This is a genomic window from Micromonospora sp. NBC_01392 (assembly GCF_045040125.1).
In the GTDB taxonomy this organism is placed as follows: domain Bacteria; phylum Actinomycetota; class Actinomycetes; order Mycobacteriales; family Micromonosporaceae; genus Micromonospora.
The window spans coordinates 3,862,916-3,974,024 of record NZ_CP109549.1; the positions used below are offsets into that span (position 1 = coordinate 3,862,916).

The 111,109-nt window shown below is 73.5% G+C and carries 116 protein-coding genes, 1 pseudogene and 1 riboswitch (2 of these 118 cut by a window edge); of the genes and pseudogenes, 58 read left to right on the forward strand and 59 right to left on the reverse strand.

The window, feature by feature from the left end:
* The 10 genes from OG767_RS16635 to OG767_RS16680 all read right to left on the reverse strand — a co-directional run.
* On the reverse strand, positions 1–1,783 hold the 5' portion of the coding sequence (locus OG767_RS16635) for a ricin-type beta-trefoil lectin domain protein (protein WP_405089385.1). It extends 101 nt beyond the left edge of the window; the window shows 1,783 of its 1,884 coding nt (coding positions 1–1,783); its start codon is at positions 1,781–1,783; the stop codon falls past the left edge of the window.
* A 125-nt stretch (positions 1,784–1,908) separates the two neighbouring features.
* Positions 1,909–3,318 carry a GH1 family beta-glucosidase gene (locus OG767_RS16640; RefSeq protein ID WP_405089386.1) on the reverse strand — a complete coding sequence of 470 codons (1,410 nt, stop codon included), beginning with the start codon at positions 3,316–3,318 and terminating at the stop codon, positions 1,909–1,911.
* A 34-nt stretch (positions 3,319–3,352) separates the two neighbouring features.
* Positions 3,353–4,360 (reverse strand): ABC transporter ATP-binding protein, encoded by a 1,008-nt coding sequence (locus OG767_RS16645; RefSeq protein ID WP_405094235.1) that lies wholly within the window; start codon positions 4,358–4,360, stop codon positions 3,353–3,355.
* A 53-nt stretch (positions 4,361–4,413) separates the two neighbouring features.
* Entirely contained in the window at positions 4,414–5,448 is a 1,035-nt protein-coding gene (locus OG767_RS16650; RefSeq protein ID WP_405089387.1) for an ABC transporter permease, read from the reverse strand.
* A gap of 3 nt (positions 5,449–5,451) precedes the next feature.
* Entirely contained in the window at positions 5,452–6,429 is a 978-nt protein-coding gene (locus OG767_RS16655; protein WP_405089388.1) for an ABC transporter permease, read from the reverse strand.
* Entirely contained in the window at positions 6,426–7,514 is a 1,089-nt protein-coding gene (locus OG767_RS16660; RefSeq protein ID WP_405089389.1) for an ABC transporter ATP-binding protein, read from the reverse strand. Before OG767_RS16660 ends, OG767_RS16655 begins: the two co-directional genes overlap by 4 nt.
* An 88-nt stretch (positions 7,515–7,602) precedes the next feature.
* On the reverse strand, positions 7,603–9,282 hold the full coding sequence (locus OG767_RS16665) for an ABC transporter substrate-binding protein (RefSeq protein WP_405089390.1): 1,680 nt from the start codon (positions 9,280–9,282) through the stop codon (positions 7,603–7,605).
* A 122-nt stretch (positions 9,283–9,404) separates the two neighbouring features.
* Positions 9,405–10,406, reverse strand: coding sequence for a LacI family DNA-binding transcriptional regulator (locus OG767_RS16670; RefSeq protein ID WP_405089391.1), 1,002 nt, complete (start codon positions 10,404–10,406; stop codon positions 9,405–9,407).
* Positions 10,407–10,631: 225 nt separating this feature from the next.
* Positions 10,632–11,402 (reverse strand): FkbM family methyltransferase, encoded by a 771-nt coding sequence (locus tag OG767_RS16675; protein WP_405089392.1) that lies wholly within the window; start codon positions 11,400–11,402, stop codon positions 10,632–10,634.
* 155 nt (positions 11,403–11,557) lie between these two features.
* Positions 11,558–11,938: a YccF domain-containing protein gene (locus OG767_RS16680; RefSeq protein WP_199199704.1), complete on the reverse strand. Its 381-nt coding sequence runs from the start codon at positions 11,936–11,938 to the stop codon at positions 11,558–11,560.
* Between the two features lie 100 nt (positions 11,939–12,038).
* Between OG767_RS16680 and OG767_RS16685 the strand changes: the two genes are divergently transcribed.
* Complete coding sequence (locus OG767_RS16685) at positions 12,039–12,371, forward strand: cupin domain-containing protein (RefSeq protein WP_405089393.1); 333 nt, start codon at positions 12,039–12,041, stop codon at positions 12,369–12,371.
* On the opposite strand, the gene OG767_RS16690 is transcribed toward OG767_RS16685, so the two are convergent.
* The 5 genes from OG767_RS16690 to OG767_RS16710 are packed head-to-tail and all read right to left on the reverse strand — an operon-like array spanning position 12,358 to position 19,489.
* Positions 12,358–15,183 (reverse strand): hypothetical protein, encoded by a 2,826-nt coding sequence (locus OG767_RS16690; RefSeq protein WP_405089394.1) that lies wholly within the window; start codon positions 15,181–15,183, stop codon positions 12,358–12,360. The two genes, OG767_RS16685 and OG767_RS16690, sit on opposite strands and share 14 nt — an antisense overlap.
* Positions 15,180–16,292: an AAA family ATPase gene (locus tag OG767_RS16695; protein WP_405089395.1), complete on the reverse strand. Its 1,113-nt coding sequence runs from the start codon at positions 16,290–16,292 to the stop codon at positions 15,180–15,182. The genes OG767_RS16690 and OG767_RS16695 overlap by 4 nt, the downstream gene beginning before the upstream one ends.
* A 13-nt stretch (positions 16,293–16,305) precedes the next feature.
* The gene (locus OG767_RS16700; RefSeq protein ID WP_405089396.1) at positions 16,306–17,625 is read right to left on the reverse strand and encodes a VWA domain-containing protein; all 1,320 of its coding nucleotides are present in this window, start codon (positions 17,623–17,625) and stop codon (positions 16,306–16,308) included.
* The gene (locus OG767_RS16705) at positions 17,622–19,019 is read right to left on the reverse strand and encodes a hypothetical protein (protein ID WP_405089397.1); all 1,398 of its coding nucleotides are present in this window, start codon (positions 19,017–19,019) and stop codon (positions 17,622–17,624) included. The genes OG767_RS16700 and OG767_RS16705 overlap by 4 nt, the downstream gene beginning before the upstream one ends.
* Positions 19,019–19,489 (reverse strand): hypothetical protein, encoded by a 471-nt coding sequence (locus OG767_RS16710; protein ID WP_405094236.1) that lies wholly within the window; start codon positions 19,487–19,489, stop codon positions 19,019–19,021. Before OG767_RS16710 ends, OG767_RS16705 begins: the two co-directional genes overlap by 1 nt.
* 249 nt (positions 19,490–19,738) lie before the next feature.
* Here OG767_RS16710 and OG767_RS16715 point away from each other — a divergent pair, with 249 nt between their 5' ends.
* The 6 genes from OG767_RS16715 (at position 19,739) to OG767_RS16740 (ending at position 23,241) form a co-directional block, all read left to right on the forward strand.
* Positions 19,739–20,905, forward strand: a complete 1,167-nt coding sequence (locus OG767_RS16715) for an acyl-CoA dehydrogenase family protein (RefSeq protein ID WP_405089398.1) — start codon at positions 19,739–19,741, stop codon at positions 20,903–20,905.
* A gap of 145 nt (positions 20,906–21,050) precedes the next feature.
* Positions 21,051–21,287 (forward strand): hypothetical protein, encoded by a 237-nt coding sequence (locus OG767_RS16720; protein WP_405089399.1) that lies wholly within the window; start codon positions 21,051–21,053, stop codon positions 21,285–21,287.
* Positions 21,288–21,289: 2 nt separating this feature from the next.
* Positions 21,290–21,475 carry a hypothetical protein gene (locus OG767_RS16725; RefSeq protein ID WP_405089400.1) on the forward strand — a complete coding sequence of 62 codons (186 nt, stop codon included), beginning with the start codon at positions 21,290–21,292 and terminating at the stop codon, positions 21,473–21,475.
* Positions 21,476–21,694: 219 nt separating this feature from the next.
* Positions 21,695–22,435: an RNA-guided endonuclease InsQ/TnpB family protein gene (locus OG767_RS16730; RefSeq protein ID WP_405089401.1), complete on the forward strand. Its 741-nt coding sequence runs from the start codon at positions 21,695–21,697 to the stop codon at positions 22,433–22,435.
* 24 nt (positions 22,436–22,459) lie between these two features.
* The gene (locus OG767_RS16735; RefSeq protein ID WP_107156812.1) at positions 22,460–22,675 is read left to right on the forward strand and encodes a DUF433 domain-containing protein; all 216 of its coding nucleotides are present in this window, start codon (positions 22,460–22,462) and stop codon (positions 22,673–22,675) included.
* Between the two features lie 59 nt (positions 22,676–22,734).
* A complete protein-coding gene (locus OG767_RS16740; RefSeq protein ID WP_396769975.1) occupies positions 22,735–23,241 on the forward strand; it encodes an Lrp/AsnC family transcriptional regulator in 507 nt (168 codons plus the stop codon).
* Here the strand turns inward: OG767_RS16740 and OG767_RS16745 are convergent.
* Entirely contained in the window at positions 23,171–23,782 is a 612-nt protein-coding gene (locus tag OG767_RS16745) for a histidine phosphatase family protein (RefSeq protein ID WP_405089402.1), read from the reverse strand. The genes OG767_RS16740 and OG767_RS16745 overlap by 71 nt on opposite strands.
* Positions 23,783–23,940: 158 nt before the next feature.
* Here OG767_RS16745 and OG767_RS16750 point away from each other — a divergent pair, with 158 nt between their 5' ends.
* On the forward strand, positions 23,941–24,135 hold the full coding sequence (locus OG767_RS16750) for a CsbD family protein (RefSeq protein ID WP_405089403.1): 195 nt from the start codon (positions 23,941–23,943) through the stop codon (positions 24,133–24,135).
* A gap of 63 nt (positions 24,136–24,198) precedes the next feature.
* On the opposite strand, the gene OG767_RS16755 is transcribed toward OG767_RS16750, so the two are convergent.
* Positions 24,199–25,605 (reverse strand): KamA family radical SAM protein, encoded by a 1,407-nt coding sequence (locus OG767_RS16755; RefSeq protein WP_405089404.1) that lies wholly within the window; start codon positions 25,603–25,605, stop codon positions 24,199–24,201.
* Positions 25,606–25,760: 155 nt separating this feature from the next.
* On the opposite strand from OG767_RS16755, the gene OG767_RS16760 reads away from it, so the two are divergent.
* The 9 genes from OG767_RS16760 to OG767_RS16800 all read left to right on the forward strand — a co-directional run bounded on the left by OG767_RS16760 (position 25,761) and on the right by OG767_RS16800 (position 35,935).
* Entirely contained in the window at positions 25,761–26,810 is a 1,050-nt protein-coding gene (locus OG767_RS16760) for a zinc-binding alcohol dehydrogenase (RefSeq protein ID WP_405094237.1), read from the forward strand.
* Between the two features lie 4 nt (positions 26,811–26,814).
* A complete protein-coding gene (locus OG767_RS16765) occupies positions 26,815–28,386 on the forward strand; it encodes an amidohydrolase (protein WP_405089405.1) in 1,572 nt (523 codons plus the stop codon).
* A complete protein-coding gene (locus OG767_RS16770; protein ID WP_405089406.1) occupies positions 28,383–29,942 on the forward strand; it encodes a lysine 5,6-aminomutase subunit alpha in 1,560 nt (519 codons plus the stop codon). The genes OG767_RS16765 and OG767_RS16770 overlap by 4 nt, the downstream gene beginning before the upstream one ends.
* Positions 29,939–30,691 (forward strand): OAM dimerization domain-containing protein, encoded by a 753-nt coding sequence (locus OG767_RS16775; protein ID WP_405089407.1) that lies wholly within the window; start codon positions 29,939–29,941, stop codon positions 30,689–30,691. Before OG767_RS16770 ends, OG767_RS16775 begins: the two co-directional genes overlap by 4 nt.
* On the forward strand, positions 30,688–31,086 hold the full coding sequence (locus OG767_RS16780; protein WP_405089408.1) for a hotdog domain-containing protein: 399 nt from the start codon (positions 30,688–30,690) through the stop codon (positions 31,084–31,086). The genes OG767_RS16775 and OG767_RS16780 overlap by 4 nt, the downstream gene beginning before the upstream one ends.
* Before the next feature lie 46 nt (positions 31,087–31,132).
* Positions 31,133–32,467, forward strand: a complete 1,335-nt coding sequence (locus OG767_RS16785) for a glutamate mutase L (RefSeq protein WP_405089409.1) — start codon at positions 31,133–31,135, stop codon at positions 32,465–32,467.
* A 483-nt stretch (positions 32,468–32,950) separates the two neighbouring features.
* Positions 32,951–34,558 (forward strand): apolipoprotein N-acyltransferase, encoded by a 1,608-nt coding sequence (gene lnt / locus OG767_RS16790; protein WP_405089410.1) that lies wholly within the window; start codon positions 32,951–32,953, stop codon positions 34,556–34,558.
* A 22-nt stretch (positions 34,559–34,580) separates the two neighbouring features.
* Positions 34,581–35,357, forward strand: a complete 777-nt coding sequence (locus OG767_RS16795) for a polyprenol monophosphomannose synthase (RefSeq protein ID WP_405089411.1) — start codon at positions 34,581–34,583, stop codon at positions 35,355–35,357.
* 56 nt (positions 35,358–35,413) lie between these two features.
* A complete protein-coding gene (locus OG767_RS16800) occupies positions 35,414–35,935 on the forward strand; it encodes an FxsA family protein (protein ID WP_405089412.1) in 522 nt (173 codons plus the stop codon).
* Positions 35,936–36,004: 69 nt separating this feature from the next.
* Here the strand turns inward: OG767_RS16800 and OG767_RS16805 are convergent, their stop codons facing one another.
* Positions 36,005–36,346: an RNA polymerase-binding protein RbpA gene (locus OG767_RS16805; RefSeq protein WP_007460094.1), complete on the reverse strand. Its 342-nt coding sequence runs from the start codon at positions 36,344–36,346 to the stop codon at positions 36,005–36,007.
* Between the two features lie 198 nt (positions 36,347–36,544).
* On the opposite strand from OG767_RS16805, the gene OG767_RS16810 reads away from it, so the two are divergent.
* Positions 36,545–38,026, forward strand: coding sequence for a peptide MFS transporter (locus OG767_RS16810; protein ID WP_405089413.1), 1,482 nt, complete (start codon positions 36,545–36,547; stop codon positions 38,024–38,026).
* 31 nt (positions 38,027–38,057) lie between these two features.
* On the opposite strand, the gene OG767_RS16815 is transcribed toward OG767_RS16810, so the two are convergent.
* From OG767_RS16815 to OG767_RS16825, 3 genes are all read right to left on the reverse strand, one after another.
* The gene (locus OG767_RS16815; protein ID WP_405089414.1) at positions 38,058–38,648 is read right to left on the reverse strand and encodes a pyridoxamine 5'-phosphate oxidase family protein; all 591 of its coding nucleotides are present in this window, start codon (positions 38,646–38,648) and stop codon (positions 38,058–38,060) included.
* A 102-nt stretch (positions 38,649–38,750) separates the two neighbouring features.
* Positions 38,751–39,908 (reverse strand): hypothetical protein, encoded by a 1,158-nt coding sequence (locus OG767_RS16820; RefSeq protein ID WP_405089415.1) that lies wholly within the window; start codon positions 39,906–39,908, stop codon positions 38,751–38,753.
* A gap of 12 nt (positions 39,909–39,920) precedes the next feature.
* On the reverse strand, positions 39,921–41,270 hold the full coding sequence (locus OG767_RS16825; RefSeq protein ID WP_405089416.1) for an MFS transporter: 1,350 nt from the start codon (positions 41,268–41,270) through the stop codon (positions 39,921–39,923).
* Between the two features lie 72 nt (positions 41,271–41,342).
* On the opposite strand from OG767_RS16825, the gene OG767_RS16830 reads away from it, so the two are divergent.
* The 7 genes from OG767_RS16830 to OG767_RS16860 all read left to right on the forward strand — a co-directional run bounded on the left by OG767_RS16830 (position 41,343) and on the right by OG767_RS16860 (position 47,379).
* Positions 41,343–41,993, forward strand: coding sequence for a TetR/AcrR family transcriptional regulator (locus tag OG767_RS16830; protein ID WP_405089417.1), 651 nt, complete (start codon positions 41,343–41,345; stop codon positions 41,991–41,993).
* 55 nt (positions 41,994–42,048) lie between these two features.
* A complete protein-coding gene (locus tag OG767_RS16835) occupies positions 42,049–43,356 on the forward strand; it encodes a flavin-containing monooxygenase (RefSeq protein ID WP_405089418.1) in 1,308 nt (435 codons plus the stop codon).
* Positions 43,353–44,177: an SDR family NAD(P)-dependent oxidoreductase gene (locus OG767_RS16840; RefSeq protein WP_405089419.1), complete on the forward strand. Its 825-nt coding sequence runs from the start codon at positions 43,353–43,355 to the stop codon at positions 44,175–44,177. Before OG767_RS16835 ends, OG767_RS16840 begins: the two co-directional genes overlap by 4 nt.
* Before the next feature lie 10 nt (positions 44,178–44,187).
* A complete protein-coding gene (locus OG767_RS16845) occupies positions 44,188–44,697 on the forward strand; it encodes an NUDIX hydrolase (protein WP_405089420.1) in 510 nt (169 codons plus the stop codon).
* 104 nt (positions 44,698–44,801) lie between these two features.
* Positions 44,802–46,043: a histidine kinase gene (locus OG767_RS16850; protein ID WP_405089421.1), complete on the forward strand. Its 1,242-nt coding sequence runs from the start codon at positions 44,802–44,804 to the stop codon at positions 46,041–46,043.
* A 41-nt stretch (positions 46,044–46,084) separates the two neighbouring features.
* Entirely contained in the window at positions 46,085–46,681 is a 597-nt protein-coding gene (locus tag OG767_RS16855; protein ID WP_233219694.1) for a response regulator transcription factor, read from the forward strand.
* 8 nt (positions 46,682–46,689) lie between these two features.
* Entirely contained in the window at positions 46,690–47,379 is a 690-nt protein-coding gene (locus OG767_RS16860; protein ID WP_405089422.1) for a hypothetical protein, read from the forward strand.
* Positions 47,380–47,390: 11 nt separating this feature from the next.
* Here OG767_RS16860 and OG767_RS16865 read toward each other — a convergent pair whose 3' ends face one another.
* The 4 genes from OG767_RS16865 to OG767_RS16880 all read right to left on the reverse strand — a co-directional run bounded on the left by OG767_RS16865 (position 47,391) and on the right by OG767_RS16880 (position 54,721).
* On the reverse strand, positions 47,391–48,404 hold the full coding sequence (locus OG767_RS16865; protein ID WP_405089423.1) for a LacI family DNA-binding transcriptional regulator: 1,014 nt from the start codon (positions 48,402–48,404) through the stop codon (positions 47,391–47,393).
* On the reverse strand, positions 48,401–50,821 hold the full coding sequence (locus OG767_RS16870; RefSeq protein WP_405089424.1) for a beta-glucosidase: 2,421 nt from the start codon (positions 50,819–50,821) through the stop codon (positions 48,401–48,403). The genes OG767_RS16865 and OG767_RS16870 overlap by 4 nt, the downstream gene beginning before the upstream one ends.
* A 238-nt stretch (positions 50,822–51,059) precedes the next feature.
* Positions 51,060–52,307: an ROK family protein gene (locus OG767_RS16875; RefSeq protein ID WP_405089425.1), complete on the reverse strand. Its 1,248-nt coding sequence runs from the start codon at positions 52,305–52,307 to the stop codon at positions 51,060–51,062.
* Between the two features lie 80 nt (positions 52,308–52,387).
* Entirely contained in the window at positions 52,388–54,721 is a 2,334-nt protein-coding gene (locus OG767_RS16880; protein WP_405089426.1) for a TIM-barrel domain-containing protein, read from the reverse strand.
* Between the two features lie 114 nt (positions 54,722–54,835).
* On the opposite strand from OG767_RS16880, the gene OG767_RS16885 reads away from it, so the two are divergent.
* Together OG767_RS16885 and OG767_RS16890 are read left to right on the forward strand one after the other, a co-directional pair.
* Positions 54,836–56,842 carry a beta-galactosidase gene (locus OG767_RS16885; RefSeq protein ID WP_405089427.1) on the forward strand — a complete coding sequence of 669 codons (2,007 nt, stop codon included), beginning with the start codon at positions 54,836–54,838 and terminating at the stop codon, positions 56,840–56,842.
* A 49-nt stretch (positions 56,843–56,891) separates the two neighbouring features.
* Complete coding sequence (locus tag OG767_RS16890; protein WP_405089428.1) at positions 56,892–57,440, forward strand: GNAT family N-acetyltransferase; 549 nt, start codon at positions 56,892–56,894, stop codon at positions 57,438–57,440.
* A 4-nt stretch (positions 57,441–57,444) separates the two neighbouring features.
* Here the strand turns inward: OG767_RS16890 and OG767_RS16895 are convergent, their stop codons facing one another.
* A complete protein-coding gene (locus OG767_RS16895; protein WP_405089429.1) occupies positions 57,445–57,840 on the reverse strand; it encodes a YkvA family protein in 396 nt (131 codons plus the stop codon).
* Between the two features lie 112 nt (positions 57,841–57,952).
* Here OG767_RS16895 and OG767_RS16900 point away from each other — a divergent pair, with 112 nt between their 5' ends.
* Positions 57,953–58,429, forward strand: a complete 477-nt coding sequence (locus tag OG767_RS16900) for a DUF1992 domain-containing protein (protein WP_405089430.1) — start codon at positions 57,953–57,955, stop codon at positions 58,427–58,429.
* A gap of 28 nt (positions 58,430–58,457) precedes the next feature.
* On the opposite strand, the gene OG767_RS16905 is transcribed toward OG767_RS16900, so the two are convergent.
* On the reverse strand, positions 58,458–59,072 hold the full coding sequence (locus OG767_RS16905; RefSeq protein WP_405089431.1) for a TetR/AcrR family transcriptional regulator: 615 nt from the start codon (positions 59,070–59,072) through the stop codon (positions 58,458–58,460).
* Positions 59,073–59,135: 63 nt separating this feature from the next.
* Between OG767_RS16905 and OG767_RS16910 the strand changes: the two genes are divergently transcribed.
* Positions 59,136–60,017, forward strand: a complete 882-nt coding sequence (locus OG767_RS16910; RefSeq protein WP_405089432.1) for an NAD(P)H-binding protein — start codon at positions 59,136–59,138, stop codon at positions 60,015–60,017.
* Between the two features lie 13 nt (positions 60,018–60,030).
* Here OG767_RS16910 and OG767_RS16915 read toward each other — a convergent pair whose 3' ends face one another.
* The 3 genes from OG767_RS16915 to OG767_RS16925 are packed head-to-tail and all read right to left on the reverse strand — an operon-like array spanning position 60,031 to position 61,936.
* Positions 60,031–60,597: a hypothetical protein gene (locus tag OG767_RS16915; RefSeq protein WP_405089433.1), complete on the reverse strand. Its 567-nt coding sequence runs from the start codon at positions 60,595–60,597 to the stop codon at positions 60,031–60,033.
* Positions 60,598–60,629: 32 nt separating this feature from the next.
* Complete coding sequence (locus tag OG767_RS16920) at positions 60,630–61,409, reverse strand: class I SAM-dependent methyltransferase (protein ID WP_405089434.1); 780 nt, start codon at positions 61,407–61,409, stop codon at positions 60,630–60,632.
* Positions 61,410–61,429: 20 nt separating this feature from the next.
* On the reverse strand, positions 61,430–61,936 hold the full coding sequence (locus OG767_RS16925) for a nuclear transport factor 2 family protein (protein ID WP_405089435.1): 507 nt from the start codon (positions 61,934–61,936) through the stop codon (positions 61,430–61,432).
* Here OG767_RS16925 and OG767_RS16930 point away from each other — a divergent pair.
* Entirely contained in the window at positions 61,917–62,054 is a 138-nt protein-coding gene (locus tag OG767_RS16930; RefSeq protein ID WP_405094364.1) for a hypothetical protein, read from the forward strand. The genes OG767_RS16925 and OG767_RS16930 overlap by 20 nt on opposite strands.
* Before the next feature lie 50 nt (positions 62,055–62,104).
* Here the strand turns inward: OG767_RS16930 and OG767_RS16935 are convergent, their stop codons facing one another.
* Positions 62,105–63,019 carry an alpha/beta hydrolase gene (locus OG767_RS16935; RefSeq protein ID WP_405089436.1) on the reverse strand — a complete coding sequence of 305 codons (915 nt, stop codon included), beginning with the start codon at positions 63,017–63,019 and terminating at the stop codon, positions 62,105–62,107.
* A 106-nt stretch (positions 63,020–63,125) separates the two neighbouring features.
* Here OG767_RS16935 and OG767_RS16940 point away from each other — a divergent pair, with 106 nt between their 5' ends.
* From OG767_RS16940 to OG767_RS16950, 3 genes are all read left to right on the forward strand, one after another.
* Positions 63,126–63,560: a MarR family winged helix-turn-helix transcriptional regulator gene (locus OG767_RS16940; RefSeq protein ID WP_405089437.1), complete on the forward strand. Its 435-nt coding sequence runs from the start codon at positions 63,126–63,128 to the stop codon at positions 63,558–63,560.
* 1,067 nt (positions 63,561–64,627) lie between these two features.
* On the forward strand, positions 64,628–65,671 hold the full coding sequence (locus tag OG767_RS16945; protein WP_405089438.1) for a trypsin-like serine peptidase: 1,044 nt from the start codon (positions 64,628–64,630) through the stop codon (positions 65,669–65,671).
* A 249-nt stretch (positions 65,672–65,920) separates the two neighbouring features.
* Positions 65,921–66,319: an NUDIX domain-containing protein gene (locus tag OG767_RS16950; RefSeq protein ID WP_405094238.1), complete on the forward strand. Its 399-nt coding sequence runs from the start codon at positions 65,921–65,923 to the stop codon at positions 66,317–66,319.
* 15 nt (positions 66,320–66,334) lie between these two features.
* Here the strand turns inward: OG767_RS16950 and OG767_RS16955 are convergent, their stop codons facing one another.
* The 4 genes from OG767_RS16955 to OG767_RS16970 form a co-directional block, all read right to left on the reverse strand.
* Positions 66,335–66,793, reverse strand: coding sequence for an HNH endonuclease (locus OG767_RS16955; RefSeq protein WP_405089439.1), 459 nt, complete (start codon positions 66,791–66,793; stop codon positions 66,335–66,337).
* 76 nt (positions 66,794–66,869) lie between these two features.
* Positions 66,870–67,178, reverse strand: a complete 309-nt coding sequence (locus tag OG767_RS16960; RefSeq protein ID WP_405089440.1) for a hypothetical protein — start codon at positions 67,176–67,178, stop codon at positions 66,870–66,872.
* 40 nt (positions 67,179–67,218) lie between these two features.
* The gene (locus tag OG767_RS16965) at positions 67,219–68,679 is read right to left on the reverse strand and encodes a hypothetical protein (protein WP_405089441.1); all 1,461 of its coding nucleotides are present in this window, start codon (positions 68,677–68,679) and stop codon (positions 67,219–67,221) included.
* A 73-nt stretch (positions 68,680–68,752) separates the two neighbouring features.
* Complete coding sequence (locus OG767_RS16970; protein WP_357301876.1) at positions 68,753–69,571, reverse strand: TIGR04222 domain-containing membrane protein; 819 nt, start codon at positions 69,569–69,571, stop codon at positions 68,753–68,755.
* Between the two features lie 88 nt (positions 69,572–69,659).
* Here OG767_RS16970 and OG767_RS16975 point away from each other — a divergent pair, with 88 nt between their 5' ends.
* The 4 genes from OG767_RS16975 to OG767_RS16990 all read left to right on the forward strand — a co-directional run bounded on the left by OG767_RS16975 (position 69,660) and on the right by OG767_RS16990 (position 72,027).
* Positions 69,660–70,148, forward strand: coding sequence for a GNAT family N-acetyltransferase (locus OG767_RS16975; RefSeq protein ID WP_405089442.1), 489 nt, complete (start codon positions 69,660–69,662; stop codon positions 70,146–70,148).
* A 97-nt stretch (positions 70,149–70,245) separates the two neighbouring features.
* Positions 70,246–70,812, forward strand: a complete 567-nt coding sequence (locus OG767_RS16980; protein WP_405089443.1) for a cysteine hydrolase family protein — start codon at positions 70,246–70,248, stop codon at positions 70,810–70,812.
* A 118-nt stretch (positions 70,813–70,930) separates the two neighbouring features.
* Entirely contained in the window at positions 70,931–71,455 is a 525-nt protein-coding gene (locus tag OG767_RS16985) for a DUF2087 domain-containing protein (RefSeq protein ID WP_405089444.1), read from the forward strand.
* Between the two features lie 137 nt (positions 71,456–71,592).
* The gene (locus OG767_RS16990) at positions 71,593–72,027 is read left to right on the forward strand and encodes an Hsp20/alpha crystallin family protein (protein ID WP_405089445.1); all 435 of its coding nucleotides are present in this window, start codon (positions 71,593–71,595) and stop codon (positions 72,025–72,027) included.
* A gap of 7 nt (positions 72,028–72,034) precedes the next feature.
* Here OG767_RS16990 and OG767_RS16995 read toward each other — a convergent pair whose 3' ends face one another.
* Positions 72,035–73,057 (reverse strand): helix-turn-helix transcriptional regulator, encoded by a 1,023-nt coding sequence (locus tag OG767_RS16995; RefSeq protein ID WP_405089446.1) that lies wholly within the window; start codon positions 73,055–73,057, stop codon positions 72,035–72,037.
* An 82-nt stretch (positions 73,058–73,139) separates the two neighbouring features.
* Between OG767_RS16995 and OG767_RS17000 the strand changes: the two genes are divergently transcribed.
* A complete protein-coding gene (locus OG767_RS17000) occupies positions 73,140–74,126 on the forward strand; it encodes a tyrosine-type recombinase/integrase (RefSeq protein ID WP_405089447.1) in 987 nt (328 codons plus the stop codon).
* A 29-nt stretch (positions 74,127–74,155) separates the two neighbouring features.
* Positions 74,156–74,359: a hypothetical protein gene (locus tag OG767_RS17005; protein WP_405089448.1), complete on the forward strand. Its 204-nt coding sequence runs from the start codon at positions 74,156–74,158 to the stop codon at positions 74,357–74,359.
* Positions 74,360–74,366: 7 nt separating this feature from the next.
* On the opposite strand, the gene OG767_RS17010 is transcribed toward OG767_RS17005, so the two are convergent.
* Positions 74,367–74,741: a VOC family protein gene (locus OG767_RS17010; protein WP_405089449.1), complete on the reverse strand. Its 375-nt coding sequence runs from the start codon at positions 74,739–74,741 to the stop codon at positions 74,367–74,369.
* Positions 74,742–74,907: 166 nt separating this feature from the next.
* Here OG767_RS17010 and OG767_RS17015 point away from each other — a divergent pair, with 166 nt between their 5' ends.
* Positions 74,908–75,366: a hypothetical protein gene (locus tag OG767_RS17015; RefSeq protein WP_405089450.1), complete on the forward strand. Its 459-nt coding sequence runs from the start codon at positions 74,908–74,910 to the stop codon at positions 75,364–75,366.
* 3 nt (positions 75,367–75,369) lie between these two features.
* Here the strand turns inward: OG767_RS17015 and OG767_RS17020 are convergent, their stop codons facing one another.
* Genes OG767_RS17020 through OG767_RS17030 form a run of 3 tightly spaced genes read right to left on the reverse strand, consistent with a single transcriptional unit; the run spans position 75,370 to position 78,323 of the window.
* The gene (locus tag OG767_RS17020; RefSeq protein ID WP_374709241.1) at positions 75,370–76,089 is read right to left on the reverse strand and encodes a thymidine kinase; all 720 of its coding nucleotides are present in this window, start codon (positions 76,087–76,089) and stop codon (positions 75,370–75,372) included.
* A gap of 55 nt (positions 76,090–76,144) precedes the next feature.
* Positions 76,145–77,536 carry an MFS transporter gene (locus OG767_RS17025; protein ID WP_405089451.1) on the reverse strand — a complete coding sequence of 464 codons (1,392 nt, stop codon included), beginning with the start codon at positions 77,534–77,536 and terminating at the stop codon, positions 76,145–76,147.
* A gap of 19 nt (positions 77,537–77,555) precedes the next feature.
* Complete coding sequence (locus OG767_RS17030) at positions 77,556–78,323, reverse strand: glycerophosphodiester phosphodiesterase (protein ID WP_405089452.1); 768 nt, start codon at positions 78,321–78,323, stop codon at positions 77,556–77,558.
* An 88-nt stretch (positions 78,324–78,411) separates the two neighbouring features.
* On the opposite strand from OG767_RS17030, the gene OG767_RS17035 reads away from it, so the two are divergent.
* Both OG767_RS17035 and OG767_RS17040 read left to right on the forward strand, forming a co-directional pair.
* On the forward strand, positions 78,412–78,861 hold the full coding sequence (locus OG767_RS17035) for a helix-turn-helix domain-containing protein (protein ID WP_405089453.1): 450 nt from the start codon (positions 78,412–78,414) through the stop codon (positions 78,859–78,861).
* Positions 78,854–79,222 (forward strand): DUF4180 domain-containing protein, encoded by a 369-nt coding sequence (locus tag OG767_RS17040; RefSeq protein WP_405089454.1) that lies wholly within the window; start codon positions 78,854–78,856, stop codon positions 79,220–79,222. Before OG767_RS17035 ends, OG767_RS17040 begins: the two co-directional genes overlap by 8 nt.
* 110 nt (positions 79,223–79,332) lie before the next feature.
* Here OG767_RS17040 and OG767_RS17045 read toward each other — a convergent pair whose 3' ends face one another.
* Both OG767_RS17045 and OG767_RS17050 read right to left on the reverse strand, forming a co-directional pair.
* Positions 79,333–80,175: an SDR family NAD(P)-dependent oxidoreductase gene (locus OG767_RS17045; RefSeq protein WP_405089455.1), complete on the reverse strand. Its 843-nt coding sequence runs from the start codon at positions 80,173–80,175 to the stop codon at positions 79,333–79,335.
* Positions 80,176–80,217: 42 nt separating this feature from the next.
* Positions 80,218–80,988 carry a lysophospholipid acyltransferase family protein gene (locus OG767_RS17050; RefSeq protein ID WP_405089456.1) on the reverse strand — a complete coding sequence of 257 codons (771 nt, stop codon included), beginning with the start codon at positions 80,986–80,988 and terminating at the stop codon, positions 80,218–80,220.
* 148 nt (positions 80,989–81,136) lie between these two features.
* Between OG767_RS17050 and OG767_RS17055 the strand changes: the two genes are divergently transcribed.
* Positions 81,137–82,549: a cytochrome ubiquinol oxidase subunit I gene (locus OG767_RS17055; protein WP_405089457.1), complete on the forward strand. Its 1,413-nt coding sequence runs from the start codon at positions 81,137–81,139 to the stop codon at positions 82,547–82,549.
* 15 nt (positions 82,550–82,564) lie between these two features.
* A complete protein-coding gene (gene cydB, locus OG767_RS17060; RefSeq protein ID WP_405089458.1) occupies positions 82,565–83,563 on the forward strand; it encodes a cytochrome d ubiquinol oxidase subunit II in 999 nt (332 codons plus the stop codon).
* A gap of 78 nt (positions 83,564–83,641) precedes the next feature.
* Here cydB and OG767_RS17065 read toward each other — a convergent pair whose 3' ends face one another.
* From OG767_RS17065 to OG767_RS17075, 3 genes are all read right to left on the reverse strand, one after another.
* Complete coding sequence (locus tag OG767_RS17065; protein WP_405094239.1) at positions 83,642–84,328, reverse strand: hypothetical protein; 687 nt, start codon at positions 84,326–84,328, stop codon at positions 83,642–83,644.
* Between the two features lie 67 nt (positions 84,329–84,395).
* A complete protein-coding gene (locus OG767_RS17070) occupies positions 84,396–84,854 on the reverse strand; it encodes a peroxiredoxin (protein ID WP_281941255.1) in 459 nt (152 codons plus the stop codon).
* A gap of 37 nt (positions 84,855–84,891) precedes the next feature.
* Complete coding sequence (locus OG767_RS17075; RefSeq protein ID WP_405089459.1) at positions 84,892–85,728, reverse strand: patatin-like phospholipase family protein; 837 nt, start codon at positions 85,726–85,728, stop codon at positions 84,892–84,894.
* Positions 85,729–85,803: 75 nt separating this feature from the next.
* On the opposite strand from OG767_RS17075, the gene OG767_RS17080 reads away from it, so the two are divergent.
* Positions 85,804–86,532: an SDR family oxidoreductase gene (locus OG767_RS17080; RefSeq protein WP_405089460.1), complete on the forward strand. Its 729-nt coding sequence runs from the start codon at positions 85,804–85,806 to the stop codon at positions 86,530–86,532.
* Between the two features lie 43 nt (positions 86,533–86,575).
* Here OG767_RS17080 and OG767_RS17085 read toward each other — a convergent pair whose 3' ends face one another.
* Positions 86,576–86,701: a hypothetical protein gene (locus OG767_RS17085; RefSeq protein ID WP_405089461.1), complete on the reverse strand. Its 126-nt coding sequence runs from the start codon at positions 86,699–86,701 to the stop codon at positions 86,576–86,578.
* The gene (locus OG767_RS17090) at positions 86,698–88,116 is read right to left on the reverse strand and encodes an OFA family MFS transporter (RefSeq protein WP_405089462.1); all 1,419 of its coding nucleotides are present in this window, start codon (positions 88,114–88,116) and stop codon (positions 86,698–86,700) included. Before OG767_RS17090 ends, OG767_RS17085 begins: the two co-directional genes overlap by 4 nt.
* A 139-nt stretch (positions 88,117–88,255) precedes the next feature.
* Between OG767_RS17090 and pdxY the strand changes: the two genes are divergently transcribed.
* The 4 genes from pdxY to OG767_RS17110 all read left to right on the forward strand — a co-directional run bounded on the left by pdxY (position 88,256) and on the right by OG767_RS17110 (position 92,481).
* The gene (gene pdxY / locus OG767_RS17095; RefSeq protein WP_405089463.1) at positions 88,256–89,107 is read left to right on the forward strand and encodes a pyridoxal kinase PdxY; all 852 of its coding nucleotides are present in this window, start codon (positions 88,256–88,258) and stop codon (positions 89,105–89,107) included.
* 41 nt (positions 89,108–89,148) lie between these two features.
* Positions 89,149–89,601: a helix-turn-helix transcriptional regulator gene (locus OG767_RS17100; RefSeq protein WP_405089464.1), complete on the forward strand. Its 453-nt coding sequence runs from the start codon at positions 89,149–89,151 to the stop codon at positions 89,599–89,601.
* A 19-nt stretch (positions 89,602–89,620) separates the two neighbouring features.
* The gene (locus tag OG767_RS17105) at positions 89,621–90,034 is read left to right on the forward strand and encodes a VOC family protein (protein ID WP_405089465.1); all 414 of its coding nucleotides are present in this window, start codon (positions 89,621–89,623) and stop codon (positions 90,032–90,034) included.
* 86 nt (positions 90,035–90,120) lie between these two features.
* On the forward strand, positions 90,121–92,481 hold the full coding sequence (locus OG767_RS17110; protein WP_405089466.1) for an excinuclease ABC subunit UvrA: 2,361 nt from the start codon (positions 90,121–90,123) through the stop codon (positions 92,479–92,481).
* A gap of 103 nt (positions 92,482–92,584) precedes the next feature.
* On the opposite strand, the gene OG767_RS17115 is transcribed toward OG767_RS17110, so the two are convergent.
* On the reverse strand, positions 92,585–93,454 hold the full coding sequence (locus OG767_RS17115) for an aminoglycoside phosphotransferase family protein (protein WP_405089467.1): 870 nt from the start codon (positions 93,452–93,454) through the stop codon (positions 92,585–92,587).
* Between the two features lie 98 nt (positions 93,455–93,552).
* On the opposite strand from OG767_RS17115, the gene OG767_RS17120 reads away from it, so the two are divergent.
* Positions 93,553–94,551, forward strand: coding sequence for a tyrosine-type recombinase/integrase (locus tag OG767_RS17120; RefSeq protein WP_405089468.1), 999 nt, complete (start codon positions 93,553–93,555; stop codon positions 94,549–94,551).
* Positions 94,552–94,822: 271 nt separating this feature from the next.
* Here the strand turns inward: OG767_RS17120 and OG767_RS17125 are convergent.
* The 3 genes and pseudogenes from OG767_RS17125 to OG767_RS17135 all read right to left on the reverse strand — a co-directional run.
* Positions 94,823–94,930, reverse strand: a pseudogene (locus tag OG767_RS17125) (short-chain dehydrogenase/reductase); the annotation flags it as partial.
* A 36-nt stretch (positions 94,931–94,966) separates the two neighbouring features.
* Positions 94,967–95,302, reverse strand: a complete 336-nt coding sequence (locus OG767_RS17130) for an SDR family NAD(P)-dependent oxidoreductase (protein WP_405089469.1) — start codon at positions 95,300–95,302, stop codon at positions 94,967–94,969.
* Positions 95,299–95,667, reverse strand: coding sequence for a nuclear transport factor 2 family protein (locus OG767_RS17135; protein WP_405089470.1), 369 nt, complete (start codon positions 95,665–95,667; stop codon positions 95,299–95,301). The genes OG767_RS17130 and OG767_RS17135 overlap by 4 nt, the downstream gene beginning before the upstream one ends.
* Before the next feature lie 79 nt (positions 95,668–95,746).
* Here OG767_RS17135 and OG767_RS17140 point away from each other — a divergent pair, with 79 nt between their 5' ends.
* From OG767_RS17140 to OG767_RS17150, 3 genes are all read left to right on the forward strand, one after another.
* Positions 95,747–96,559, forward strand: a complete 813-nt coding sequence (locus tag OG767_RS17140) for a MerR family transcriptional regulator (RefSeq protein WP_405089471.1) — start codon at positions 95,747–95,749, stop codon at positions 96,557–96,559.
* Between the two features lie 39 nt (positions 96,560–96,598).
* The gene (locus tag OG767_RS17145) at positions 96,599–97,624 is read left to right on the forward strand and encodes a hypothetical protein (RefSeq protein ID WP_405089472.1); all 1,026 of its coding nucleotides are present in this window, start codon (positions 96,599–96,601) and stop codon (positions 97,622–97,624) included.
* A gap of 92 nt (positions 97,625–97,716) precedes the next feature.
* On the forward strand, positions 97,717–98,607 hold the full coding sequence (locus OG767_RS17150; protein ID WP_405089473.1) for a bifunctional 5,10-methylenetetrahydrofolate dehydrogenase/5,10-methenyltetrahydrofolate cyclohydrolase: 891 nt from the start codon (positions 97,717–97,719) through the stop codon (positions 98,605–98,607).
* A 3-nt stretch (positions 98,608–98,610) separates the two neighbouring features.
* On the opposite strand, the gene OG767_RS17155 is transcribed toward OG767_RS17150, so the two are convergent.
* Positions 98,611–99,390, reverse strand: a complete 780-nt coding sequence (locus tag OG767_RS17155) for an endonuclease/exonuclease/phosphatase family protein (protein ID WP_405089474.1) — start codon at positions 99,388–99,390, stop codon at positions 98,611–98,613.
* 174 nt (positions 99,391–99,564) lie between these two features.
* On the opposite strand from OG767_RS17155, the gene OG767_RS17160 reads away from it, so the two are divergent.
* Positions 99,565–100,341 (forward strand): sulfite exporter TauE/SafE family protein, encoded by a 777-nt coding sequence (locus OG767_RS17160; protein ID WP_405089475.1) that lies wholly within the window; start codon positions 99,565–99,567, stop codon positions 100,339–100,341.
* Positions 100,341–101,117 (forward strand): GNAT family N-acetyltransferase, encoded by a 777-nt coding sequence (locus OG767_RS17165; protein WP_405089476.1) that lies wholly within the window; start codon positions 100,341–100,343, stop codon positions 101,115–101,117. Before OG767_RS17160 ends, OG767_RS17165 begins: the two co-directional genes overlap by 1 nt.
* Before the next feature lie 15 nt (positions 101,118–101,132).
* Here OG767_RS17165 and def read toward each other — a convergent pair whose 3' ends face one another.
* Positions 101,133–101,642 (reverse strand): peptide deformylase, encoded by a 510-nt coding sequence (gene def, locus OG767_RS17170; protein WP_405089477.1) that lies wholly within the window; start codon positions 101,640–101,642, stop codon positions 101,133–101,135.
* 10 nt (positions 101,643–101,652) lie between these two features.
* The gene (locus OG767_RS17175) at positions 101,653–102,162 is read right to left on the reverse strand and encodes a MarR family winged helix-turn-helix transcriptional regulator (RefSeq protein ID WP_405089478.1); all 510 of its coding nucleotides are present in this window, start codon (positions 102,160–102,162) and stop codon (positions 101,653–101,655) included.
* A 51-nt stretch (positions 102,163–102,213) separates the two neighbouring features.
* Here OG767_RS17175 and pip point away from each other — a divergent pair, with 51 nt between their 5' ends.
* Entirely contained in the window at positions 102,214–103,161 is a 948-nt protein-coding gene (pip, locus tag OG767_RS17180; RefSeq protein WP_405089479.1) for a prolyl aminopeptidase, read from the forward strand.
* 18 nt (positions 103,162–103,179) lie between these two features.
* Here the strand turns inward: pip and OG767_RS17185 are convergent, their stop codons facing one another.
* A complete protein-coding gene (locus tag OG767_RS17185) occupies positions 103,180–104,367 on the reverse strand; it encodes a chorismate-binding protein (RefSeq protein WP_405089480.1) in 1,188 nt (395 codons plus the stop codon).
* Between the two features lie 123 nt (positions 104,368–104,490).
* On the opposite strand from OG767_RS17185, the gene OG767_RS17190 reads away from it, so the two are divergent.
* On the forward strand, positions 104,491–104,691 hold the full coding sequence (locus OG767_RS17190; protein WP_107157847.1) for a DUF5999 family protein: 201 nt from the start codon (positions 104,491–104,493) through the stop codon (positions 104,689–104,691).
* A 94-nt stretch (positions 104,692–104,785) separates the two neighbouring features.
* Here OG767_RS17190 and gcvP read toward each other — a convergent pair whose 3' ends face one another.
* Positions 104,786–107,608: an aminomethyl-transferring glycine dehydrogenase gene (gene gcvP / locus OG767_RS17195; protein WP_405089481.1), complete on the reverse strand. Its 2,823-nt coding sequence runs from the start codon at positions 107,606–107,608 to the stop codon at positions 104,786–104,788.
* 73 nt (positions 107,609–107,681) lie between these two features.
* Positions 107,682–107,772, reverse strand: a riboswitch (glycine riboswitch).
* A gap of 57 nt (positions 107,773–107,829) precedes the next feature.
* Complete coding sequence (locus OG767_RS17200) at positions 107,830–108,669, reverse strand: NAD-dependent protein deacetylase (RefSeq protein WP_405089482.1); 840 nt, start codon at positions 108,667–108,669, stop codon at positions 107,830–107,832.
* Between the two features lie 153 nt (positions 108,670–108,822).
* On the opposite strand from OG767_RS17200, the gene OG767_RS17205 reads away from it, so the two are divergent.
* Positions 108,823–109,479, forward strand: coding sequence for an NAD(P)H-binding protein (locus OG767_RS17205; RefSeq protein ID WP_405089483.1), 657 nt, complete (start codon positions 108,823–108,825; stop codon positions 109,477–109,479).
* Between the two features lie 68 nt (positions 109,480–109,547).
* On the opposite strand, the gene OG767_RS17210 is transcribed toward OG767_RS17205, so the two are convergent.
* Complete coding sequence (locus OG767_RS17210; RefSeq protein WP_405089484.1) at positions 109,548–110,207, reverse strand: DivIVA domain-containing protein; 660 nt, start codon at positions 110,205–110,207, stop codon at positions 109,548–109,550.
* 55 nt (positions 110,208–110,262) lie between these two features.
* On the reverse strand, positions 110,263–111,109 hold the 3' portion of the coding sequence (locus OG767_RS17215; RefSeq protein WP_405089485.1) for a globin domain-containing protein. It continues 317 nt past the right edge of the window; only the last 847 of its 1,164 coding nucleotides appear in the window; its start codon lies beyond the right edge, outside the window — the gene reads right to left on this strand; the stop codon is at positions 110,263–110,265.

Below are 111,109 nucleotides of genomic sequence, written 5' to 3' on the forward strand. Positions count from 1 at the left end.
TGTCCGCCTGCGGGTTCACCAGGTCCCGCCCGGCGGTCGCGGTCCACTGCTGCGCGGCGCTGCCGTTGCAGGTCCAGAGCTGCACCCTCGTGCCGTCGGCGGTGCCGCCGCCGGCCACGTCGAGGCACTTGCCGAGCGCGCGCAGCGTCCCGTCGGCGGCCCGGGTCCAGCGCTGGTTGGCCGCCCCGGTGCAGCTCCAGATCTGCACCGGCGTGCCGTCGGCGCTGGTGTTGTCGGTGACGTCCAGGCACTTTCCGCCGATGCCGGTGACCGGGCCGGTCGGCGTCGCGCCGCCACCGGACTGGGTGCCGGACCAGGTGAACGTGGCGGTGGTCCGGGCCGGCAGCGGGTAGCTGAAGGACTGCCCGCCCCACACCACCCGCACCGACTGCGCGGACGTGCCGCCGTTGTGCGCCAGCAGCGCCTTGGAGCCGTCCGGGTTGCGGTACGCCACGTTCTGCACCGTGCCGTTGGCGGTGGAGTCGATCCGGGTCGCCCCGGGCCGGACGAACCTGGTCAGATGCCCGGTGGTGTAGTACTCGACGGTGTAGTCGACCTGACCGGCCCGGGCGCCGCCTTCCTGCACGGTGATCAGGCCGGTGCAGGTGCCGCAGCCGCCGTTGTGCGGGCCCATGTTCTGGTTGACCGCGAGGCTCCACTTCACCACGCTGCGGCTCCAGTTCCGGGCGTAGTTCACGATGTCGGCCATGTCCTCGTTGTGCTGGTTGGTGATCCAGGTGCCGCCGGAGTGCTCGGTGCTGAACTGCGGCACCGCCGGGTACTGCGCGCGCACCTGGCTGCCGACCGCCGGGTCGCCGAAGTAGCCGTGCCAGGCGATGCCGCCGAAGAGCGGGTCGGTGCGGACCGCGCTGTCGGCGAGCAGCCCGGAGCCGATGGTGCCGTAGTCGCCGTAGTTCCAGTCGTGCACCAGCACCTTCGTGCTGATCCCGGCGGCGCGCAACGCCGGGTAGACGAAGTTCTTGGTCAGTTCCGTCAGGCCGGAGGCGTTCCAGCTCATGCCGGGGTAGTCCATCGCGGTGGGGTTGCCGGCCTGGCAGCAGTTCGGCTCGTTCTGCACCGAGAGGTAGTCGACAGTCACGCCGCGCGCCGCGTACGCCTGAAGCGTCCGGACCAGGTACTGCGCGTAGGTGGCGTAGTGCTCCCACTTCAGCCAGCCCATCTGGTCCATCCGGCCGTTGTCCTTCATCCAGCCGGGCGCGCTCCACGGCACCACCATCACCCGCAGCGCCGGGTTGAGCTGGCGGGCCTGCGCGGTGAGCAGCTCGACGTTCGTGTCGTAGCCGTTCGCGCCGAAGTCGTTGAGGTCGCAGCAGGTGTCGTCGAGGGACACGTTGCCGGGCCGGGACAGGTCGGACGCGCCGACCGGGTTGCGGACGAACGACAGCCCGATCCCGTCGGTGGGGCTGAACAGCTTGCGCATCACCGCGTCCCGGGTGGCCGCGCTGACTCCGCCGCCGCGCAGCAGGTACGCGGTGGTGTCGGTGATGGACGCGCCGGCGCCCTCGAACGGCTGGTAGCGGGTGTTCTCGTCGACGGTGATGGTGTGGGTGGCGCCGGGGCTGGTGGCGGCGAAGGCGAGTGGGCTCTGCTGTTGCAGCCCGCGGGTGACGGTCCGGCCGCCGCTGTCGGAGGTGGTGGTGAGCCAGACGTCGACGCGTTCACCGGCGGCGTGGGCCGCGGTGGTGGGGACGAGGGCGCCGGCGGTGAGGCAGAGCGTCAGGGCGACGCGGCCGGCGAGGCGGGCAACGGTGGTGGGGGACACGGGTGCTCCTTCCGGATGAATAGACATCCGTGAATGAGCGAACCGTTGTTCCAGGCTTGTGTCAAGACATGAAGGAAAGGGGCGGCCGCCCGGGAAGCTCCCGCACGACCGCCCCGTACGCCGGATCAGCGCCGCTCGCGCGCCCGCCGGACGGTGTCGCGGTACCACAGCGCGCTGCGCTTCGGGGTGCGGCGCTGGGTGTCGTAGTCCACCCGGACGATGCCGAACCGCTTGTCGTAGCCGTACGCCCACTCGAAGTTGTCCAGCAGCGACCAGGCGAAGTAGCCCCGTACGTCCGCGCCCGCCTGCCGGGCCCGGGCCACCGCCCGCAGGTGCTCGGTCAGGTAGCCGACCCGGTCGTCGTCGGCCACGAACCCCTCCGCGTCCGGCTCGTCGTCGAACGCCGCGCCGTTCTCGGTGATCACCATCGGCACGCCCGGGTAGTCGCGGTGCAGCCGCACCAGCAGGTCGGTGAAGGACTCCGGGACGATCTCCCAGTCCATCGCGGTGCGCGGCAGGTCCCGCCGGACCACCCGGCGGACCGGCCGGCCGTCGTCGTCGCGCTCCCGGCCCTGCTCGTCCACGCCGGAGTGCAGCTGCCCGAAGTAGTAGTTCACGCCCAGCACGTCGATCGGGGTGGCGATGACGTCCAGATCCCCGTCCTCGACCGGGATCCGCACCCCCTCGGCGGCCAGGTCGTCGATCACGTCCTGCGGGTACGACCCGCGCAGCACCGGGTCCAGGTAGAGCCGGTTGCCCAGCCCGTCCGCCGCCCGCGCCGCGTCCCGGTCCGCCGCGTTGTCGGTCGCCGGGTCGGCGGTGGACAGGTTCACGGTCAGCCCCAGCTCGATCGGCGTCTGCGCGGCCGCGCGCAGCCGCTGGCTGGCCAGCCCGTGCCCGAGCAGCAGGTGGTGCGCGGCGGCGATGCCGTCGCCCAGGTTCCGCCGGCCGGGGGCGTGGTCGCCGTAGGCGTACCCGAGCATCGCCGAGCACCACGGCTCGTTGAGCGTGGTCCAGGTGCGGACCCGGTCGCCGAGCGCGGCGAAGACCAGCTCCGCGTAGTCGGCGAAGCGGTACGCGGTGTCCCGGTTCGGCCAGCCGCCGGCGTCCTCCAGCTCCTGCGGCAGGTCCCAGTGGTAGAGCGTCACCCACGGGTCCACGCCGCGGCCGAGCAGCTCGTCCACCAGCCGGTCGTAGAAGCCCAACCCGGCCGCGTTGGCCGGCCCGCGCCCGCCCGGCTGCACCCGCGGCCAGGCCACCGAGAACCGGTAGGTGTCCAGCCCCAGGTCGGCGATGAGCGCCACGTCCTGCGGCATCCGGTGGTAGTGGTCGCAGGCCACGTCGCCGTGGTCGCCGTTGGCCACCGCCCCCGGGACCCGGCAGAAGGTGTCCCAGATCGACGGCGTGCGACCGTCCTCGGCCACCGCGCCCTCGATCTGGTACGACGACGTCGCCACCCCCCACCGGAAGGTCGGCGGCAGCGTGTCGATCGGGTCGGCCTGATCGACGCTCGGGCGGTTGAGGTCGGTGTCCATGGTTCTCCTCGCGGTAGCGGTGGGCTCGGACTTCTCAGCGGGGCAGGGGGGCGACGGCCGGGTGCAGCCAGCACGCGACGGCCCGGGTCGGATCGTCGACACCGGGTGGGCCCAGCACCGGCAGGCGCTCGTCGCACGGCGCGAACGCCTTCGGGCAGCGCGGGTGGAACGCGCAGCCGGCCGGCATGGCGCGCAGGTCCGGCGGGGAGCCGGGGATGCCGGTCAGCTCCCGGCGCGGCCCGTGCAGCGCCGGGAACGAGTGCAGCAACCCCTCGGTGTACGGGTGCAGCGGCTCGGCGTACAGCCGGGCCGCGGGCGCCTCCTCGACGATCCGGCCGCCGTACATGATGGCGATCCGGTCGGAGAACTCCACCAGCAGCGACAGGTCGTGGGTGATGAACAGCACCGCGAAGCCGAGCCGCTCGCGCAGCTCGCTGAGCTGGCCGAGGATCTGCCGCTGCATCACCACGTCCAGCGCGGTGGTCGGCTCGTCCATGATGACCAGTTGCGGCTCCAGCGCCAGCGCCATGGCGATCATGACGCGTTGCCGCATGCCGCCCGAGAGCTGGTGCGGGTAGCTGTCCAGCCGGTCGGCGGCGATGCCGACCAGCCGCAGCAGGTCCTTCGCGCGGGCCAGCCGGCCGGCCGCGGTGCTCTTCGGCTCGTGCGCCTTGATCACGTCGAGGAGCTGGGTGGAGACCCGGTGCACCGGGTTGAGCGAGTTCATCGCGCCCTGGAACACGATCGACGTCTCCGCCCAGCGGAACTCGCGCAGCCGGGCCGGGCTCAGCGTGAGCACGTCCACCGGCGGTCCGTCGGTCGGGTGGTAGATCACCTGGCCGCCGCTGACCACGCCGGGCGGCGGCAGCAGCCGGGTCAGCCCGTACGCCAGGGTGGACTTGCCGCTGCCGCTCTCCCCGGCCAGGCCGAGCACCTCGCCGCGGTGCAACGTCAGGTCCACGTCGCGGACCGCCCGCACCGCGTCCGCGCCGACGCCGTAGTCGACGCACAGCCCCCGGATCTCCAGCACCTGGTCGCTCATGCGGTGCCGGCCGGGCATGCCCTCACGGCCCTCGCTCCGCTCGGTGCGTTCGCTCATGCCGTCTGGTCCTCTCGGGTGTCGGGCATCGGGACGGGGGCCGCCGTCGGGGCCAGCACGGGGGTGAACCCCACCCGCATCCGCACCGTGCGGCCGTCCGCGGTGCGGATCCGGGTCCGGCCGCCGGTGCGCAGTCGAGGGCTGACGAACTCGTCGATGCCGAAGTTGATCAGCGCGAGCGCGGTGCCGAGCAGCGCGATGGCCAGCCCGGCCGGCACGAACCACCACCACGCGCCCTGCGCGAGCGCCTGCTGGCCCTGGGCCCAGAACAGGATGGTGCCCCAGTTCCAGGAGCTGACCGACGAGATGCCGATGAACGCCAGGGTGATCTCCGACATCACCGCGAAGATCACCGTGCCGACGAAGCCGGAGGCGATGATCGCGGTCAGGTTCGGCAGCACCTCGAAGCCGATGATCCGCCAGGTCCGCTCGCCGTTGGCCCGCGCCGCCTCGACGTAGTCGCGGCGGCGCAACGACAGCGTCTGGGCGCGCAGCACCCGGGCGCCCCACGCCCACGAGGTGAGCCCGATGATGAGCGCGACCAGCAGGTCACCGGCCTGGTCGACGAGCGACGCCACGATGATGATCAGCGGCAGCGCCGGGATCACCAGGAACACGTTGGACAGCGCGGAGAGGCCCTCGTCGGCCGCGCCGCCCAGGTAGCCGGCGGTCACCCCGATCAGCACGGACAGGATGGTGGCCAGCACGCCGGCGATCAGGCCCACCACCATCACGCTGCGCGCGCCCACCAGGATCTGGCTGAAGATGTCCTGCCCGAGGTGGGTGGTGCCGAACCAGTGCCGGGTCGACGGCGCCTGGAGCACGTCCGCGCCTCGCGCGTCCGGGTCGTACGGCGCGATCCACGGCCCGATGACCGCCAGCAGCACGTACACGCCGAGGAGGGCCAGGCCGGTCGCGGCCTTGGCGTTGGCCACGAAGCGGAACCGGCGGCGCCGGGCCCGGGCCGACGGCTGCGCCATCGCGCCCTGGCCGGGGATGACCTGCTCGATGCTCGACGGGGAGATTGTCATCGCTCAGCTCTTTCGGGTCCGCGGGTCGAGGAGCAGGTACGCGACGTCGGCGAGCAGGTTCGCCACCAGCACCGAGATCGTGATGATCAGGAAGATGCCCTGCATGAGCGGGTAGTCCTTGCTGCCGACGGCCTGGAAGAGCTGGAACCCCAGGCCCGGATAGGAGAAGACGATCTCCACCAGCAGCGTGCCGCCGACGATGAAGCCCAGCGACAACGCGAAGCCGGAGACGTTGGGCAGCAACGCGTTGCGCGCGGCGTAACTGAGCGCCACCCGGCGCTCGGAGAGCCCCTTGGCGTGCGCCACCGTGATGTAGTCCTCGCTGGCGACGGTGACCATCATGTTGCGCATGCTGAGGATCCAGCCGCTCATCGAGGAGACCAGGATGGTCGCCGCGGGCAGGATGCTGTGCTGGAGCGCGCTCGGGATGAAGTACGCGTCGAACGCCGGCACCAGCCCCGGCTCGTAGCCGCCGGAGGAGGGGAAGAAGCTGCCCGGTCCGGCGAACAACGCGATCGCCACCAGACCCAGCCAGAAGTAGGGGATCGAGGAGAGGAACGTGGTGGCCGGCAGCAGCCCGTCGATCCACGAGCCGCGCCGCCAGCCGGCGCCCACGCCGAGCGCGGTGCCGAGCAGGAAGCTGACCACCGTGGTGACGCCGACCAGGCCGACCGTCCACGGCAGGCTGCTCCCGATCACCTCCGACACCGGCGCCGGGAAGAACGTGAACGACAGGCCCAAATCGCCGTGCAGGAGCTGCCCCCAGTAGGCGACGTACTGCTCCCACAGGTTGCGGTCGGAGTCCAGCCCGAACAGCACCCGCAGCGAGGCGATCGCGTCGGCGCTGATCCGACCCTGGTTACGCGAGATCAACGACTGCACCGGGTCGCCCGGCACGATCCGCGGGATGAAGAAGTTGAGCGTGATCGCCGCCCAGGCGGTGAACAGGTAGAAGGCCATCCGTTGCAGCAGGAACCTCATCGGGCCGCCTCCTCGGGCACGGTTGCCTCCGCCGCCGCGACGGTTGCCCCGTCGAACAGCCAGCAGGCCGCCCAGTGCCCGGGCCGGTCGTCGATCGGGATCGGCGGCGGCAGGTCGGTGGCGCACCGGGGCATGGCGTGCGGGCAGCGCGGGTGGAACCGGCAGCCGGCCGGCGGGCGGATCAGGCTCGGCGGCTCACCGTGGTCCGGCCCGGCCGCCGCGACACCGCCGGCGCCGGTGATCCGCTCCGGGTCCGGCGCCGAATCGATCAACAACCGGGTGTACGGGTGCGCCGGCCGCTGGGTGACCGTCTCGCTGTCGCCGCCCTCGACCATCCGCCCGGCGTACATGACGATCGTCTCGTCGGCGAAGTAGCGGGCCGAGGCGATGTCGTGGGTGATGTAGAGGATGGCCAGGTTCAGCCGGTCCTTGAGGTCCTGGAGCAGGTTGAGCACGCCGAGGCGGATCGAGACGTCCAGCATGGAGACCGGCTCGTCGGCGAGCAGCACCTCCGGGTCCGCGCCGAGCGCCCGGGCGATGGCGACGCGCTGGCGCTGGCCGCCGGACAGCTCGTGCGGGAACGCGTCGAGGTAGCGCTCGGGCGGGGTGAGGCTGACCCGGGTGAGCAGGTCGGCAAGCGCCTTCTCCAGCCCGTCCGCGCCGTCGCCGGCGTTGCCGTGGATGCGCAGCGACCGGGTGAGGTGGTAGCGCACGGTGTGCACCGGGTTCAACGAGGCGAACGGGTCCTGGAGGATCAACTGCACCCGGCGCACGTACGCCCGGAAGCGCCGGCCGCCGCGGACCCGGGTCGGGACGCCGTGCAGCCGGATGTCGCCGGCGGTGCGCGGATAGAGCTGGGCCAGCAGCCGCGCCACCGTGGACTTGCCGGAGCCGGACTCGCCGACCAGCGCGGTCACCCGGCCGCGGCGCAGCGCGATCGAGACGTCGTCGACGGCGTGCACCACCGCCGAGGTCCGGGAGAGGAGGTCGCGCAGCCGCCGGCGGACCGGGAAGTGCTTGGTCAGGCCGACGGCCTCCAGCACCACCTCGTCGGCCGGCGCCGGGGCGCTCTCGGTCGTCGTCATGCCGAATTCCTGTCTGGGGTTGCCGGGGTGAGGGGCGGGCACCGCCTCCCCGGCCGGCGGGCGCGCCGGCCGGGGAGGCGACGCCGGGTCAGCCGGCGGTCGGCTTGAGGTGCAGCACCACGTCCACCGCGTTGGGCTGGGTGGGCTGGAGCGCGCCGTACGGGTTCGAGTCGTCCGGCCAGCCGGTCCAGTTCTTCGTGCTGTACGCGCCGCCGATGTTGTCCGCGCCGACCGGGATCATCGGCACCTGCTCGACGAAGATCTTCTGGAGCGTGGCGAGCGCGGTGGTGCGGGCGGCGTCGTCGGTGGCGTTGGCGTACCCGATCAGCGCGTCGGTCGCCGCCTTGTCCTCGAAGCGGCCGAAGTTGCCGGCCGGCGAGGCGGTCCCGATCGGCTTGAGCACCCGGCCGTCCATGATCGTCCGGTAGATGTCGTACGGCGTCGCGCCGCTCTCGGTCCACCGGAACGTGGCGTCGAAGTTGCCCTGCTCCACGTTGCGGAACCAGGCGTCCTGGTTGGCCTTGTCGATGGTCGCCGCGATGCCGATCTTGGACAGGTTGTCCTTCACGATCTCCAGGCTGGTCTGGTAGTCGGACCAGCCGGCCGGGTCGGTCAACTTGATCGTCACCGGCTTGCCGCCCTTGTCCTTGAGCGTGGTGCCGTCGAGCTTGTAGCCCGCGCCGGTGAGCAGCGCCTTGGCGCCCTCGACGTCGACCTTGTGCTCCTGGCCCTTGTACTCCGCCGCGATGAACGGGTCCCCGGCCGGGCTGGGCAGCCCGGTCACGCTCTTCACCTCGGGGTGGAAGTACGCGGCCTCGGCGGTGGTGAAGATGTCCGCCCGGTCGACGACCATGTTCATCGCCTTACGCAGCGTCGGGTCGTCGAACGGCTTCTTCGTGGTGTTCAGGTAGAGGCCGTGGATGCCCAGCACCGGCGGCGCCCACACCTTGTGGTTCTTCTGGTCCTTGGCCACGAACACGGTCTGGTAGTTGGGGATGAAGACGAAGCTCCACTCCGACTCGCCGTTGGCCAGCGCGGTGGTCTGCGCGCTGTTGTCCGTGTACGAGGTGAAGCGCAGCTCCTTCACCTTCGGCGCGTCCTGCCAGTAGCCCTTGTCCCGCACGGTCAGCGTGGTGGTCGCCGGCGTGAACGACTTGAGCGTGTACGGCCCGCTGCCGACCGGCTGCTTCACCGGGTCGGTGGTCGGGTCGGCGATCTTCTCCCAGAGGTGCTTGGGCACGATCGGCACCCGCCACAGCACCTTCTGCTGGTTGACGAACTGCGGGCTGGACATCGAGATGGTGACCTCGTTGCCGGTCGCGACCGCGTCCGTGTACGGCACGCCCTGGTCGTTGAGCGCCGGGAACTTCTTGACCAGGTTGTAGGTGAACGCCACGTCCTCGGCGGTGACCTTCTGCCCGTCCGACCAGGTGGCGTCCGTGCGGACGGTCACCTTCACGGACTTGTAGTCCGGCGACCATTCGGCCTTGCTGGCCAGCCACGGCTTGAACGGGTCCGCCGGCTTGACCGGGTTCCACATCATCAGCGGCTCGTAGATCTGCCAGCGGTAGCCCAGCGACGCCGCGGCCGAGGTGGTCAGGAACGGGTTGTTGTTCTCCGCCTGCGGGCCGTTGGGCATGCCGACGTTCAGCACGGTCGCGGCCTGGCCGCTCTTCTTGTTCGCGTTCGGGCTGTCGCCGCACGCGGCGACCGTGGTGGTGACCATCGCGCCGGCCAGCGCGACGGCGAGGAGGTGCCTTCTTCTCATGGAGGTCTCCCTCGGTGGTCCCGCATGTCCTCGGGCGGGATGTGGTGGATGGAGGGTGTGCGGTGGTGCCACCGGCGGGCGGGCCCGCCGGTGTGGTCGCCGGGTTCGGCGGGGGTGACTGCTCAGGTGACGCGGGTGGAGGCGCGGGCGGCGAAGCCGGTGGGGATGACGGTCGGGGTGTCCGGCAGCGGCGTGCCGGTGAGGTGGGCGATGAGGAGCCGGGCGGCGGCCGCGCCCATCTCCCTGAGCGGCTGGTGTACCGAGCTGAGCGGCGGGTGGGTGTGCCCGGCCAGCGGCAGGTCGTCGAAGCCGACCACCGCCACGTCCTGTGGGACGCGGCGGCCGGCGTCGCGCAGCGCCTGGAGCGCGCCGGCGGCGGAGAGGTCGTTGTGCGCGAAGACCGCGTCGAACGGCACGCCGTCGGCGAGCAGCCGACGCACCGCCGCGCGCCCGCACTCGAACGTGAAGTCGCCCTCCACCACCCGCGCCGGCTCGATGGGTACGCCGGCGTCCGCGTAGCCGCCGGCGAAGCCGGCGAGCCGTTCCCGGGTGCAGCCGAACCGGCGCAGGCCGGTGATGACGAGCGGTCGTCGGCGTCCGAGCGCCAGCAGGTGCGCGGCGGCGGCCCGCGCGCCGGCCTCGTTGGTGGTCCGCACCGACGGGAAGCCGGGCTGGTGACCGCGGTCGTCGATCAGGATCACCGGCAGGCCGCGGCGGTGCAACCCGGTGATGTAGTCCAGGGTGCCCTCGGGTTCGACCACGAGCAGGCCGTCGAAGGACTTCGCGGAGACCTGGGAGGCGAAGCGGCGCATCGACTCGTCGCCGTGGGTGCAGGTGAACAGCAGCATGCCGTAGCCCTCGGCCTCGACCGTGTCGGCCGCGCCCTGGAGCACCTCGCCCATCCACGGCCAGGTCAGCGCCGGCACCAGCATGCCGACCACCCGGGTACGCCCCCGGGCCAGGCCGACGGCGCGGGCGCTGGGTACGTAACCGAGGTCGCTGATCACGGCGCGGACCCGGTCGGCGGTGCGGATGTGCACCTCGCCCTTGCCGTTGAGCACGCGCGAGACGGTCGTCTTGCTCACCCCGGCCCGGGTGGCGACGTCGGCGATGGTGATCGGCACGTGACGCTCCCGGGTCGCAGGGGTGAGCGGGATGTTTCGGAACCGGTTGCGGTAGCGGTTCCGTGGCAGTCAACCGAAGTGGCGCCGGTCACGTCAATAACGGCCAGGTAACAAACCATGACTAAGTTCGAGCCCTGAAAAAAGCAGCGGGGCAGCGGATGTGTGGATCAAGCCGGTGAGCAGCGTCGATGCGATGTCGGAGCGGTGGTCCGATGTGGACCGAGGTCAGCTCCGCGCGTACACGTCGCCGGCGTTCGCCTCGTGCGGCACCGCGCACAGGTACGCCGTCACCTCGGCGGCCGACCGCCAGCCGGGCAGCGCGAATCCCATCTCGTCGCCGAGCGCCACGGCGAACCCGGTGAAGCCCAGCGCGGTGAGCCGGTCCAGGCAGCGCCCGGCCAGGTCCCGCGCGATGGTGGTGAACTCGAACGACAGGGCCGGCACCGGCCGGCTCAGCCCGGCCAGCACCGCGTCCTCGAAACCCTCCACGTCGATCTTGACGAACGCCGGCGCGCCGTGCTCGGCGATGAGCGCGTCGAGGGTGGTGCCGGCCACCTCGATCTCGGCGTCCCAGGTCTCACCCGCCCAGCCGGCGGCCTGCCCGGCGGCCCGGACGAAGCCGGGGGAGGCGGTGGAGACGGTCGGGTTGGCGGAGTTCACGTGCAGCCGAACCGGTCCGGTGGTCCGCCCGCAGGCCGCCTCCACCACGGTGACCGCCTCGTCGCCCGCGTGCAGGGCGCGCAGCACCCGTGCACAGAGCGGTTGCGGCTCCACGGCCACCACCCGGGCGCCGAGCCGACGGAAGCTGGCCAGCCGGTCACCCACGTGCGCGCCGATGTCGAGGACCAGGTCGCCGGCGCGCACCAGCGGCGCGTAGAACGCGTCCAGTGCGGCCTCGCGGGCCCGGTCACCGTGGTAGAAGTCCAGCGAACGGCGCAGCCCGGCCAGCGCCGGATCCGCCTTGAGCGCCTCGATCACGCCGTCCCGACCCCCCACCTCACCGACCGTAGTCACCCGTGCCGGAACGTGAGCGGCATTCGGTCGTTCCACCAATCACACTATCCTCCTAGGATGCCGTAGCGGGTGTGACCCGTCAGGAAGGGACCGAGCAGGAACGGGTGCCGCCCGGCGTGCGGGCGGGACCAGCCCGCTCAGGGCGTCTCGACGACCTCCTGGCCGAGCGGCCAGAGCGCGGCCGGGACCAGTTTGAAGTTGGCCACCCCGAACGGGATACCGATGATCGTCACGCAGAGCGCGACCCCGGCGAGGATGTGCGACAGGGCGAGCCACCAGCCGGCCAGCAGCACCCAGAGCACGTTCGCCAGCCCGGACGGGACGCCGGCGCCCGGCTTCGGCACGAGCGTGCGCCCGAACGGCCACAGCGCGTACGAGGCCAGGCGCAGCGAGGCCACGCCGAACGGGATGGTGACGACCAGCACGAAGCAGATCAGGGCGGCCACGCCGTAGCCCAGGGCCAGGACGATGCCGCCGCCGAAGACGAGCCACAACAGGTTCAGCAGGAAGCGGATCACCACTCCATGGTGCCCGCCGCCGGCAACCGGCCCGAACCGCGGCGGGGATCGGGTTACCGTCGGGTTGCGGCCCGGTCGGCCGCGCGGAGAGGAGCACGCCGTGGAGCCGTCGACCGAGGGCGTCACCCGCACCGAGTTGCAGCGCGCCCACGCCGAGGTGCCCGGCCGCCTGATCGTGCAGACTCTGTTCCAGATTCCGGTCGGCAGCCAGTCGGGACGGCACAGCCACCCCGGCGAGGAGGTCGGCTACCTGATCCAGGGCGACATCGTGATGGAGTTCGACGACCGGCCCGCGCTCGCCGTGGCGGGCGGGGAGCCGTTCCTGATCCCGCCGGGCGTCGTGCACAACGCGCGCAACGTCGGCGACGTCGAGACCCGGATGCTCTCGTCGTACTTCGTGGACGACAGCCGGCCCCTGGTCACCCCGTACTGACCTCGGGCCGGTCCGGCGTCAGCAGGGCCACCACGGCGTCGGCGGTGTCCGGATACGCGGCGAGCAGCGGCGAGCCGCCGCCGGTCCGCTGGTCGGGCCCGGTGGGGGAGCGCCACGGCGCGTCGCAGCCGAGCAACGCGGCCACCGCGTCCAGCGCGTCCGGGCGGGCGACCAGCATGCCGGCCACCGGGCCCGCCTGGGTCGGCGGCGGTGCCGCTGCGGGCGCGGCGGGTGCGGCGGCCCACGGCGGTGTCCAGGCGTCCAGCTCGGGCAGCGTGGCGGGGAAGGTGCGTTCCGCCTCCTTGACCAGCAGCGGCACCAGCTCCGGGCCGTGCTCCCGCAGCGTGGTGATCAGGGTGGGCAGCCACGGCAACAGCACCGGGTCCGGCAGTCCGGCGAACGCGGCCGACATGGTCTCCACCACGAACGGCGCCAGCCCCGGCACCGGGTCGAGCGCGTGCACGAACCCGGACAGGTACTGCGGGAACGCCGGCACCACAAGCGGGTTGCCCAGCAGCTCGGCGCAGTGCTCCCGGAGTTGGGCCAGCGGCAGCAGGCCGAGCTGGTGGCGGGCGGCCCAGAGCAGCGCCAGCTTGGCCGGCGCCTCGGGGTGGGCCTGGGCGACGGCCAGTTCGAGCTGGGACCGGTCGCAGCCCAGCGACAGCGCGAGGCTCTCCATGTGGAACAGGAAGCCGAGCATGGCGCCGACCTGGCGGACACCGGTGGCCTCGTCGACGAACGCGGTGGGCAGCAGCGTGCAGTAGTGGGCGTACCCGGTGGTGACGAACGCCTGACACCAGGCCGGCAGCGTCGGCGCGGTGGTGCGGTGGTGGGCGAGCAGCCGCCGGATGCGGCGCAGCACCTCCGGCGCGTCGTCGACGGTGCGTTCGGCCGCGAGCAGTTCCACCGCCCGCGCGCCGAGTTCGTCGACCAGCCGGGGACTGTCGAGCAGGCGGATGGCGTCCTCGACGGCGGCGAGCGCGCGGGCGGCGGTGGCGTCCGGGCCGCGGACCGCGCGACGCAGCCGTTGCTCCAGCACCTGCTCGACGGTGACGCCCTCGTAGCCCAGCTCGATGAGGGCGCGTTGGTTGCGGCCGAGGGCGAGGTCCCAGCTCTCCTGGGTGGAGCGGTGGCCGAGGCGGCGCTCGCCCATGATCGGGCGGACCGCGTCGGCGGGCAGCAGGTGGCGCAGCATCCAGAGCAGGTCGGAGCAGGGTTCCAGCGCCGGGTCGGCGCGCAGGTCGAGCAGCGCCCGCTGCACGGTACGCCGCTCCAGGTCGAGCCCGAGCGGGCGGAGCCGGTCGAGCACGTCGCGGGCCAGCGGCGGCAGCGAGTCGTATCCGACCTGGCCGACGCGGTCGCCGCCGAGCAGGATCTCGCAGAGCCGGCGGACGTCGCGTCGGCCCGGCACCACGTCCTTCTCGATGCAGGTGACCGCGGCGTCGGCGAAGTCGTAGGGGGTCGGCCTGGCCCGGTTGCGCAGGTTGGCCAGCAGGATCGAGGTCTCGAACACGGCGATCGCGTCGGCGGTGCTGGCGAGGTAGCCGTTGCGGCGGGCGAGTCGGACGATGTCGACGCACCAGCCGCGCAGTTCCGCCTCGTCCAGCGCGTCGAGCGCCGGTGGCGCGGCGAGGAAGCCGCTGAGCCGGTCGGCGGTCTCGTCGGGCGGGGTGGCCGTCGGGGTCGCCCGGGTGCGGCGGCCCTTCTTGCCGGTCTGCTGTCCGGCCAGCCGGTACGGCGTGAGCCGGGTGCGGCCGACCGCGGCGGCCCAGTTCGCGGCCGCGATGGAGACGGTGCCGGGGGCGAGGCCGAACTGCGCCTCGATGGCGGAGTGGCTGGACGGGATGAGGCCGTAGCGCCAGCGGGTGCCGGTGCGGGGGCTGATCGGGAAGTCCGGGGCGGTGGAGTCGAGGCCGAACTGTTCGACGTGGCTGGCGGCGTGGAACGCGCCGCAGACGTAGAGGCAGTCGGCCGGGTCGGCGCCGGAGGCGGCGAGGTGCTGGCGCATCCGCGTCCACATGTGGCGTTCCCGGTCCTCGTCGCGGTCGTCGCGGGCCGTCCGGGTGGGGCGCAGCCGCCGGAACAGGCTGCCGATCAGCACCATGACCTGCCGGTAGGTGTCGTGGTCGGCGTCGGCGAGGGGGCGTTCGACGTACTGGTCCCACCACTCCGACCAGTGCCGGACCTTGCCGTGGTGCAGCAGGTGGGCTTCCAGTTCGGCGAAGCGGGGGCGCAGGTCGCCGATCTCCACGCCGACCGCGTCGCCGTGCAGCGCGGCGTCCTCGTCGGCGGCCGGTGTCGGGTCGGGGTCGGCCGGTTGGTCGTCGCGCGGGGTCCACTGGAAGACGTGGTCGGTGGAGCGGTCCACCAGCACCAGCTCGACGCCGGGCGTGTCCAGCGCGTACGCGATGGCCTGGTATTCCGCGGAGGCCTCGGTGATCGGGGCGATGACGCTCAGCGGGCTCCACTCGGCGGGGAAGCCGTCGAGTTCGGTGGCGAACGCCTGCACGGCCACCGGAAGGCGGCAGTTGCGCAGCTCGTCGAGGAGGGGGCGCAGGTCCTCGCAGAGTTCGAGGTAGATGACCTTGGGTGGGCGGGCGCGTAGTCGCCGGGCCATGGCCAGCGCGGACGCGGGGGAGTGGTGGCAGACCGGGAAGATCTCCAGTCGTTCGCCGAGGGCCCGGTCGACGTCGTCGACCATGCCGGCGAGGATCCCGGCGAGCGCGTCGGGGGACTCGGCGAACGCGGCGGCGGCGTCGGTGAGCTGCTCGCGCAGCGCGCCGAAGAGGCCGGTCGGGGCGGGTGCGGTCATGACAGCGACGCGATCGCCTGGCGGCCGCCGTCGAGGAAGCCGTCCCACTCGCCGCCGTCCGCCTTGGCCCGCGGCTCGACGACGCCGTGCAGGTACTTGTTGAGGATGGCCAGGTCCTCCGGGCTGCGTCGGGCCAGCGAGCCGACCAGCGACCCGGCGAGCGTCCCGGCGCGCAGGGTGCGGTCGCCGAAGAAGTGGCTGTGCAGCACGGCGTCCTCCAGCACGCCGATCTGCTCGGCGGTGGACAGCGCCGACTCGAGCTTCTCGTCGTCGCTGGTGGCGGCGGACGCGGCGGCGCGCAGGTCGGCGAAGCTCTGCAGCAGGATGTCGAGCAGGGTGGGCGGGACCTCCAGCTCGATGCGGTGCCGGCGCAGCAGCTCCTCGGTGCGGAAGCGGACGATCTCGGCTTCGCTGCGCTTGTTGGTGACCACCGGGATGCGGACGAAGTTGAACCGGCGCTTGAGCGCGGAGGAGAGGTCGTTGACGCCCCGGTCGCGGCTGTTCGCGGTGGCGATGATCGAGAAGCCGGGCTGGGCGAAGACGATGTTGTCCTGGTCCAGCTCGGGGATGGAGACGTACTTCTCGGACAGGATCGAGATGAGGGCGTCCTGGACGTCGCTGGTGGAGCGGGTCAGCTCCTCGAAGCGGCCGATGACGCCCTGCTCCATCGCGGTCATGATCGGCGAGGGGATCATCGACTCGCGGGACTGGCCGCGGGCGATGACCATGGAGACGTTCCAGGAGTATTTGATGTGGTCCTCGGTGGTGCCGGCGGTGCCCTGCACGACGAGCGTGGAGTTGCCGCAGATCGCGGCCGAGAGCAGCTCGGCGAGCCAGCTCTTGCCGGTGCCGGGGTCGCCGATGAGCAGCAGGCCCCGGTCGGAGGCGAGCGTGACGATGCTGCGTTCGACGAAGCTGCGGTCGCCGAACCACTTCTGCGGGATCTCCCGGTCGAGGCCGTCGGCGCGTTCGGAGCCGAGCACGAACAGCCGGACCATGCGGGGGCTCAGGCGCCAGGAGAACGGCTTCGGCCCGGTGTCGACCGACTCGAGGTAGGCCAGCTCGTCGGCGTAGGTGACCTCGGCGGGGGCGCGGAGCATGTCGGACATCAGGGGTGCTCTCCTAGGTGAGGAAGTTCTTGAGCTCGACGACGAGCTTGCGGATGTGGCCGGAGATGACGGGGGTGCCCAGGTCCTTGAGGCGTTGCCGGAACCAGGGGTTGACGCTCTGGTTGCCGGAGCTGTTGACGGAGCCGACCGGGATGAACTTCACCCCGGAGCGGTGCACGGCCTCGATGCCGTCGAACAGCGGCTGGGAGCGGTCGAACTCGTAGAAGTCGGAGATCCAGACCAGCACCGTGTTGCGGGGCTCGACGATCTTGGGGCGGGCCAGTGCCATGGCGACCGGGCCGTCGTTGCCGCCGCCGAGGTTGGTGCGCAGCAGCACCTCGAACGGGTCGTGCACCCACGGGGTGAGGTCCAGCGCCCGGGTGTCGTACGCGATGAGGTGCACGTCGACCTTGGGCAGCCCGGCGAAGATGGAGGCGAGGATGGTGCAGTTGACCATCGAGTCGACCATCGAGCCGGACTGGTCGACCACCACGATGAGCCGGGACGGCGTGGTGCGCCGCGCGGTCTGCCGGTAGTAGAGCCGGTCGACGTAGAGGCGTTCGTCGTCGGGGCTCCAGTTGGTGAGGTTCTGCCAGATCGTGCGGTCGAGGTCGAGGTTGCGGAAGACCCGCTTGGGTGGCACCGAGCGGTCGACCGTGCCGACGGTGGTCTGCGCGACCTGGGTGCGCAGCACCTCGGCGACCTGGTCGACGTAGCGGCGGATCAGTGACTTGGCGTTGGCCAACGCGACCCCGGACAGGTTCGACTTGTCGCGCAGGAGCTGCTCGATCAGGGACATGCTCGGGGTGAGCCGGGCGGCCAGCGCCGGGTCGGCGAGCACCTCCCGCAGGCGCATCCGGCGCACCAGGTCGCCCTCCAGGCCGGCGAGTGTGGCGCCGAGACCGGTCCCGTCGCGGCGCAGCTCCCCGGGGGCGACGCCGCAGGCCTGCTCGAACCAGCCGGCGTCGGCCTGCCAGCGGGCCAGTTGCCCGGCGCTGACCTCGCCGGCGCCGGTGGCGAACACGTTGAGCAGCAGCTTCGAGGCCAGCGCGGCCCGGCGTACCTCGGTCTCGGTGGGCTGGAACGGGCCGGCCGGTGCGTCGGGGTCGGGGGTGAGCAGGTCGCGCAGCTCGTCGGCGAGCGCCGGGAAGCGCTGGACGACGGTGTCGACGGAGACGGCCGGGTCCAGCAGCGCGGTGGGCAGGTCGAGGTCGTCGACGACGGCGACGCTGGCGGATTCCAGCGCCGGCTGCTCGTCGGTGTGGAACAGGCGGGCGAGCAGTCGCCAGTAGAGCACCTGGCGGCGGTTGGCGTGGTCGCGGTCGGCGGTCATCGGCGCAGCAACCTTCCGGCGCGTTCGCGCAGCACGGCCACCGCGTCGCCGGCCCGCGCCTCGGCCTTGGCCACCTTCGGGTCGGTGACGCCGCATGCCCAGTCGCCGTTGTGCGCCTCGACGGTCTGCCGTTTGACGGTGGCCCGCACGGCGAGTGGTTGCAGCAGCCAGCGGTCGTCGTCCCAGCGGAGCAGGCCGAGGCACGCGGTGGCGGCGTTGACGAGCGCCGGGGTGAGCGGCCCGGCGGCGGGCAGCCGGTCGACGGCCAGCGGGATCGTCTGGCCGTCGAGCGCGACCACCGGCTCACCGTCGTCGTCGCGGACGACGCGGCCCTCGACCAGGACCGGTTCGGCGAGCGCGGCGGGGTGGCGTTGCAGCGGCGGGGTGGCCGGCGCGGTCGCGTCGGCGAGCAGCACCCGGGCGGTGGCGAACGGGTCGGCGGGGTCGCCGAGCACGGCGCGTTCCTCGACCCAGTGCAGGTCGCCGCCGTGCGCGGGCAGGTCGGTGACGGTCACGGCCCGCCGCTCGGCGAGGGCCTTGAGCAGCACCGGGTACGCCTCCAGCAGCCGCCAGCCGGCCGGGCCGACGATGGTGGCGACCTTGGCCGCGACGACGGTGACCCGGACCAGCCGGCCCGGACCGCCGCCGGCGGGTTCGAGCAGGGCGTGCAGCTGCGCCTGGAACGCGGTGTCGTGCTCGTGCACGTCGACGCCGAGCGGCAGCAGCCGGCCGGACACCGTCTCCGCCGGGGCGGCCTCGGTGGCGGCGCCGGCGGCGAGCAGCACGGCCCGGGTCCACAGGTCGGCCCACCGGCGGGTGGGCACCGGCGTCGCGGCGGTCACCGGCAGGCCGGCGCGCAGCTCGGTGGCGAGACCGTCGAGCAGCACCGCGAGGCGGCGCTGGGAGGGCTCGGCGAGCGTGGCCTCCACCGGTCCGGCGGCGCCGGAGAGCAGCTCGTGGTCGGCGCCCCGCCAGCCGGCGAGCGTCAGCTCGTGCAGCCAGGCGCGCGCCCCGGCCAGGGCGGGGGTGGCGCCCGGCGCGGCCGACGGCGCGGCGGCCCACGGGGCGCGGGAGCGGTGCAGCGCGGTGTCGAGCCGGTCCAGCAGCGCGTCGTGGACGGCGCCGAGCAGCGCGGCGCGGGCGCCGGCGAGGACGGCCAGGTGGTCCTCGGTGAGCGCGCCGGTGGTCGCGGCGCGCACCGCCTCGGCGGCGCGCTGGGCCAGCGGGGTGCCGTCGACGGCGGCGGCCAGCGCCGCCCAGGCGGCGGCGTCCGGCTCGCCCGGTCGGGCCAGCCCGCGGGTCAGCGAGTCGTCGACGCCGTCGACCACGGCGAGTGCCTCGGCCAGGCCGGCGGGTGCGCCGTCGTCGAGTTGGGTGAGCTGCGCGGCGAGCATCAGCGCACCGTCGCGGTGGCCGGGAACCAGTGCAGCTCGGGCACCGGCGCGGTGCTCGGCGGGACCTCCAGGTAGGCCAGGTGGCGCAGGAAGCGGCTGAACACCACCGCCGCCGGCCCGGGCTCGTGCCGCGCGTCGGTGCGGGCCAGCAGCGCGACGCCGCTGTCGACGCCGTCGCCGGTGTCGATGCGCAGGTAGCGGGCGACCTGCTCGACGCCGTACTGGAGCACGGCCTCGTCGGCCAGCGCGTGCAGGTGCTTGCAGAGCAGGCTGCCGCGCAGGCCGCCGCAGGGGCGGTTGTTGTTGGTGCTGCAGTTGACCGCGTGGCTGCCGGCGGTCACCGAGGAGACGTAGACCCGTTCCACGTCGGACCCGCTGGACACCACCCCCTGCAACCGGCCGTCGGCCAGCTCCACGAAGGGCACCTTGGCCAGCTTGCGGGCCCGTGCCGGGGGCGCGACCCGCAGCACGCTCCGTCGTCGCCGTGCGGCGTCCGTCGGCTCCGTCATCGTTTCGACCTTCCCGCCGGTCGGCGTCGCCGGGCACGCCGGAACGCCGTCGCCGGCCCGTGCTCCGTGCCGCTGTGACGACAAGGATCATGGACCACGGGTACGACAGCGACGCGGACTCCCACCGCCGCCCAAACGACCGTTAAGCTGGCAGGGTCCGGACCCGGACGCCGCCGCACCGGCTCACCCACCCCTGGAGCTCATCGCGCTATGAACGTCGACCGGATCCTGCCCACCGACGAGGCACACGACCTGCTGGAGCTCGCCACCGAGCTCGCCGACCGGGAATTGGCGCCGAAGGCCGCCGGCTTCGAGGAGCGGGCCGAGTTCCCCCGGGACGTGCTGCGCACACTGGGCCGGGCCGGCCTGCTCGGCCTGCCGTACGCCGAGGAGCACGGCGGCGCCGCCCAGCCGTACGAGGTCTACCTCCAGGTGCTGGAGATCCTCGCCAGCCGGTGGCTGGCCGTGGCCGAGGCGGTCAGCGTGCACACGCTGTCCTGCTACCCCCTCGCGCAGTTCGGCACCGACGCGCAGCGCAAGCTGCTGCCCGACATGATCGGCGGGGAGCTGCTCGGGGCGTACTGCCTCTCCGAGCCGCAGGGCGGGTCGGACGCGGCGTCGCTGACCACCCGGGCGGTCCGCGACGGTGACGACTACGTGGTGACCGGCACCAAGGCGTGGATCACCCATGCCCGGGTCGCCGACTTCTACAACATCTTCTGCCGCACCGGCGGGCCCGGCCCGAAGGGCATCTCCTGTCTGCTGGCCGACCGGGCCACGCCCGGCATCGCACCGCAGGCCGCCGAGCGCACCATGGGCCTGCACGCCTCCCCGGTCGCGCAGATCGCGTTCGACGACGCCCGGGTGCCGGCCGAGCGGCTGATCGGCGGCGAGGGCGCCGGCTTCACCATCGCCATGTCGGCGCTGGACTCCGGCCGCCTCGGCATCGCCGCCTGCGCGGTCGGCCTGGCGCAGGCCGCGCTGGACTACGCGGTCGACTACGCGCGCCAGCGGCAGCAGTTCGGCCGCGCCATCGTCGACTTCCAGGGGCTCGGCTTCATGCTCGCCGACCACGCCACCGGCATCTCCGCCGCCCGCGCGCTGCTGTTGGCCGCCGCGCGGCTGCGCGACGCGGGCCGGCCGTACTCGATCGAGGCGGCGAAGGCGAAGCTGTTCGCCACCGACCTGGCGATGCGGGTGACCACCGACGCGGTGCAGGTGCTCGGCGGCGCCGGCTACGTCGCCGACCACCCGGTCGAGCGGTACATGCGCGAGGCGAAGGTGCTGCAGATCGTCGAGGGCACCAACCAGATCCAGCGGCTGGTCATCTCCCGCGCCCTCGCCAGGGCCGCTGGCAATCGTCGATCCGGTAAGTGACAGAAGGCATTTGTGAACTTGGAGGAGTAGGCGGTGTGAGAAATGTCGACTGGTTGCGGCGTGTCGCTGGGTCCGGATGGGTAGGCTGCTCGGCGGACTGGTCCTGGTAGAGCGAGCCGTCTAGGCGTCATCGTAGGAGATCACGGTGGTTTACGCCCGGGCGTCGTTGGTCGATCAGAGGGTCGACGTGGATCGGTCGGTCGCTTGGGATGCCACGTGGGCGACCGGTCAGGAACTTGCCGTTTCTCGGCTGGTCAGCGAGGTCGGCTCAACGCTGGACGGGCGGCGTAAGGAGTTCCTTGACATGCTGCGCGACTTGGCTCTGTTGACCGTCTTGGTTCAGACCGCGACCGGCTTGGCCGGTTTGGTGTCGAGGACGTGAAGGTGGCTCCCGTGGTGCGGGGCCGCAGGCCGTTGGTCATGAACCCGGCCGAGGTGGACGACGATCTGGTGCGTGATGTCACCGAGATCCTGACAGTCCTGTGCGCCTGGTGCTACGGGTCCGGCGCCACCGTGAACCGCGCCGGTCGCGCGGTCGAGGCGGTCATCGACCCGGACGAGTCGGCGTGAAGACGGTCCAGGCGTATCGGTTCGCCCTTGACCTGAACCCGGCGCAGGAACGCGCCGTGCTCGCGCATGCCGGGGCTGCCCGGGTCGCGCACAACTGGGCCCTTGCTAAAGTGAAAGCAGTCCTGGATCAGCGGGCCGCCGAACGCACCTACGGCGTGCCGGACGATCGGCTCACCGGCGATCGGGTGGACACTCGCGGCGCTGCGCCGGGAGTGGAATATGGCGAAGGACGACGTCGCGCACCTCGCGGTGCTCTCCACGGGAGAACTGGTACCCAACCCGCGGCACCTCAACGACGCCCAGCGCCGCCTACGCCTTCTCGGGCGGGCGATGTCCCGCAAGAACGGCCCGCACCGACGGACGGGCCGACGCCCGTCGAAGCGGTGGCAACGCGCCGCCAACCGGCTCGGCCGAGCCCACGCCCGGGTGGCAAACCTGCGCCGTGACGGACTACATAAACTCACCACCCGCCTTGTCCGCGAACACGCAACAGTCGTGGTGGAAGACCTCAACGTTGCCGGGATGCTGCGCAACCGCAGGTTGGCCCGGCACATCACCGATGCTGGTTTTGGGGAGATCCGCCGGCAACTGACCTATAAAGCCTCGTGGAACGGGGGACAGTTGATCGTCGCCGACCGCTGGTACCCGTCCTCGAAAACCTGCTCAGGCTGCGGCGCGGTGAAAACCAAACTGCCCCTGTCCGAGCGTGCGTACCATTGCCAGACATGCGGCCTGACCCTTGACCGGGACCTCAATGCCGCACGTAACCTTGCCGCACTCGCGGCACAGGCAACTACCGCCGGGAGTAGCTCGGTGGCTGCGCGTGGAGCCGACCAGAAGACCCGCGCACGCGGGCAGGTGGCGTTGAAGCGTGAACCCGGCACGGCATCCGCCGGTCAGACCGGGACCGTTCCACCGCAAGGCGGGACTACCAACCGTGCGCTCACCAGAGTGCACTGAGAAGGTAACGGCTAACCTGTCGCGGTGACCTTCCCCCGGATCACCGCCGACCCCGACGTGATGGGCGGGGCGCCCTGCGTGCGGCAGTCCCGCGTGCCGGTGGCCACGCTGCTGGCCATGCTGGCCGACGGCATGTCCGTCACGGACATCCTCACCGATCTGCCGTTCCTCGACGAGGAGGACATGGTGGAGGTGCTGAACTACGCCGCCGACGCGGTCCGCGACCGCACGGCCCGCTGAGCGTCACCGCGGCGAGGCGGGTACGGCGTGGGAGCGCTATCTCCGGTAGGTTGCAGCGCGTGGAGGAGATCGACCGCGCGATCGTGGCCGCGCTGACCGGGGACGGTCGCCTGTCGTACACGGATCTGGCCGAGCGGGTGGGCCTGTCGGTGTCCGCCGTGCACCAGCGGGTCCGCCGGCTGGAGCAGCGCGGCGTGATCAAGGGGTACGCCGCCCGCGTGTCGTTCGAGGCGCTGGAGCTGCCGTTGACCGCCTTCGTGGCGATCCGGCCGTTCGACCCGTCGCAGCCCGACGACGCGCCGGAGCGGCTGGCCCACCTGCCCGAGATCGATTCCTGCTACTCGGTCGCGGGGGAGGATTTCTATCTCCTGCTGGTGCGGGTGGCCGGCCCGGCCGACCTGGAACGGCTGCTGCAGGAGATCCGCATCGCCGCGAACGTCACCACCCGCACCACAGTGGTGCTGTCCACGCCCTACGAGAACCGGCCGCCGAAGATCAGTGGCGAGCTGCCTGGTCGGGGCCGTTCCCGGCCGTCGTCGGAGCCGGCAGGTTCCACCGCTGGATGACCCGCCGGCCGTGCTCGTGACCGAGCACGCTGAGCGTGGCGGTGTCCAGCCGCAGCAGCCCGCCGGCCGACGGCGGCAGCCCGATCCAGCGTGCCCCGAGCACCCGCAGGCTGTGGCCGTGCCCGACCAGCGCGACGGTGCCGTGTTCCAGCAGCGGGACCACCCGGTCGAGGACCCGGTCCAGGCGGGCGCCGACGGCGTCCGGTGACTCCCCGCCGGGGCCGCCGTCGGTCCAGATGCTCCAGCCCGGTCGTTCCTGCTGGATGTCGGCGGTGGTGCGGCCCTCGTACTCGCCGTAGTTCCACTCGGCCAGCTCGGGGTCGATGGTGTCGACGGTGAGCCCGGCCAGCAGCGCGGTGCGGGTGGCCCGCTGCCGGGGGCTGGACAGCACGCGCGCGAAGCGCCGGCCGGCGAGCAGGGGAGCGAGCGCGCGGGCCTGCCGCTCACCGTCGGCGGTCAGCTCCAGATCGGTGTACGAGGTGTGCCGGTGGCTGGCGCTCCACGTGGTCTCGCCGTGCCGGACCAGCAGGATCTCGTTCATCGGCTCAGTCAACCACGTGGGCACCGGACCCGCCCGGCACCCACTTTCACCCTATTGTCCTAGGATGCATTAGCGGGTAGTGCACCACCGCACGTGTTTGCGGTCCGAGACATCGGGGACGCAGCAGAGGAATGCGCAGCCCAGACGAGGAGGGCGACATGAGCTTCACCGACAAGGCGAAGAGCAAGGCCCAGGAGATGAGCGGCATGGCCAAGGAGCGCATCGGTGACGTGACCGACAACGAGCGGTTGCGGGCCGAGGGTGCCAGCGAGCAGAGCACGGCGCGCGCCAAGCAGGCCGGGGAGAACGTGAAGCAGGCCGGCCGCGACGTCAAGGACGCGTTCGAGAAGTGACGACGGACGAAGGCGGGCCACCGGAGTGCCGGTGGCCCGCCTTCGGGTGTGTGTCGGCGCGGGTCAGTCGTCGCGGTGGGCGTGCCACCAGGACTGGCCGGCCTCGGGCAGCGTGTCGATCGGGTCGTAGTAGGCGTAGCGCTTGTTGAGCGCCTCCAGGTCGGCGGACTCGATCGAGGTGCGGTAGTTCTTCGTCCAGTAGGAGATGCCGCGCTCACGGTCGTAGTCGGTGAGCATGTGCACCCAGCGCTTGCCGACGAACGGCACGTCGCAGACGATGCGCGGGGTGGCGTAGCCGGGCAGGTAGCCCATGATGTCGTGCTGGAGCTGCTGGGCGTGCCAGACCGGGACCCGCCAGTGCTCGGCGTTGGGGATCATGTCGCACATGTAGAAGTAGTACGGCAGGATGCCCGTCTCGCCCTGGAGCGCGAAGCAGAGGTCGAGCAGGTCGGCGCTGGTGGCGTTGACGCCGCGCATCAGCACGCCCTGGTTGCGGACGTCGCGGACGCCGACGTCGAGGGCGGTCTGGGCGGCCCTGGCGACCAGCGGGGTCAGCGACTGGGCGTGGTTGACGTGGGTGTGGATGGCGAGGTTGACGCCGCGCCGGGCGGCGGTGCGGGCGACGCGTTCGAGGCCCTCCACGACGTCGGGCTGGAGCCAGTGCTGGGGCAGGCCCATCAGGGCCTTGGTGGCGAGCCGGATGTCGCGGATGGTTTCGATCTCCAGCAGGCGCATGAGGTAGGACTCGAGGTTGCGCCACGGCACGTTGGCGACGTCGCCGCCGGAGACGACCACGTCGCGTACGCCGGGGTGGGCCTTGAGGTAGGCGATGTGGGCGTCGTAGCGGTCGACGGGCTTGAGCGTCAGCTTGAGCTTGTCGACGGCGGGGGTGGAGTTGCCGACGAGGTCCATGCGGGTGCAGTGGCCGCAGTACTGCGGGCAGGTGGAGAGCAGCTCGGCGAGGACCTTGGTGGGGTAGCGGTGGGTGAGACCCTCGGCGACCCACATGTCGTGTTCGTGGAGGCTGTCGCGGCTGGCGTAGGGGTGTGAGGGCCAGTCGGTGCGCCGGTCGGAGGCGACCGGGATCATGTAGCGGCGGATCGGGTCCGCGAGCAGCGCCTCGGTGGTCATGGTCGCGAACGGCACCATCGTGTTGATCATTTGTGGCGGCACCAGCATGGACATGGTGGCCAGGGCCTTCTGGTCCGCTTCGAGGTCGGCGTAGAAGGTCTCGTCGACGGTGTCGCCGAGGACGGCGCGGAGCTGCTTGATGTTCTTGACGCAGTTGACGCGCTGCCACTGGGCGTTCTCCCACTGTTCGCGGGTGACGTGGCGCCAGCCGGGGAAGCGGGTCCAGTCGGGCTCGACCAGGGGGGCGCGCCGGTATTCGTAGGGCTGTCCGGCGGCGGGGACGGCGACCGGCGTGGAGCGGGGCGTCGGGATGGTCTCCACCGGTTGGGTCTGGGTCACGGCCCCTCCTCGTCTGCGGTGCGGGTTGATCAACCTTGCGAAGGCTACTGGAAAATCTGCGGTGAAGAAATTAGTCTGCCGTAAGTTTTCCCGCGACGCGAACCCCACCCCGGGGTTCGGGCGGCTGGACGTAGGGGGTCGGCGTGACGTCACCGGTGGGTCTGCACCGAGTCGTGGAACCGGCGGGGGTGCTGCCGCAGGCGGCCTGGCGGCTGGACGCCGACCCGCGGATCGCGGCGAACGAGGTGCGGATCCGGGTGGAGCGGCTGAACCTGGACGCGGCGAGTTTCCGGCAGCTGGCGGAGAAGCACGGCGGGGACGGCGAGAAGGTCCGCGCCGAGGTGCTGGAGATCATCTCGACCCGGGGGAAGATGCAGAACCCGGTGACCGGGTCCGGCGGGATGCTGATCGGCACGGTGGAGGAGGCGGGCCGCCGGTCCCCGCTGGGGCTGCGCGCGGGCGACCGGGTGGCCACGCTGGTGTCGTTGACGCTGACGCCGTTGACGATCTCCGACGGGCTGGCCCGGTGGGACGGGCGCAGTGAGCAGGTGCCGTGTGACGGGTACGCGATCCTGTTCGCCCGGTCGATCGCCGCGGTGCTGCCGGCGGATCTGCATCCGGAGCTGTCCCTGGCCGTGCTGGACGTGTGTGGGGCGCCGGCGTTGACGGCGCGGGTGGTGGCCGAGCAGGTGGCGCGGCGGGCCCGGGAGGGTGACGCGCGTCCGGTGTCGGTGGCGGTGATCGGTGGGGCCGGTAAGAGCGGGTCGTTGTCCCTGGCGGCGGCGCGGCGCGCGGGCGCGGGTCGTACGGTCGGGGTGGTGCCGGTGGCGGCGGAGCGGGACGCGCTGACGGCGGCCGGGTTGGCCGACGCGGTGGCGCTGGCGGACGCGCGGGATCCGGTGGGGTTGTCGTCGGCGGTGACCACGGCGTTGGGGGTGCCGGCGGACGTGACGGTGGTGTGCGTGGACGTGCCGGGTTGTGAGCACGGCGCGGTGTTGGCCACGGCGGACGGCGGGACGGTGATCTTCTTCTCGATGGCGACGAGTTTCGCGGCGGCGGCGTTGGGGGCGGAGGGTCTGGCGGCGGACGTGACGATGCTGGTGGGGAACGGGTTCGTGCCGGGGCACGCGGAGCTGGCGTTGGAGTTGTTGCGGGCCGAGCCGGGGGTGCGTGGTCTGTTCGAGGCGCGGCTGGCGGCAGACTGAGGTCATGACGAACCCCTCGACGCTGTACCGCGGTGGAGTGTTGCATTGTCCGGCCGAGCCGAGCGCGACGGCGTTGTTGGTGCGGGACGGGCGGATCGCCTGGTTGGGTGCGGACGCGGAGGCGCCGTCCGCGGACCGGGTGGTGGAGTTGGACGGCGCGTTGGTGACGCCGGCGTTCGTGGACGCGCACGTGCACGCGACGGATACCGGTCTGGCGTTGTCGGGGCTGGATCTGTCGGGGGTGCGGTCGGCCGGGGAGCTGCTGGACGCGGTGTCGGCGTTCGCGGCGGGGTTGCCGGGTGACGCGGTGGTGTTGGGGCACGGCTGGGACGAGTCGACGTGGGTGACGCCGGTGGTGCCGGACGCGGCGGCGGTGGACCGGGCGGCGGGTGGGCGGCGGGTGTATCTGTCGCAGGCGTCGATCCATTCGGCGTTGGTGTCGGCGGCGTTGCTGGCGGCGTGTCCGGAGGTGTCGTCGGTGGCGGGGTTCGACCCGTCGGGTTGGTTGCGGCGGGACGCGCATCATGTGGTGCGGGCGGCGGCGTTCGGGTCGGTGACGCGGGCGCAGCGGGTGGCGGCGCAGCGGCGGGCGTTGGGGCATGCGGCGTCGTTGGGTATCGCGGCGGTGCACGAGTGCGGTGGTCCGGGCATTTCGGATGAGGAGGACTTCACCGGGTTGTTGGGCATCTCGGGGGCCGGGGTGCCGGAGGTGTACGGGTACTGGGGTGAGTTGCTGGGTGCGGCGAAGGCCCGGGAGTTGGGTGCGGTGGGTGCGGGTGGGGATCTGTTCGCGGACGGGGCGTTGGGGTCGCGGACGGCGCACGTGTCGGCGGCGTACCTGGACGGGGAGCCGGGGGCGTGTGGGCACGGGTACGTGTCGGCGGAGCAGGTTCGTGATCATTTGTTGGACTGTGCGGCGCACGGGATGCAGGGCGGGTTCCACGCGATCGGGGACGCGGCGATCGGCACGGTGTTGGCGGGGTTCGCGGCGGCGGCGGAGAAGGTGGGCACGGAGCGGTTGCGTGCGGCGCGGCACCGGGTGGAGCACGCGGAGATCATGAGCAAGCGGTTGATCGCCGGGTTCGTGGAGTTCGGGATCGTGGCGTCGATGCAGCCGGCGTTCGACAGGTTGTGGGGTGGCGCGGGTCGGATGTACGAGTCGCGGTTGGGTTTGTCCCGGTCGTTGGAGTCGAATCCGATGGGTGCGATGCACGGGGTGGGGGTTGCGTTGGCGTTCGGGTCGGATTCGCCGGTGACGCCGTTGGATCCGTGGGGTTCGGTGCGGGCGGCGGCGGCTCATCACAATCCGTCGCAGCGGATGAGTGTGCGGGCGGCGTTCGCGGCGCACACCCGCGGCGGGTGGCGGGCGGTGCATCTGGACAGCGAGGGGGTGCTGGCGTTGGGGGCGCCGGCGACGTTCGCGGTGTGGGATGCGCCGGCCGGGGTGGACCGGGGGTTGCCGGTGGTGTTGGCGGCGGATCCGGAGTTGCGGGGGCCGGATGATCCGACGCCGCTGCCGGTGTGTCGGGCGACGGTGTTGCGCGGTGACGTGATCTATCAGGAAGGGTCTTCGTGACAGGGAAGCTTGGGCTGGATCCGGTGCTGGTGTCGCGGGCGCGGGAGTTGGCGCGTCGGGCGGGGCAGCCGGTGGTGGATCTGGCGCGCAGCCATACCACGGTGTCGGTGGAGCGGGCGGTGCTGCGGCTGGCCGGGGTGTCGGGCGCGGATCCGGACGGTATTCCGTGGGTGAACCGTCTGGTGGACGCCGTGGTGGCGGATGTGGGCCTGGGTCACGGGGTGGCGGTGCCGGTGTTCGACGCGTTGGCGCGGGAGGGCATCTCGGATGTGACGTTGCTGGCGCAGAAGGCGGCGGCGGGGTCGGTGCGGTTCGGGGTGCCGTCTGGCAAGGCGGCGACGGCGGCGCGGCGGGCGGCCCGGAAGGCGGTCGCGGCGGGGGTGCGGCAGATCGACCGGCGGCGCGCGGAGCGGGATCGGTTGGTGAGGCGGCACGGGGATCCGAAGCAGCGGCCGTGGATCTATCTGATCGTGGCGACGGGCGACATCTACGAGGACATTCCGCAGGCGCAGGCGGCGGCGCGGGCGGGCGCGGACGTGATCGCGGTGATCCGGTCGACGGGGCAGTCGTTGTTGGACTACGTGCCGGAGGGGGCGACCCGGGAGGGTTTCGCGGGCACGTACGCGACGCAGGAGAACTTCCGGTTGATGCGGGCGGCGTTGGACGAGACGTCGCGGGAGTTGGGCCGGTACGTGCGGTTGACGAACTACGCGTCGGGGCTGTGCATGCCGGAGATGGCGACCCTCGCGGGCCTGGAGCGGCTGGACATGATGCTCAACGATTCGATGTACGGGATTCTGTTCCGGGACATCAACCCGATCCGGACGTTCGTGGATCAGCGGTTCTCGCGGCAGGTGCACGCGCGGGCGGGGATCATCATCAACACCGGTGAGGACAACTATCTGACCACGGCGGACGCGGTGGACGAGGCGCACACGGTGACGGTGTCGCAGTTGCTCAACGAGTTCTTCGCGCACGAGGCGGGGTTGTCGGACGGGTTGTTGGGGCTGGGGCACGCGTTCGAGATCAATCCGGATGTGCCGGAGTCGTTCCGGTTGGAGTTGGCGCACGCGTTGTTGGCGCGGGAGTTGTTCCCGGACGCGCCGTTGAAGTGGATGCCGCCGACGAAGCACATGACCGGGGACGTGTTCCGGGGGAACCTGTTGGACGGGTTCTTCAACCTGGTGGGGACCATGACGGGGCAGGGCATTCTGCTGGTGGGGATGATGACGGAGGCGGTGGTGACGCCGTGGCTGTCGGACCGGGACGTCGCGTTGCAGAACGTGCGGTACGTGTTGGGCGCGGCGGGTGGGTTGCACGAGGATTTCGTGCCGGCGCCGGGCGGGTTCATCCAGCAGCGGGCGCATCGGGTGCTGGGTGAGGCGGTGGAGTTGTTGGAGCGGATCGGGGAGCAGTCGTTGTTGACGGCGATCGCCGAGGGCACGTTCGGGATCATGAAGCGGCCGGCGGACCGGGGCAAGGGCCTGGACGGGGTGGCGCGGCACGAGGGTGACTACTACAACCCGGCGACGGAGATCCTGGAGCAGCCCTCATGACGGGGAAGACGGTGGTGCGGCCGTACGGGGACACCACGGGTGACGGCATGGTGCAGGTGTCGTTCACGTTGCCGGTGCCGCACGACAAGCGGGCCGAGGGCGCTGCGGTGCAGTTGGCGAACAGGATGGGCATGGATCCGGCGATGCTGGTGCACGCCAAGCCGATCGGGGACGGGTTCACGTTCTTCGTGGTGTACGGGCGGGTGAACCACCTGGTCGACCTGGACAAGGTGCAGGTGGTGGAGCGGGACTTTCCGCTGCTGTCGGCCAAGGAGGTCAACACGGTGGTGAAGCAGCGGATGCGTCGCAAGTTGTCGGTGGTGGGGGCGTGTATCGGCACGGACGCGCACACCGTGGGCATCGACGCGATCCTGAATGTGAAGGGCATCGCCGGGGAGAAGGGCCTGGAGTACTACCGGGAGTTGAAGGTCAGCAATCTGGGTGCGCAGGTGAGTGTGCCGGAGCTGGTCGAGGCGGCCCGGAAGGAGAAGGCCGACGCGGTGCTGGTGTCGCAGGTGGTGACGCAGCGTGACGCGCATCTGCACAACACGCGGGAGATGTCGGCGGCGTTCCGGGAGGCGATGCCGGCCGGGAAGCGGCCCCTGCTGATCGTAGGTGGGCCGCGTTTCGACGAGACGATGACCGGCGAGTTGGGCGTGGACCGGATCTTCGGTCGCGGGACGACTCCGGGCGAGGTGGCCAGTTACCTCGTGCACGCGTTGATCACTTCCAGGAAGGCGAGCAGTTGAGCGAGCAGGATCCCCGGGTGGGGTTGACCGTCACGCACCGCCGGTATGTGCCGTACTCGCACGCCCACTACGCCGGGAACCTGGTGGACGGGGCGTACGCGTTGGGGTTGTTCGGGGACGTGGCCACCGAGGTGTGCATCCGTACCGACGGCGACGAGGGGTTGTTCGCGTCCTACTCCGATGTGCAGTTCCGGGCGCCGATGAAGGCCGGTGACGTGTTGGAGGTGGTCGCGACCGTCACCCGGGTCGGCACCCGCAGCCGTACCATCGACTTCGCCGCGCGGGTGGTGTGCCGGGGCCGCCCCGACCGGGGCGAGTCGGCCGCCGAGGTGCTCGCCGAGCCGGTCGTGGCGGTCACCGCCACCGGCACGGTGGTCGTTCCCCCAGCGGCGTGAGCACGGTTGTGCGGCGACCGGGGTCGCTGACGAAGGGCAGCGGCGCGTGAACCTCGCTGTCTGCGCGGATGTCGGGTCGACGTACACGAAGGCCGCGGTGGTGGACCTCGACGGTGGTCGGCTGGTCGGCGCGGCGGCCGCGCCGACGACGGTGGGCACCGACGTGTTGCACGGTCTGGACGCGGCGGTGGGCGCCGCCACCGCCGGGCTGGCCGGCGGGGACCTGCCCTGGTATGTGTGTTCGTCGGCGGGGGGTGGTCTGCGGCTGGCGGTGGTCGGCTACGAGCCGCTGGTGACGGCGCAGGCGGGCCGGCGGGTCGGGTTGTCCGCCGGGGCGAATGTGGTGCACGTGGCCGCCGGGCGGCTCGGGCGGGCCGACCTGGCGGCGTTGCGCGCCGCCCGGCCCGATGTGGTGCTGCTCGTCGGCGGCACCGACGGCGGTGACGCGGACACCCTCACCCACAACGCGACCCGGTTGGCGCGGGCGCGCTGGCGGGTGCCGGTGGTGCTCGCCGGCAACGCCGACGTGCGGGGCGAGCTGGGTGCCGTGTTGTCCGCGGCGGGGGTGCCGGTCACCGCCGCGGACAATGTGTTGCCGCGGATCGGGGTGCTGACGCCGGGCTCGGCCCGCGCGGCGATCCGGGAGGTGTTCCTTCGGCACGTCATCGGCGGTAAGAAGTTGTCCCGTGGTGGTCGTTTCGCCCGGTTGGTGCGGGCCGCCACCCCGGATGCGGTGCTCACCGGTGTGGAGGTTCTGGCCGACGCGCTCGGCGGGGACCTGGCCGTCGTGGACGTCGGTGGCGCCACCACCGACGTGTATTCGGTGCTCACGCCCGATGAGCGGGACAGCGGCCCGGGCCAGGAGGTCGCCGGCACGCTGTGGCGGGCCCGCACCGTCGAGGGGGATCTGGGGATGCGGTGGAGTGCCCCGGGTGTGGTGCGGGCCGCCGTCGAGGAGCGGCTGCTCGCGGTGGGGGAGGCCGACGACCTGGCGGCTGCGGCGGCGGTGCGGGCCGCGGATCCCGGGTTTCTGCCTGTCGACGACGCCGACCGGGCGGCGGAGCGGCGGATCGCCGGGCTGGCCGCGACGGTGGCGTTGCGTCGGCACGCCCGGGGCGCGGCGACCGGTGAGCGCGCCGGCCGGGATCTGCGGGACGTGAAGGTGATGGTCGGCTCCGGTGGGGTGTTGCGGCACGCGGCGCCGGTCGACGCCGCCGGTGTGCTCGCGGCGGTGCTCGGTGACCACGCCGGGGGGTGGCCGCTGCCGCGGGCGGCGCGCGCCGTCGTCGACGTCGACTACGTGCTGGCTGCCGGCGGGTTGCTCGCCGGTGATCATCCGGGTGTGGCGGCGGCCCTGCTGCGTCGGCATCTGGCCGGCTGAGCGGGCGGCCGTCGGCTGTCGGCGTATCGAGACGCGCCGACGCGACACGCCGTGGCGCAACACACGACAGGCCGGGGTGGGTTGACAGCGGCGGGGGTGCACGCCGTACCGTCTTTGAGTCCTACCACGGGAAGCGGCTGTTGTTCGTTTCGTCCTCTCGTCCGCTGGCCGAGTGACCGGAAGGTTGCGGCGGCCAGGTCCAGCGGGCGGGGGTCGGCGGGGCGGCGCGAACCGGTCGCGGTTACCGGTGTACGGGCAGGGTGAGAGGAACGGCCAGTAGACAACGGCCAGGCGGGGGCAGCCAGTCCACGTCCGGTCGGTCCGAAGGTCGGCGCCGATCGTCCTCGCCCCACCGGCCGGGGAGGGCCTGGGAGCATCGGGGCGCGGCTTGGGCCGCGCCCCGATTTCCGTCGCCGGGCCACCTACGGGCGCCTCGACGCGGCGGCCGGGTAGCCTTCGGCCCGTGATCGTGGTGAGGTGCCGGTGACGACGCTCGACCGGGAACAGCCGCGTGCCACCGACGGGGCACGCCATCCGGGTGCCGTGGCGCGTCCGCTGCCGCTGAGGCTGGCCGTGCCGGCTGCCGTGTCGGCCGGGCTGGCGTTGCTGGTGGCGTTCCCGCCGTACGGGCTGTGGCCGCTGGCGCCGGTCGGGGTGGCGTTGCTGGCCGCCGCGGTGCACCGGCGGCGGCTGCGTGCCGGCGCCGGGTTGGGTTTCCTGGCCGGGGTGGCGTTGTTCGCGCCGCTGCTGGAGTGGACGAATCTGCACACCGGTTGGCTGCCGTGGGCGCTGTTGTCGCTGTTGCAGGCCGGCTACCTGGCGTTGCTGGGCGCCGCGACGGCGTGGGTGTCGCCGCTGGCCGACCGGTGGCGGGTGGGGTGGCCGCTGCTGACCGGGGTGCTGTGGGTGGGGCAGGAGGCGCTGCGTGACCGCACGCCGTTCGGGGGGTTCCCGTGGGGGCGGCTGGCGTTCAGCCAGGACACGTCGCCGCTGTTGCGGCTGGCCGCGCTCGGCGGCGCGCCGCTTGTCACGTTCGCCGTGGCACTCGCCGGTGGGCTGTTGCTCGCCGTGGCGTGGCGGGACTGGCGCCGCCGGGCGGGGCAGTGGCGGCCGGTCGCCGGGCTGACCGCCGGGCTGGTGGCGTTGCTGGCCGCCGGGGCGGCCGTCCCGGTCGGGGTGCGCGGCGGCGGGGACACCGTGACCGTGGCGATCGTGCAGGGCAACGTGCCGCGTCTCGGGCTGGACTTCAACGCCCAGCGGCAGGCGGTGCTCAACAACCACGTCGACGCCACCGTCGAGTTGGCCGAGCGGGTCGGTCGCGGCGAGGCGCAGCGTCCCGACCTGGTGGTGTGGCCGGAGAACTCCAGCGACATCGACCCGCTGCGTAATCCGGGGGCCGGTTACCGCATCTCGCAGGCCGCCGACGCGATCGGCGCGCCGATCCTGGTCGGCGCCGTGCTGTCGGGTCCGGGCCCGGGTCAGGTCCGCAACGCCGGCCTGCTGTGGCGGCCCGGCAGCGGCCCGGACCTGGGCCAGGTGTACACGAAGCGGCATCCGGTGCCGTTCGCCGAGTACGTGCCGCTGCGGGCGATCGCCCGGAAGGTCAGCGCCGAGGTCGACCGGGTGCGCTCCGATTTCGTCCCCGGTGACCGGCCGGGGGTGCTTGATGCCGGGGTGGCCACGCTGGGCGACGTGATCTGTTTCGAGGTCGCCTACGACGGCATCGTGCGGGACACCGTCACCGGCGGCGCGCAACTGCTGGTGGTGCAGACCAACAACGCCACGTTCGACGTGGCGGAGGCCCGCCAGCAGTTGGCGATGGTGCGGCTGCGGGCCGTCGAGCACGGCCGTGCCGCGTTGATGGCCTCCACGGTGGGGGTGTCCGGGTTCGTTTCCCCGGATGGGCGGGTAGACGGTGCCACCGGGTTCAACACCGCCGAGGTGGTGGTGCGGCAGATGCGACTCGGGGACGGGCGTACCCCGGCCACCGTGGTCGGGGCGTGGCCGGAGGTGGCGTTCGCGGCGTTCGCGGTCGCGGCCCTGCTCGGCGCGGCCGTGGCGCGTCGACGCCGGGAGGTCGTCCCCGGCTGAGCCGAGGAGAGGCGGTACGACGGTGGGTGCGCAAGCCGGCCATCCCGGGGTGGGGCGGGTCCTGGTGGTCATCCCCACCTACAACGAGGCGGACAACGTGCGGCGGATCGTGGCCCGGGTCCGCGTGGCGGCGCCCGCGGTGGACGTGCTCGTCGCCGACGACAACAGCCCGGATGGCACCGGCGGCATCGCCGAGGCGATCTCCGGTGTCGACGCGCAGGTGCACGTGCTGCACCGGCCCGGCAAGGACGGCCTCGGCGCGGCCTACCTGGCCGGGTTCGGGTGGGCGCGGGAGCGCGGCTACGACGCGGTGGTGGAGATGGACGCCGACGGCTCGCACGCCCCGGAGGACCTGCCGGCGCTGCTGGCCGCCGCCCGCGACGCCGACGTGGTGATCGGCTCGCGGTGGACGCGCGGCGCGCGGGTGGTGAACTGGCCGTGGCGGCGGCTGCTGTTGTCGCGGGTCGGCAACCTGTACGCGCGGGTGGCGTTGGGTATGCCGGTCAGCGACGCCACCGGCGGTTACCGGGTGTACCGCTCGGCGGTGCTGGACGCCATCGACCTGGGGTCGGTGCGGTCGCAGGGGTACGCGTTCCAGGTGGAGTTGTCCCGGCTGGCGCACCGTGCCGGGGTGCGCATCGTGGAGGTGCCGATCACGTTCGCCGAGCGGGAACACGGTGACAGCAAGATGAGTCCGTTGATCGTGGCGGAGGCGTTGTGGTGGGTCACCCGGTGGGGGGTGCGGGACCGTCGGGCGGCGGTGCGGGGCCGCCCGGACGCGTTGGCCCGGTGGCCGTGAGCGGGGGCGTGTCATGCTGGAGGGGCGTGACGACACGTGCGGGCCGATGAGGTGAGATGCGCCGAGGACTGAAATTCGTACCGTTGGCTCTGTTGCTGCTGACGCTGCTGGAGCTGGCCGTTTTCGTCCTGGTCGGGCGGGCTGTCGGGTTCGGTGCGGCGCTGCTGCTGGTGTTCGCGGCGTCGCTGCTGGGTCTGGTGCTGCTGCGCCGGGAGGGCATGCGGGCGTGGCGGCGGTTCCGGGCCGCCGCGCAGGCCGGCCAGCCGCCGGGGCCGCAGGTGACCGACGGCCTGGTGGGGTTGGCGGGTGCGCTGTTGTTGGCGTTGCCGGGGCTGGTCAGCGGCGTGGTGGGGCTGTTGCTGCTGGTGCCGCCGCTGCGGCGCCTCGCCGGTGGTGGGGTGCGCCGTACCGCGGAGCGGCGGGTGTCGTCGATGGTCGCCGGTGACCTGTTCGGTCCGCGTCGGGTGCGGGTGTACCCGGGTGCGCCGCAGCCCGCGCCGTCGCCGTCGCCGCAGTCGCCGGCGGGGCAGTCGCCGCAGCCGGGACCGGCCATCGAGGGTGAGATCGTGGACCGCTGAGATCGTCGCGGACGTGCCGAAGCGCCCCCGGGGATGATCTCCCCGGGGGCGCTTCGACGTTGTCGGTGCTCAGGCGCGCCCGCGTCGGGTGCGGACCTCCTGGAGCCGCTCGGCGAGGATGTCCTCCAGCTCGGCGATGGACCGCCGCTCCAGCAGCATGTCCCAGTGGGTACGCGGCGGCTTGGCCTTCTTCTGCTCCGGCTCGTTGCCGTCTACCAGCCGGGCGACGCTGCCGTCGAACTTGCACTCCCAGGTCGTGGGGACCTCCGCGTCGACGGCGAACGGCACCTCGAACTGGTGGCCCTTGGCGCACAGGTACTCGCGGGTCTGACGCGGCGCGAGCTCCGTGTTGCGGTCGGATTCGTAGCTGACCGCGCCCAGCCGGCTACCGCGCAGCATACGCTCGCCCATGATCGACTTCCCCTCGTTCGTGGTGCTGGTCCTCAGGTGTAACGGCCGGTCACCGCCCGCCCATTCCCCACCCGCGTCGGTCGGGCCGTACGCGGGTCGGGAGCGTCAAGGGTAACCGGCCGGGGCAGCCGCCCGAATCGGCTGGAGTGTTTCGCCCGTCACCGGGGATGTTACCCACCATGCGTGCCGGAGGTGACGATGAGCAGTGACGCGCCGGTCGGGGCCCGACCGCCCGCGGGTCGGACCTTCTTCGGTCACCCGCGGGCGCTGTCCACCCTCTTCCTCACCGAGATGTGGGAGCGGTTCAGCTTCTACGGCATGCGGGCCATCCTGGTGCTGTACCTGACCGCGACGGTCGCCGACGGCGGTCTCGGCGTCGGCGAGTCCACCGCCAACGCCGTGTACGGCACGTACAACGCGATGGTCTACCTGATGGCGCTGCCCGGCGGCTGGGTCGCCGACCGGCTGCTCGGGGCGCGGCGCAGCGTGCTGTGGGGCGGCGTGGTGATCGCCGCCGGCCACTACGTGATGGCGGTGCCCACCGGGTGGAGCGTGTTCGCCGGCATGGCGTTGATCGTGCTCGGCACCGGTCTGCTCAAACCCAACATCTCCACCATGGTCGGTGACCTGTACGAGCGGGACTCGCCGCGCCGCGACGCCGGCTTCTCGATCTTCTACATGGGCATCAACCTGGGCGCGTTCATCGCGCCGCTGATCACCGGCTTCCTCGGCGAGAAGATCAACTGGCATCTGGGGTTCGGCGCGGCCGCGGTCGGCATGACCTTCGGCGTGGCGCAGTACGTGCTCGGCCGCCGCAACCTGGGCGACGCCGGCGCCCGCCCCGCCGACCCGCTGCTCGGCGCCGACCGGCGGCGGGCGCTGACCCGCGCCGGCGCGGTCACCGCCGTGCTGCTGGTGGTCCTGCTGGGGTTGCTGCTGACCGGCTGGTTCACCGTCAACACGGTGGTCAACCTGCTCACCGCGGTGACCGTGCTGGTGACCGTCGGCTACTTCGCGCGGATCCTCACCGACCGGGAGATCAGCGGCACCGAACGCCGCCGGATGAAGGCGTACGTGTGGCTGTTCGTGTTCGCCGCCGCGTTCTGGCTGATCTACGACCAGGCCGGCTCGGTGCTGAACATCTTCGCCGCCGACCGCACCGACCGGAACGTGGCCGGGTTCACGTTCCCGGCGTCCTGGCTCCAGTCGGTCAACCCGATCCTGATCATCATCGGCGCGCCGCTGGCCGCCTGGCTGTGGCTGCGCCTGGGCCACCGGGTGTCGACACCGACGAAGTTCGCCGTCGGCCTGGTCCTCAACGGCCTGTCGTTCGTGCTGATGGCCGCCGCCGCGCAGGCCGCCGTCGGTGGCGACCTGGTCTCCCCGTGGTGGCTGGTCGCGGTGTACGCGATCCAGGTCGCCGGCGAGTTGTCGTTGAGCCCGGTGGGCCTGTCGGCCACCACGAAACTGGCCCCGGTGAAGTACGCCAGCCAGATGCTGGGCCTGTGGTTCCTCGCCACCGCCGTCGGCGACGCGATCGGCGGTCAGGTCGCCCGGCTGGCGCAGAACTGGTCGCAGTCGGCGTACTTCCTGACGTTCGGGCTGGCGTCGGTGCTGCTGGGGGTGGCCGCGGTGATGTTCACCCGGCAGATCCGCGGCCTGATGGCCGGCATCCACTGACCGGCCGCGAGCCGGCCCAGCGCCGGACGGCTCACGCCGCCGGTGTGGGCGGCAACGGCAGCGGCAGGCCGGGCAGCCCGTCGATGCTGGTCGCGACGTGTTCCTTGCCGGCGAAGTACGCCGACAGCGACGCGTCGTCCTCCCGGGCGAACCGCCGCCCGTGCAGGTCCCGGTCGGTGTCGTAGCTCATCAGCGGCACCGCGTAGCCGCAGGTGTCGCGGATCAGCTCGGCGCGCACCACGATCACCGCCCGCAGGCCGTGCGGGCCCGGGTCGATGTCGGGAAAGTGCCGCAGCAGGTCGGGCCAGCGCGGGTCGTCGCGGAACACCGGCTCGCCGCGCCCGTGCACCCGCACGATGTTCGGCGGGCCGGCGAACGCGCACCACATCAGCGTGACCCGGCCGTTCTCCCGCAGGTGCGCGATGGTCTCGGCGTTGCTGCCGGCGAAGTCCAGATAGGCCACCGTGTGCGCGTCGAGCACCGCCAGGGCGCCGCGCAGCCCCTTGGGTGACAGGTTGACGGTGCCGTCGCCGGACAACGGGGCGGTCGCGACGAAGAACATCGGCTGCGCCTCGATGAACTCCCGCAACCGGCCGTCGATGCGTTCATGCGTCTGTCCCATGCCGTGATCCTCGCCCGGCCGGCCGGTGCCGCGCTGCCCCGTCCCGCTGCGTGGCCGGTCAACCGGCGCCGAGCCGCGCGAGCGGCCCCGGCCGGAATCCGATCAGGCGGGACGTCCGAGCCGCGCGAGCGCCCCGGCCAGGTCGCTGACCTGGTCGGCGAGCTGCCCGGCGCGCCGTTCGGCGGCGTCGCGGTCGGTGTCCGCCGCGGCCAACCGCGCCGCCGCCTCGGCGGCCCGCGCCTGCGCGACCCCCACCGCCCGCCGGGCCTCGGCCAGCTCGGCAGCGAGCGCCTCCCGTTCGGCCCGCAGCGCCGTCGCCTCGGCGCGCGCCGCGTCGGCCACCGCCACCGCCTCGGCGCGCGCGGTGTCGGCCCGTTCCCGGTCGGCGCGGGCCCGCTGCGCATCGGTGGCCTGCGCGTCGGCGCGTTCGGCGGCGGCCCGCGCCGCCCGGCGGTCCTCGGTGGCCTGCGCCCGGGCGGCCTGGGCGTCGGCGCGGGCCGCGTCCGCGTCGGCGCGGGCCCGCTGCGCCCGCTCCAGCGCCTCGGCCGCGGCGTGGGTGGCGCGTTCGGCGTCGGCGCGGGCGGTGTCCCGGTCGGCGGTCAGCTCGGCGACCCGCTGCCGTTCGGCGTCGCGTTCGGCCCGCACGGTCCGCAGCTCGGCGCGCGCGGCGTCCCGGTCCCGTTCGGCCTGCACCCGCAGCGCCTGCGCGGCGCCGGCCTCGGCGCGGGCGGCGTCGCGGGCGGTCTCGGCGGCGTCGGCCCGCTCGACGGCCGCGCGGGTCGCCGCCTCGGCGGCGTCGGCGCGCTGCCGGGCCGTGTCGCGGTCGGTGCGCGCGGCCCGCGCGTCCTGCCGGTCGCGGGTGGCCGACGCGGCGGCGTCCTCGGCGTCGCGGCGGGCGTCGTCGCGTTCCGCGTGCGCGGCCGCGACCTGCGCCGACGTTTCGGCGCGCAGCTCGGCGAGCTGCCGTTCCACGCCGGCGGGGGACAGCTCGGCGTGCAGCGCGTCGGTGAGCGTCTCCACGATCTGGTCGAGCCGGTCGACCGCCTCCCAGGTGCGGGCCACCTGCCCGGGCAGGCCGGGGGCGTTGCGGTGCCGCATCCGCGAGTTGCGGGCGGCCCGCTGGCAGGCGCCGTCGTTGTCCCGGCAGTAGCGGAACGGGCGGCCCGCGCCGACACGCTGCGGCACCTCCCGGGCGCAGTGGGCGCAGGGGCGGGTCTCGGTGGCGGGTTCGGCGTCCGTCGGGGGCGAAGTGGCGTCCATCGGGGGCGAAGTCTAGTGGCCGGCGTCGGCGCGGGCCGCGCCGTCGAGCGTGTAGCGGCGTTGCAGCAGCACCGCCACCACCATCACGGCGGCGGGCAGCAGCCCGAAGCCGTACCGCAGCGCCGCGAGGGCGCCCGCCGACTGGGTGACGGTCTCCCCGGCGCTCGACGCGACGAACCCGCCGGCGGCCAGGCACAACGCGTACGCGTACGGGCCGAGCGCCGCGCCGGTGGCCTCGGTGGCGGTCCACACACCGGTGTAGGTGCCGGCGCGGGGCGCGCCGGCGGCGCGGATCACGTCGGGCAGCATCGAGAACGGCAGCAGTTGCATGCCGGCGAACGCCACCCCGAGCACCGCCACGGCGGCGACCAGCACCGGCAGGCTGGCGGCCCGGCCGAGAGCCAGCACCAGCGACCCGACCGCGAACGCGGCCTGCGCGGCCAGCAGGGCACGCTGCTTGCCGACCCGCCGGGCCAGCGCCGACCAGGCCGGCGTGACCAGCAGCGCCGGCGCGACGAACGCCGCCACCAGCACCGTGGTCAGCCCGGCGCGGCCCAGCTCGTACCGCGCGTAGTAGGGCACCCCGGCCAGCACCAGGTGGGTGGTGGTCGACATGGCCAGGTACGCGCCGGCCAGCCGACGGAACTGCCGGTCCCGCAGGCTCGCCGTCAGCGCCCGCCACCCGCCGGTGGCGTGCCGCGGCGTCGGGTCGCCCGCCGCGCGGCGCAGCCGGCCGATGCCCGCCACCCCGACCAGCATCGCGGCGAGCATCCCGGCCGCCAGCACCCCGGCCATCCGCAGGTAGCCGGCGCGGGTGGCGTCGTCGCCGCCGGCCAGCAGCGGCGCCAGCAGCCCGGAGGCCAGGATGCCGAGGGTGAGCACCACCATCCGGAACGCCATCAGCCGGGTCCGCTCGTGGTAGCCGATCCGCAGGTCCGCCGGGGTGGCCAGGTAGGGCACCTGGTAGGCGGCGAACAGCAGGTTGCCGGCCACGAAGCACACCGCCACCCAGGCCGCGGCGGGCGCGCCGGTGAGGCCGCCGGGCACCGCGAACAGGGCGGCGAACGCCGCCGGCAACGCGCAGCCGGCGAGCAGCAGCCGCCGGCGGTGGCCGCGGCGGGCCTGCTCGACGTCGCAGCGGTGCCCGATCCACGGGTGCAGCAGCACGTCGGCGACCTTCGGCAGCAGCAGCGTCAGCCCGGCCAGCCACGGCGCGACCGCGAGGACGTCGGTGAGGAAGTACAGCAGCAGCAGCCCCGGCACGGTGATCCACACGCCCATGCCCAGCGAGCCGGCGGCGAACCCGACCAGCGGGCCGCGGGGCAGCGCGCCGGTGTCGCGCCGCGGGTCCACCCCGGTCATCGCCGCCTCCTGCCCCGGGGCACGCCCACCCCAATCCAACGGATGCTGGATTGTAGGGGGAACAATGGCCGGATGACCATGCCCCGTCGCCGGCCGGGCCGGCCCCGCCGCGACGACCAGCGACCGACCCGCGACCTGGTGCTGGCCGCCGCCACCGCGCTGTTCGCCGAGCGGGGCTTCGACGCGGTCAGCGTGCGCGACGTGGCCGCCGCGGCCGGCGTCGACGCGGCCACCGTCGCCCACCACACCGGCACCAAGGCGCAGCTCTACGACGCCTGCTTCGCGCGGGTGTTCAGCGCCGAACGGGAGGCGGTGGAGGCGGCCGGGGACCGCGCCCGCGCCGCGCTGGCCGCCGGGCCCGCCGACGCGGTACGCGCGCTGCACGACCTGGTCGACGTGTTCGTCGACTTCCTGGAGGACCGGCCGGAGACCACCGCGCTGTGGTTGCGCCGCTGGCTGGAGCCGCGACGGCACACCGAGCTGGACCGGCGCTACGCCGCCCCGCTGTACGCGCAGGTCGAGCAGTTGCTCGCCGCCGCGTCGGCGGCCGGGGCGCTGGTCGAGCCGGCCCCGCACGTGACGGTGCGCAGCCTGGTCTGGGCGGTGCACGGGCACGTGGTGGCGCTGGCCGCGGGCGCCGGCTCCGAGGCGCGGGAGCGGCGGGAGTTCCGCGCGTTCGTGCACCGCCTCCTCGACGGGCTCTACCCGCCGGCGGCCCCTTGACCGGGGCACCACCGCCGGGGATTATCCAGCAGTCGTTGGATTAATGGAGGCGGGCATGGCAGCACCCAGGGTGGCGGTCGTCGGCGCCGGCGCGGCCGGACTGGCCACGCTCAAGGCACTGGCCGACGTCGGCGTGCCGGCGGTCGCGTTCGAGGCCGCCGACACCGTCGGCGGCCTCTGGGTCTACGGCGCGCCCGGCTCCCCGGCCTACCGGACGCTGCACCTCAACACCAGCAAGGCACGCACCGAGTTCGCCGACCACCCGATGCCGGCGCACTGGCCCGACTACCCCGACCACACCCGCGTCGCCGGCTACCTCGGCGACTACGCCGACCGGTTCGGCCTGCGCGCGTCGGTGCGGCTGCGACACACCGTCGACCGGGTCACCCGCGCCGGCGACGGCTGGCGGGTGCACGCCACCGGCCCGGACGGCCCGGTGCAGGTCGACGTCGAGGCGGTGGTGGTGGCCAACGGGCACAACCGGGCGCCGCACCGACCCGACCCGTACCCCGGCGAGTGCGCCGCCGAACAACTGCACAGCCACGACTACCGCGGGCCGGAACAGCTCACCGGCCGGCGGGTCCTCGTGGTCGGCGGCGGCAACTCGGCCATGGACATCGCCGTCGACGCCTCGTACGCCGCCACCCGCACGCTGCTGTCGCTGCGCCGCGGCGTCTGGGTGGTGCCCAAGTACCTGCTCGGCCGTCCCGCCGACACGCTCAACGGGGCGCTGGCCCGCCGGCTGCCCTGGCGGCTGCGGCAACGGATCAGCCAGCGCATGCTCACCACCGTCGTCGGCCCGCCCACCCGCTACGGACTGCCCGCCCCGACGCACGGCTTCCTCCAGGACCACCCGACGCTCTCCGACGCGCTGCTGTCCCGCCTCACCCACGGCGACATCCACGCCCGGCCCGGCATCGCCCGCTTCGCCGGCGACCGCGTCGAGTTCACCGACGGCCGCGTCGACGCCGTCGACCTGGTGGTGTGGTGCACCGGCTACCGGGTGACGGTGCCGTTCCTCGACGCCGACCTGCTCGGCGACGGCGCCGACCGGCTGCCGCTGTACCGGCACGTGTTCCACCTCGACGCCCCCGGGCTGGCGTTCGTCGGGCTCATGCAGTCCACCGGCGCGGCGTTTCCGCTGCTGGAGGCGCAGGCCCGGCTGGTCGCCGCCCGCCTGGCCGGCACCTGGACACCACCGGCGCCGGAGCGGCAGGCCGCCGCCTGCCGCGCCGAGCTGCACGCCGCCACCGCCCGCTGGGGACACCGCCGGCCGCACATGCGCGTCGACTTCGACGCCTACCTGGCCGAGCTGCGCCGGGAACTGGCCGCCGGACGGCGCCGGGCCGGAGCGGCCCGGTGAACGCGCTGGCCGGCCGGCGGGTGCTGGTCACCGGCGCCCGCGGCACGTTCGGTCGACACCTCGGCGCCGCGCTGACCGCCGCCGGCGCGCACGTGGTCGGGCTGGACCTGCACGCCGACGTCGACGCCATGCCACCGGTGTTCGGCGTCGACCTGACCGACCCGGCGGCCACCCCCGGCGCGGTGGCCGCCGCCGTCACCCGGCTCGGCGGGCTCGACCTGCTGATCAACAACGCCGGCGTCGGCGGGCCCGCCCCCGCCGAACTGCCCCCCGACGAGGTGGTACGCCGGCAGATCGAGGTGAACCTGCTCGCCGCGTGGCGGACCACCGCCGCGGCGCTGCCCGCCCTGGAGGCCGCCCACGGTCGGGTGATCTTCGTGGCCAGCCGGATGGCCGTGCTGCCGTTGCCCCTCGCGGCCGCGTACGGGGTGAGCAAACGCGCGCTCGTCGCGTACGCCGACGCGTTGCGCCACGAGGTCGGCACCCACGTCGGGGTCACCGTCGTCTACCCCAGCATGGTCGACTCCCCGATCCACGACAGCACCGTCGCGGCCGGCCTGTCGCTGCGCGGCGTGTCCCGACCCGAGCCGGTCGAGGGCGTGGTCGCGGCGATCCTGCGCGCCGCCGCCGCCCGCCGCGCGCCCCGGGACGTGGCCACCACCCGACGGGGTCGGCTGGAACTGGCGGTGGCCCGGCACGCGCCGGGCCTGGCCGACCGGCTGGTGCGGCGTGCCGTCGCCGGGCGCGTCGCCGCCGGTGACCTGGACGACGCGGCGCTGGCCGCCGGGATGGTCCGCCGGCACCGGCCGGGCGGCCGGTAGCCTGCCCACCATGCCCGTGTCGCCGTACGTCGCCCGGCTGCGCCAGCATGTCGGCCACGACCTGCTCATGCTCTACGGGATCAGCGCCGTGGTGACCGACGATGTGGGACGCGTGCTGCTGGCCCGACGCGGCGACAACGGCCGCTGGTCGGTGCCCGCCGGCACCGTCGACCCGGGCGAGCAGCCCGCTGACGCGCTGGTGCGCGAGGTCCGCGAGGAGACCGGCGTCGAGGTGACGATCGTGCGGCTGGCCGGCGTGGCCACCCACCCCGTGCGCTACCCCAACGGCGACGTCTGCGAGTACCTCAACGTCTGGTTCCGCTGCCGGGCGGTCGGCGGGACACCCACCGCCGACGGCGACGAGTCCCTCGCGGTGGCCTGGTTCGCCCCCGACGCGCTGCCCGACCTGGACGACTGGGCCCGGCTGCGGATCGGCACCGCGCTGACCGACGACGCCGCGCCCTGGTACGCGGCGCCAGGCACCCGGCACCCGGCGCTGTGCCGCCCGGACAGCCTCTGACCGGCACGCCCGGGCCTGGGACCGCCGCTGGTAGTGCCAGGTCTACCCCGAGGGTCGCCCCAGCGCGCTGTCGGCGGCGGACGACCGCCCCCTAGCCTGGGCACATGACAGACACGCTGCTCAGGGCGGTGACCGGGCGACGGTTCCTGGTCTCGGCCTGGCCGTGGCGTGGGTTCGCCTACTCGGCCACGACGGCGCTCGCCGCCGGCCTGCTGTGGCTCGTGCTGGCGGTGCCGCTGACACCGCTGATCTCGGCCGCCGTGCTCCTGCACGCCGGGCGGACCAGCGGCTACCTGATCGTGGCGGCCTGCCTCGGGCTGATCGGGGTGGGCCTGCTCGCGCTGCTGGGGCCGCAGTTGGCGCTCTCCCTGGCCCGGGCCGAGCGGTGGCGGCTGCGGCTCGCCGGGGACACCCCACCGCCGCCCGGGCGCCGCGGCGCGCTCTACACCGACCCGGCCACCTGGCGGGCCGTGGCCTACATGGTCCTGCTCGGCGTCGTCGGACCGCTCTGGCTCGGCGTGCTCGGGATCGTCGGGCTGCTCGTCGTGTCGACGCCGGTGTCGGTGGAACACCGGATCTCGGTCGCCGACTCGCTGCTCGGCATCGTCGCGCGCGCCGGCGGCGGCCTGCTGCTGATCCCGGCCCTGCTCTACCTGACCGCGCTGTTCGGCGGCGCGCACGCCGCGCTGGCCCGGATGCTGCTGTATCCGGAGCGGTCCGAGGAACTGGTCGAGGTGGCCCGGTCCCGGACCCGGCTGGTGCACGCGTTCGACGCCGAACGGCTGCGCATCGAGCGGGACCTGCACGACATCGCCCAACAGCGCCTGGTCGCCCTGACCATGCAGATCGGGATGGCCCGGCTCGATTTGCCGCCGTCCTCGCCGGCCGCTGCCGCGATGGACGCCGCGCACGAGCAGGCCAAGACGCTGATGGCCGAGCTGCGCAACCTGATCCGCGGCATCAGCCCGCGTACCCTGCGGGAGTTGGGCCTGCGCGCCGCGGTGGAGGAACTGGCCGCGGCGAGTTGCCTGGAGGTACGCGTCGACGTCGCCTCGGCCCGCCTGCCGGCGGAGGTCGAGGCGGTCGCGTACGCGGCGATCTCCGAGGCCCTGGCCAACGCGGTGAAGCACGCCGCCGCCAGCGAGGTCACCGTCACCGTCCGGCGCGCGGCCGAGCGGCTGGTGGTCGAGGTCCGCGACGAGGGCGGCGGCGGCGCCGACCCCGGACGCGGGTCCGGGCTGACCGGGCTCGCCGACCGGGCCGCCGCGGCCGGCGGCCGGCTGCTGATGTCGAGCCCGCCCGGCGGCCCGACGATCCTGCGGGTGGAGCTGCCGTGCGCGTCGTGATCGCGGAGGACTCGGTGCTGCTGCGGGAGGGGCTGACCGCGATGCTGCCCCGGTTCGGCATCGAGGTCGCCGCCGCGGTCGGGGACGCCCCCGCGCTGCTGGCCGCCGTCCACGAGCACCGCCCGGACCTCGTCGTCACCGACGTCCGGATGCCGCCGAACCACACCGACGAGGGGTTACGGGCCGCCGTCTCGCTACGCGCCGAGGACCCCCGGCTCCCGGTGGTCGCCCTCAGCCAGTACGTGCAGCACAGCTACGCCGGGGAGCTGCTCGCCTCGGGTTCCGGCCGGTCCATCGGCTACCTGCTCAAGGACCGCATCGGCGACGTGGCCGAGTTCGCCGGGCACCTGCGCCGGGTGGCCGACGGCGCCACGGTGATCGACCCCGAGGTCGTCCGGCAACTGATGCAACGCCGCCGCGACCCGCTCAGACAGCTCACGGCCCGCGAACGCGAGGTCCTCAGCCTGATCGCGCAGGGTCACTCGAACGCGGCCACCGCCCGGATCCTGTCCCTGACCGAGGCCGGTGTCGCCAAGCACATCGGCAACCTCCTCACCAAGCTGAACCTGCCGCTGAGCGACGACACCAACCGGCGGGTCCTCGCCGTGCTCGCCTACCTGCGCAGCCGATCCGACTAGGAGTTCCCTTGCCCACCCCCACCGCCCGGCGTCGCGACGTCGGGCTCCGCGCCATGGCCGTCGTCCTGACCGCCGCGTTCTTCCTCGCCCCGCTCGCGCTGGGTCCCGACCGGCTCGACGACTTCCCGCGCGCCTTCCTCGCCTACTGGTCCGCGGGCGGCACGGACTTCCCGCCCGACCTCCAACACGCCGTCGACCACCAGTTCCGTTACCACCTGATCCGGGTGCTGATCGCGGTGCCGCTGCTCGCGGTGCTGGTGACGCTGACCTACCGGGCCCGACGGTTCCGGCTGCCGCTCGGGGCGCTCGCGCTCGCCGCGGCGGTGCTGCTGATCGCCAATGTCCAGGGGGCCGTGTCGCCGTTCGGCACGCTCCTGCCGCATCTGACGGCCGGCCCCGCCGACACCCGACTGGTCGTGCTGGCCCAGGTCCGCGACCAGCTCGACCACGGCCCGGTGTCGCCCCCGCTGGGCGTGATGCTCGACGAGTACGTGCGGTGGCACGTGGTGAAGGGCACGCTGGTCGGCCTCCTGGCCGCCGCCCTGACCGGCCTCGCGGTGCGGTCGTGGCGGCCACGCCGGTGGCTCAGCCTGCTGCTGGCCGTGCTGGCCGTGGCCGCGCTGGTGGTCGTGGCGGCCAACGTGTCCACCGTGGTGAACCCCGGCCCGCCGTTCCTGCTCCTGCTGCAGGGCGGCTGACCAGGGCCGGCTCACCGGCTGGTGTCGCGTACGGTCAGCGTCGGTTCCAGCAGCGTCACCTCCGGCACCGGCTCGTCACCCAGCCGCCGCATCAGCAACGTCACCGCCTGCCGGCCGACCTCCTCGGCCGGCACCGGCACGCAGGTCAACCCGGACGGTTCGGCCAGCTCGTCGGGGCAGATCGCGACCACCGCGACGTCCTGCGGCACCCGCCGGCCCAGCGTCGGCAGCGCGGCCAGCACCGGCCCGACCGCCGACTCGTTCTGCACCACCAGGCCGGTGACGTCGGGGTGGTCGGTGAGCAACGCCGCCAGGTCCCGGCGTACCGCCGCCGGTCCCTCCTCGCAGGGCCGGGTCACCGCGTCGACGCCGAGCCGCTCGGCCGCGGCCGTCACGCCGGCCCGGGTCCGGTGGGCGAACCCGGTGCCCCGGTCGTAGACGGCGGCCGGGGCGCCGAGCAGCGCGACGCGCCGGTGCCCGGCGGCGGCCAGGTGCTCCACGCACAGCTCCCCGGCCCGCCGGAAGTCCAGGTCCACGCAGGCCAACCCGGTGCTGTCGGCCGGGTGCCCGATCAGCACGCCGGGCAACGCCAGCTCCCGCAGCAGCGGCACCCGGGAGTCCTCCAGCTCCACGTCCATCAGCAGCACGCCGTCGACGAGCGCGCTGCCGGCGATGCGGTGCAGCCCGGCCGGCCCCTCGTCGGCGGTGACCAGCAACACGTCGTGGTCGTGGCGGCGGGCGGTGGTGACCACCGCGGTGGCGAACCGCATCACCACCGGCACCTGCATGCCGGTACGCAGCGGCAGCACCAACGCGATCACGTTGGCCTTGCGGCTGGCCAGGGCACGCGCCCCGGCGTTCGGGTGGTAGCCCAGCGCGCGGACGCTGGCCAGCACCCGCCCCCGGGTGGCCGCCGAGATGGTCCGCTTGCCGCTGAGCACGTACGACACGGTGCTCGCCGCCACCCCGGCGTGGCGGGCCACGTCGGCGATGGTGACCTGCTCGCCGGCGGCGCGGCCGCTCACCGGGCCGTCCCGGAGCGCTCCGCCGCCGACGTGGCCGCCCCGTCGCCGCCGTGCACGGCGAGCGCGCCCACCAGCCGGATGTCCCGGGCGGAGCGGCCCACCAGCAGCGAGTGGGTGGCGTCCTCCACCACCATGGCCCCGCGGGTGGCGTCCCACCAGGCCAGCTCGGCGGTACGCAGCCGCAGCGTCACCCGGGCCGTGCACCCCGGCTCCAGGGTGACCCGGGCGAAGTCGCGGAGCTGCCGCAGTGGCTGCTTGACCCGGGAGCGCCGCTGCCGGGTGTAGAGCTGCACCACCTCGGTGCCCGGGCGGCGGCCCGTGTTGGTGACCTCGACGCTCACCTCCACCTCCTCGTCGGTGTGCGCCGTGGCGGTGCTCAACCGGAGGTCAGCGTAGTCGAACTCGGCGTAGCTGAGCCCGTGGCCGAACGGGTACAGCGGTTCGCCCCGGTGGTAGAGGTAGGTGGCGTCGGCGCCGATCACGTCGTAGTCGAGCAGGTCGGGCAGCTCGGCGGTGTCGGCGTACCAGGTCTGGGTCAGCCGTCCGCCCGGGTCGGCGTCGCCGAGGAGCACGTCGGCCAGCCCGTGGCCGTGCTCCTGTCCGCCGTGGGCGCTCCACAGCACCGCCGGCAGGTGCTCCCGGGCCCAGCCCACCGCGTACGGGTAGCTGCTGGTCAGCACCAGCACGGTACGCGGGTTCGCGGCGTGCACGGCGCGCAGCAGGTCGAGCTGGCCGGTCGGCAGGTCCAGGTCGACCCGGTCCTCGGTCTCCCGGCCGTTGACCATCGGGTGGTTGCCGAGCACCACCACCGCCACGTCGGCGGCGGCGGCCCGCGCGGCTGCCTCGGCCGCGCCGTCGACGCGCAGCTCCACCGTGAACGCGGCGGGTTCGCCGACCGCGACGCTCAGCCGGCCGGCCGGGTCGACGCCGACGTCCCGGCCGGTGGCGAGGTGGTGCAGCAGCACCGTGCCGTCGGGGCGGTGCCGCGGGCGGAACGTCTCCCGGACCACCCAGCCGCCGGGGCCGGGACGGTCGTCGACGAGCGCCCCGGTGTCGTCCGCGCCCACGTACCGGCCGTGGTGGGCCGCGCGCAGCGCCACCACGCCCTGCCCCCAGTCGACCACGTCGAACTCGGTGGGCGCCGCGTCGGCGAGCGTCAGTGGCCCACCGTCGACGCACCGGACGGCCCGGTCGCCGACCCGCAGCGTGATCCGGTCGACGCCCGGGTGGGTGGCGACCTCGGGCAGCCGTCCGAGCAGCCCCTCGAACGCGCTGACCGCGTACGGCAGGGTGCCGCTGTACCAGTCGGTGAGCACCGTGTCGGCGAGCGGGCCGAGCACCGCGACCCGCCGGTCGGGCGCGAGCGGGAGCAGCCCGTCGTTGGACAGCAGCACGACCGACTGGCGGGCCGACTCGCGGGCCAGTTCCCGGTGGGCCGGGCAGTTCACCACGTCGGCCGGCACGTCGCCGTACGGGTCGTGGCCGGGCGGGTCCAGGTCGCCCAGGCGCAGCCGGACCGACAGGATCCGCCGGACCGCGCGGTCCACGTCGGACTCGGCGACCAGCCCGCGCGCCAGCGCCTCGGTGAGCCGGTCCACGGTGGGGCGGGGGTCGTCGTCGTCCTCGGTGAAGCTGTCCACGCCGGCGCGCAGCGCGGCGGCGAAGCCGGCCACGTGGTCGGGCAGGTACTCCTGCATGCCGGCGATGTTGCCGACCGCGCCGGCGTCACCGACCACCATCACCTCGTCGTCGGCCCAGCCGCGCAGCTCGCCGTCGATGAGCGGGCTCAGGTGCGCCGGCACACCGTCGACCAGGTTGTACGACGCCATCACGGCGACCGCCGCGCCGGCGGCCAGCGGCGCGCGGAAGGCCGGCAGCTCGTACTCGTGCAACACGCGGGGCGGCAGGTCGTTGGAGGTGAGCGCCCGGTCGGTCTCGTTGTTGTAGCCGAGGAAGTGCTTGAGCGTCGGCGCGGTCCGCAGCCGGGTGGGGTGCGCGCCGCGCAGCCCGGACGCGTACGCGGTGGCGAGCCGGCCGGTGAGCCAGGGGTCCTCGGACCAGCCTTCCTCGTTGCGTCCCCACCGTGGGTCGCGCAGCGGGTTGACCACCGGCGCCCACACGTTGAGGCCGACCCGGTCGGGGTCGGCGCGGTGCTTGGCCCGGACCTCGTCGCCGACGGCGGCGCCGACGGCGGCGATCAGGTCCGGGTTCCAGCTCGCGGCCAGGCCGAGCGCCTGCGGGAAGACGGTGGCCTCGCCGAGCCAGGCGACGCCGTGCAGCGCCTCCGTGCCGGTGCGGAACCCCGGCAGGCCGAGCCGGGGGACGGGCGCCTGCCACTGGTGCAGCAGGCCGAGCTTCTCTCCGACGGTGAGGCGGGCGAGCAGGTCGTCGACGCGGTGGGGGATGGGGTCGGTCATGGCGGGCGCCTCCGGTGGGCGTGCGGGTCACACTCCCGGCCATCGAAGCGCTTCGATGGCCGGGTGGTGAGGACGGTGGCACGCACGCGAAAAAAGGGGGTGGGGTGGTCGGCCGGCGGGTCGGCCCGGAGCTGCGGTGAAGCGCTTCGACAACCGCCGGAAAACAGGCCGCCCACGGATTGCCCGGTCCGGAAGCGGCGCTACCGAGGTTGGCATCCGGGGCCGGCGCGGTCAAGGGTCAGACGGCGGGTAGTTGCCCGGCCTCCACGGTGGCCAGGGCGGCGGTGGCGCCGCCCAACGCGCTGGCGGCGGAGCCGAGCGTGCTGGCCTCCAGCCGGACCCCGGCCGGCGGCGCGAGCGTGCGGGCGGCGAGTTCGGCGCGGGCGGCCGGCAGCAGCCACGGCGCGAGCGTCGCCAGGTGGCCGCCCACCACGACCACCTCCGGGTCGAGCAGATCGACCAGGACGGACACCGCACGGCCGAGTTGCCGGCCGATCTCGGTGAGCCCGGTGCGCACCGGCTCGTCGCCGGCGCGGGCGAGCGCCTGGATCCGGTCGATCTCCGGGAGGTAGTCGGTGACCGGCGCGTCCGGCGCGGCGTCGGGCAGCAGGCGGCGCACCACGGCGTCCACGCCGGCCAGCGACGCGAGGCAGCCACGGCGCCCGCACCGGCACGCCGGGTCGGTGAGCCCCGCGGTCGCGGCCGGGGAAGCACCGGCCAGGACCGGCAGGTGGCCGACCTCGCCGGCGAAGCCCCGGCCACCGCGTAGCAGCCGGCCGCCGCTGACCAGGCCGGCGCCGACCGCCAGCCCGCCGGTGAGGTGGATCAGGTCGGCGGTGCCGGCGTACGGGCCGTGCCGCAGCTCCGCCGAGGCGGCGAGGTTGGCGTCGGTGTCCACGCCGATCGGGAAACCCGGGTCGCGCAGCGCGCGGCGCAGTTCGGCGGCGAGCGGCACGCCGCGCCAGCCCAGCGCGGGGGCCAGCGGGACAGCGCCGTCGGCGTCCACCAGGCCGGGCACGCCCACGGTGAGGCCGAGCACCGTGCGCCCGGCGCCGGTGACCCGGGTGACCGCCCGTCGGGTGAGCGCGGCGAGCGCGCGTACCGTCTCGTCGGGGCCGGCGAGCGCGGCGGCGAAGGCGCGTCGCCAGGTGAGCAGCCGCTCGCCGCTCAGGTCGGCGGCGACCACGACCAGCTCGTCGGCGCCGATCTGCAGGCCGAGCCCGACGTGGCGGGCGCCGTCGAGCACGAGCATGGTGGCCGGGCGGCCCACCCGGTTCTCGGTCAGCCCGGTCTCGCGCAGCAGCCCGTGCTCGATCAGCTCGCTGACCAGGCTGGAGACGGTCGCCTTGTTGAGGCCGGTGCGGGCGGCGACGTCGGCGCGGGAGCAGGGCGCGTGCCGCCGCACGTGCCGCAGCACCACGGCCCGGTTGGCGACCCGCACGTCGCCGAGGTCGGCCGTCTGGACCGACCGGTCGATGCTGATCACGTGCTGTCCGCCTCCTGCGCCGCCGTCCGTCGGGTTCGGCCAAAGCTTAAACTAAATCGGCACGGTGCCCGCCGGGCGGCTCAGCCGCCGAACCACGGCGCGAACGGGGTCACCGGGATCGGCTCGCCGTCGAGCACGACCCGGCGCGGCGCGTCCGCGCCGACCACGCTGACCCGGCGCACGTCCAGCGGCCCGTCCACGCGTACCCGCAGCGTGTCGCCGTCGCGGACGGCGGTGACCGTGCTGTCGCCGTCGTCGTCGCGGACCACCGTCACGCCGTCGGTCCCGCCCCACGACACCAGCGTGACGTCGCGGAACGGGCCCTCGGCCACGGTGGGCGCGGGCGCCACCGTCGGGATCAGCGCGCCGCGCCGCACGTACAGTGGCAGCCGGTCGAGCGGCGCCCGCACCCGCAGGTGCCGGCCGCCGGGGTGGCGCTGGCCGGTCGCCGCGTCCAGCCAGTCGTCGCCGGCGGGCAGGTAGACGGCGCGTTCCCCGCCCGGGTCGAGCACCGGCGCCACCAGCAGGTCGACGCCGAGGCGGTACTGCAGGTCGGTGGCCCAGGCGGTCGGGTCGTCCGGGGTGTCGACGAGCAACGCCCGCAGCATCGGGCTGCCGGTGCGGGCCGCGTCCACCGCCGCCGACCACAGGTACGGCAGCAGCCGGTAGCGCAGCCGCAGCGCCGCCACCGCGTGCCGTTCCGCCTCCGGCGGGAAGTCCCACGGCAGCCGGCTGGTGGTGCCGTGCAGCCGGACCAGCGGCGACAGCGCGCCGAACTGCGTCCAACGCACGTACAGGTCGGGCTCCGGCGTGCCGTGGAAGCCGCCGGTGTCGTGGCTCCAGAACGGCACCCCGGACAGCCCGTGGGACAGCCCGCCGCGCAGCGTGCTGGCCATGCCCGGCCAGGTGGCGTTGACGTCGCCGCTCCACTGCGCGCTGTGCCGTTGCCCGCCCAGGTACGACGAGCGCGCCCACACCGTGCGGTGCCCGGCGACCTCCTCGGTGACGTCGGCGACCACGTCGTTGAACAGCAGCGCGTACACGTTGTGCAGCTCGACGCCGGTCATGCCGTTGTGCGCCACCGCGTCGGCGGGCACCCCCTCGGCGAAGTCGGTCTTGAACACCGCGACGCCCTGGGCCAGCAGCGGTCGCAGCAGGCCCTGGAACCAGCGCACCGCCGCCGGGTTGGTCAGGTCCACGATGGCGCAGACCGGGTAGCTGCCGTGCCAGGTGTCCGCGACGTACGTGTCGCCGTCGGGGCGGCGCAGGAAGTATCCGGCGGCCTCGGCCTCGGCGTACAGCGGGCTGTCGGTCATCAGGTAGGGGTTCATCCACAGGCAGACCCGGAAGCCCGCCTCGGCGAGGTCCTTGAGCAGGCCGGCCGGGTCGGGGAACGCCTGCTCGTCCCAGCGCAGGTCGGACCAGCGGCCGGCGACCTGCCAGTAGCAGTCCAGGTGCAGCACGTCGCACGGGACGTCCCGCTCCCGGATGAGTCGGGCCCGCTCGCGCACCCGCTGCTCGCTGTCCGGGAAGAACCCGGAGGAGATCCAGGCCCCGAACGCCCAGCGCGGCGGCAGGTACGGCCGGCCGGTCAGCGCGTCGAACCGGTCCAGGATCCGCGCCGGGGTCGGGCCGGCCAGCACGTAGTAGTCGAGCAGGTCGTCCGGGACGAGAATCTGCACGCTGCTGTGGGTGCTGGCGCAGACGTCGAACTGCACCGGCAGGCCGCTGTCGACGAGCACGCCGTAGCCGCGGTCGGACAGGTAGAACGGCACGTTCTTGTGCGACCGGTCGGACTCGCCGCCGAACGCGTCGAAGTTCCACATCAACGGTCGCTGGCCGCGCTTGTCCAGCGGGGTGAACTTCTCGCCGAAGCCGACGAACCGTTCGTCGCCGGGGGCGACGAAGCTCTCGTGCCAGGCGACCGGGTCGCCGTCGAGGGTGGACCGACCCAGCGGCAGCGTGCGCCGCCGGCCGCTGATGTCCCGGGTGCCGCCGTCGGCGGCCACCAGCAGCCGACCGTCGTCGTCGAGGAAGCGCAGCCCCCACGGGTCGAGGCGGATCTCGGCGCGCACGCCGCCGGCGTCCACCCGGGCGTACGCGTCGTCGACGGTGACCTCGGCCGGGTGCGGTACGGGCCGGGTCAGCGTCAGCGCCCGGGCGGAGCGGCTGCGCACCGAGAGGTCGTCGGTGAGCCGTACCCGGATGATCCCGTCCCCGGCGGCCTCGACGCGCGCGACGAGCGTGCGGCCGGAGGAGCAGGTGGCGGTGAGCGTGACCCCGTGCGGGTCGACCGCGGCCACCTCGGCCCGCAGCACGTCGTCGGCGCCCTCCTCGCCGGGGGCGCGCACCGGCAGGTCGGGTGGGTCGGCCACGAACGTCTCGTACGGGACCAGGGGCGGGCGGTACGGCATGGGCGTCTCCTCGCGGCGACACGGGCGGCCCCGCAAGTTTCTTGGGAACCACAACTAACTGTCAATGATCTGTCGCATTGACTTTCATCCTCACCTCTTCCTACTTTGACGGGGATGACAACTAAAGCGTTGTGGAGCGACGGTCGGCTGAGCTACGGCGGAGACTGGAACCCGGAGCAGTGGCCACCGGCGGTGTGGTCGGAGGACGTCGCCCTGATGCGCGCGGCCGGGGTCAACCTGGTCACCGTGGGCGTGTTCGCCTGGTCCCGCCTGGAACCCGCCCCCGGCCACTACACCCTCGACTGGCTGGACGAGGTGCTGGACCTGCTGCACGCCGCCGGCATCCGGGCCGCCCTGGCCACCCCCACCGCGTCCCCGCCGCCCTGGTTCACGTTGCGCCACCAGGACGCCATGCCGGTCACCGCCGACGGCGTCCGCCTGCACCACGGCAGCCGCGACACCTACTGCGCCGCCGCGCCCGCCTACCGCACCGCGGCCCGGACCATCGCCGACGTGCTGGCCACCCGGTACGCCCACCACCCGGCGCTGGCCCTGTGGCACGTGCACAACGAGTACGGCACCACCTGCCACTGCGACCACGCCGAGACGGCGTTCCGCCGCTGGCTCACCGGCCGGTACGCCGACCTCGACGCGCTCAACGACGCCTGGGTGACCAGCTTCTGGGGGCAGCACTACTCCGACTGGGCGCAGGTCGGCGTGCCCCGCGCCACCCAGTACCTGGCCAACCCCGGCCAACTGCTCGACTTCCGCCGCTTCTGGTCGGACACGCTGCTGTCCGCGTACACCGAGCAGCGGGACATGCTGCGGGCGGCGAACCCGGCGGTGCCGGTCACCACCAACCACGTGCTCGGCGACTGGGTGCCGGTCGACCACGCCCGCTGGGCGCGCGAGGTGGACCTGGTGGCCGTCGACCACTACCCGGACCGCATCGACGGCGGCGCGGAGGAGCAGACCGCGCTCGCCGCCGACCTGGCCCGCGGCTGGGCCCGCCACGGCGCCGGCCGTCCCGCGCCGTGGCTGCTGATGGAGAGCGCGCCCAACCAGATCCACGTCACCGGGCGGATGCACACCAAGGAACCGGGCCGGATGACCCGGCACAGCCTCGCGCACGTCGCCCGCGGCTCGGCCGGGACGATGTTCTTCCAGTGGCGTGCCCCGGCCGGCGGCGCCGAACGGTTCCACTCCGCCGTGGTGTCGCACGCCGGCGCGGACACCCGGGTCTTCCGGGAGGCCACCGACCTCGGCGCCGCGCTCGGCCGGCTCGCCGGCACCGCGACGGGGCAGGTGGAGGCACACGTCGCGATCGCCCACGACGCCGCCAGCGGCTGGGCGCTGCGCCACCCGGGGATGCCCCGCGACGGCCTCGACCACCCGGGCGAGGTGGCCGCCGCGCACCGGGTGCTGTGGCACGCCGGCCTCACCGCCGACCTGGTGACGCCCGGCGACCCGCTCGACGGCCACCGGCTGCTCGTGCTGCCCGCGCTCTACCTGGCCTCCGACGCCACCGTCGACTGGGTACGCCGACACGTCCACGCCGGCGGGCACCTGCTGGTCACCTGGCTCAGCGGCGTCGCCGACGAACACGCCCGCGTCCGCCTCGGCGGCTACCCGGGCGCCTACCGCGACCTGCTCGGCGTGCGGGTGGAGGAGTTCCACCCGCTCGCCGACGACGAACGGGTGCCACTGACCAGCGGCGGGTACGGCCGGATCTGGTCGGAGACCGTGCACCTGGCCGGGGCGGAGCAGGTCACCGCGTACATCGGCGGGGTGCTGGACGGCCGCCCGGCGGTCACCCGGCACCGGGTCGGCGCGGCCCGCACCTGGTACGTCTCCACCCGGCCCGACGACGACACGTACCGCCGGCTGCTCGTCGAGGCGGCCCGGCTCGCCGGCGTCACCCCGACCTGCCCGGCGCCGCCCGGCGTCGAGGCGGTCCGCCGCCGCGACGGCGACCAGAGCTGGCTGTTCCTGCTCAACCACACCGACCGCCCGCAGCGGGTGCCCGCGGCCGGGCACGAGCTGCTCACCGGCGAGCCGGTCGACGAGCACGTGACCGTCGGGCCCGGCGGCGTGGCGGTGCTGCGCGAACCGCCGCGCTGACCGCGTGCCGGCCTCGCGTTCACCCCCGGTGACGCGCGACACTCGGACGATGTCCGTCGTGTTGTCCGCCGCCGCCACCCCGACCGCGCCCGGCCTGCTGCTGCGACCGTGGCGCGACGGCGACGCCGACGCCCTGCTGGAGGCCTACCGGGACCCGGTGCTGCGCGCCTGGACCCGGTTCCCGGTGACCACCCGCGCCGAGGCGCGCGCGTTCCTGCGCCGGGCCCGGCAGGGCTGGGCCGCCGGGCGCCGGTTCAGCTTCGCGGTGCTGGAGGACACCCCGTCGGGGGAGCGGCTGGTGGCCTGCGTGGTGCTCAAGGAGGTCCAGCCCGGGCGGCCGGCCGCCGAGGTCGGCTACTGGACCGCGGCCCCGGCCCGTGGCCGGGGCGTCGCACCGCGGGCCGTCGACGCGGTCACCGGCTGGGCGTTCGCCCGCTTCGCCGCCGGCGGCCTGACCCGCCTGGAACTGCTGCACCAGGTCGACAACCCGGCCTCCTGCCGGGTCGCGCAGAAGAGCGGGTACGCCTTCGTCGAGGTGCTGCCGGCCCGCCCGCCGTTTCCCCGCGACGGCCACCGGCACGTACGCCGGCTGCCCTGAGCCGTCACCGCCCGGCCGGGCCGAGCAGGCGCAGCAACAGGCGCGGCTCGCCCGGCCACGCGTCGAGCAGCACCTGCCGGGGCACCTGCCGCCCGGCGTAGCGCAACGCGAGCGCCACCACGACGATGTCGTCCAGCGGGCCGATCACCGGCAGGAACTCCGGGATCAGGTCGATCGGGCTGGCCAGCCACACCCCGGCGACGACGATCGCGATCCGGGCCCGGCGCGGCACGCGCGGGTCCCGGCGCAGCCGCCGCACCGTGGTCAGACAGTCGGGCACGAACGCGGCCAGGTCACGCAACAGGCCGGGTGGCAGCCGCCGGGCCGCCAGCACCAGCACCGCCCAGCTCGCGACCAGGCACCCGGTCGCCACGCCGAGGCCGATCAGCCAGTCACGCACGTCGCCGCTCCTTTCGTCGGCGGAACACTACGCGCCGGGAACACGTCCGCGCGCTGCGACGCTGACCATGGTCGGCAGCCGACGGATACGGTGGGAGCGGGAGGTGACGGCGGTGACGACAGGCTGGGAGGCCGCGGTCGAGGCGCAGATCCGCTCGGCGCAGGAACGCGGCGAGTTCGACAACCTGCCGGGCGCCGGCAAACCGATCCCGGGCCGCGACCAGCCCTACGACGAGGGCTGGTGGATCCGCAGCTTCCTGGAGCGGGAGCAGATCCCGTCCGACCTGATGCTGCCCACTCCGCTGCAACTGCGCCGGCGCGTCGAACACCTTCCCGCCGAGCTGCGCGACCTGCCCTCCGAGGACGCGGTCCGGTCGTACGTGGCGGCGCTCAACGCCGAGGTGGTGGCCTGGCTGCGTGCCCCGACCGGCCCTCGGGTGGTGGTCCGCCCGGTCAACGTCGACGAGGCGGTACGGCGGTGGCGGGCCGACCGGCAGCAGCGTGTCGTGACCGCGACGCCGGTCGAGCCGGCGCCGCCCGCCCCGCCGGCGGCCCGCGCCCGCCGCCGGTGGCGTTGGTGGCGTCGCTGAGCCCGACCGCGGGTCGCCGCAGAGCGCGTCAGGAGTCGCCGGCCGCCCGGCCCAGTCCGGCGAAGGCGCGGTCCGCGTCGACGACCGCCTCCGGATGGACCTCGTGCGCGGCCCGCCCGTCGGCGATCTTCTGCCAGTTGTTGCGCGCCAGCACGCGGTGCACGGCGATCACCTGGGCGGCCAGCAGTCGGGGCCCGATGCCCGGGCCGAGGGCCGCCGCCAACGCCTCCTCGTCGTCGAGCAGGTACTGCATGAGTCGTCCGGCCAGGCTCGGCGTGCTGAACACCAGTCGGTGGAACGCCACCACCTGGGGATGATCGTTGAGGCCGGTCACCGGCTCGAAGCGGTCGAGGCCGGCCCGAAAGTGCCGGTGCAGCGCCGTCATCGGCGGGACGTCGGGCCGACGGTCGCGTACCACGCGTGCGGCCTCACCGTTGTGGTCGGCGAACCGATGCAGGATCAGGTCCTCCTTGGTCGCGAAGTAGCGGAACAGGGTCGGTTTCGACACCTCGGCCGTCGCCGCGATGTCGGACACCGAAACCTGCTCGAACCCGCGCGCCAGGAACAGCGCGATCGCGGCGTCGGCGATCGCGCCCCGGGTCTGCGCCTTCTTGCGGGCCCGCAGCCCGCCCGACTCACTCACCGCGTGAGGGTAACAAGAGTTACCGGGTTGCGTTTTTAACCGGGTAACGGTTCGATGGCGGGCATGGAACGTACAGACGCGGTGCTCGTCACCGGGGCGACCGGCCGGATCGGGCGCGCCGTGATCGATCAACTGGTCGACGCGGGCGTGCCGGTCCGCGCCCTCGTCCGCCGCCCCGAGTCGGCGGCCACCCTGCCCACCACCGTCGAGATCGTCACCGGTGACCTCACCGTGCCCGCGTCGCTCGACGCGGCCCTGACCGCCGTCCGCGCCGTCTTCCTGGTCTGGACCGCCCCGCCGCACACCGCGCCGGCCGTCGTCGACCGGCTGGCCGCCCACCCGCGACGGGTCGTCTACCTGTCCGCGCCCCACCGCACCCCGCACCCGTTCTTCCAGCAGCCGAACCCGATGGCGACGCTGCACGCCCGCATCGAGCAGCTCATCGCGGCGACCGGTCTCGACGCGACGATCGTCCGGCCGGGGATGTTCGCCTCCAACGCGCTGCACTGGTGGGCCCCGGCGATCCGTCGCGACGCGGTGGTCCGGTGGCCGTACGGCGCGGCCGAGACCGCCCCCGTCGACGACCGGGACGTCGCCGCGGTCGTCGCGCGGGTCCTGTCCGGGACCGGGCACGCCGGCGGCGACCACGTCCTGACCGGCCCCGAGTCGCTCAGCCAGGCCGAACAGGTCAGCCTCATCGGCGCCGCCCTGGGCCGGCCGATCGCGTTCGAGGACCTGTCGCCCGACGAGTTCCGTCGCCAGGCCCCGGAGGCCGCGCGTCCCGCCGTGGACATGCTGCTGGCCGCGTGGCGCGCCACCCTGGGGCATCCGGCGCACGTCACCACCACGGTGTCGCACCTGCTCGGCAGGCCGGCGCGCACGTTCCGTCAGTGGGCCGCCGACCACGTCACGGCGTTCACCGCAGCGGCCGACCCGGCGACCTGAACCGGCGCGCTCCTCAGTCGAGCGCGGCCCGCCACGTCCACGACGTCCGGCGCGGCCGGTCGCCCAGCGGGGCCCGGCCGGTGAGCCAGAGCAGCACCGGCGCCGGCGCACCGGCGGGCGCGTCGGGGAACAGCCGTCGCACCACCCCGGCGCACAGGCCGGCCGGCGGTGACCAGGGCACGTCGAGACCGCGGGTCACGTCATGGGTGTGCAGCAGGATCTCGGCCACCCCCATCGCGGCGAAGCCGCCCGGGTCGCAGGGCCCCCAGTGCCAGCCCCGGTCGTTCGGGTCGGCGGTGTCCACCAGCGCGGCGAGCATCCCGGCGGCGGCGGTCGCCACGGTCAGCACCCGCGCCGGTGGCGCGTCGGGGTGGACCCGCAGGTCGAACGGCAGGTAGCCGTCGGTGGGGCGGCCGGCCACCTGACCGGCGTACCCGGCCAGGTCGTGCGCGACGTGCGCGGTCGTGGTCCAGCAGGACCAGTCCAGATCGCCCGCGCGTACCGTCCAGTCCCGGCCGACGGCCGGCAGCAGCACGGCGGTCATCGCGGCGGCGGCGGCGCGGACGTCCGCGCCGGTCATCCCGGACCCGTGGGAGCGTCCCTCGGGCGGCGTCACCGTCGGCGGACGCGCAGCACGCAGGTGCGCATCGGAAGCGTGAACTCGCCGTGCGCGGTTTCCGGCCGGCTGGCCAGGAACGCCCGGATGCGGTCGAGCGTGGCCTGCCGCTGCGTCGCCGGCATCACCAGCAGGCCCGCCCGGGTGGCGAGCGTCGCGGTCAGGGAGTCGGCGGTGCGCTGCTGCCCGTGCCGGAACGTGGCCTGCTCGGGCGCGTCGAAGCGGGCCGGCGCGCCGTTCCTCGGCAGGTGCGTCCGCGCCGTCTCGACCCGCCAGCTCGCCGGCGTGTCGCGGGGGCCGACGACGGCGCTGCCGCTGACCTCGGCCAGGCCGGCGACCCAGTCGACCTCGTCGTCCAGCACGTTCCACAGGCCGGCCAGGACACCGCCGGGGGCGAGGACCCGGGCGATCTCGGGGCCCGCCACCGCCATGTCGAACCAGTGCATGGCGTTGCCGGCCAGCACGGCGTCGACGGACGCGTCGGGCAGCGGGATCGCCTCGGCGCTGCCGGAGAGCGCGCGGACATCCGGCAGCGCGCGGCGCAGCTCGGCCAGCATCGCCGGGTCCGGCTCGACGGCCGTGACGTCGGCGCCGACGGCCCGGAGCGTGGCGGTCAGCTTGCCGGTCCCGGCCCCGAGGTCGAGCACCCGGGGGCCGGGGGCGGCCTCCAGCGCCCACCGGACCGCGTCCTGCGCGTAGTCCGGGCGGTGTTCGGCGTACGCGGCCGCCGCCGCGCCGAACGACGACGAGTGCCGGCGCTGTTCGTCCTGCTCCACGGGTGCTCCTGTCGTCCGTGTCAGCGCCCGTCCGGGGCACCGGCCAGCGCCGCCATCAGGGGCAGCGGGTTGATGTAGTCGCGGTAGGACTCGATCCGGCCATCCCGGACCCGGAAGACCGCGATCACGGTCTGCGTGAACGGCGCGCCGGTCGCGACCACGGTGCCGTGGGCCTCGTACTCGACGACGACCACCTCGGGATCGGTGCTCTCGTGCAGCACCATGTCGCGGTGCTCGTCGAACGTGATCAGGGCCCCGGCCGTCTCGGTCAGGTGCTGGCGGATCGCCGCACGCCCCTGCACCCGGCCGGGCACGCCCGGTGGCCGGAACGGCCATTCGAGGTATCCGTCCGGGGCCATCAGGCCCACGAACGTCTCGACGTCCTGCTCGCGGCCGGCGCGCAGGACCCGCTCGACGACCTCGCGCGACGACGGTGCCATGCCGACCTCCTGAGTAGACCTGTCGGGATGGCACCACCGTAGAGAATCGGCGGCGCGCCCGCTGCCCGTGCCGGTTGAGTCCTTCACTGATGAGCAGGCCGAGGCGTACGGGCGGTCCGTGGAGGAGCCGACCCGCCCGGAACTGGAGCGGTTCTTCTTCCTGGACGACGTGGGCCGGGGGCACCGTTCCTGCGGTAGCTCGTGACCAGCAGCCCGCACCGAGCCGGTCCGGTGAGGCGTCGTCCATGCCCGCGGTCACAGGTTGTTGACGTAGAAGCTGGTGAGTCGTTCGACGGCGGCGTCGACGTGTGCGGGTTCGTCGTACATCTCGTAGTGGCCGGCACCGTCGATCACCATGAGGTCGACGGGGTTGGGGGCCAGCTTCCACAGCTGCATGCCGGTGTCGTAGGAGCCGGTGTTGCCGATGCGTCCGGCGAGGATGACCTGGAGTGGCTGGGTCATGAGCCGATCGGCCAGGTGGAACGCGTCGTAGCCCAGCAGGAGGGAGTCGCTGCGCAGGAGGCGCCGGTTCGTGGAGTGTTCGTTACGGCCGCGCTCGGTGCGGTAGTAGGTGACGGCCTGAGTGGTGTCGATGTCGGTCAGGCCCGCTGTTGTGGCGTCCGCCAGGGTGTCGGGCAGCCAGTTCACGCGGGTCGTCTCGCCGGAGCGGGCCTCTTCGGTCCGCTCGTCCGCGAGGGCGTCGAGTGCTGCGGCCGGACCGTCGGGGGAGAAGCTGCGGAACGCCGCGCCGATGTTGACGGGGACGACCGTGCCGACCGCCTTGATGCGGTGGTCCGTGCGGGCGGTGTGCACGGCGTAGCCGCCACCGGCGCAGATGCCGAGGACGCCGATGCGCTGCGGGTCGATGCCAGCGGTCGTGGTGAGCACGTCGATGGCGTAGGAGATGTCCTCACCTCGGCGGTAAGGGTCTTCGAGGTCGCGAGGCTCGCCCTCGCTCCGACCCTGGTGGGCGGGGTCGAGGACGAGCGCCGCGATGCCGCTGGCGGCGAGACGGGAGGCGTAGTTGGCGCCGATCTGCTCCTTCACGCTGCTGCCCGGGGTGGAGAGCACCACGGCGCGCAGCGGTGCGCCGCTGTCGGCGTTGTCGGGCAGGTGGAGGTCAGCGGCGAGGCTGATGGGACCGCGCGGGATCGTGAGGTGCTCAAGCATGCCTGGCTTCCTTCGTGGGATCATGTTCCATAGGAGTCAAGTACAAGGCAGCGTGTTGTACGAGATGGAATTAGTACGAAACTGTACCACGTGAGGGAGGGGTGGCATGTCGGTCGACGGGGCGCAGCTGTGGACGCTGAACCAACGGCTGCTGGGCGAGGTGATGGATGCCTGCACGGGGGAGCTGGCCGAGGTCGGGTTGGAGACGAAGGAGTTCTTCGTCCTGGCCGAGGTGGGGGCGTCGCCGTACCCGGCCGAGATCGCGACGGCACTGCTGCTCCCCAAAGCGAGCGTGACGGTCTACGTCCGCAACCTCGTCGCCAAGGGGTTCATCCGGCGCGAGATCGACGACGCGGACCTGCGGCGGCACCGGCTCGTCCTCACCGACGAGGGCACGAAAGTACGCGATCGAGCACTTGCCGCCCTCGCCGCGGAGTACGACCGCAGGCTGGCGAGGGTCACCCCTCACGACCGCGTTGAGCTGCAACGCATCCTCAAAGCGATGCTCGCCTCGCCCGCGTCAGGCGGTATGCGCGAGTGATTCGTCTGTCCGGTGCTCTGCTGCTGGGATGTGCTCGTCTCGGTCGGCCTCGACCGCGGCTGCGGCGGTCGCAGGATCCTTGTCCACCGGTCGCGCCTGGCCGCGCCAGGTGCACCGGCATTCCACGCGCACACGCTGAGACCCCACCGGGATGGTTCGGGAACGTCACGAACCCCGTTTCCCGCCCCGCCAACGGTGCCAGTTCCAGGCGCGACCGCCGCATCGTGGTCAGGCAGTCGGGCACGAACGCGGCCAGGTCACGCAGCAGGCCGGGCGGCAGCCGCCGGGCCGCTGCTGCGCGTTCGGGGATATCGCGGACCCGACAGGGGCCGAACTGCACCCGCGTACCCTCTGATCATGATTCGCCGGGGTTGGGGGCGGCCCGCCTTGTCGTCCCCCTCGGAGCCGTGCTCGAGCCGTTCGTCGTCGGTCGGTTCACCATCCCCGCGATCCTGCCCTGGCCGAACCGGGTGGCCGCCTTGTCAGTGGGCTGGCGCTGTTGACGGCCGGAATGGTGGGTTGCTACCGAGTCGTTGCCGTTGGCAGGCGGCGGACAGCAGTGCGTGAGCCGCGGCCGACCGCCGAACTCTGCGCGGTCGAGCATGGTGACCACCGGTAGGCAGCCGGGCCGGTGCGCGGGCAGCGGACGACGCGGCCGCCCGCGCCGGTCGTACTGGTCCCGCGTCAACATGCCTGCCCCCTGAGTGGACCCGTGGTGATGGCATCACCGTCGGGGATCAGCGACGCGCCCGCTGCCTGCCGCGGCCAGAATGAGCGTCCGCGCTCCGACCACGGGGTTGAGGACGAGCAGTAGCGCGCTGCGGATGTACGACAGCTGCCAATTCACCGTGGCCGAGGACCGGGCCCGCCGGCGCTGCTGTCCAACCGTGTCCAATCCTGTCCAGCCGTGTCCACAATCGATCCTCTCGGACGTGCGCAGGGCTCAGGGTTTCGGTACGCAGGGCGCTGCGACAGGTGGCGTCCGCAACGGGAGGACCGCACAGATGAAGGTTTGGTCGACCGGATCGCGACGGGCCCTCCGGGCCCTTGCGATCGCCACAATCGTCGTGCCCGTGCTGGTCGTCGGGCCGGGGGCCGACGCGGCCGAACGCGACGCGGTGGTCAACGCGCCCGGTGCCGCCGCCGCCGGGATCACCGGCTTCACCCCGACGGTCACCGCGGACGCGACCCGGGCCGCCGAGGCGACGGCGGGACACCGGCTGTCGCGCGACGCGGTGCTGGCCGCGTACTGGACGCCGGCGCGGATGCGCGCCGCGCGGCCGGTCGAGGAATCCGAGCAGTACCGGCGGGCCCTGGCGGTGCCGCAGGCCGGCCTCAAGTCCGCGCCCGCGCCGCGCAACAGCGGCCAGGAGCTGATCGTCCCGCCCGCCCGCGGCGCCACCACCACCGGAGGGATGGGAACCCAGGCGACCGACCCCAACCTGCCGAGCAGCCACCCGACCGCGTTCACGGCCGGCAAGGTCTTCTTCACCATGGACGGCAAGAACTACGTCTGTTCGGGCACGATCGTGAACACGGCCGCCGGCAACGAGGTCTGGACCGCCGGTCACTGCATCCACGGCGGCCGGGGCGGCACCCTGGCCTCGAACTGGACCTTCGTCCCGGCGTACAACGGCGATGCGGCCAACCCGCGTCCGCTCGGCACCTGGACCGCAACGGGGCTGTGGACCATGACGGCGTGGATCAACGACTCGAACTTCGCCGAGGACATGGCCGTGGCCGTCATGGGCACGCAGGGTGGCCAGCACATCAACCGGTACGGCTCGCAGGGTCTGTGGGTCAACGCCGGCGTGAACCAGTTCATGAACGCGTTCGGCTACCCGGCGGAGGCGCCGTTCAACGGCCGCCGGCTCAAGCAGTGCGCCGCGAACTCCGTGCAGGAGAACCCGGCGGTGTGGACGCAGACCATCAAGATCACCCCGTGCAACTTCACCGGCGGGGCGAGCGGCGGCTCGTGGCTGATCAACTACGACGGGCAGTGGGGTCTGGTCAACGGCATCAACAGCCGGGCCGACCGGGCGACCTGGGTGGCGTCACCGTACTTCGACGACACCGCGCTGGTGCTCTACAACTTCACGACGAACTTCTGACCGACCGGCCGGAACGGGATTCCGGCCGGCCGGAGCACCGGGGCGGCGCACAGCCGCCCCGGTGCAAGTCGTGCTGCCGGGCCGCTGCCATTTATCGGATTACCGATTACGACATGACGAAAATCAGCCGGCCCAAAAGGGGCATATCGCCGCTACATCATAATGACAGTTCTTGTGCGTAATGGCTCAAGCTGGTGTCATCGCCCCGCGTACCGTCCGATGCGGACCGACGACAGCGGGGAGGCCACGGTGACCGTCATCGACAAGATCGCCTGGATCCGGTTGGCGCACGGCGCGATCCTCAGTTCGCGCTCACGCGGCAAGGACGTCCACTACCTGCCCGGCGGCAAGCGGGAGGCCGGCGAGAGCGACCTCGACACGCTCGTCCGGGAGATCCGCGAGGAGCTCAGCGTCACGATCGACCCGAACAGCGCCGCGTTCGTCGGCGCGTTCGAGGCCCAGGCGCACGGGCATCCGGACGGCACCGTCGTACGGATGCGCTGCTACACCGCCGACTACCGGGGCGTCCTGCGGCCGGCCCACGAGATCGAGGAGATCACCTGGCTGGCCTACGCCGACCGGCACCGCGTCTCCCCGGTCGACCAGATCATCTTCGATCACCTGCACCGCGCCGACCAGCTTCGCTGACGACCGGGTCGTGGCTCAGGGTCGGTAACCGGCCCGGGCGGCGGCCACCTCGGCGGCGCGGCGCTCACGCCACCGCCGCTGGGCGTCGCTGTTGCAGTGCCGGCACACCTTCCGGAACCGACCGGTGCCGGGGTCGACCTCCCGCTCGTGCCCGTTGCGGCAGGTCGGCTGCTGGCGCCGCGCGCGGCGGTTGTCGCCGCGGCTGAGCTGACGCAGGTGCGTCGGCTCGATGCAGTCGAGCACGCCGCAGTCGTGCCGCACCTCCAGGCCCGGCCGGTAGCCACCGACGAAGACCGCGTACGCGGCGACGTGCGCCCACGCCCGGCCGGCCACCTTCTGGTGCACCCCGCGGCGGCTGCCGTAACCACGCACGACCAGGCAGCCGCCGGGCGTGCGGGTCGACCGGGCCAGCAGGTGGGCCCGCAGCGACTCCTCGGTGAAGTGTCGGGACAGTCCGGTCACCTCAGACAGCATCCGGCGAGCATAGGCCGGCGGGATGTGACGTGCGGGCCGCCGCCGCTCCGGCGGCGGCCCGCACAGCCGTACGTGGTCAGCGCTGCGTGCGGTCGTCGATCTCGGTGCCGGACTCACCGGGCCGGGCGCCGATCGCCTCCTCGGCGGCCCGGCCGCCGGTGCTCTCGTCGCCCTGCCGCAGCGAGCTGCGGGGCAGCCCGGCCAGGTGTGCCGGGTCCTCGATCGGCTGGTCCGGCCAGTCGTCCGAGGTGCCGTCGGCCAGGCCGGCCCGGCGCAACACCTCGACCAGGTCGTCGTGCGACAGGCGCTCGGCCTCCGGGATCCCGGCCCCGCGCGCCATGGACCGCAGCGTCTTCAGGTCTTCGCTCGCGAATGTCTCGGCCATGCGTGGAGCCTTCCCGCCGCTCAGAACAAGGAAACCCGCCTCAGGCGCGGGCCCCGCCGAGACCGAGGAGCACGGCCAGGCCGAGCGCGCTGCGCGGCGCGTACGGGATCCGCCACAGCCCGCCGTGTGCCGCCGCGTACGCTTCGTCCCTCCACGGGTGCTCCTGCGTCGGACCGCCGCCGGTGCGCAGATCGTGCACGAGCAGCGCGGCCATCAGCGTGTTGCTGGTGGCCGGCTCGAACACCTCGACGCCGAAGCGGTGCGCGCCGGCGTACGCGGCGGCGAGCGCGCGGTTGCGCAGCACCGACCGGGTGCGGGTGGGCGGCGCGACGGTGAACGACACCGTGGTGCCGGCGTCGCGGGCCACCGCCGCGCGCCAGCGTTGCAGCCGTTTGGCCAGCGCGTAGTTCGGCCCCTGCTGGGGGACCAGGCTGTCGTTGACGCCGGGGTCGGCGCCGGGCGGGTAGTTGCGGCGCAGCAGCCGGCCGCCGGAGATCAGCCGCAGGGACCGGCGGGCCGGGCCGCGGGCGGCGTACCCGCGGTCGGCGTGGTCGACCGCGTCGCCGGGCACCGCGTACACGTCGGTGGGGGTGGCCAGGAACGCCAGCGCCGCGTCCGGGCGGTGCCGGGTCAGCTCGACGGTGAGCGCGTCGACGGCGGTGGCCACCCGCACGTTGGTGGCGCCGTCGGCGTAGACGTAGTTGCCGAGCACCAGCCGGCCGTCGATGCCGGCGAGCCAGCGGGTTGCCTGCGGCAGCCGGTGCAGCAGGTCCGCGCCGGCGGCGGCGGCCAGCGCGGCGTCGTCGTCGCCGGTGCCGGCCGGCACCGGCAGGTGCAGGCGTCCGCCGTGACGGCGTGCGGTGCGCAGCACCCGGCGCCAGATCTCCGGGCGGGGCAGGTCGAGCGCGACCACGTCGCCGCCCCAGCGCAGCACCGACGGCAGCGGGCCCATCTCGGCGCCCGCGCCGAGCACCACGACCCGCTGGTCGCGCAGGTCCAGCCAGTCGGGGTTGGCGAGCACCGCGCCGACCGCCTCGGCGCAGCTCGGTTCGACCACGCCCGCGTCCACCCAGGCGTCGAGGCGGCGGCGCAGGTCGTCGCCGCGCAGGCGTTGCCCCCGGTACGGCACGGACAGTTCCCGTTCCACCGGCCCGGCGCCGGTGACCGTGGCGGTGTGCAGCGGCGGTTCCGGGCCGGTCGAGGTGACCGCCGCGTCGAGCGCGACGTCGGGGCCGCCGCCGGGCGGCGCGTACCGCATGCGGGTGTGCAGCGCGGTGAGGCCGTCGCGGGCGACGGTGAGCGCGGCGGCGCGGGAGAGCAGGCCGGCCTCGACCAGTCGGCGGAAGTGGGTGAGGTAGCCGCGCCGCCAGTCGGTCTCGTGCTCGGCGGAGCGGGCGCCGACCGCGTCGACGGCGCGTAGCGCGTCGGCGACCACGGCGCGGCCCAGCGCGGTCGTGCTGCGCCGGCCGTCGCCGGTCGCGGGGAACACCACTCCGTCCACGGCTCACCTCCCTGCCCTGCGGTCGTGGGGTCACTCTGCCGCATCGGTGACGACGCCGCCCGTCGAGGGCCGCTCAGCGGCGGGCGGGGCGGCGTTCCGGTCGGGGGCGGCCCCGCTCCGGGTCGACGCCGACCTGAACGGCGAACGCCGGGTCGACGGCGAGCAGCGGTCGCGGGCCGAACAGCGCCATGGCGGTGAGCAACGCGTCGGTGTCCCGGCCCTGCCAGGTGGGACGGCGTTCGGGGTCGAGGTCGGCGTGCTCACGGCGCAGCCGGCGCAGGAGACGCCGTGCGGCGGCGCCGGTCTCCGGCACCTCGGTCAGCCACCAGCCGCCCAGCGCGGTGGCCAGGCAGCAGAGCAGCAGCCCGGCGACCGAGGCGGGTCCGCCGGCGGTGCGGCCCTCGACCGCGCTGTCCACCAGCCGGGTCACCCCGACGGCGGCGACCAGGAACAGCGGCAGCGTGCCCAGGGCGACCCGTCGGCGTTGGGCGCGGGTGAGCAGCCAGCCGTCGCGGACCAGCCGGCCGACCATCCGGCGCAGCGCCCGCGCGACGTCGGGGTCGGCCAGCACGGCGGCCCAGGTCTGCGGGCGGCGCAGCGCGGTGTGCAGGGCGCGGACCAGGGCCGGCGGCCGGGACGGTGGTGGACCGTCGGCGTGCAGGGTGGCGAGTTCCCCGACGGTCACCCCGCCGGCGCGGCGCAGCGCGGCCACGCCCACCTGGCAGGCCAGCAGCGCCCGGTCGGTGAGGTACGCCAACTCGACCCGGTCGGGTGTCGCGCCCCGGGCCCGGCGGCCGGTCAGCTCGCGTACCGCCACGGCGACCGCGACGGCCACGGCGACCGCGCCCAGGTAGTCGAGGAGGAAGATCGGTCCGCTGACACCCCAGAGCATGGCGACAAGTATGGCCGTACGGTGATCCGGGGCGGGGGCGGGTGGAAACGGGTGGCCGCGCGCGACGCCGCGGGCTAGCGTGCCGACGATGCGCATCCGGGAGCACGTCGACGCCGACTGGGGTCAGGTCTGGCCGATCCTTGCGGACGTCATCACCGCCGGGGACACGTTCGCCTACGATCCGGCCTGGTCGGCCGGGGTGGCACGCGAGGTGTGGGTGGAACGCCCGCCGGGGCGTACCTCGGTGGCGGTGGACGACGACGGCGTCGTGCTCGGCAGCGCCAAGATGGGCGCCAACCGGCCGGGCCCGGGTGCGCACGTGGCGACCGCGAGTTTCCTGGTGGCCGCGGACGCGCGCGGTCGTGGCGTGGGCCGGGCGCTGTGCGAGGAGGCGTTGGACTGGGCCCGCCGGGCCGGTTTCACCGCGATGCAGTTCAACGCCGTGGTGGAGACCAACACCGTGGCGGTGCGGCTCTACCGGCGGCTCGGCTTCACGGTGGTCGGCACCGTGCCGGAGGCGTTCGCCCATCCCACCCTGGACCGGGTGGGCCTGCACGTCATGCACCGTTTCCTGTGACCGCCGCGCGTTCCTGTGACGGCTGCGCGGTGCGGCGAAAGTGTCGGGGGCCGTCGTTAGGTTGGCGGGGATCGCCGCCGTCGAAGGAGCCCTCGTCATGACCACGCTCACCGACCGCCCCCGCACCGCGTTGCTCGTCGTCGACGTGCAGAACGGCGTGGTGCGCGGCGCCCACGACCGCGACCGGGTGGTCGCGAACATCGCCGCCCTGGTCGAACGCGCCCGCGCGGCCGGCGTCCCGGTGGTCTGGGTGCAGCATCGCAGCGAGGAGCTGCCCACCGGCAGTGAGCAGTGGCGGATCGTGCCGGAGCTGGTGCGCCGCGACGACGAGCCGCTCGTGCACAAGGCCTACGGCGACTCGTTCGAGGCCACCGACCTGGAGCAGGTGCTCGCCGCCGGGGGTGTCGGGCGGCTCGTCGTGACCGGCGCGCAGACCGACGCCTGTGTCCGTTCCACCCTGCACGGCGCGTTCACCCGCGGCTACGACACCACGCTGGTCGCCGACGCCCACACCACCGAGGACCTGTCGGCCTACGGCGCGCCCCCGCCGGCGCAGGTGATCGCGCACACCAACCTCTACTGGGGCTTCCAGCGCGCGCCGGGCCGCCGCGCCGGCACGGTCGACACCGCCGACGTCGACTTCACCGCCGCCGTCCCGGCCTGACCGGCAGCCCAGCCGGCCTCCGAGCCGCCGTGGCGCGGCCGGTCAGGAGCCGCCCGCGCCCGGTGCGGCCGGGAAAACGCCTGGCCCGGGCCGGGTGGCTGCTGGCAGGCTGCCGGCCATGACCGCTCAAGCTCTCGCGGGGGCGCTCGCCGACGAACGTCGCCGGGCCGTGTTCGCCGCGATCGTGCTCGGCGCCCGGGACGTCCCGTCCGTGGTGACGCGCACCGGCCTGCCGGCCCGCGACGTCGCCACCGCCGTGCGCCGGCTCACCGACGCCGGTGTGCTGACCGACGCCGACGGCCTGCGCGTCGACGGTGAGCGGCTGCGCGAGTTCGCCCGCGCCGGGGCGTCGTCGCCGGCCCTCCCGCCGGTCGACCGGCGCGAGACGATCCTGCGCACGTTCCTGCGCGACGGCGCGCTGATCCGGCTGCCGGCGCAGCGCGGTCGCCGCCGGGTGTTGCTGGAGCACATCACCGAGCACACCTTCGAGCCCGGGCGGCGCTACCCGGAGCGGCTGGTGGACGAGGCGCTGCGCCCCTGGTGCGAGGGCGGTGCGGCGGACCACGTCACGCTGCGCCGCTATCTCGTCGACGACGTGCTGCTCACCCGCGAGCAGGGCGTCTACTGGCGGACCGGGCCGTGAGCACCCGAGCGCCGTTTCCGGGCAGCGGCCGACGGAGGTTGACGACGGCGTGCCGCCGCGCTAAAACAGAAACCGGAAGTTGAGTCACTCAGACTCAAGTCGAGACCTTGGGCCAGGAGAACCGAGGAGGCAGGACCATGTTGATGCGTACCGACCCGTTCCGCGAGATCGACCGGATCGCCGAGCAGTTCTTCGGCACCACCGCCCGCCCGGCCGTGATGCACCTGGACGCCTACCGCGACGGCGACCACTTCTACGCCGCCTTCGACCTGCCCGGCGTGGACCCGGACAGCATCGACTGCACCGTCGAGCGCAACGTGCTGACCGTCCGCGCCGAGCGGCGTCGCCCCACCGGCGAGAACGTCGAGCTGGTCGCCGCCGAACGTCCGATGGGCACGTTCACCCGGCAGCTGTTCCTGGGCGACACGCTGGACACCGACCGGCTGGAGGCCGGCTACGACAACGGGGTGCTGACGCTGCGCATCCCGATCGCCGAGCGGGCCAAGCCGCGCCGGATCGCGGTCACCTCGACCGCGGAGGGCAACGGGCACCGGCAGCTCACCACCGTCTGAACGCGCGTCACGCCGACGCGGGGGACACCGGCGCGCCGGCCGCCCCCGCGTCGGCGTCCGACGGGTACAGCCGGGTCAGCGCGTGCGCCGTGGCGGTGAACCGGTCCCGCAACTCCGCCGGGGCCAGCACCTCCACCTCGGCGCCGAGCTTGAGCAGCTCGGCGTGGGCGTGCCGCGTCGACTCGATCGGCACGGTGGTCTCCCGCCAGCCGTCCGGGCCGGGTTCGCCGGCCGCCGCCCGGGCCGCCCGCGCCATCTCCGGCGGGAAGACGTAGGGCAGGAACTCCAACGCGGCGGTGGTGAGCCGGATGCGCGCCTCGCCGCGGTAGACGTCGCGCTCGTACCGGGCGGTCCACTCCCGCCAGTAGGCGGCCAGGTCGAAGCCGTCCGGGCGCTGGTGCCGCTCGTCGGTGACCACCGCGTCGAGCACCGCGCCGACCCGGTACGTGCGGACCTGCTCCTCGCACCGGGCCACCAGGTACCAACGGCCGGCCTTGAGCACCACGCCGAGCGGGGCGACCAGCCGGGTCACCTCCCGTGGGGCGCGCCAACGCCGGTAGCGCAGCCGGACCATCCGGTCCTCCCACACCGCGCCGGCGAGCGTGGCCAGGTGCGGGGTGGCTTCCGGGTGCCGGAACCAGCCGGGCGCGTCCAGGTGGAACCGGTGCCGCAGCCGGCCGCTGCGGTCGGCGAGTTCCTCCGGCAGCGCGGCGCGCACCTTCAGCTCGGCCGCGGCCACCGTCGTCGCCAGGCCCAGCTCCGCGGCGGGCCCGGGCAGGCCGGCGAGGAACAGCGCCTCGACCTCCGGCCCGGTCAACCCGGTGAGCCGGGTGCGGTAGCCGGCCAGCAGCCGGTAACCGCCGGCCGGGCCGCGGTCGGCGTACACCGGGACGCCGGCGGCGCCGAGCGACTCGACGTCGCGGTAGACGGTCCGCACCGACACCTCCAGGGCGTCGGCGAGTTCCTGGGCGGTCATCCGCCCCCGGGCCTGCAGGAGCAGCAGCAGGGAGACCAGCCGGCTGGCGCGCACCGCACGACGGTAACCCCTGCCGGCCATCAGGTCGCGGCGCGCCTCGTCGCGAAACGCGCCGCCGACTGAGAACCTTTCTCGCATGTTGCGTCCCGAGGTCCTGCCCCGCGCCCGTGTCGCCGTGTCCGGCGCTCCGGCCGACTTCACCGAGGCGTGGCTACGCAACCGGCGGCTGTCCGAGCACACCCGCGACGCGTACCGGCGGGACGTGACCGGCTGGCTGCGCTGGTGCGCCGAGCGGGGCCTGGAGCCGCTGCGGGTCACCTTCCTCGACGTCAACGCGTACGGCCGGGACCTGGAGTCCACCCCGCGCGGACGCGACGGCCGCCCGCTGACCCCGGCCACCGTGGCGCGCCGGCTGTCCGCGCTGTCGAGCTGGTACGACTTCCTGGTCAAGCTGGGCGCGGTGCCGGCCAATCCGGTCGCCGCGGCCGACCGGCCCCGGGTCGACCGGGACCACTCCGCCACCGTCGGCCTCAGCCCGGACGAGGTCGACGCGCTGCTGGCCGCCGCCGAGGCGGACACCGGCCCGACCGCCGCCCGCAACCGGGCCGCCCTCGCGCTCCTGGCCGACCTGGGCCTGCGGGTCGGCGAGCTGGTCTCGCTGGACCTGGCCGACCTGGGCGCGGAACGCGGTCACCGCAGCGTCCGCTTCGTCGGCAAGGGCGGCAAGGTACGCCGTCGCGCGCTCACCCCCGGCACCGCGTACGCGCTGGACGCCTACCTGGCGGACCGGGCCGCCGCCCAGGGCGTCACGGTGCCGCAGCTGACCGGTCCGCTGCTGGTCACCGCCACCGGTGGGCGACTGGACCGGCACGCCGTGTTCCGGCTGGTGCGCCGGCTGGCGCAGACCGCCGGGATCGCCGCCTGGGCGCGGTTGTCGCCGCACTCGCTGCGGCACGCGTTCGCCACCACGGCCCGTTCGGAGGGCGTGCCGTTGGAGGACGTGCAGGACGCGATGGGTCACGCCGACCCGCGGACCACCCGTCGCTACGACCGGGACCGGCACAACCTGGACCGTGACCCGGCGTACGCGATCTGGGCCGCCCGCGCCCGCCGGCGCGGCTGAGCGTCGGACCCGGGCCGTAGGGTGCCGGAATGCGACACGGCCTGGAGATCTCCTGCGGCGGCGCCTCGGTGACGGTCGGCGACCTGGTCGTGCTCGGCGAGTTGGCCGAGCGGTCCGGCTGGGACGGCGTCTTCCTGGACCCGTGGCTGGTGCTGGCGGCGGTGGCCGGGCGCACCGAGCGGGTCCGGCTGGCCGCGATGCGGGCCGCGGTCGCCCGCGGCCCGCTGCGCTGAGCCGGTCTCACTCCGGGCGGCGCGGGCAGAGGCAGAACGGCTGCCCGATCGGGTCGAGCAGCACGGTCCAGCCTCCGCCGCCGGGCTGGTGAGCCGGCCGGGTCGCGCCGGCCGCCACCAGGTCCCGCTCCGCGGCCGACACGTCGTCGACGGTCAGGTCCAGGTGGTAGCGCTTGACGCCGGTCGGGTCCGGCCAGGCCGGCGGCGCGTAGCCGGGCACCAGACCGAACCCGATCGACGTGCCGCCGGAGGAGGTGATCATGGCGTACTCGGCCTCGCTGTGGGTGATCTCCCAGCCGAGGGCGTGGCCGTAGAACGCCGCGTGGGCGGCCGGGTCGGAACTGTCGAGGTTGACCATCGCGAGGTCGGCGTGCGTCGTCATGCTGGGCAGTCTGCCGCCGGTACCTGTCACCTCCTGTCAGGTACCGGCGGCCGGCCGGCGCGCGTCGTGCGCGGCCGCTCCGGGGCGTACGCCGACGGTGCCCGGTCCACCGCCGGGCGGCGCAACCGGCTGCGCGCCGGTCGCCGGTTGCCTACCGTCGGTGGTGATGGGCACTCAGCAGGTGTGGCACCGACCGGCCCGGCGTCGCCGGCCGATGCGCGCGGGTGTGCTGGTCGCCGTGCTCGGGCTGGGCACGTGCCTGATCGGGGTGGCCGGGCTGGCGGTGTGGAACGCGCAGGTGGTGCTCCAGGCCGACGGGCCGGTGCGGGAGACCGCGGACGGGTTCTTCCGGGACGTCGCCGCCGGCGACACCGACCGGGCGTACGGGCGGTTGTGCGCCGAGGCGCGCAGCCGGTGGAGTCAGGCCGGGTTCGGCAGTTGGGTGCGGACCCCGCCGCTGGTCAGCGGCTACGAGATCGTCGACGTGTCGGTGTCGACCCGGGCGGGTCGGCCACGCGGCACGGTGCTGGTGCGGTTGAACCGTGACGGCGGCGGCAGCGAGGAGCGGGAGTTGCCGGTGGTGCCGGAGGACGGCGGGTGGCGGGTGTGCGGGGACCCGTTCTGAGCCTCAGGCGCGCGGGCCCAGGTCGCCGGAGCGGTAGTGCCGCCGGCACAGCACCTGGTAGCGGACGTCGGCGGTGTCCACGGTGTCGCCGATGACGACCTGCGCGCCCTCGCGGACCACCCGGCCGTCGACGACCCGGGCGTTGAGCAGCCCTTCCCGGCCGCACCAGCACAGCACCTCGACCTGGATGCGGGCCACCTCGTCGGCCAGCTCGAACAGTCGTTGCGCGGCCGGGAACAGGCAGGAGCGGAAGTCGGTGGCCAGGCCGAAGGCGTAGACGTCGACGTCGAACTTGTCGACCAGTTCGGCCATCTGCTCGACGTGGTCCAGGTCGTAGAAGGACGCCTCGTCGCAGATCAGGTAGTCGACGCGTACCCCCTCGGCCCACGCGTCGCGGACCAGGTCGCGCAGGTCGAGTCCGTCGGTGACCTCGATGGCCTCGTGGGCCAGGCCGATGCGGGTGGTGACCTGCGGGCCCAGCGAGCGGTCGATGCGGGTGGTGACCAGGCCGCGGCGGCCCTGCCGGGCGTGGTTGTAGTTCATCTGCAACGCCATGGTGGACTTGCCGCAGTCCATCGGCCCCCAGAAGAACTTCAGCGCGGCGGCGTGCAGCGGCCGGCCGTCGACGCCCCGGGCGGCGGCGCAGCCGCCGGCACGGTCGTCGCCGGGCCCCGGCAGGGGGCGGGCCAGGCAGGTCGGGGCGGCAGCGGCGTCGTCGGTCACGTCGGGGCAGCCTAGCCGATCGACGCGGAAGGATCTTGACCGCGCGCGGGTGCGCTCAGAGCACCCGGGGCGGGGTGTTGCCGGCGGCGATGATGGCCCGGCGCATCGGCACGGCGGCCAGCAGCGCGAAGCCGACCACGAAGAAGATCAGCAGCGAGACCAGCCCCACCCGGTAGGAGGAGGTGAGCTGGAACACCAGGCCGAACGCCAGCGGGCCGAGCCAGCTGGTGCCCTTGTCGCTGATCTCGTAGAAGCCGTAGTACTCGCCTTCCTTGCCGGCGGGGATGAGCTGGCTGAACAGCGAGCGGCTCAGCGCCTGGCTGCCGCCGAGCACCAGCCCGATGCAGCCGCCGAGGATCATGAACGGCACCGGCGCCTCGGCGGGCAGCCGGAACGCGGCGATGATCACGCCGGTCCAGAGCACCAGCGACAGCAGCACCGTCTTCCAGGCGCCGATGCGTCGGGCGAGCGCGCCGAGCGCGAGCGCGCCGCCGAAGGCGAGGAACTGCACCAGCAGGATGGTCACGATCAGGGTGCTCTGCTCCAGCCGTAGCTCCTCGGTGCCGTACTGGCTGGCGAGGGTGATGACGGTCTGGATGCCGTCGTTGAACACCAGGAACGCGAGCAGGAAGAACAGCGTCAGCGGGTACGCCTTGACCTCGCGCAGTGTGCGGCCGAGTTGCCGGAAGCCGTCGGTGAGCACGTTGCCGCCGCCCAGCGGCACCGCGACCGGTGGGCGTTCGCGCAGCCAGCGCAGCGGCAGCAGGGTGAACGCGGCCCACCACACGCCGGCCGAGACGATCGACCAGCGGGCCAGGTCGAGGGTGCGCTGGGCGTTGCCCTCCTCGCTGAGCGCGGTGACGGCGACCAGGTTGAGCGCGAGCAGCAGCCCGCCGCCGAGGTAGCCGATGGCCCAGCCGCGGCTGGAGATGGCGTCGCGGTCGTCCGGGCCGCCGAGCTGCGGCAGGAACGAGTTGTAGACGACCACGGCGGCGCCGAAGGAGATGTTCGCGATGAGAAACAGCACGCCGCCGAGCAGGTACCGCTCGCCGGTGACGAACGCGAACGCGACGGTCGCGCCGGCGCCGGTGAACGCGGCGGCGGCCAGCAGCCGCTTCTTGTGCGCGGACCGGTCGGCGATCGCGCCGATGACGGGCAGCACGAACACGGTGAGGAAGACCGACAGCGAGATCAGGTACGGGTAGTAGGAGCCGGCGGCGACGCGGATGCCGAGCGGGTGCACCACGCCGTCGCAGCGGTCGGCGCCCAGCTCGCAGCCGGCGGCCAACTCGGTGACGGTGGTCAGGAACGGCCCGAGGAAGACCGTGATGACGGTGGTCTGGAACGCGGAGTTGGCCCAGTCGTAGAGGTACCAGCCGGTGCGTTCGCGGCGGGTGCTGCCCGGGGGTGCGGGCTCGGCGACGGCGGGGGTGACCGTTTCGGCCATCGGGGCGGTCCTCGGGGGTTCAGGCGGCCCAGTGGCCGCGGCTGCGGTAGACGTCGCGGAGCACGCCGACGTGATCGGTCATGATGCCATCCACTCCAAGATCAAGTAACTGGTGCATCCGGGCGGGTTCGTCGATCGTCCAGACGTGCACCTGCAGGCCGATGCGGTGGCAGTAGGCGAGGAACCGCCGGTCGACCACCAGGATTCCCCCGTAGGAGACCGGGACCTGGGCGGCGGCCACCGACGGCGGCAGTCGCAGCGGCCGGCCGTGCAGCGAGGCCATCCGCAGCCGGGCCACGCCGCGCATGCCGAGGCTGGTGGCGACCGTCGGGCCGGCCAGGGCGCGCAGCCGGGTCAGCCGGGCGTCGCTGAACGAGGCGAGCAGCACCCGGTCGGCGGCGCCGGCCCGCACCACCGCCTCGACGGTCGGCGCCGCCGCGCCGTCGGCCTTGACGTCGACGTTGAACCGCACCTGCGGCCACGCGCCGAGCACGTCGTCGAGGCGGGGCACCAGGGCGGCGCCGCCGACGCGTACCGAGGCGAGATCGGCGAAGCGCAGGTCGGCGATGCGTCCGGCCTCGCCGGTGACGCGGCGCAGCGTCGGGTCGTGGAAGACCACCGGCACGCCGTCGGCGGTGGCGTGCACGTCGGTCTCCACGTACCGGTAGCCCAGCGCGACCGCGCGGGCGAACGCGGCGGCGGTGTTCTCGTCGCCGTCGGCCGCGCCGCCGCGGTGGGCGAAGGCCAGCGGCGCGGGCGCGTCGAGGTAGCCGTGACGGGGCTGCACGCCGGCAGTATGCCGGGCCGAAACGGCCGACGGATGTCCGGCCGGTGAAATTCCCTATCGTTACCCGTCGCCGCTAACATAGGGTGCGATGGGTAACGAAATGTACTCGGTGGAGCAGGTCGCGGCGCGGCTCGGGCTGCACGTGCGCACCGTGCGCGGCTACATCCGCGCCGGCCGGCTGCCGGCGGCTCGGATCGGCAAGCAGTACCGGATCGCCCGCGCCGACCTCGACGCGTTCACCGGCCGGCCCGCGCGACCGGCCGGCCCGGCGGCGGAGGTGTCGAGCATCGTGGCGCTCGACGGCGTCGACCGGGCCGCCGCCGACCGGCTCGCCACGCTGGTGCTGGCCGGCGTCACCACCCACCCCGACCCGGACCGTCCACTGCGCGTGCAGACGGTCCACGACGAGGAGCGGCACCGCATGAAGATCATCGTCCTGGGCGACCTCGGCGCCACCGCCGAGCTGCTGCGCCTGCTCGACGCGGTGCTCGACGGCGACAACGGCCTGCTCGCCGGGAAGGAGGCCGACCGTGGCTGACGAGCTGCGTGAGCGCGCCGGCGTCACGGTGCTGGTCTGCGACCCGGCCGGCCCGCCGATCGTCACCGAGGCCGACGCGCTGGAGCTGATCGGCGCGGCGTTCGCCGGCGCCACGGTGGTGGCGGTGCCCGCCGCCCGGCTCGACCCGAGCTTCTTCACGCTGGGCACCCGCTTCGCCGGGGAGGTCATGCAGAAGTTCGTCAACTACCGGCTGCGCCTGGTGGTGGTCGGGGACATCTCCGCGCACCTGGCCGGCAGCGGCGCGCTGCGCGCGCTGGTGGCCGAGTCCAACCGGCACGACCAGGTGTGGTTCGTCCCGGACCTGGCCGCCCTCGACGCGCGCCTGGCCGCCGCCCCGTAACCCCCACGCGATCGTGCACTTCCGGCCCTCGTTCGAGGCGGTTCTGCCCGATACGCCCGGGCAGCAAGTGCACGATCGCGGGCGGGGGCGGGGGGCGGGGGAGGGGGAGGTCAGCGCAGCCAGCCGGCGGTCAGGGCGGTTACGCCCAGGCCGTCGGTGTCGGCGAGTTTGACGGCGACGAACTGGCGGGCGGCGGGGGAGGTCTGCACGCGGGGCGCGGGTTCCGGGTCGGTCAGTGTCGCCACCACGGCTGCGGCGGCCTCGGCCGGCGACTGGGCGGCGGCGAACGCGGCGGCGCTGCGACCGAGGTACGCCCGCAGCGCCGGCCCGTACGGCCCGGCGGCGGCCACCGCGGTGTCCCGGTCGATCCCGACGTTGGCGACGAACTCGCTGGCCACCGCGCCGGGCTCGACCACGCAGACGCTCACCCCGACGGTGGCCGCCACCGGCGCCAGGGACTCCATGAACCCCTCGACGGCGAACTTCGCCGCGCAGTACGCCTCGTTGAACGGCTGCCCGACCACCCCGCCGACGCTGGTCACCGTGATCAGCCGCCCGTTCGCGGCGCGCAGGTGCGGCAGCGCGGCACGGGTGACGTGCAGGACGCCGAAGAAGTTGACCTCCAGCACCGCCCGGACGTCGTCGACGGTCTCCCGCTCCAGCGTGCCGACGTGGCCGGCGCCGGCGTTGTTGACCACCGCGTCGAGCCGGCCGTGCCGGGCCACCACGTCGGCCACGCAGGCGGTCACCGAGGACTCGTCGACCACGTCGAGCCGGCGTACCTCCAGCAGGTCGCCGACCCCGGCGGCGTCGGCGGCGGCGCGCAGCGGGCCGGCCCGGTCGGGGTCGCGCAGCGTGGCGACGGTGCGCCAGCCGGCGCGGGCCGCGCCCACGGCGGTTTCCAGGCCGATGCCGGTGGACGTGCCGGTGATCAGCACGACGGGAGCGTTCACGTCTGCCACGGTCTCACCCCATGTCGGGGCCGCGCGGCGGATTCAGCCGGTTCGGTGCCGGCGGTGCGCGCGGCTCGGGTCGACCGGCCGGCCGGGGTCGACGTGGCGGGGCCCGTCGGGCTCGTGCGGGCGCAGCGGGGCCAGGTCGTCGGTGATCGCGTCGATGATCCGGTCGGTGGCGCGGCGGGCCGTGCCGGGCGCACCCGGATCCAGGTCGGCCAGGGCCACCGGGGCACCGAAGTGCACCCGGATGACCGGGCGGCGGGCGAGCGCCCGGGCCAGGCCGCGCAGCATGCCCTTCGGCGCCCGGTACGGCAGGACCTCGTGCGAGCCCCACTGGGCGACCGGGACGACGGCGGCGCCGCTGGCGAACGCGAGCCGGGCCACGCCGGTCTTGCCGCGTTCGGGCCACATGCCGGGGGCCAGCCCGATGCGTCCCTCCGGGTAGACCAGCACCACCGACCCGCCGGCGACCGCCTCGGCGGCGATCTCCAGCGACCGGTGCACGGCGGTGGTGCCGCGGTCGACGCGGATGTGCCCGGCGTGGCGCATCAGCGGCCCGAGCACCGGGGCCCGGAACAGCCCGCCGGTGGCCATGATCCGGGGGGCGACGCGCCGGACCCGGCAGGCGGCGGCGAGCACCACCGGGTCGAACGGGCTGATGTGGTTGGCGGCCAGGATCAGCGGCCCGCGGCGCAGCGCCTCCGGCACGTCGCCGGTGACCTCCAGGCGGCCGATCAACGCGACGGCGGCCCGGGCGAGCGTCTGCGCGCCGCGCCACAGCAGCGGCGCGCGCCAGGGGGAGGTGTCCATCAGTGCTGGATGGTCGCACGGCCGCGCCGGTGGAGGTGATCAGGGTCATTGGTCCCGGGTCGGTTCGGGTCCTGCGGCCCTGAAAATTTTTCTACGACACCGAGTAGTATTTACTACGTCTCGTAGTAAGAAGGCTGGGGGTTCTCAGGTGGACGCGTTGGACGTCGCCCGCTGGCAGTTCGGTGTCACCACCGTCTACCACTTCCTGTTCGTGCCGCTGACCATCGGCCTGTCCGTGCTGGTCGCCATCCTGCAGACCATGTGGCACCGCACCGGCAACGAGCGGTACCTCAAACTCACCAAGTTCTACGGCAAGCTGTTCCTCATCAACTTCGCCATGGGCGTCGTCACCGGCATCGTGCAGGAGTTCCAGTTCGGCATGAACTGGAGCGACTACTCCCGCTTCGTCGGCGACATCTTCGGCGCGCCCCTCGCCATCGAGGCCCTCGTCGCGTTCTTCCTCGAATCCACGTTCATCGGCCTGTGGATCTTCGGCTGGGACCGGCTGCCCAAACGCCTGCACCTGGCCGCGATCTGGGCCGCCGCGATCGGCACCAACCTGTCCGCCTACTTCATCCTCGCCGCGAACTCGTTCATGCAGAACCCGGTCGGGTTCCGCATCAACCCCGACAGCGGACGCGCCGAACTGACCGACTTCGCCGCCGTGCTCACCAACAAGGTCGCGCTGGTCACCTTCCCACACACCCTCGCCGGGTCGTTCCTGGTCGCCGGATCCCTCGTGGTCACCGTCGGGCTGTGGCACGTGATGCGCAACCGCGGCAGCGCCGACACCGGCGCCTACCGCTTCGCCACCACGTTTGGCTCCTGGGTGGTCCTGGTCTCCGCCACCCTCGTCGTGCTCACCGGCGACATCCAAGGCAAGATCATGACCGAGGTGCAGCCGATGAAGATGGCCGCCGCCGAGGGCCTCTACACCACCGAGAGCCCCGCCTCGTTCTCCGTGCTCACCGTCGGCAGCCTCGACGGCAGCCGCGAGGTCTTCGCCCTCAAGATCCCCTACCTGCTGTCGTTCCTCGGCACCGGCGACCCGAACGGCACCGTGCAGGGCATCAACGACCTCCAGGCCCAGTACGCCAGCCAGTACGGCCCCGGCAACTACGCCCCGATCATCCCGGTCACCTACTGGAGCTTCCGCTTCATGATCGGCTTCGGCCTGGCCGCCGCCGCCATCGCGCTGCTGGTGCTCTGGAGCCACCGCAAGGGCCGCACCCCCACCAGCCGCTGGCTGCTGCGCGCCGGCCTGGTCATGCCGGTACTGCCACTGCTGGCCAACTCCTTCGGCTGGATCTTCACCGAGATGGGCCGCCAACCCTGGATCGTGTTCGGCGAGATGCTCACCCGCAACGGCGTGTCCCGCAGCGTCTCCCTCGCCGAGGTGCTCACCTCCTTCACCGCCTTCACCCTCATCTACGCCACCCTCGCGGTGATCGAGTTCAAGCTGCTGGTCCGCTACGCCCGCGCCGGCGTCCCCGACGTCACCCCGCCCCCCGCCGACGACGACACCGACGACGCGCAGCGCCCCCTCGCGTTCGCCTACTGACCGAAAGAGCCCACCGTGGAACTGACCACCGTCTGGTTTCTCCTCGTGGCCGTACTGTTCACCGGCTACTTCATCCTCGAAGGCTTCGACTTCGGCGTCGGCATGCTGCTGCCCGTGCTCGGCCGCGACGACCGGCAACGCCGCGTCCTGATCAACACCATCGGCCCCGTCTGGGACGGCAACGAGGTCTGGCTGATCACCGCCGGCGGCGCCATGTTCGCCGCGTTCCCCGAGTGGTACGCCACCCTGTTCTCCGGCTTCTACCTGCCACTACTGCTCATCCTGCTCGCCCTCATCGCCCGCGGCGTCGCCTTCGAATACCGGCACAAGCGCCCCGAGGCGACCTGGAAACGCCGCTGGGACCGGGCCATCTTCTTCGGCTCCGCGATCCCGGCCGTGCTGTGGGGCGTCGCGTTCGCCAACATCTTCCGCGGCGTACCCCTCGACGCCGACCACGAGTACGTCGGCGGCCTGCTCGACCTGCTGCACCCGTACGCGCTGCTCGGCGGCCTGACCACGCTCGGCCTGTTCGCCACCCACGGCGCGGTGTTCCTCGCGCTCAAGACCACCGGCGACATCCGGCAGCGCGCCGGCACGCTCGCGGTGAAGCTCGGCGCCGGCACCGCCGTGGCCGCCGTGGCGTTCCTCGGCTGGTCGCTGACCATCCGCGCCAACGCCACCGCCGTCGTGCTCGCCGTCGGCGCCGCCCTCGCCCTGCTCGGCGGCCTCGCCGCAGCGAGGGTACGCCGCGAGGGCTGGGCGTTCACCGGCACCGCGCTGGCCATCGCGCTGGCCGTGGCGACCCTGTTCGCCGCGCTGTTCCCGAACGTGCTGCCGTCCACGCTCGACCCGGCCGGCACGCTCACCGCCACCAACGCCGCGTCCACCCCGTACACCCTGAAAATCATGACGTGGGTGGCGGTGATCTTCACTCCGATCGTGCTCGCCTACCAAGGTTGGACCTACTGGGTGTTCCGCCGCCGAATCGGGGTACAGAACATTCCGCAACACTGATGGACCTGCGGGCGCAGGGGTGGCGCGGGGCCGGTGCGAGGGGGTCGCACCGGCCCCGCGGGGTGTCCGGGGCAGCGCTCAGCGGGCCTCGCGCAGCTCCGCCAGCCGCGCCTCGATCTCCGCCAGCTCCGCGCGCAGCTTCTCCGCCTGCTGTTCCGCCTCGGCCCGCTCCGCGCCCAGGATCTGCTCCACCGCCTCCTGCACCCCCGGCACGTCCACCAACGCCACCATCCGCAGCGCCTCCGCCGGCTTCACCACGTACGGCCTGGCGAGCGCCTTCGCGCCCTGCTGCGCGGCCACCGTCCACTCGCCCTCGGCGTACGCCAGGGTCACCGTCAGCCCCGCCGGCGTCTTCGGCTTCGCCGCCTTCACCGCCCGCTTCGCCGGCCTCGGCTCCGCCTGCTGCTCCACCTTCGGCTCCTCCCGACGCGGCGCGGGCACCCGCGGCGTGTCCAACACGAACTCCGGCACCGCCGGCGCGGCCACCTCCGGCTCGGGCTCCGGCTTCGGCTCGGCGGCCGGCCGCCGCCCGGCACCCTTCGGCGCGACCGCCACGTCAGCGGGGGAGAAGGGCAACTCGTCGCGGCCGAAACGCACCACCACGAACTCCTCGGACTGCTCGGGATCGGTCAGCTCCACCACCTGCCCGAGCTGCCCGGCCACCTGCCCGGCCGCCTCGGTGAACACCACCCGCGGCTTCCGGCCCGCCGCCAACGACTCACGGATCTGCTGTACCTCGTCAGTGGACAACCCCTGGACCGCCATCACGCCCTCTTCCGTACACCTGTTTGATTGCCGCCCTTGATACCAGGCCGGCACGACACCCCGACGGTCAACCCCCGAGCGCCCGCAACGCCGCGTCGGCGTGCGCGTTCATGCTCACCTCGCTGTGCACCACCGCCAACACCCGCCGGTCCGGGCCGATCACGAACGTCATCCGCCGGGTGCTCAACGCGCCCAGCGGCAACCGCCGCCGCACCCCGAACGCCGCCGCCACCGCCCCGTCGACGTCGGACAACAGCGGATAGTCGAAACCGTGCCGGCGGGCGAACTCCGCCTGCCGCTCCACCGGGTCCCGGCTGATCCCCACCCGCGACGCGCCCACCGCCGCGAACTCCGCCGCCAGGTCCCGGAAATGGCAGCTCTCCGCCGTGCACCCCCGCGTCATCGCCGCCGGATAGAAGAACACCACCACCGGCCCGGCGGCCAGGAACTCCGACAGCCGCCGCGGCGCACCCGTCTGGTCCGGCAGCGTGAAATCCTCGACCAGGTCACCGACACCCACACCCACCACGTACCTCCCGAGCCTCGACGTCGATGCGGTGAGCCTAGGCGCGCCACACCCCCGCCACCTCGCCGGCCACCGCCCCGGCCTGCGCGAACCCCGCCCGCGCCGACGCCGCCCGCCGCGCCGGGTCCAGCACGTTCCGCCCGATCGCCGCCCGCGCCGCCCGGTCCGGCGCCACCACCGCCACCCGCGCCCCCGCCGCCCGCAGCGCCGCCACCTGCGCCGACACCCGCGGCATCGGCCCCACCGCGGCGCTCGTCGGCGCCAACACCACCACCCGCCGCGCCCCGGCGGCCAGGTCCGCGTTCACCGGCGACCGCACCCCACCGTCGACGAACCGCCGACCCCCGACCGTCACCGGCGGCCACACCCCCGGCACCGCGCAACTGGCCCCCACCGCGTCGACCAGCGACACCCCGCTGCCGGCGTCGAACACCACGAACTCACCCGACACCGCGTCGACGGCGGTCACCAGCAGCCGCCGCGCCGGCCACTGCCGCGCCGGCAACCGCGCCGCGATCACCGCCCGCCGCGACTCCTCCGACGGGGTACGCGCCGCCAACGCCACCGCGCCCACCCGCGCGCGGGCCCGCGCCGCGTCCTGCCCCCGACCGCCGGCCCACGCCCACCGGGCCAGCACCCCCCACCCGAGCCGGGCCGGCACCTCGTCACCCGGCGGCCGCAACTGCGCCGCGTACCGCTGCGCCGGCGGCACCCCGCAACACACCTGCGCCCCGACCACCGAACCCGCCGACGTGCCCACCACCAGATCCGCGTCCTCCAGCGACACACCCCGTTCGGCCAGCCCGGCCAACAGCCCCAACTCCCAGGCCACCCCGGTCACCCCGCCGCCGCCCAGCACCAACGCCCGCCCCATGTGACAGTCCTCTCCGTCGCCGCCGGTGCCGCCCACGGTAACGTCGCCCCCACCAGCAGGGCAGGGGAGGACGCATTGACCTCGATCACCATCGTCACCGGCGGTGGACGCGGCATCGGCGCCGCCACCGCCCGCCGGCTCGCCGCCGCCGGCCACGACCTGGTCATCGGCTACCGCGCCGACCACGACGCCGCCGCGACCGTCGCCGCCGACGTGCGCGCCGCCGGCCGACGCGCCGTCACCGTCGCCGCCGACACCACCGACCCCGACGCGGTACGCCGGCTCTTCGCCGCCGCCGACCAGCTCGGCCCGCTCACCGGCCTGGTCAACAACGCCGGCGTCACCAGCCCCATCGGCCCCTTCACCGACCTGCGCGCCGAGGACCTGCGCGACGTCGTCGACGTCAACCTGATCGGCTACGTCCTCTGCGCCCAGCAGGCCGCCCGCCGGATGAGCGCCGGCGGCGCCATCGTCAACGTGTCCTCCGCCGCCGCCACCCTCGGCAGCCCCGGCGAGTACATCCACTACGCCGCCGTCAAGGCCGCCACCGACACCCTCACCGTCGGCCTGGCCAAGGAACTCGCCCCGCGCGGCATCCGCGTCAACGCGGTCGCCCCCGGCATCATCCGCACCGACATCCACGCCCGCTCCGGCGTACCGGACCGCCCCGAGCGCGCCGCCGGCCGCATCCCGCTGGGCCGCGCCGGCGAACCCGACGAGGTGGCCGGCGCGATCGTCCACCTGCTCGGCCCCGACGCCTCGTACACCACCGGCGCGGTCCTGCGCGTCGCCGGCGGCCTCTGACCGGCGCGGCGGCCCGGGGTCTGCCCCGGGCCGCCGCCACGCGTCACTGCGTGAACAACTTCGCCGCCGTGATCAGCGTCTGCACCACGCCGTAGCCCAACAGCGCGGCCACCACCAGCCACGACACCACCAGACGGATCTGCTGCCCGCCACCGCTGCGCTCGTTCACGACCCGCTCCGCTCCGCCGTCACCGGCTGCCCGTCCGCCATCTCGTCCCGGCCCGACGCCGGCTCGTGGAACCGCCGCGGCACCGGCCGGATCAGCAGGTTCGCCACCAGCCCCACCGCCAGCACCCCGACCATCGTGAACAACGCCGGCCGGTACGCCGACGCGGTCAACGAGCCCGGCTCGCCCTGCGCGTCCAGGAACGCGTTGACGATCAGCGGGCCGGCCACCCCCGCCGCCGACCACGCGGTCAACAGCCGACCGTGGATCGCGCCCACCTCGAACGTGCCGAACAGATCCCGCAGATACGCCGGCGCGGTCGCGAACCCGCCGCCGTAGAACGACAGGATCACGCAGGCCAGCAGCACGAACAACGCCGTCGCGCTCTGCCCGACCAACGCCAGCACCAGGTACAGCACCAGGCCCACACCCAGATACACCACGTAGATCGGCTTACGGCCGATCACGTCCGACGTCGACGACCAGACGAACCGGCCCGCCATGTTGAACAGCGACAGCAGCCCCACGAACCCGCCGGCCGCCGCCACCGACACCGCCGACGTGCCGTTGTCCCGGAAGAAGTCCTGGATCATCGGGCTGGCCTGCTCCAGGATGCCGATGCCCGCCGTCACGTTGCAGAACAGCACCACCCACAGCAGCCAGAACGACCGCGTCTTCACCGCGTTCGCCGCCGACACGTTCGCGGTGGTCACCATCGGCTTCGCCGCCACCTCCGCCGGGTCGAACCCGGCCGGCCGCCAGTCCGCCGCCGGCACCCGCACGTTGAACACCCCGAACATCATGATCACGAAGTAGCCGACGCCGAGCGTGACGAACAACCACACCAGCGCCGACCCCGACGCCGTCGACCCGCTGTTCGACGGGTCGTACCCCGGGTCGAACAACGACAACAACTGCCGGGACAGGGGAGAGGCCACCATCGCCCCACCACCGAACCCCATGATCGCCAACCCGGTGGCCAGCCCCGGCCGGTCCGGGAACCACTTGATCAACGTGGAGACGGGGGAGATGTACCCGATCCCCAACCCGATCCCGCCCAGCACCCCGTACCCCAGATACAGCAGCCACAACTGCGACGACGCGATGCCCAGCGCACCCACCAGGAAACCCGCCGCCCAGAAGCACGCCGAGACGAACATCGCCTTCCGCGGCCCGTTCGCCTCCACCCACGTACCGGCCACCGCGGCCGACAACCCCAACATCACGATCGCGATGCTGAAGATCACGCCGATCGCCGTCTGCCCCGAGTCGAAGTGCGCGATCAGGGAGTTCTTGTACACGCTCGTCGCGTAGACCTGCCCGATGCAGAGATGGATCGCCAACGCCGCCGGCGGGATCAACCACCGGCTGTACCCCGGCGGCGCGACGGTGTGCCGACGATCGAGTGCGGAAAGCATCAGTGCTTCCTCCGTCCAGATGGCGAGAACCCCTCGCTTCATGCCCCCACCGCACGCTGCGCCCAAACCCACCACGCGCCCGACGGTCGAAACCCTGAGCCGAACGGTCACCAGCCGACCCGGATGCGACGATGAACAAGTGAAGATCCTGTCCATCCAGTCCTCGGTCGCCTACGGCCACGTCGGCAACTCCGCCGCCGTGTTCCCCCTGCAACGCCTCCGCCACGAGGTCTGGCCGGTACTGACCGTGCACTTCTCCAACCACACCGGCTACGGCGCCTGGCGCGGCCCCCTGCTCGCCCCCACCGACGTCGCCGACGTCATCACCGGCATCGCCGAACGCGGCGTGCTCGGCACCGCCGACGCCGTCCTCTCCGGCTACCAGGGCGACCCCGCCGTCGGCGCCGTCATCCTCGACGCCGTCGCCCAGGTCAAAGCCGCCAACCCGGCCGCCCTCTACTGCTGCGACCCGGTCATGGGCGACGTCGGCCGCGGCATGTTCGTCCGCCCCGGCATCCCCGAATACCTGCGCGACACCGTCGTGCCCCGCGCCGACATCGTCACCCCCAACCAGTTCGAGCTGGAGTTCCTCGCCGGCCGCCGCACCGACACCCTCGACGACCTGCTCACCGCCGTCGACGCCGTCCGCGCCACCGGCCCCGACCACGTCCTGGTCACCAGCGTCCTGCACGGTGACCTGCCCACCGACCACCTCGACGTCGTCGCCGTCTCCACCGACGGCGCCTGGGCCGTCACCACCCCGCTGCTGCCGATCAGCCCCAACGGCGGCGGCGACGTCACCGCCGCCCTCTACCTGGCCCACCTCGCCACCACCGGATCACCCGCGACCGCGCTGGAACGCACCACCAACTCCATCTACGCGGTCCTCGACGCCACCCTCGCCGCCGGCACCCGCGAACTCCAACTCGTCGCCGCCCAGGACGCCATCGCCGACCCACCCACCCGCTTCACCGCCCGCCGACTGCGCTGAACACCTGGACGCCCCCGCCCCGACCAGCGAAAATGCCACACGTGCCAACCCACCACCCGGCCACCGACGACCCCGCCTTCGCCCACCGCCTACGCGACCTCGCCCGCCTACGCCGCATCCGCGACCGCATCGACCGCGAACACGCCCAACCCCTCGACGTCGAAGCCCTCGCCCGCGGCGAACACATGTCCGCCGGCCACCTCAGCCGCCAGTTCCGCCAGACCTACGGCGAAACCCCGTACTCCTACCTCATGACCCGCCGCATCGAACGCGCCATGGCCCTGCTGCGCCGCGGCGACCTCAGCGTCACCAACGTCTGCTTCGCCGTCGGCTGCCAGTCCCTCGGCACCTTCAGCACCCGCTTCACCGAACTCGTCGGCGAACCCCCCAGCGCCTACCGCGCCCGCCACGCGCCCGGCACCCCCGAACCACCCCCGTGCCTCACCAAACACGCCACCCGACCGATCAGGAATCGAGAAGCCCCCGCCACCTGACCGAACTAGCGTGACCACCATGACCGTCACGATCCACTACGCCTTCCTGCCCCACACCGACGCCGACGCCGCCCTCGCCTTCTACCGCGACACCCTCGGCTTCGACCTGCGCAACGACGTCGGCCAGGGCAACACCATGCGCTGGCTCACCGTCGGCCCACCCGGACAGCCCGAGACCGGCATCGTCCTGCACCCCCCGGCGGTCGACCCCGGCATCACCGACGACGAACGCCGCACCGTCCTCGAACTCATCGCCAAGGGCACCTACGGCGCGCTCACCCTCGCCACCGACGACCTCGACACACTCTTCGACCGCCTCCAGGCCAGCGGCGCCGACGTCGTCCAGGAACCCACCGAACAGCCCTACGGCGTCCGCGACTGCGCCTTCCGCGACCCCACCGGCAACCTCATCCGCATCAACCAACGACGCTGACCCGACGCGACGTACCGTACTATGTACGCCGGCCGGCGCGCCGCACACCGGCCGGCCCCGACACCGCACCAACCGGACGGAGACCCATGCCCCAGGCCCACGCCGACAGCCACGACGTCATCCGCGTCCACGGCGCCCGCGAGAACAACCTCCGCAACGTCGACGTCGAGTTGCCCAAACGCCGCCTCACCGTCTTCACCGGCGTCTCCGGCTCCGGCAAGAGCAGCCTGGTCTTCGGCACCATCGCCGCCGAATCCCAACGCCTCATCAACGAGACCTACAGCGCCTTCGTCCAAGGCTTCATGCCCACCCTGTCCCGCCCCGACGTCGACATCCTCGAAGGCCTCACCACCGCCATCATCGTCGACCAGGAACGCATGGGCACCGACCCCCGCTCCACCGTCGGCACCGCCACCGACGCCAACGCCATGCTCCGCATCCTCTTCAGCCGCCTCGGCCAACCCCACATCGGCCCACCCAACGCCTACTCCTTCAACGTCCCCTCCGTCCGCGCCACCGGCGCCATCACCGTCGACCGCGGCCCCGACAAGACCCAGACCAAGAAGGGCACCTTCCACCGCCTCGGCGGCATGTGCCCCCGCTGCGAAGGCCGCGGCAGCGTCACCGACTTCGACCTCACCGTCCTCTACGACGCCGACCGCACCCTCAACGAGGGCGCCATCACCATCCCCGGCTACAGCATGGACGGCTGGTACGGCCGCATCTTCCGCGCCAGCGGCATGTTCGACCCCGACAAACCCCTGCGCGACTACACCGACCGCGAACGCCACGACCTGCTCCACAAGGAACCCACCAAAATCAAGGTCGAAGGCATCAACGTCACCTACACCGGCCTCATCCCCGCCATTCAGAAGTCGATGCTCGCCAAGGACGTCGACGCCATGCAGCCCCACATCCGCGCCTTCGTCGAACGCGCCGTCACATTCACCACCTGCCCCGACTGCGACGGCACCCGCCTGGCCCCCGAAGCCCGCTCCTCGAAGATCAACGGCATCTCCATCGCCGACGCCTGCGCCATGCAGATCAGCGACCTCGCCACCTGGGTCCGCGACCTGCACGAACCCTCCGTCGCCCCGCTGCTCACCGCACTGGGGGACACCCTCGACTCCTTCGTCGAGATCGGCCTCGGCTACCTCAGCCTCAACCGCCCCGCCGGCACCCTCTCCGGCGGCGAGGCCCAACGCACCAAGATGATCCGCCACCTCGGCTCATCCCTCACCGACGTCACCTACGTCTTCGACGAACCCACCATCGGCCTGCACCCGCACGACATCGCCCGGATGAACAACCTCCTGCTCCGCCTGCGCGACAAGGGCAACACCGTCCTGGTCGTCGAACACAAACCGGAAACCATCGCCATCGCCGACCACGTCGTCGACCTCGGCCCCGGCGCCGGCACCGACGGCGGCACCATCTGCTACGAAGGCACCGTCGCCGGCCTGCGCGCCAGCGCCACCGTCACCGGCCGCCACCTCGACGACCGCGCCACCCTGAAGGACACCATCCGTACCCCCACCGGCGCCCTGCCCATCCGCGGCGCCGCCACCCACAACCTGCGCGACGTCGACGTCGACATCCCCCTCGGCGTGCTGGTCGTCGTCACCGGCGTCGCCGGCTCCGGCAAGAGCAGCCTCATCCACGGCTCCCTGGCCGGGCGCGACGACGTCGTCAGCATCGACCAGAGCGCCATCCGCGGCTCCCGCCGCAGCAACCCGGCCACCTACACCGGCCTGCTCGACCCCATCCGCAAGGCCTTCGCCAAGGCCAACGGCGTCAAACCCGCCCTGTTCAGCGCCAACTCCGAAGGTGCCTGCCCCACCTGCAACGGCGCCGGCGTCATCTACACCGACCTCGGCATGATGGCCGGCGTCGCCAGCACCTGCGAGGACTGCGAAGGCAAGCGCTTCCAAGCCGCCGTGCTCGACTACCACCTCGGCGGTCGCGACATCAGCGAGGTCCTCGCCATGCCGGTCAACGAGGCCGAGAAGTTCTTCGGCGCCGGCGACGCCCGCCTCCCGGCCGCCCACGCCATCCTCGACCGGCTCGCCGACGTCGGGCTCGGCTACCTCACGCTCGGTCAACCACTGACCACGCTGTCCGGAGGGGAGCGGCAGCGGATCAAGCTGGCCACCCGGATGGGGGACAGGGGCGGCGTCTACGTCCTCGACGAACCGACCACCGGCCTGCACCTGGCCGACGTCGCCCAACTGCTCGGCCTGCTCGACCGGCTGGTCGAATCCGGCAAGTCGGTCATCGTCATCGAACACCACCAAGCGGTCATGGCACACGCCGACTGGATCATCGACCTCGGCCCGGGCGCCGGCCACGACGGCGGTCGCATCGTCTTCGAGGGCACCCCGGCCGACCTGGTGACCACGCGATCCACCCGCACCGGCGAACACCTCGCCGCCTACGTCGGGGCCTGACCCGCGAACCCGGGGCGGCGGTGTCCGGCACCGACACCGCCGCCCCGACCAGACGGTTCGATAATCTACATTATGTCAAGTAAGGCGGAGTCGGGGTCCCCCGTCACTCCGCCACCGGGTCCGCCAACACCGCCGCCAACACCCGCGCCTGCTCCTCCTGCGCCCCCGACCCGGACGCGAGCGTCACCAGCGCCTTCCACAACGCCCAGCCGCGCGCCCGCCGCCACGCGTCGGCCGGCAACCCGGTCGCCTCCCGGAGAACCGCGCGCTCGGCGCCGACGCACCACGTCCACGCCGGCACCAGATCGCAGGCCGGGTCACCGACACCGCACTGCCCGAAGTCGATCACCGCGGTGAGACGCCCGTCCACGACGAGCAGGTTCCCGGCGGAGACGTCGCCGTGGCACCACACCGGCGCTCCCGGCCAGGCCGTCGTCAGCGCTCGCGCCCACACGGCCCGGCAGGCGGCGGCGTCTACCCGGTCGCCCAGCACGTCCAGGGCGTGCTCGACCTCGTCGCCGTAGACGCTCGGGTGGCAGCCCCGGAACGCGGAGTGCCGGCCGGCGGCCGGCCCGCCGGCGGTCGGGACTTGGCGCAGCGCGGCCAGTAGGTCGCCGAGGTCACGCGCCACGGCGGCGCGGTCGCGGTCGCGGGCGGCCGCCAGGGTCTCGCCGGGCAGCCACCGGCGCACCGACCAGGGGTACGGGTAGCCGGCGCCGGGCGCCCCGGTGGCGACCGGTTCGGGCACGGGCAGCGGCAGGTGGCGGGCCAGGACGGGCAGCCAGCGGTCCTCCTTGGCGACGCCGGGCACGTAGCCCTCGGCGCTCGGCAGCCGGGCCAGCAGGTGCTCGCCGAGGCGGAACGTCCGGTTGTCCCACCCCTGGCGCGCGACGGCGGTGACCGGCAGGTGCGCCCACTGTGGGAACTGCGCGGCGACCAGGGCGCGGACCAGTGCGGCGTCGATCTCCACCATGCGGTCCAGTCTGCGGGGTGCGGCAATCGTTTTTCGTCGGTGCGCTCCCCCGGAGTGGCGACCTGGCGGGAACGCGAGAATCATGCATAATATCCCTTATGCATGACAAAGCGGACGAAACGGTAGGGGCGTTGATCGAGGAGTTCCTGACCGCCCGGGCCACCCGCAAGCCCTCTCCGCACACCCTGGCGGCGTACCGGCGGGACCTGAACGCGGTGGCGGCGCTGGTCACGGCGGAGGGTGGCGACGCCGCTCCCCTCCCCCCGGGCCGGCTGCCGATCAGTGACCTCTCCCCCCGGGTGATGCGCGCGGCGTTCGCCCGCTTCGCCGCTCCCCGCGCCGCCGCCTCCGTCCACCGTGCCTGGTCCACCTGGAACAGCTTCTTCACGTTCCTGGTGGCCGAGGGCGTCGTACCCGGAAATCCGATGCCGGCGGTGGGGCGGCCCCGCCCGCCGCTCCCCCGCCCCAAGCCGCTGCGTGGCGAGGACACCCCGGAGGAGCTGCTGGCGGCGGTGGCGCGGGCGGACGGCCGGCAGCGCGACCCGTGGCCGGAGCGGGACCTGGCGGTGCTCGCGCTGGCGCTGTGCGCCGGGTTGCGCCTGTCGGAGCTGCTGGCGCTGCGGGTGTCGTCGGTGGTCGGGCGCGACGGTGAGCGGCGCGTGGATGTGGCGGGCAAGGGTGGGCGGCCGCGGACGGTGCCGATCGAGGTGGGCGTGGACCGGGTGCTGGCCTGCTACCTGGAGAGCCGGCGGTTGCGTTTCGGTGGGCGCAGCGTGCGGCCGGACGGGCCGTTGCTGGTGGATCGGGCGGGTGAGCCGTTGCGTCGGGGTGGTCTGCAGTATCTGGTGGAGTCGTGTTACCGGCGGGCGGGCATCGGTGACCGGGTGCCCCGGGGGGCGCGGTTGCACGCGTTGCGGCACACGTTCGCGACGCGGTTGGCGGAGGACGGGGCGGGCGCGGCGGAGATCATGCGGTTGCTGGGGCACGCGTCGTTGGCGTCGTCGCAGACGTACATCGAGGTGACGGCGGGTCAGCAGCGGGCGGCGGTGGCGGCCAATCGTACGAACCGGGCGTTGTCCGGGTTGTCGGGTCTCTAGCGCGGCTCGGGCCGGAAGTCGGCGCCGCGGGTGAGGTTTCGTTGGCGCGGATGTCGGCCAGGGTGTGTTCGAGGGTCGCGGTGACGCCGTCGAACGCGGCGCTGCCGAGGACCAGTCGGCGCGGTGGCGGGTCCTGGCGCATCGCCTCGATTACGGCGCGGGCGCCGCGCCGCGGGTCGCCGGGTTGCGTGCCATGCTGGTCGATCATGGTGGCGCGGACCTGTTCGAGCATCGGCCGGTAGTCGCCGATGCTCTCGTGGATCGGTTGGTCGGCGAATCCGGCGTAGGCGTGGGTGCGGAAGGCTCCGGGTTCGACGGTCAGCACGCGGATGCCGAGTCCGGCCACCTCGTCGCGCAGCGTGTCGGTGATTCCTTCGATCGCGTGCTTGGCGGCGCTGTAGTAGCCGAAATCCGGTCACGGCGCGCAGGCCGGCCGCCGAGGACATGGTGACGATCCAGCCGGAGCGGCGGGCGCGCGGCCGGCGTTGTCGACCGGCACGTCGATCCCGCCGAAGCGTTCCTCGGCCGCCACCGCGGCGCGTACCTGCTCGGGGTCGGTCACGTCCAGCGGCAGGACGAGGACCCGGCCCCGGTGGGTGTGTGCCCAGTCGTGGAGCGCTTCGGTGCGGCGGGTGGTCAGGACCACCCGGTCGCCGGTTTCGAGGGCGGCTTCGGCGTAGGCCGTCCCGAATCCGCCGGGGGTGCCGCCGGTGATGAACCAGGTTCTCGCCGCCGGGGTGGGGGCGGTCACGGCTCGATCACCAGTCGGGCGATCAGTCCGTCGCGGAGGGTGAAGCGGAAGTGCAGGTCGGCGGTGCCGCCGGGGAAGTTGCCGGCCAGGTGGTGCACGGCGTCGTAGTGCTGGTCGTGGAGTTTGGCGGCGGCGGTGAGTTCGGTGGTGTAGGTGTATTCGTCGGTCGATCGGGACAGCCAGGCCCGGATCTGTTCGGGTCCGTGGTGGGTGCGGCCCTCGTCGGTCACCGTGGCGTCGGGCGCGTACAGCGCGATGGCCGTGTCGATGTCCCGTGCCTGGTGCGCGGTGAGGTACCGGGTGATTGTTTCGGGTAGTTCTCCCGGCTCGATGGCCTTTGCCTGACTCCAGTTGATTTCGGTCATGTGACCATTATTGGGCCTCCCGTCGGGAGAGGGTCAACCGATGGAGTCTCCCCTGCGGGGAGGGTGCAGAGTGGGTGGCATGCGCAGGGGCATGACGATCGGGGAGTTCGCGACGGTCACCCACCTGAGTGTGCGGACGTTGCGTCGTTACCACGAGGCGGGGCTGCTGGAGCCGGAGACGGTGGATCCGTTCACCGGTTATCGCTACTACGGGACCGAGCAGATCCCGGCGGCGCAGGTGATCCACCGGCTGCGGGAGTTGGACGTGCCGTTGGCCGAGGTGAAGGCGATCCTGGCGACGGACGACCCCGATCGGCGTTCCGCCCTGGTCGCGGGACACCTGCGGCGGTTGGAGGAGGCGTTGGAGCGTACCCGTGGGGCGGTCGCGGCGCTGCGCCGACTGCTGGGGCCGGAGGATCGTGATCTGGCCGTCGAGGTGCGGTCGGTGTCCGGGTGCGGCGTCGCCGCGGTGCGGGGGCGCGTCGAGTTGGCGAGGGCCGGGGCCTGGTACGACGGGGCGATGGCGGAGTTGGACGCGGCGTATCCGGTGGGTGAGCGGGTCGGGCCGCCGGGCGGCGAGTACGCCAACGAGTTGTTCACCGGGGGCGTCGGTGAGGTGGTGGTGTATCGGCTGGTTCGTCGTCCGCGCCCGTCGGGGCGGATCGAGGTCGTCGAGTTGCCGGCGGCCGAGTTCGCGGTTGCCGTGCATCGTGGGCCGCACGATGACATCGACGTGACTTATGGGCGCCTCGGCGCGTGGGTGGTCGGGCACGCGCTGGCCGTCGACGGGCCGATCCGGGAGACGTACCTGGTGGGGCCGCGCGACACCGAGGTTTCGGCGCGGTGGCGTACGGAGATCGGTTGGCCGGTCTTCCGTCTCTCCGCCGCTTGACCCGGTCGGGGCGGGTGTCGCGGTGGCAGGATCGGCCGGATGCGGGTGGATACGGCGCGGGCGGTGGCGGTCGACTGGGTGCGGGAGCGGATGCGGGCGGATCCGTCGGTCGAGGGGGCGTTGTTCAGTGGCTCGACGGTGGGGTTGCCGGACGACGCGGAGTTGCCGGTGTGGTCGGACGTGGACGTGCTGCTGGTGCGGGACTCCCCCGGCGTGAAGGTGGGCAAGTTCGTCCATCGGGGGGTGTTGTTGGAGGTCAGTTCGGTCACCTGGGCGGAGGTGGGTGAGCCGGAGGACGTGCTGGGGTCGTGGGTGTTCGCGCCGATGTTCCGTACCGATGGGGTGATCGCGGATCCGTCGGGGCGGTTGGCGGCGGTGCGGCGACGGGTGGCGACGGGGTTCGCGGATCCGGTGTGGGTGCGGCGGCGGTGCGCGGGGGTGCGGCGGCGGATCGAGGACGGGTTGCGGGTGTTGGACGCGGGGGCGCCGCTCGCGGAGCAGGTGTTGGCGTGGGTGTTCCCGACGTCGCTGGTGGCGGTGTGGCCGGCGGTGGCGGGGTTGGTGGATCCGACGGTGCGGCGGCGGTACGTGCGGGCGTCGGAGGTGTTGGCGGGGCACGGGTTCGGTGGGCGGTATCCGCAGTTGTTGGCGGCGGTGGACGGGGGTGGGGTGGGCGCGGGGCGGGTGCGGGAGCATCTGGCCGGGTTGGCGGTGGTGTTCGACGAGGTGGCGCGGCTGCCGCGGGAGGGGTTCGCGTTCGGGGCGGATCTGGCGGTGGCGGGGCGGCCGGTGGTGTTCGACGGTGGGGCGGCGTTGGTGGCGGCGGGGCGGCACCGGGAGGCGATGTTCTGGGTGGTGGTGACGTACGCGCGGTGTCTGGTGGTGTTGGGGGCGGTGGCGCCGGAGCGGGAGCGGGCGTTGCGGCCGGGGTTGGTGGCGGTGTTGGCGGATCTTCAGGTGGTGTCGGCGGCGGATCGGCGGCGGCGCGCGGATGCGGTGTTGGCGTCGTTGCCGGGGTGGCAGTCGGTGGTGGATGCGATCGTGGCGCGCGCTGTGGCAGGGTGAGGGGGACGCGACTGGCGGCACGGGGATGGGTGAACCATCGGGGAGCTCGTCGTGGGGGTCGACCGCCTGGGCCTCCGCGGGCGAGGTGCCGCATGTCTTCTTCTTCGGTGGTTGCGGGTTCGTCGGCGCGGTTGTTGCCGGGTGCGCCGGTGGCCGAGCGGGTGTGGGGTGAGGTGGCCGCGTCGGTGGCGGAGCTGCGTGCGGTGGGGGTGACGCCGGCGTTGGCGACGGTGCTGGTGGGTGACGACGACGCGAGCGCGGGTTACATCCGGATCAAACAGCGGCAGGCGGCGGCGTTGGGGTTCGCGTCGCCGCACGTGCACCTGCCGGCGTCGGCGTCACAGGCGGATCTGCACGCGGTGTTGGCGGATTTCAACGCGGACTCGGCGGTGCACGGGGTGCTGGTGCAGCATCCGATCCCGGGGGGTCTGGACTACGACCGGGCGTTGGCCGAGGTGGATCCGGACAAGGACGTGGACGGCATGCATCCGGTGAACATGGGTCGGTTGGCGTTGGGGTTGCCGGGGCCGTTGCCGTGTACGCCGGCGGGGATCGAGGCGTTGTTGGCGTTCCATCAGGTGCCGGTGTCGGGCCGGGAGGTGGTGGTGCTGGGTCGGGGTGCGACGTTGGGTCGGCCGTTGGCGATGTTGTTGGCGCAGAAGCGGCCGACGGCGAACGCGGCGGTGACGGTGGTGCACACGGGGGTGGCGGACTGGCCTCGGTACACGCGGCGGGCGGAGATTCTGGTGGCGGCGGCGGGGGTGCCGGGGATCGTGCGGCCGGAGCATGTGCGCCCGGGCGCGGTGGTGGTCGGTGGTGGGGTGCGCTACGAGGGGCGGCGGTTGTTGCCGGATGTGGACGAGTCGTGTGCGCGGGTGGCGGGTGCGATCACGCCGCGGGTGGGTGGGGTGGGTCCGACGACGGTGGCGATGTTGTTCCGTAACGCGGTGCGCGCGGCCCAGCGGCAGACCGGCGTGGGGTGAGGGTCAGCCGAGGTCGACGACGAGGGGGCGGTGGTCGGAGACGGTGGAGGGTGGGGTGTCGACGGCGGTGACGGGCGGGAGCCGGTCGAGGTGGTGGGGGTCGGCGAGGATGTGGTCGAGTTGGACGCGGGGTTGTCCGGCCGGGTAGGTGGGGCGTCGGCCCAGGGGGCGCCAGCGGGACAGCGCGGCGGCGGGGCCGGCGGGGAGGTTGAGGTCGCCGAGCAGGATGCGCGGGGCGGGCAGCGCGCGCAGGGCGCGCACGACGCGGCGTAGTTGCCACATGTTCCAGCCGGGGACGAAGGACAGGTGGGTGGCGGCGACGGTGAGTGGGCCGTGGGGGGTGTCGAGGACGGCGGCGAGGACGACGCGGGGTTCGTCGCGGAGCAGGACGAGTCCGCCGCGGGGGCCGGGGATGTAGATGGGTGAGCGGACGGGTGCGGCGGGTAGGCGGGTGACCTGCCAGGAGCGGACGGGGTGGCGGCTGATGAGGCCGACGCCGTAGAGGGGTTCGCCGTGGCCGTCGTCGTCGTGGGTGAGGGGGCGGAAGTGTTCGCCGGGGGTGCCGACGACGGCGGCGGCGAAGCGGTGGTGGTCGGCGTGCAGGGCGTGGGCGGCGAGGGCGGTGAGGTCGAGTTTGCCGCTGCGGGTCTGGTCGCGGTCGACTTCCTGGAGGGCGAGCACGTCGGCGTCGAGGGTGGTGACGGCGGCGGCGAGTCGGTCGGGGTCGACGAGCCCGTCGGTGAGGGAGCGGCCGTGCAGCAGGTTGAAGGTGGCCAGGCGCACCTGCACACCCTACGTGGTGGTGGCAGTCTGGTCGGATGGTGAAGCTGTTGTGTTGCTCGGTGCTGGTGTTCGTGGCGGTGGCGTCGGTCGGGTTGTGGGTGCGGCGTCGTCGGGGGCGGTGAGGCTGGCCACAGGGGTGCTCGCGGGTGGTGGCGGGGTGGGCAGAATGCGGCCGTGGATGCCGGGTCGTTGGTGACGTTGCTGGCCGCTGCCGCGTTGGCCGGGTGGGTGGACGCGGTGGTGGGTGGCGGCGGGTTGCTGTTGTTGCCGGCGTTGTTGCTGGCGGCGCCGGGGGTGCCGGTGGCGACGGCGTTGGGGACGAACAAGTTGGCGGCGATCTTCGGTACGTCGACGGCGGCGGTGACGTATGCGCGGCGGACGAGGCTGGACTGGGCGGTGGCGGGTCCGGCGGCGGGGTTGGCGGTGGTGACGGCGGGGTTGGGTGCGGCGTTGGCGGGGGCGGTGCCGGCGGGGGCGTACCGGCCGGTGGTGTTGGTGGTGTTGGTGGCGGTGGCGGTGTTCGTGCTGACCCGGCCGCGGTTGGGGGTGGTGGCGTCGCCGTCGCGGCGGACCCGGCGGCGGGTGGTGGTGGCGGTGGCGGTGGCCGGGTTGGGGGTGGCGTTGTACGACGGGTTGATCGGTCCGGGTACGGGCACGTTCCTGGTGTTGGCGTTCACGGCGTTGGTGGGTGCGGATTTCGTGCACGCGTCGGCGATGGCGAAGGTGGTGAACGCGGGCACGAATCTGGGGGCGCTGGTGGTGTTCGGGGTGACGGGGCACGTGTGGTGGTTGTTGGGGGCGGCGATGGCGGTGTGCAACGTGGCCGGGGCGGTGGTGGGCGCGCGGATGGCGTTGCGGCGGGGTGCCGGGTTCGTGCGGGTGGTGCTGTTGGTGGTGGTGTTGGCGTTGGTGGCGCGGTTGGGTTACGACCAGTGGGTGGCGGTGCGGTGATGGTGGTGCGGGCGGAGCACGACCGGGCGGTGCTGGCCGGGTTGTTGGGTCGGGATCCGGTGTTGCACGCCTACCAGTTGGGTGATCTGGACGATTTCTTCTGGCCGTACACGTCGTGGTTCCGGTCGGGTGACGAGGTGGTGTTGCTGTACCACGGGGTGGAGTTGCCGACGTTGTTGGCGTTCGCGGCGCCGGATCGGGTGGCGGCGTTGTCGGGGTTGCTGGTGGCGGCGGCGCCGGTGTTGCCGGCGCGGTTGTGGGCGCACCTGTCCCCCGGTCTGGAGGCGACGGTGGCGCGGTGGTACGCGGTGTCGGACGCGGCGGCGCATGTGCGGATGGCGTTGACGGATCCGGGGCGGTTGGCGGCGGTGCCGGCGGTGGGTGAGCCGTTGGGGCGGGCGGATCTGCCGTTGTTGCGGGAGTTGTACGCGGTGGCGTATCCGGGGAACTGGTTCGACGCGCGGATGGTGGACACCGGTCAGTACGTGGGGGTGCGTGCGGGTGGTCGGTTGGTGGCGGTGGCGGGGGTGCACGTGTTCTCGCCGCGGTGGCGGGTGGCGGCGGTGGGGAACGTGACGACGCATCCGGCGGTGCGGGGGCGTGGTCTGGCCGCGGGTGTGGTGGCGGCGTTGTGCGGGCGGCTGCGGGCGTCGGTGGATCATGTGACGTTGAACGTGCGGGTGGACAACGTCGCGGCGGTGCGGTTGTACGAGCGGTTGGGTTTCACTCAGGTGGCGGGGTTCACCGAGTGCGCGTTGACCCGGTTGCCCGGCTGACCGAGGGCTGGGGTGTCAGCGGCCTCGGCTGGGTGAGTCGAAGCGGCCGGCGCGGATCTCCCGTAGCGCGCGGCGGCGGGTGTCGCCGCGCAGGGTGTCGACGTAGAGGCGGCCGCGCAGGTGGTCGGTTTCGTGTTGCAGGGCGCGGGCGAGGAAGCCGCTGCCGGTGATGGTGAGGGGTTCGCCGTGCTGGTCGTAGCCGTGGGCGGTGGCGTGCAGCGCGCGGGGGGTCGGGAAGTAGAGGCCGGGGATGGACAGGCAGCCCTCGTCGTCGTCCTGGAGGTCTTCGGACAGTTCCAGGGTGGGGTTGATGAGGTGGCCGCGGTGGCCGTCGGCGTCGTAGACGAAGACCTGGGTGTTGACGCCGATCTGGGGGGCGGCGACGCCGGCGCGGCCGGGGGCGCCGAGCAGGGTGTCCATCAGGTCGGCGACGAGGGCGCGTAGTTCGGTGTCGAAGGTGGTGACGGGTTCGCTGGGGGTGCGCAGGACGGGGTCGCCGATGATCCGGATCGGGCGCATAGTCATGCCCGGAAGGCTATCCGTTGCTTACCGGTGCGGGGGTCCCACCCGCCGGTGGGAGCAGGCCGGTGTCGGCGATGCGGTCGCGTAGCGGGCGGTGGCGCAGGGCGGTGAGCACGGCGTACAGCTCGTCGGCGAGGGGTACGGGCAGTTCGGTGTCGAGGTGGCGCATGGCGGCGGTGGTGGCGGCCCATTCGGCTTCGACGGCGGGCAGCAGTGTGCGGGCGCGGTCGGTGAGGGTGACGATGCGGTGGCGGGCGTCGGCGCCGGGGGTGAGGGTGACCAGGCCGGCGCGGCGCATGCCGGCGACGGTCTGGCTGGCGGCGGAGTGGGTGACGCCGACGCGGGCGGCGAGGTCGCGGATGGGTAGTGGTCCGTCGGTGACCAGGGCGCGGACCAGGGGTGAGTAGCGGGGCCGGTAGTCGGTGAGGCCGAGTCGGTCGTGGACGGCGGCGACGTCGCCGTCGAGCAGTTCCAGGACGTGGCGGAGCAGGGTGCCGAGGGCGTCGCGGTGGGGGGCGGTCACATCCGTTAATGTAACAGCGCTGTTGTTTCCGGTGTGGGGAGGACCTGGGACATGTATCCACCGATCGAGCCGTACGCGTCGGGGCACCTGGACGTCGGCGACGGCCAGCGCGTCTACTGGGAGACCTGCGGCAACCCGGCCGGCCGGCCGGCGCTGGTGGTGCACGGCGGTCCCGGCTCGGGCGCCGACGCGTCGTGGCGGCGGTTGTTCGACCCGGCCGCCTACCGGGTCGTGCTGTTCGACCAGCGCGGCTGCGGGCGCAGCACCCCGTCGGCCGCCGACCCGGCGACCGACCTGTCGGTGAACACCACCGGGCACCTGGTGGCCGACATGGAGGCGCTGCGCGTGCACCTGGGCGTGCAGCGGTGGCTGCTGTGCGGCGCGTCGTGGGGCTCGGCGCTGTCGTTGGCGTACGCGCAGGCGCATCCGGGGCGGGTCACCGCGCTGGTGCTGTTCAGCGTGGTGGCCAACACCCGCCGCGAGATCGAGTGGGTGACCCGGGACATGGGTCGGGTGTTCCCGCAGGAGTGGGCGCGGTTCCGCGACGGGGTGCCCGAGGCCGACCGCGACGGCGACCTGGCCGCCGCGTACGCCCGGCTGGTCAACGACCCCGACCCGGCGGTGCGGGAGCGGGCGGCGCGGGACTGGTGCGACTGGGAGGACGTGCACGTCTCCCTCGCCGGCGGTTACGCGCCCAGCCTGCGCTACGCCGACCCGGTGTTCCGGTACGGGTTCACCCGGCTGGTCACCCACCACTTCGCGAACCTGGGGTTCGTGCCGGACGGTCAGTTGCTGCGCGACGCCGGCCGGCTCGCCGGCATCCCCGGGGTGCTCGTGCAGGGCCGTCTCGACGTCAGCGGCCCGCCGGACATCGCGTGGCGGTTGACCCGGGACTGGCCGGACGCCCGGATGGAGATCGTCGAGTCCGGTGGGCACGGCCGCGGTCACGGCATCGGTGAGCGGGTGGTGGCCGCCCTGGACGCGTTCGCCGCCGCCTGAGGCCCTGGGGCCGGGCGGTCAGCCGGCGGCCAGCAGCGCGCGGATCGGGGCGGCCTTCGCGGCGGCCTCGGCGACCTCGGCGGCGGGGTCGCTGTCCCAGGTGATGCCGCCGCCGGCCCACAGGTGCAGCCGGTGGGCGTCGGCGGCGGCGGTGCGGATGGTCAGGCCCAGGTCGAGCCGGTCCGGCCCGACCCAGCCCAACGCGCCCATGCCGGCGCCGCGCCCGACCGGCTCCCGCGCGGCCACCTGGGCGAGCGCGGCGTGCTTCGGCGCGCCGGTGACCGACCCGCCGGGGCAGACCGCGCGCAGCAGGTCGGCCAGGCCCAGGCCGTCGGCGGGCGCCGCGGAGACCGTCGACTCGGCCTGCCACAGGTCGCACCAGCGGCGTACGGCGAACAGCTCGTCGACCCGGACGGAGCCGGTGCGGGCCACCCGGGCCAGGTCGTTGCGTTCCAGGTCGACGATCATGATGTGTTCGGCGCGTTCCTTGGCGGAGGCGAGCAGGTCGCGGCGGCCGGCGGCGGTGGCCGCGCGGGTGCCCTTGATCGGGCGGGTGACCAGCCGGCCGTGTTCGGTCGCGACGAGCGTCTCCGGGGAGGCGCAGCCCAGCGCCCAGCCGGGCCCGGTGAGGGCGCCGCCGTAGCGGGCGCCGGGCAGCGCGGCGAGGCGGCGCAGCGCGGGGCGCGGGTCGCCGGTGTAGTCGGCGGCGGCGTGCCCGACGAGGTTGACCTGGTAGACGTCGCCGCGGGCGATGGCGGCGCGGACCGACTCGACGGCGGCGGCGTGCGCGTCCGGGGTCCAGCTGTCGCGCCAGTCCCCCAGCCGCCAGCCGGCCGGCGGCGGTGGCCGGTGCGGGCGGTCGCCGTGGTGGTAGACGACCACGACCAGGTCGGGCAGCGCCGGCACGGGTGTGGGCGCGCCGGTCGGCGCGCCGACGGCGTACGCGCCGGCGGCGGCGGACAGGAACAGCGCCGCCCCGCACGGTCCGTCGGCGGTGTGCCGGCCGGGCCGCGACAGGTCGTCGACGTCGACGCCGTGCGCGGTGAGGAAGCGTTGCGCCAGGTCGGTGGGGTCGCCGTCGTCGCCGAGGCGCCACTGCAACCGGGCGGTCTCGACCAGCCGGGACCGGCAGGCGGGCGGCGCGCCGGGCACCGCGACCGGCACGTGTGGGAGCGCTTCCACGCCGTCTGGACCGTTCCGCCTCATCCGTTCAGCCGATTCTGGGTGAACAAGCCGCGACCTTGCTCGGTGTTGCACGGTTGAGCTTGGTACTGTGCGTCACTGGTCATGTGAACCATGACACAGTGCCCCCACAGTCCGGAGAACCCGATGTGTCAGCACCAGCCCACCTGCCCCTCCGCCGACGCGACCGACCGCGAGGCCGCCCGCGTCCTCGCCTGCTTTCCTGAGCAGGGCTGGAGCCTGCTCTGCAACGGCGTCATCATCTTCGAGGACACCGGTGAGCTGCTCCCCGACGGGCGGACCATCGCCCCGCACCGGGGACCGGCCCGCCACGCCCTCGTCGCCTGAGTAATCACGCAGCGTCAGTGAGCGTACGCGCCGACGAAGCCCGTCGGCGCGCCGGCCGGGGCGGCGATCCACCACCGCCCCGGCGTGCACGCCCTCACTCCTCGAACGCCTCCGGCGCGGGACACGAGCAGACCAGGTTCCGGTCCCCGTACGCGCCGTCCACGCGCCGCACCGGCGGCCAGTACTTCCCCGCCCGGTCCACCGCCCCCGGATAGGCACCCACCGACCGCGGGTACGGGTGCGGCCACTCGTCACCGGACACCATCGCCGCGGTGTGCGGCGCGTTCGACAGCGGACTGTCGCCCGCCGGCCACCGCCCGGACCCCACCTGGTCGATCTCGGCGCGGATGGCGATCATCGCGTCGCAGAACCGGTCCAGCTCGGCCAGGTCCTCACTCTCGGTCGGCTCCACCATCAGCGTGCCCGCCACCGGGAACGACATCGTCGGCGCGTGGAAACCGTAGTCGATCAGCCGCTTCGCGACGTCGTCGACGCTCACCCCGGTCGCCTTCGTCAACGGCCGCAGGTCCAGGATGCACTCGTGCGCCACCAGGCCCTTGTTGCCGGCGTACAACACCGGGAAGTGCTCCCGCAGCCGCACCGCCACGTAGTTCGCCGCGAGCACCGCCACCGCGGTGGCCCGCGCCAACCCGTCGGCGCCCATCATCCGCAGGTAAGCCCACGGGATCGGCAGGATCCCCGCCGACCCGTACCGGGCCGCGGAGATCGCCGGCCGCCCGTCGACGGACGCGCCGACCGGATCACCGGGCAAAAACGGCGCCAGGTGCGCCCGCACCGCCACCGGACCCACCCCCGGCCCGCCGCCGCCGTGCGGAATGCAGAACGTCTTGTGCAGGTTCAGGTGCGACACGTCCGCGCCGAAGCGCCCCGGCTTCGCGAACCCGACAAGCGCGTTGAGGTTCGCCCCGTCGACGTACACCTGACCGCCGGCGTCGTGGACCTTCGCGCACAACTGCGCGATGCCCGTCTCGTACACGCCGTGCGTCGACGGGTACGTCACCATGATCGCCGCCAGGGCGTCCCGATGCTTGTCGATCTTCGCGTCGAGGTCGACGAGGTCGACGTTGCCGTCGCCGTCGCAGCCCACCACGACCACCCGCATGCCGGCCATCACCGCCGACGCGGCGTTCGTGCCGTGCGCCGACGACGGGATCAGACACACGTCCCGGTGCCCCTCACCCCGGTCCCGGTGGTACGCGCGGATCGCCAGCAACCCGGCCAGCTCCCCCTGCGACCCGGCGTTGGGCTGCACGCTGACCGCGTCGTAGCCGGTCACCTCCGCCAGCCAACCCTCCAACTGGGCGATCAACTCCCGGTAGCCGACGGTCTGCGCGTCCGGCGCGAACGGGTGCAGGTGCGCGAACTCCGGCCAGGTGACCGGCTCCATCTCGGTGGTGGCGTTGAGCTTCATCGTGCACGACCCCAACGGGATCATGCCCCGGTCCAGGGCGTAGTCGAAATCGGCCAGCCGCCGCAGGTACCGCAGCATCGCCGTCTCCGAGTGGTGGCTGCGGAACACCGGATGGGTGAGCACGTCACCGGTGCGGGCCAACCCGTCCGGCAGCGCCACGTCCACGTCACCGTCGACACCGTCCACGCCGAACGCCGCCCACACCGCCCGCAGATGCGCGTCCGTGGTCGTCTCGTCGCAGGACACCCCGACCCGGTCGGCGTCCACCAGCCGCAGGTTCACGTTGCGCGCCGCCGCCGCGGCCACCACCTGCGCGGCCCGACCCGGCACCGTCGCGGTGACGGTGTCGAAGAACGCCACGTCCGCGACGTCGACGCCGCCCGCGCGCAGCCCGGCCGCCAACCGCGCCGCCGCCGCACGGGTACGCCGGGCGATCGCCCGCAACCCGTCCGGGCCGTGATAGACCGCGTACATGCCGGCCATCACCGCCAGCAGCACCTGCGCGGTGCAAATGTTGCTGGTCGCCTTCTCCCGCCGGATGTGCTGCTCACGGGTCTGCAACGCCAACCGGTACGCGGCATTGCCGTCGGCGTCGCGCGACACCCCGACGAGACGGCCCGGCAACATCCGCTCCAGACCGGCACGCACCGCCAGATAGCCGGCGTGCGGCCCACCGAACCCCATCGGCACCCCGAACCGCTGGGTGGTGCCGGCGGCGATGTCCACGCCGATCTCCCCCGGCGGGCGCAGCACCATCAACGCCAACAGGTCCGCCGCGACGGTCACCAACGCGCCCACCGCGTGCGCCGCCTCGACCAGCGGGGCGTGGTCCCGGACCGCCCCGGACGCACCCGGATACTGCAGGTGCAGGCCGAAGAACTCCGCCGGCAACTCCTCGACGTCGACGTCGACGACCCGCACCTCGATACCGAGCGGCTCGGCGCGACTGGCGATCACCGCGATGGTCTGCGGCAACGCGTCGGCGTCCACCACGTACACCGGGCTCCTGCTCTTCGACGCGCGGCGCGCGAGCGTCATCGCCTCCGCCGCGGCGGTGCCCTCGTCGAGCATCGACGCGTTCGCGGTGGCCAGCCCGGTCAGATCGGTGACCATGGTCTGGAAGTTCAGCAACGCCTCCAACCGACCCTGGCTGATCTCCGGCTGATACGGCGTGTACGCGGTGTACCAGGCCGGATTCTCCAGCACGTTACGACGGATCACCGCCGGGGTGTGCGTGCCGTGGTAACCCAGGCCGATCATCGACACGGCCACCGTGTTACGGGCCGCGAGCGCCCGCAGCTCGGCCAGGGCCTCCCGCTCCGACGCCGGCGCCGGCAGGTCCAACGTGCCGTGCCAGCGGATCACCTCGGGGATCGCGGCGTCCATCAGCTCGTCCACGGAGCCGTAGCCGACGGCCTCCAACATGCGGCGCTCGTCGTCCGGGCCGGGGCCGATGTGCCGGTCGGCGAACTGCTCAGCGGTCATGCGCGGCGCTCCTTGTGGGGGCGAGGTCGACGGGTCGGCCTCCCCCTGAGTCACGCTGACGCGCTCCACAGCGCCTGCCCACGTGGTCCTTTTGCCTGAGAGGTTCCGGGGAGAATCTGCCCCTTCGGCGCCGTCGGGTCGACGGTCTCTCCCACGTGGGTGGTACCGGCACCCCCCACGCTACCAGCGGCCGTGTTTCCGGCTCATGTCCCAGGGTGTGATCACACCGGCGCCGGCTCGGCGAACCCGGCGGCCAACGCGGTCAACGTGGCACCCAACGGCGCGTCCAACCGCACCGCCGCGTACCCGTCACCGCGGGTGACACCCTGGTTGACGATCGCCACCGGAATGCCCCGCTTCGCCGCCCGCAACACGAACCGCCGCCCCGACATCACCGTCAACGACGACCCCAGCACCAGCACCGCCCGAGCCCCCTCCACCAGCGCGAAACAGTCCGCCACCCGCGGCGCCGGCACCGTCTCGCCGAAGAACACCACATCCGGTTTCAGCATGCCCCCGCCGCACACCCCGCAGTCGACGACCCGGAACCCGGCCACCGCCTCGTCCGGCAGTTCCACGTCACCGTCGGGGTTCACGTGCGCCACCCGCGCGTCGAACCCCGGGTTCGCCTCGGTCAACCGCCGGTGCAGCTCGTCCCGGCCGGTCAGGTTGCCGCAGTCCAGGCACGTCACCTCGTCGAGCCGGCCGTGCAACTCGATCACACCGGTCGCGCCGGCGGCGGTGTGCAACCCGTCGACGTTCTGCGTGATGATGCCGTCGAGCAGCCCCGCCTGCTGCAACCGGGCCACCGCCCGGTGCCCGTCGTTGGGCGCCGCCCGCGCGATGGTCCGCCACCCGAGATGGCTGCGCGCCCAGTAGCGTCGCCGCGCCTGCGGGTCACCGGTGAACGCCTGGTAGGTCATCGGGGTGTGCCGCCGCGCCGCACCGCTGGGCCCCCGATAGTCCGGAATGCCCGACTCGGTGGACAGGCCGGCGCCGCTGAGCACCACCACACCCCCGCAGGCCAGCAGCCGCGCCAACCCCTCGAACGCATCACTCACCCCACCATGCTGCCTCGCGCACCCCCACCCGCCCACCCCGGCCGGTGATCATGAGGTTGGCGGCGCGCGGCGCGCCGGATCCTGCCGCCAACCTCATGATCAACCAGGCTGGTCGCCCGGCGCGGCGACCACCCGGCGGGCTAGGTTGAGCACATGCGCGTCGTCATCGCCGGAGGCCACGGAAAGATCGCCAAACTGCTCGAACGAGACCTCGCCGGACGCGGCGACACCCCCGTCGGGCTGATCCGCAACCCCGACCACGCCGCCGCGCTGCGCGCCGCCGGCGCCGAACCGGTCGTGTGCGACCTGGAACACACCGACGCCGACACGCTCGCCCGGCACCTCGCCGACGCCGACGCCGTGGTGTTCGCCGCCGGCGCCGGCCCCGGCAGCGGCGCCGACCGCAAGGACACCGTCGACCGCGGCGCCGCCGTGCTGCTCGCCGACGCCGCCGTCCGCGCCGGCGTCCGCCGCTACCTGCTCGTCTCCTCCATGGGCGTCGACGACCCACCCGCCCCCGACACCGACGACGTGTGGGCCGCCTACCTGCGGGCCAAGAAAGCCGCCGAGGACGACGTCACCGGCCGCGACCTCGACGTCACCGTGCTACGGCCCGGCCGGCTCACCGACGACGAACCCGGCGACCGGATCACCCTCGCCCGACACGTCCCAGCCGGCGCGATCAGCCGCGCCGACGTCGCCCGCGTCCTCCTGGCGCTGCTGGAGACCCCCGGCACCGCCGGGCACACCGTCGAACTCGCCGCCGGCGACACCCCCGTCGCCGACGCCGTCGACGCGCTCACCCGCTGACCCACCACCCGCACACCACGGCCGGCCTCGCCGGTCCGGCCCACCCACACGGCGGACCGGACCGGCGCTCACCGCTGGTGACGCGGCAACGCCGGCTGCGGCGCCTCCCGCGTGAGACGCTCCATCGTCCGCGCCAACTGCTCACTGCCGTCGTCGAGATGCCGGGCCGCCGCCCGCATGTGCGACATCATCATCTCGCCGAAGATCCGCAACGCCTCCCGCGTCGCCACCGAATCGTCCACCTCACCACCGGCGGCCCGGCGGTACTCCATCACCGCCCGCTCGGCCTCCTGCTTCGCCTCCTCCGCCGCCGCCCGCAGATAACTCTCATACTGCGTCCGGGCGTACTCGGCGACCCGACGGGCATAGTCGTGCGCCTGCGCGATGATCTGCTCCGCCTCCCGCTGCGCCGCCGACAGCAGATTCACCTCCTTCGCCGCCGGCCGCACCGGCGTGTCGGCGCTCGGAATCACCCCGTGCCGGTGCAACTCCAGATGGTCGTTGAGCCGCTCGTTCTCCGCCCGCAGATTCGCCACCTGCGCAGCCAGCAGATCCAACTCGTCGGCCACCTGCACCCGGAACCGGTCCACATCGGCCTGCTCATAGCCACGCCTGGTGAACGCCGCCGACCCGAACTCCCACCGCCGCACCCGGTCCGAGGTCAACCGCACCTGCACCGACCCGGACACCTGCTGCGCGTCGTAACCACTGATCGGGGTCGCACTCATCGGACCATCTCCGTTCGCGACTGCGGGGCTCGCAGGACCGGCTCACTCCTCGCGCTCACCGGACCATCTCCGTGGACTCGTCGGCGGCCGTGACGGCACGCCACGCCGGCCCGTACCACTGCCTGCCGAAACCCTCGTGGTGCACCTGACCCGACCGGTAACCGGCCCCCGTCAACGCCGCCACCGACTGGCCCACCATCTCGTCGGACCCACACACGTACACATGCCGCGACCGCCAGTCCCCGTCGGCCAACACCCGGTCCACCACCCGCGCCTGCTCACCCGGCCGCACCGGATCCGACCCCGCCACGTACGACACCCGCAACCACGGACACGACGCGGCCACCTTGTCGATCGCCTCGCTGTCGTAGAACTCCGACCTCGACCGCGCCCCCACATACAGGTCCACCCGCCGGCCCGACCCCTCCGCCGCGACCTGCTCCACCAACGCCTTCACCGGCGCCCAACCGGTCCCACCGGCCAACAGCAGCAGATCCGACGACCCGGCCAACCGCAACGTCAACCCGTCCCCCACCGGCGCCGCCAGATGGATCTGATCACCCACCGCGCACCCGTACACCAGGCGCGACGACACCGCGCCACCCGGCGCCGCCCGCACGTGCAACTCCACCGTGCCGTCCGCGCGCGGCGCGTTCGCCGGCGAGTAGTACCGCCACGACCGCACCGCCGGATGCGACACCCCGATCGACTGCCCCGGCACGAACGGCAACAGATACTGCGGCCGCACCGTCAACACCGCCACGTCGAACGTGCGCTGCTCATGGGTCAACACCTCCGCCACCCACCACGGCGGCGAATGCGCCTCCGCCGCCTGCGCGGCCTCCGTCATCACCCGCGACACCAACCCGTACGCCGCCGCCCAGTCGGCCGCCAGCTCCTCG

Coding starts and splice junctions, on each gene's coding strand:
- OG767_RS16640 (WP_405089386.1), bottom strand. CDS start 3,318: ATGGACACCGACCTCAACCGCCCGAGCGTCGATCAGGCCGACCCGATC.
- OG767_RS16645 (WP_405094235.1), bottom strand. CDS start 4,360: ATGAGCGACCAGGTGCTGGAGATCCGGGGGCTGTGCGTCGACTACGGC.
- OG767_RS16650 (WP_405089387.1), bottom strand. CDS start 5,448: ATGACAATCTCCCCGTCGAGCATCGAGCAGGTCATCCCCGGCCAGGGC.
- OG767_RS16655 (WP_405089388.1), bottom strand. CDS start 6,429: ATGAGGTTCCTGCTGCAACGGATGGCCTTCTACCTGTTCACCGCCTGG.
- OG767_RS16660 (WP_405089389.1), bottom strand. CDS start 7,514: ATGACGACGACCGAGAGCGCCCCGGCGCCGGCCGACGAGGTGGTGCTG.
- OG767_RS16665 (WP_405089390.1), bottom strand. CDS start 9,282: ATGAGAAGAAGGCACCTCCTCGCCGTCGCGCTGGCCGGCGCGATGGTC.
- OG767_RS16690 (WP_405089394.1), bottom strand. CDS start 15,183: ATGACCGCACCCGCCCCGACCGGCCTCTTCGGCGCGCTGCGCGAGCAG.
- OG767_RS16695 (WP_405089395.1), bottom strand. CDS start 16,292: ATGTCCGACATGCTCCGCGCCCCCGCCGAGGTCACCTACGCCGACGAG.
- OG767_RS16700 (WP_405089396.1), bottom strand. CDS start 17,625: ATGACCGCCGACCGCGACCACGCCAACCGCCGCCAGGTGCTCTACTGG.
- OG767_RS16705 (WP_405089397.1), bottom strand. CDS start 19,019: ATGCTCGCCGCGCAGCTCACCCAACTCGACGACGGCGCACCCGCCGGC.
- OG767_RS16715 (WP_405089398.1), top strand. CDS start 19,739: ATGAACGTCGACCGGATCCTGCCCACCGACGAGGCACACGACCTGCTG.
- OG767_RS16730 (WP_405089401.1), top strand. CDS start 21,695: ATGGCGAAGGACGACGTCGCGCACCTCGCGGTGCTCTCCACGGGAGAA.
- OG767_RS16745 (WP_405089402.1), bottom strand. CDS start 23,782: ATGAACGAGATCCTGCTGGTCCGGCACGGCGAGACCACGTGGAGCGCC.
- OG767_RS16750 (WP_405089403.1), top strand. CDS start 23,941: ATGAGCTTCACCGACAAGGCGAAGAGCAAGGCCCAGGAGATGAGCGGC.
- OG767_RS16765 (WP_405089405.1), top strand. CDS start 26,815: ATGACGAACCCCTCGACGCTGTACCGCGGTGGAGTGTTGCATTGTCCG.
- OG767_RS16775 (WP_405089407.1), top strand. CDS start 29,939: ATGACGGGGAAGACGGTGGTGCGGCCGTACGGGGACACCACGGGTGAC.
- OG767_RS16800 (WP_405089412.1), top strand. CDS start 35,414: ATGCGCCGAGGACTGAAATTCGTACCGTTGGCTCTGTTGCTGCTGACG.
- OG767_RS16805 (WP_007460094.1), bottom strand. CDS start 36,346: ATGGGCGAGCGTATGCTGCGCGGTAGCCGGCTGGGCGCGGTCAGCTAC.
- OG767_RS16810 (WP_405089413.1), top strand. CDS start 36,545: ATGAGCAGTGACGCGCCGGTCGGGGCCCGACCGCCCGCGGGTCGGACC.
- OG767_RS16815 (WP_405089414.1), bottom strand. CDS start 38,648: ATGGGACAGACGCATGAACGCATCGACGGCCGGTTGCGGGAGTTCATC.
- OG767_RS16820 (WP_405089415.1), bottom strand. CDS start 39,908: ATGGACGCCACTTCGCCCCCGACGGACGCCGAACCCGCCACCGAGACC.
- OG767_RS16825 (WP_405089416.1), bottom strand. CDS start 41,270: ATGACCGGGGTGGACCCGCGGCGCGACACCGGCGCGCTGCCCCGCGGC.
- OG767_RS16830 (WP_405089417.1), top strand. CDS start 41,343: ATGACCATGCCCCGTCGCCGGCCGGGCCGGCCCCGCCGCGACGACCAG.
- OG767_RS16835 (WP_405089418.1), top strand. CDS start 42,049: ATGGCAGCACCCAGGGTGGCGGTCGTCGGCGCCGGCGCGGCCGGACTG.
- OG767_RS16845 (WP_405089420.1), top strand. CDS start 44,188: ATGCCCGTGTCGCCGTACGTCGCCCGGCTGCGCCAGCATGTCGGCCAC.
- OG767_RS16850 (WP_405089421.1), top strand. CDS start 44,802: ATGACAGACACGCTGCTCAGGGCGGTGACCGGGCGACGGTTCCTGGTC.
- OG767_RS16855 (WP_233219694.1), top strand. CDS start 46,085: ATGCTGCCCCGGTTCGGCATCGAGGTCGCCGCCGCGGTCGGGGACGCC.
- OG767_RS16870 (WP_405089424.1), bottom strand. CDS start 50,821: ATGACCGACCCCATCCCCCACCGCGTCGACGACCTGCTCGCCCGCCTC.
- OG767_RS16880 (WP_405089426.1), bottom strand. CDS start 54,721: ATGCCGTACCGCCCGCCCCTGGTCCCGTACGAGACGTTCGTGGCCGAC.
- OG767_RS16885 (WP_405089427.1), top strand. CDS start 54,836: ATGACAACTAAAGCGTTGTGGAGCGACGGTCGGCTGAGCTACGGCGGA.
- OG767_RS16890 (WP_405089428.1), top strand. CDS start 56,892: ATGTCCGTCGTGTTGTCCGCCGCCGCCACCCCGACCGCGCCCGGCCTG.
- OG767_RS16910 (WP_405089432.1), top strand. CDS start 59,136: ATGGAACGTACAGACGCGGTGCTCGTCACCGGGGCGACCGGCCGGATC.
- OG767_RS16915 (WP_405089433.1), bottom strand. CDS start 60,597: ATGACCGGCGCGGACGTCCGCGCCGCCGCCGCCGCGATGACCGCCGTG.
- OG767_RS16935 (WP_405089436.1), bottom strand. CDS start 63,019: ATGCTTGAGCACCTCACGATCCCGCGCGGTCCCATCAGCCTCGCCGCT.
- OG767_RS16940 (WP_405089437.1), top strand. CDS start 63,126: ATGTCGGTCGACGGGGCGCAGCTGTGGACGCTGAACCAACGGCTGCTG.
- OG767_RS16955 (WP_405089439.1), bottom strand. CDS start 66,793: ATGCTGTCTGAGGTGACCGGACTGTCCCGACACTTCACCGAGGAGTCG.
- OG767_RS16960 (WP_405089440.1), bottom strand. CDS start 67,178: ATGGCCGAGACATTCGCGAGCGAAGACCTGAAGACGCTGCGGTCCATG.
- OG767_RS16970 (WP_357301876.1), bottom strand. CDS start 69,571: ATGCTCTGGGGTGTCAGCGGACCGATCTTCCTCCTCGACTACCTGGGC.
- OG767_RS16975 (WP_405089442.1), top strand. CDS start 69,660: ATGCGCATCCGGGAGCACGTCGACGCCGACTGGGGTCAGGTCTGGCCG.
- OG767_RS16980 (WP_405089443.1), top strand. CDS start 70,246: ATGACCACGCTCACCGACCGCCCCCGCACCGCGTTGCTCGTCGTCGAC.
- OG767_RS16985 (WP_405089444.1), top strand. CDS start 70,931: ATGACCGCTCAAGCTCTCGCGGGGGCGCTCGCCGACGAACGTCGCCGG.
- OG767_RS16990 (WP_405089445.1), top strand. CDS start 71,593: ATGTTGATGCGTACCGACCCGTTCCGCGAGATCGACCGGATCGCCGAG.
- OG767_RS17000 (WP_405089447.1), top strand. CDS start 73,140: ATGTTGCGTCCCGAGGTCCTGCCCCGCGCCCGTGTCGCCGTGTCCGGC.
- OG767_RS17005 (WP_405089448.1), top strand. CDS start 74,156: ATGCGACACGGCCTGGAGATCTCCTGCGGCGGCGCCTCGGTGACGGTC.
- OG767_RS17010 (WP_405089449.1), bottom strand. CDS start 74,741: ATGACGACGCACGCCGACCTCGCGATGGTCAACCTCGACAGTTCCGAC.
- OG767_RS17015 (WP_405089450.1), top strand. CDS start 74,908: ATGGGCACTCAGCAGGTGTGGCACCGACCGGCCCGGCGTCGCCGGCCG.
- OG767_RS17025 (WP_405089451.1), bottom strand. CDS start 77,536: ATGGCCGAAACGGTCACCCCCGCCGTCGCCGAGCCCGCACCCCCGGGC.
- OG767_RS17035 (WP_405089453.1), top strand. CDS start 78,412: ATGGGTAACGAAATGTACTCGGTGGAGCAGGTCGCGGCGCGGCTCGGG.
- OG767_RS17050 (WP_405089456.1), bottom strand. CDS start 80,988: ATGGACACCTCCCCCTGGCGCGCGCCGCTGCTGTGGCGCGGCGCGCAG.
- OG767_RS17065 (WP_405094239.1), bottom strand. CDS start 84,328: ATGGCGGTCCAGGGGTTGTCCACTGACGAGGTACAGCAGATCCGTGAG.
- OG767_RS17075 (WP_405089459.1), bottom strand. CDS start 85,728: ATGGGGCGGGCGTTGGTGCTGGGCGGCGGCGGGGTGACCGGGGTGGCC.
- OG767_RS17090 (WP_405089462.1), bottom strand. CDS start 88,116: ATGCTTTCCGCACTCGATCGTCGGCACACCGTCGCGCCGCCGGGGTAC.
- OG767_RS17105 (WP_405089465.1), top strand. CDS start 89,621: ATGACCGTCACGATCCACTACGCCTTCCTGCCCCACACCGACGCCGAC.
- OG767_RS17110 (WP_405089466.1), top strand. CDS start 90,121: ATGCCCCAGGCCCACGCCGACAGCCACGACGTCATCCGCGTCCACGGC.
- OG767_RS17115 (WP_405089467.1), bottom strand. CDS start 93,454: ATGGTGGAGATCGACGCCGCACTGGTCCGCGCCCTGGTCGCCGCGCAG.
- OG767_RS17120 (WP_405089468.1), top strand. CDS start 93,553: ATGCATGACAAAGCGGACGAAACGGTAGGGGCGTTGATCGAGGAGTTC.
- OG767_RS17135 (WP_405089470.1), bottom strand. CDS start 95,667: ATGACCGAAATCAACTGGAGTCAGGCAAAGGCCATCGAGCCGGGAGAA.
- OG767_RS17140 (WP_405089471.1), top strand. CDS start 95,747: ATGCGCAGGGGCATGACGATCGGGGAGTTCGCGACGGTCACCCACCTG.
- OG767_RS17145 (WP_405089472.1), top strand. CDS start 96,599: ATGCGGGTGGATACGGCGCGGGCGGTGGCGGTCGACTGGGTGCGGGAG.
- OG767_RS17150 (WP_405089473.1), top strand. CDS start 97,717: ATGTCTTCTTCTTCGGTGGTTGCGGGTTCGTCGGCGCGGTTGTTGCCG.
- OG767_RS17165 (WP_405089476.1), top strand. CDS start 100,341: ATGGTGGTGCGGGCGGAGCACGACCGGGCGGTGCTGGCCGGGTTGTTG.
- def (WP_405089477.1), bottom strand. CDS start 101,642: ATGACTATGCGCCCGATCCGGATCATCGGCGACCCCGTCCTGCGCACC.
- pip (WP_405089479.1), top strand. CDS start 102,214: ATGTATCCACCGATCGAGCCGTACGCGTCGGGGCACCTGGACGTCGGC.
- OG767_RS17185 (WP_405089480.1), bottom strand. CDS start 104,367: ATGAGGCGGAACGGTCCAGACGGCGTGGAAGCGCTCCCACACGTGCCG.
- OG767_RS17190 (WP_107157847.1), top strand. CDS start 104,491: ATGTGTCAGCACCAGCCCACCTGCCCCTCCGCCGACGCGACCGACCGC.
- gcvP (WP_405089481.1), bottom strand. CDS start 107,608: ATGACCGCTGAGCAGTTCGCCGACCGGCACATCGGCCCCGGCCCGGAC.
- OG767_RS17205 (WP_405089483.1), top strand. CDS start 108,823: ATGCGCGTCGTCATCGCCGGAGGCCACGGAAAGATCGCCAAACTGCTC.
- OG767_RS17210 (WP_405089484.1), bottom strand. CDS start 110,207: ATGAGTGCGACCCCGATCAGTGGTTACGACGCGCAGCAGGTGTCCGGG.